126 protein-coding genes, 1 tRNA gene, 4 pseudogenes, 2 riboswitches and 1 other annotated feature (1 of these 134 only partly in view) are annotated in these 113704 nt (G+C 43.7%); of the genes and pseudogenes, 85 read left to right on the plus strand and 46 right to left on the minus strand.

All coding sequences use genetic code 11. The features are described from left to right. Nucleotides 1-75 precede the first annotated feature (75 nt). The 4 genes from CDO84_RS05060 to nprB all read left to right on the plus strand — a co-directional run bounded on the left by CDO84_RS05060 (nt 76) and on the right by nprB (nt 3072). Nucleotides 76-423 (plus strand): PadR family transcriptional regulator, encoded by a 348-nt coding sequence (locus CDO84_RS05060; protein WP_003245674.1) that lies wholly within the window; start codon nt 76-78, stop codon nt 421-423. Further along, nucleotides 420-1007 (plus strand): HAAS signaling domain-containing protein, encoded by a 588-nt coding sequence (locus tag CDO84_RS05065; protein WP_040083474.1) that lies wholly within the window; start codon nt 420-422, stop codon nt 1005-1007. The genes CDO84_RS05060 and CDO84_RS05065 overlap by 4 nt, the downstream gene beginning before the upstream one ends. A gap of 18 nt (nt 1008-1025) precedes the next feature. Then, nucleotides 1026-1319, plus strand: a complete 294-nt coding sequence (locus CDO84_RS05070; RefSeq protein WP_003233021.1) for a DUF3784 domain-containing protein — start codon at nt 1026-1028, stop codon at nt 1317-1319. A gap of 136 nt (nt 1320-1455) precedes the next feature. Then, nucleotides 1456-3072, plus strand: coding sequence for a neutral protease NprB (nprB, locus tag CDO84_RS05075; RefSeq protein ID WP_040083473.1), 1617 nt, complete (start codon nt 1456-1458; stop codon nt 3070-3072). Nucleotides 3073-3118: 46 nt separating this feature from the next. Here the strand turns inward: nprB and CDO84_RS05080 are convergent, their stop codons facing one another. Further along, nucleotides 3119-3970, minus strand: a complete 852-nt coding sequence (locus CDO84_RS05080) for a DegV family protein (RefSeq protein WP_040083472.1) — start codon at nt 3968-3970, stop codon at nt 3119-3121. Between the two features lie 138 nt (nt 3971-4108). Between CDO84_RS05080 and CDO84_RS05085 the strand changes: the two genes are divergently transcribed. Both CDO84_RS05085 and CDO84_RS05090 read left to right on the plus strand, forming a co-directional pair. Next, nucleotides 4109-4951 carry a YitT family protein gene (locus tag CDO84_RS05085; protein ID WP_003245017.1) on the plus strand — a complete coding sequence of 281 codons (843 nt, stop codon included), beginning with the start codon at nt 4109-4111 and terminating at the stop codon, nt 4949-4951. A gap of 18 nt (nt 4952-4969) precedes the next feature. After that, nucleotides 4970-5425: a BsuPI-related putative proteinase inhibitor gene (locus tag CDO84_RS05090; RefSeq protein WP_014663502.1), complete on the plus strand. Its 456-nt coding sequence runs from the start codon at nt 4970-4972 to the stop codon at nt 5423-5425. Between the two features lie 30 nt (nt 5426-5455). Here CDO84_RS05090 and CDO84_RS05095 read toward each other — a convergent pair whose 3' ends face one another. The 3 genes from CDO84_RS05095 to yitU form a co-directional block, all read right to left on the minus strand. Next, a complete protein-coding gene (locus CDO84_RS05095) occupies nt 5456-5653 on the minus strand; it encodes a DUF3813 domain-containing protein (RefSeq protein WP_003233010.1) in 198 nt (65 codons plus the stop codon). Next, complete coding sequence (locus CDO84_RS21545) at nt 5654-5806, minus strand: hypothetical protein (protein ID WP_003239346.1); 153 nt, start codon at nt 5804-5806, stop codon at nt 5654-5656. A 103-nt stretch (nt 5807-5909) separates the two neighbouring features. Then, on the minus strand, nt 5910-6722 hold the full coding sequence (gene yitU, locus CDO84_RS05100) for a 5-amino-6-(5-phospho-D-ribitylamino)uracil phosphatase YitU (protein ID WP_040083471.1): 813 nt from the start codon (nt 6720-6722) through the stop codon (nt 5910-5912). Between the two features lie 119 nt (nt 6723-6841). On the opposite strand from yitU, the gene CDO84_RS05105 reads away from it, so the two are divergent. The 13 genes from CDO84_RS05105 (at nt 6842) to CDO84_RS05165 (ending at nt 20104) form a co-directional block, all read left to right on the plus strand. Continuing rightward, nucleotides 6842-7609 (plus strand): prolyl oligopeptidase family serine peptidase, encoded by a 768-nt coding sequence (locus tag CDO84_RS05105; protein WP_014663504.1) that lies wholly within the window; start codon nt 6842-6844, stop codon nt 7607-7609. 63 nt (nt 7610-7672) lie between these two features. Beyond that, on the plus strand, nt 7673-7981 hold the full coding sequence (locus CDO84_RS05110) for a metal-sulfur cluster assembly factor (RefSeq protein ID WP_014663505.1): 309 nt from the start codon (nt 7673-7675) through the stop codon (nt 7979-7981). 64 nt (nt 7982-8045) lie between these two features. Next, nucleotides 8046-8216: a YqaE/Pmp3 family membrane protein gene (locus tag CDO84_RS05115; protein WP_052438171.1), complete on the plus strand. Its 171-nt coding sequence runs from the start codon at nt 8046-8048 to the stop codon at nt 8214-8216. A 62-nt stretch (nt 8217-8278) separates the two neighbouring features. Then, complete coding sequence (locus CDO84_RS05120; RefSeq protein ID WP_040083470.1) at nt 8279-9709, plus strand: FAD-binding oxidoreductase; 1431 nt, start codon at nt 8279-8281, stop codon at nt 9707-9709. Next, nucleotides 9709-10248, plus strand: coding sequence for an MFS transporter (locus CDO84_RS05125; RefSeq protein WP_014663507.1), 540 nt, complete (start codon nt 9709-9711; stop codon nt 10246-10248). Before CDO84_RS05120 ends, CDO84_RS05125 begins: the two co-directional genes overlap by 1 nt. A gap of 204 nt (nt 10249-10452) precedes the next feature. Continuing rightward, on the plus strand, nt 10453-11490 hold the full coding sequence (argC, locus tag CDO84_RS05130) for an N-acetyl-gamma-glutamyl-phosphate reductase (protein ID WP_040083469.1): 1038 nt from the start codon (nt 10453-10455) through the stop codon (nt 11488-11490). 19 nt (nt 11491-11509) lie between these two features. Beyond that, a complete protein-coding gene (gene argJ, locus CDO84_RS05135) occupies nt 11510-12730 on the plus strand; it encodes a bifunctional ornithine acetyltransferase/N-acetylglutamate synthase (protein ID WP_032725389.1) in 1221 nt (406 codons plus the stop codon). A gap of 14 nt (nt 12731-12744) precedes the next feature. Continuing rightward, a complete protein-coding gene (argB, locus tag CDO84_RS05140) occupies nt 12745-13521 on the plus strand; it encodes an acetylglutamate kinase (protein WP_040083468.1) in 777 nt (258 codons plus the stop codon). Further along, nucleotides 13518-14675, plus strand: coding sequence for an acetylornithine transaminase (locus CDO84_RS05145; RefSeq protein WP_040083467.1), 1158 nt, complete (start codon nt 13518-13520; stop codon nt 14673-14675). Before argB ends, CDO84_RS05145 begins: the two co-directional genes overlap by 4 nt. A 70-nt stretch (nt 14676-14745) precedes the next feature. Beyond that, the gene (locus CDO84_RS05150) at nt 14746-15807 is read left to right on the plus strand and encodes a carbamoyl phosphate synthase small subunit (protein ID WP_040083466.1); all 1062 of its coding nucleotides are present in this window, start codon (nt 14746-14748) and stop codon (nt 15805-15807) included. Further along, on the plus strand, nt 15800-18892 hold the full coding sequence (locus CDO84_RS05155; RefSeq protein WP_040083465.1) for a carbamoyl-phosphate synthase (glutamine-hydrolyzing) large subunit: 3093 nt from the start codon (nt 15800-15802) through the stop codon (nt 18890-18892). Before CDO84_RS05150 ends, CDO84_RS05155 begins: the two co-directional genes overlap by 8 nt. Beyond that, nucleotides 18880-19839, plus strand: coding sequence for an ornithine carbamoyltransferase (gene argF / locus CDO84_RS05160; protein WP_040083464.1), 960 nt, complete (start codon nt 18880-18882; stop codon nt 19837-19839). Before CDO84_RS05155 ends, argF begins: the two co-directional genes overlap by 13 nt. A gap of 85 nt (nt 19840-19924) precedes the next feature. Then, on the plus strand, nt 19925-20104 hold the full coding sequence (locus tag CDO84_RS05165; protein ID WP_003245356.1) for a YjzC family protein: 180 nt from the start codon (nt 19925-19927) through the stop codon (nt 20102-20104). A gap of 45 nt (nt 20105-20149) precedes the next feature. Here the strand turns inward: CDO84_RS05165 and CDO84_RS05170 are convergent, their stop codons facing one another. Then, nucleotides 20150-20335, minus strand: coding sequence for a YjzD family protein (locus CDO84_RS05170; RefSeq protein ID WP_003245236.1), 186 nt, complete (start codon nt 20333-20335; stop codon nt 20150-20152). Between the two features lie 250 nt (nt 20336-20585). Between CDO84_RS05170 and CDO84_RS05175 the strand changes: the two genes are divergently transcribed. The 4 genes from CDO84_RS05175 to comZ all read left to right on the plus strand — a co-directional run bounded on the left by CDO84_RS05175 (nt 20586) and on the right by comZ (nt 23208). After that, entirely contained in the window at nt 20586-21320 is a 735-nt protein-coding gene (locus tag CDO84_RS05175; protein WP_040083462.1) for a hypothetical protein, read from the plus strand. An 81-nt stretch (nt 21321-21401) separates the two neighbouring features. Continuing rightward, nucleotides 21402-21959, plus strand: a complete 558-nt coding sequence (locus CDO84_RS05180; protein ID WP_040083461.1) for a hypothetical protein — start codon at nt 21402-21404, stop codon at nt 21957-21959. Between the two features lie 89 nt (nt 21960-22048). Beyond that, complete coding sequence (gene med / locus CDO84_RS05185; protein WP_040083460.1) at nt 22049-23002, plus strand: transcriptional regulator Med; 954 nt, start codon at nt 22049-22051, stop codon at nt 23000-23002. A gap of 14 nt (nt 23003-23016) precedes the next feature. Next, a complete protein-coding gene (gene comZ / locus CDO84_RS05190) occupies nt 23017-23208 on the plus strand; it encodes a ComG operon transcriptional repressor ComZ (protein ID WP_003224559.1) in 192 nt (63 codons plus the stop codon). Nucleotides 23209-23237: 29 nt separating this feature from the next. Here the strand turns inward: comZ and CDO84_RS05195 are convergent, their stop codons facing one another. Beyond that, the gene (locus CDO84_RS05195; protein WP_080478200.1) at nt 23238-23465 is read right to left on the minus strand and encodes a spore coat protein YjzB; all 228 of its coding nucleotides are present in this window, start codon (nt 23463-23465) and stop codon (nt 23238-23240) included. 164 nt (nt 23466-23629) lie between these two features. Between CDO84_RS05195 and fabH the strand changes: the two genes are divergently transcribed. From fabH to CDO84_RS05240, 9 genes are all read left to right on the plus strand, one after another. Beyond that, the gene (gene fabH / locus CDO84_RS05200) at nt 23630-24568 is read left to right on the plus strand and encodes a beta-ketoacyl-ACP synthase III (protein ID WP_014663519.1); all 939 of its coding nucleotides are present in this window, start codon (nt 23630-23632) and stop codon (nt 24566-24568) included. A 22-nt stretch (nt 24569-24590) separates the two neighbouring features. After that, entirely contained in the window at nt 24591-25832 is a 1242-nt protein-coding gene (gene fabF / locus CDO84_RS05205) for a beta-ketoacyl-ACP synthase II (RefSeq protein ID WP_040083457.1), read from the plus strand. Nucleotides 25833-25906: 74 nt separating this feature from the next. Beyond that, complete coding sequence (locus CDO84_RS05210) at nt 25907-26692, plus strand: DUF2268 domain-containing putative Zn-dependent protease (RefSeq protein ID WP_040083456.1); 786 nt, start codon at nt 25907-25909, stop codon at nt 26690-26692. Between the two features lie 191 nt (nt 26693-26883). Next, nucleotides 26884-27870, plus strand: coding sequence for an oligopeptide ABC transporter ATP-binding protein AppD (gene appD / locus CDO84_RS05215; protein WP_040083455.1), 987 nt, complete (start codon nt 26884-26886; stop codon nt 27868-27870). After that, nucleotides 27867-28856 (plus strand): oligopeptide ABC transporter ATP-binding protein AppF, encoded by a 990-nt coding sequence (gene appF, locus CDO84_RS05220; protein WP_040083454.1) that lies wholly within the window; start codon nt 27867-27869, stop codon nt 28854-28856. Before appD ends, appF begins: the two co-directional genes overlap by 4 nt. Nucleotides 28857-28943: 87 nt before the next feature. Continuing rightward, entirely contained in the window at nt 28944-30572 is a 1629-nt protein-coding gene (locus CDO84_RS05225) for a peptide-binding protein (RefSeq protein WP_040083453.1), read from the plus strand. A 74-nt stretch (nt 30573-30646) separates the two neighbouring features. Then, nucleotides 30647-31597: an ABC transporter permease gene (locus CDO84_RS05230; RefSeq protein WP_015252362.1), complete on the plus strand. Its 951-nt coding sequence runs from the start codon at nt 30647-30649 to the stop codon at nt 31595-31597. Between the two features lie 17 nt (nt 31598-31614). Next, nucleotides 31615-32529, plus strand: a complete 915-nt coding sequence (gene opp4C / locus CDO84_RS05235) for an oligopeptide ABC transporter permease (RefSeq protein ID WP_040083452.1) — start codon at nt 31615-31617, stop codon at nt 32527-32529. Between the two features lie 204 nt (nt 32530-32733). Continuing rightward, entirely contained in the window at nt 32734-33486 is a 753-nt protein-coding gene (locus CDO84_RS05240) for a YjbA family protein (RefSeq protein WP_014663526.1), read from the plus strand. 37 nt (nt 33487-33523) lie between these two features. Here the strand turns inward: CDO84_RS05240 and trpS are convergent, their stop codons facing one another. Next, entirely contained in the window at nt 33524-34516 is a 993-nt protein-coding gene (trpS, locus tag CDO84_RS05245) for a tryptophan--tRNA ligase (protein ID WP_040083808.1), read from the minus strand. Nucleotides 34517-34574: 58 nt separating this feature from the next. Beyond that, nucleotides 34575-34789: a binding site (T-box leader), on the minus strand. A gap of 471 nt (nt 34790-35260) precedes the next feature. Between trpS and oppA the strand changes: the two genes are divergently transcribed. The 8 genes from oppA to spx all read left to right on the plus strand — a co-directional run bounded on the left by oppA (nt 35261) and on the right by spx (nt 43502). Continuing rightward, on the plus strand, nt 35261-36898 hold the full coding sequence (gene oppA / locus CDO84_RS05250; RefSeq protein WP_040083451.1) for an oligopeptide ABC transporter substrate-binding protein OppA: 1638 nt from the start codon (nt 35261-35263) through the stop codon (nt 36896-36898). A 106-nt stretch (nt 36899-37004) separates the two neighbouring features. Beyond that, nucleotides 37005-37940: an oligopeptide ABC transporter permease OppB gene (gene oppB / locus CDO84_RS05255; protein WP_014479444.1), complete on the plus strand. Its 936-nt coding sequence runs from the start codon at nt 37005-37007 to the stop codon at nt 37938-37940. A 3-nt stretch (nt 37941-37943) separates the two neighbouring features. After that, nucleotides 37944-38861: an oligopeptide ABC transporter permease OppC gene (oppC, locus tag CDO84_RS05260; RefSeq protein ID WP_003232954.1), complete on the plus strand. Its 918-nt coding sequence runs from the start codon at nt 37944-37946 to the stop codon at nt 38859-38861. Nucleotides 38862-38865: 4 nt separating this feature from the next. Continuing rightward, entirely contained in the window at nt 38866-39942 is a 1077-nt protein-coding gene (gene oppD / locus CDO84_RS05265) for an oligopeptide ABC transporter ATP-binding protein OppD (protein ID WP_080488797.1), read from the plus strand. A gap of 1 nt (nt 39943) precedes the next feature. Beyond that, nucleotides 39944-40861: an oligopeptide ABC transporter ATP-binding protein OppF gene (oppF, locus tag CDO84_RS05270; RefSeq protein WP_003239287.1), complete on the plus strand. Its 918-nt coding sequence runs from the start codon at nt 39944-39946 to the stop codon at nt 40859-40861. 105 nt (nt 40862-40966) lie between these two features. Then, on the plus strand, nt 40967-42181 hold the full coding sequence (locus CDO84_RS05275; protein ID WP_082033024.1) for an MFS transporter: 1215 nt from the start codon (nt 40967-40969) through the stop codon (nt 42179-42181). Nucleotides 42182-42347: 166 nt separating this feature from the next. Further along, on the plus strand, nt 42348-42926 hold the full coding sequence (locus CDO84_RS05280) for a GNAT family N-acetyltransferase (RefSeq protein WP_003244921.1): 579 nt from the start codon (nt 42348-42350) through the stop codon (nt 42924-42926). 180 nt (nt 42927-43106) lie between these two features. Next, nucleotides 43107-43502, plus strand: coding sequence for a transcriptional regulator Spx (spx, locus tag CDO84_RS05285; RefSeq protein ID WP_003245483.1), 396 nt, complete (start codon nt 43107-43109; stop codon nt 43500-43502). Nucleotides 43503-43544: 42 nt separating this feature from the next. On the opposite strand, the gene CDO84_RS05290 is transcribed toward spx, so the two are convergent. After that, entirely contained in the window at nt 43545-44201 is a 657-nt protein-coding gene (locus CDO84_RS05290; protein ID WP_040083448.1) for a TerC family protein, read from the minus strand. Between the two features lie 169 nt (nt 44202-44370). On the opposite strand from CDO84_RS05290, the gene CDO84_RS21335 reads away from it, so the two are divergent. Beyond that, nucleotides 44371-44511, plus strand: coding sequence for a hypothetical protein (locus tag CDO84_RS21335; RefSeq protein ID WP_134975725.1), 141 nt, complete (start codon nt 44371-44373; stop codon nt 44509-44511). Then, a complete protein-coding gene (gene mecA, locus CDO84_RS05295; RefSeq protein WP_040083447.1) occupies nt 44478-45134 on the plus strand; it encodes an adaptor protein MecA in 657 nt (218 codons plus the stop codon). Before CDO84_RS21335 ends, mecA begins: the two co-directional genes overlap by 34 nt. Here the strand turns inward: mecA and CDO84_RS21910 are convergent. Then, a pseudogene (locus tag CDO84_RS21910) lies at nt 45129-45248 on the minus strand (hypothetical protein). The gene mecA and the pseudogene CDO84_RS21910 sit on opposite strands and share 6 nt — an antisense overlap. A gap of 73 nt (nt 45249-45321) precedes the next feature. Here CDO84_RS21910 and CDO84_RS05300 point away from each other — a divergent pair. Continuing rightward, nucleotides 45322-46443, plus strand: coding sequence for a competence protein CoiA (locus CDO84_RS05300; protein WP_231560783.1), 1122 nt, complete (start codon nt 45322-45324; stop codon nt 46441-46443). A 229-nt stretch (nt 46444-46672) separates the two neighbouring features. Next, on the plus strand, nt 46673-48502 hold the full coding sequence (gene pepF / locus CDO84_RS05305) for an oligoendopeptidase F (RefSeq protein WP_187248786.1): 1830 nt from the start codon (nt 46673-46675) through the stop codon (nt 48500-48502). A 38-nt stretch (nt 48503-48540) separates the two neighbouring features. Here pepF and CDO84_RS05310 read toward each other — a convergent pair whose 3' ends face one another. The 5 genes from CDO84_RS05310 to CDO84_RS05335 all read right to left on the minus strand — a co-directional run bounded on the left by CDO84_RS05310 (nt 48541) and on the right by CDO84_RS05335 (nt 51889). Beyond that, the gene (locus tag CDO84_RS05310) at nt 48541-48708 is read right to left on the minus strand and encodes a hypothetical protein (RefSeq protein WP_003244944.1); all 168 of its coding nucleotides are present in this window, start codon (nt 48706-48708) and stop codon (nt 48541-48543) included. Nucleotides 48709-49021: 313 nt separating this feature from the next. Then, a complete protein-coding gene (gene spxH, locus CDO84_RS05320) occupies nt 49022-49921 on the minus strand; it encodes a protease adaptor protein SpxH (RefSeq protein ID WP_040083444.1) in 900 nt (299 codons plus the stop codon). Beyond that, nucleotides 49918-50316 (minus strand): globin domain-containing protein, encoded by a 399-nt coding sequence (locus tag CDO84_RS05325; protein WP_003232928.1) that lies wholly within the window; start codon nt 50314-50316, stop codon nt 49918-49920. Before CDO84_RS05325 ends, spxH begins: the two co-directional genes overlap by 4 nt. A gap of 251 nt (nt 50317-50567) precedes the next feature. Then, nucleotides 50568-51302: a bifunctional muramidase/murein lytic transglycosylase gene (cwlQ, locus tag CDO84_RS05330; protein WP_040083443.1), complete on the minus strand. Its 735-nt coding sequence runs from the start codon at nt 51300-51302 to the stop codon at nt 50568-50570. Between the two features lie 14 nt (nt 51303-51316). Then, on the minus strand, nt 51317-51889 hold the full coding sequence (locus CDO84_RS05335) for a CYTH domain-containing protein (protein ID WP_014663539.1): 573 nt from the start codon (nt 51887-51889) through the stop codon (nt 51317-51319). Between the two features lie 123 nt (nt 51890-52012). Here CDO84_RS05335 and CDO84_RS05340 point away from each other — a divergent pair, with 123 nt between their 5' ends. From CDO84_RS05340 to CDO84_RS05355, 4 genes are read left to right on the plus strand one after another with little or no spacing between them, the layout of a single operon-like run. Next, a complete protein-coding gene (locus tag CDO84_RS05340; RefSeq protein ID WP_014663540.1) occupies nt 52013-52381 on the plus strand; it encodes a UPF0738 family protein in 369 nt (122 codons plus the stop codon). 28 nt (nt 52382-52409) lie between these two features. After that, nucleotides 52410-53045, plus strand: coding sequence for a GTP diphosphokinase (yjbM, locus tag CDO84_RS05345; RefSeq protein WP_003245294.1), 636 nt, complete (start codon nt 52410-52412; stop codon nt 53043-53045). 18 nt (nt 53046-53063) lie between these two features. Then, entirely contained in the window at nt 53064-53864 is an 801-nt protein-coding gene (locus CDO84_RS05350) for an NAD kinase (protein WP_003232918.1), read from the plus strand. Nucleotides 53865-53878: 14 nt separating this feature from the next. Further along, nucleotides 53879-54778 (plus strand): RluA family pseudouridine synthase, encoded by a 900-nt coding sequence (locus CDO84_RS05355; RefSeq protein WP_040083442.1) that lies wholly within the window; start codon nt 53879-53881, stop codon nt 54776-54778. A 12-nt stretch (nt 54779-54790) separates the two neighbouring features. Here CDO84_RS05355 and prpE read toward each other — a convergent pair whose 3' ends face one another. Beyond that, nucleotides 54791-55525, minus strand: a complete 735-nt coding sequence (gene prpE, locus CDO84_RS05360; protein WP_040083441.1) for a bis(5'-nucleosyl)-tetraphosphatase PrpE — start codon at nt 55523-55525, stop codon at nt 54791-54793. A 235-nt stretch (nt 55526-55760) separates the two neighbouring features. Here prpE and CDO84_RS05365 point away from each other — a divergent pair, with 235 nt between their 5' ends. From CDO84_RS05365 to cotO, 10 genes are all read left to right on the plus strand, one after another. Continuing rightward, on the plus strand, nt 55761-57605 hold the full coding sequence (locus CDO84_RS05365) for a monovalent cation:proton antiporter family protein (protein WP_040083440.1): 1845 nt from the start codon (nt 55761-55763) through the stop codon (nt 57603-57605). A 61-nt stretch (nt 57606-57666) separates the two neighbouring features. After that, nucleotides 57667-57775, plus strand: a riboswitch (TPP riboswitch). A 79-nt stretch (nt 57776-57854) separates the two neighbouring features. Next, nucleotides 57855-58565: a thiaminase II gene (tenA, locus tag CDO84_RS05370; RefSeq protein ID WP_040083439.1), complete on the plus strand. Its 711-nt coding sequence runs from the start codon at nt 57855-57857 to the stop codon at nt 58563-58565. Beyond that, on the plus strand, nt 58540-59157 hold the full coding sequence (tenI, locus tag CDO84_RS05375; protein ID WP_040083438.1) for a thiazole tautomerase TenI: 618 nt from the start codon (nt 58540-58542) through the stop codon (nt 59155-59157). Before tenA ends, tenI begins: the two co-directional genes overlap by 26 nt. Then, nucleotides 59141-60250, plus strand: coding sequence for a glycine oxidase ThiO (gene thiO / locus CDO84_RS05380; protein WP_040083437.1), 1110 nt, complete (start codon nt 59141-59143; stop codon nt 60248-60250). Before tenI ends, thiO begins: the two co-directional genes overlap by 17 nt. Beyond that, a complete protein-coding gene (gene thiS, locus CDO84_RS05385; protein ID WP_015252345.1) occupies nt 60250-60450 on the plus strand; it encodes a sulfur carrier protein ThiS in 201 nt (66 codons plus the stop codon). The genes thiO and thiS overlap by 1 nt, the downstream gene beginning before the upstream one ends. Continuing rightward, nucleotides 60447-61217, plus strand: a complete 771-nt coding sequence (thiG, locus tag CDO84_RS05390) for a thiazole synthase (protein ID WP_082033023.1) — start codon at nt 60447-60449, stop codon at nt 61215-61217. Before thiS ends, thiG begins: the two co-directional genes overlap by 4 nt. Further along, nucleotides 61214-62224 (plus strand): thiazole biosynthesis adenylyltransferase ThiF, encoded by a 1011-nt coding sequence (gene thiF, locus CDO84_RS05395; RefSeq protein WP_014663549.1) that lies wholly within the window; start codon nt 61214-61216, stop codon nt 62222-62224. Before thiG ends, thiF begins: the two co-directional genes overlap by 4 nt. An 18-nt stretch (nt 62225-62242) precedes the next feature. Continuing rightward, on the plus strand, nt 62243-63058 hold the full coding sequence (thiD, locus tag CDO84_RS05400; RefSeq protein ID WP_040083435.1) for a bifunctional hydroxymethylpyrimidine kinase/phosphomethylpyrimidine kinase: 816 nt from the start codon (nt 62243-62245) through the stop codon (nt 63056-63058). 134 nt (nt 63059-63192) lie between these two features. Continuing rightward, the gene (gene fabI, locus CDO84_RS05405) at nt 63193-63969 is read left to right on the plus strand and encodes an enoyl-ACP reductase FabI (RefSeq protein WP_003232896.1); all 777 of its coding nucleotides are present in this window, start codon (nt 63193-63195) and stop codon (nt 63967-63969) included. A gap of 100 nt (nt 63970-64069) precedes the next feature. Then, nucleotides 64070-64753 carry a spore coat protein CotO gene (gene cotO, locus CDO84_RS05410; protein ID WP_082033022.1) on the plus strand — a complete coding sequence of 228 codons (684 nt, stop codon included), beginning with the start codon at nt 64070-64072 and terminating at the stop codon, nt 64751-64753. Between the two features lie 97 nt (nt 64754-64850). Here the strand turns inward: cotO and cotZ are convergent, their stop codons facing one another. From cotZ to CDO84_RS05435, 5 genes are all read right to left on the minus strand, one after another. Then, complete coding sequence (gene cotZ / locus CDO84_RS05415; protein ID WP_040083433.1) at nt 64851-65303, minus strand: spore coat protein CotZ; 453 nt, start codon at nt 65301-65303, stop codon at nt 64851-64853. 127 nt (nt 65304-65430) lie between these two features. Beyond that, on the minus strand, nt 65431-65919 hold the full coding sequence (cotY, locus tag CDO84_RS05420; RefSeq protein WP_014479465.1) for a spore coat protein CotY: 489 nt from the start codon (nt 65917-65919) through the stop codon (nt 65431-65433). Nucleotides 65920-66070: 151 nt separating this feature from the next. Beyond that, entirely contained in the window at nt 66071-66580 is a 510-nt protein-coding gene (gene cotX / locus CDO84_RS05425) for a spore coat protein CotX (protein WP_014663554.1), read from the minus strand. A gap of 94 nt (nt 66581-66674) precedes the next feature. After that, nucleotides 66675-66998 carry a hypothetical protein gene (locus CDO84_RS05430; protein ID WP_014663555.1) on the minus strand — a complete coding sequence of 108 codons (324 nt, stop codon included), beginning with the start codon at nt 66996-66998 and terminating at the stop codon, nt 66675-66677. A 39-nt stretch (nt 66999-67037) separates the two neighbouring features. Beyond that, complete coding sequence (locus tag CDO84_RS05435) at nt 67038-67424, minus strand: spore coat protein (protein WP_014663556.1); 387 nt, start codon at nt 67422-67424, stop codon at nt 67038-67040. Between the two features lie 159 nt (nt 67425-67583). Between CDO84_RS05435 and yjcA the strand changes: the two genes are divergently transcribed. From yjcA to spoVIF, 4 genes are all read left to right on the plus strand, one after another. Next, nucleotides 67584-67940 carry a sporulation protein YjcA gene (gene yjcA / locus CDO84_RS05440; protein WP_014476457.1) on the plus strand — a complete coding sequence of 119 codons (357 nt, stop codon included), beginning with the start codon at nt 67584-67586 and terminating at the stop codon, nt 67938-67940. A gap of 280 nt (nt 67941-68220) precedes the next feature. Beyond that, a complete protein-coding gene (locus CDO84_RS05445; RefSeq protein ID WP_040083432.1) occupies nt 68221-68427 on the plus strand; it encodes a hypothetical protein in 207 nt (68 codons plus the stop codon). A gap of 81 nt (nt 68428-68508) precedes the next feature. Next, the gene (locus tag CDO84_RS05450) at nt 68509-68664 is read left to right on the plus strand and encodes a YjcZ family sporulation protein (RefSeq protein ID WP_040083431.1); all 156 of its coding nucleotides are present in this window, start codon (nt 68509-68511) and stop codon (nt 68662-68664) included. A gap of 145 nt (nt 68665-68809) precedes the next feature. Then, the gene (gene spoVIF / locus CDO84_RS05455; protein ID WP_014479471.1) at nt 68810-69064 is read left to right on the plus strand and encodes a sporulation-specific transcription regulator SpoVIF; all 255 of its coding nucleotides are present in this window, start codon (nt 68810-68812) and stop codon (nt 69062-69064) included. A 73-nt stretch (nt 69065-69137) separates the two neighbouring features. On the opposite strand, the gene CDO84_RS05460 is transcribed toward spoVIF, so the two are convergent. After that, nucleotides 69138-71417 carry an ATP-dependent helicase gene (locus tag CDO84_RS05460; RefSeq protein ID WP_040083430.1) on the minus strand — a complete coding sequence of 760 codons (2280 nt, stop codon included), beginning with the start codon at nt 71415-71417 and terminating at the stop codon, nt 69138-69140. Nucleotides 71418-71533: 116 nt separating this feature from the next. Between CDO84_RS05460 and CDO84_RS05465 the strand changes: the two genes are divergently transcribed. Next, entirely contained in the window at nt 71534-71788 is a 255-nt protein-coding gene (locus CDO84_RS05465) for a hypothetical protein (RefSeq protein ID WP_040083429.1), read from the plus strand. A gap of 71 nt (nt 71789-71859) precedes the next feature. Here CDO84_RS05465 and CDO84_RS05470 read toward each other — a convergent pair whose 3' ends face one another. Genes CDO84_RS05470 through CDO84_RS05480 form a run of 3 tightly spaced genes read right to left on the minus strand, consistent with a single transcriptional unit; the run spans nt 71860 to nt 73560 of the window. Continuing rightward, nucleotides 71860-72282, minus strand: coding sequence for a GNAT family N-acetyltransferase (locus CDO84_RS05470; protein WP_040083428.1), 423 nt, complete (start codon nt 72280-72282; stop codon nt 71860-71862). Nucleotides 72283-72285: 3 nt separating this feature from the next. Further along, nucleotides 72286-72801 (minus strand): YjcG family protein, encoded by a 516-nt coding sequence (locus CDO84_RS05475; protein WP_040083427.1) that lies wholly within the window; start codon nt 72799-72801, stop codon nt 72286-72288. A gap of 36 nt (nt 72802-72837) precedes the next feature. Continuing rightward, on the minus strand, nt 72838-73560 hold the full coding sequence (locus CDO84_RS05480; protein ID WP_040083426.1) for an esterase family protein: 723 nt from the start codon (nt 73558-73560) through the stop codon (nt 72838-72840). 167 nt (nt 73561-73727) lie between these two features. Next, a riboswitch (SAM riboswitch) is annotated at nt 73728-73848 on the plus strand. A gap of 67 nt (nt 73849-73915) precedes the next feature. Here CDO84_RS05480 and metI point away from each other — a divergent pair. Together metI and metC are read left to right on the plus strand one after the other, a co-directional pair. Continuing rightward, the gene (gene metI, locus CDO84_RS05485) at nt 73916-75037 is read left to right on the plus strand and encodes a cystathionine gamma-synthase/O-acetylhomoserine thiolyase (RefSeq protein ID WP_040083807.1); all 1122 of its coding nucleotides are present in this window, start codon (nt 73916-73918) and stop codon (nt 75035-75037) included. Next, complete coding sequence (metC, locus tag CDO84_RS05490) at nt 75030-76202, plus strand: cystathionine beta-lyase (RefSeq protein WP_014663568.1); 1173 nt, start codon at nt 75030-75032, stop codon at nt 76200-76202. The genes metI and metC overlap by 8 nt, the downstream gene beginning before the upstream one ends. A 226-nt stretch (nt 76203-76428) precedes the next feature. Here metC and CDO84_RS05495 read toward each other — a convergent pair whose 3' ends face one another. Both CDO84_RS05495 and CDO84_RS05500 read right to left on the minus strand, forming a co-directional pair. Continuing rightward, nucleotides 76429-76974 carry a GNAT family N-acetyltransferase gene (locus CDO84_RS05495; protein ID WP_014663569.1) on the minus strand — a complete coding sequence of 182 codons (546 nt, stop codon included), beginning with the start codon at nt 76972-76974 and terminating at the stop codon, nt 76429-76431. Nucleotides 76975-77042: 68 nt separating this feature from the next. After that, complete coding sequence (locus CDO84_RS05500) at nt 77043-78230, minus strand: DUF819 family protein (RefSeq protein WP_040083425.1); 1188 nt, start codon at nt 78228-78230, stop codon at nt 77043-77045. 173 nt (nt 78231-78403) lie between these two features. Between CDO84_RS05500 and CDO84_RS05505 the strand changes: the two genes are divergently transcribed. Further along, a tRNA-Val gene (locus CDO84_RS05505) sits at nt 78404-78476 on the plus strand. Nucleotides 78477-78651: 175 nt separating this feature from the next. On the opposite strand, the pseudogene CDO84_RS05510 reads toward CDO84_RS05505, so the two are convergent. The 3 genes and pseudogenes from CDO84_RS05510 to CDO84_RS05525 all read right to left on the minus strand — a co-directional run bounded on the left by CDO84_RS05510 (nt 78652) and on the right by CDO84_RS05525 (nt 81396). After that, nucleotides 78652-78915, minus strand: a pseudogene (locus CDO84_RS05510) (contact-dependent growth inhibition system immunity protein). Nucleotides 78916-79226: 311 nt separating this feature from the next. After that, nucleotides 79227-79517: a contact-dependent growth inhibition system immunity protein gene (locus tag CDO84_RS05520; protein WP_014663573.1), complete on the minus strand. Its 291-nt coding sequence runs from the start codon at nt 79515-79517 to the stop codon at nt 79227-79229. Between the two features lie 16 nt (nt 79518-79533). Next, nucleotides 79534-81396 carry a ribonuclease YeeF family protein gene (locus tag CDO84_RS05525; protein ID WP_040083424.1) on the minus strand — a complete coding sequence of 621 codons (1863 nt, stop codon included), beginning with the start codon at nt 81394-81396 and terminating at the stop codon, nt 79534-79536. A 155-nt stretch (nt 81397-81551) separates the two neighbouring features. On the opposite strand from CDO84_RS05525, the pseudogene CDO84_RS21645 reads away from it, so the two are divergent. Further along, nucleotides 81552-81890 (plus strand): annotated as a pseudogene (locus tag CDO84_RS21645) (N-acetylmuramoyl-L-alanine amidase); the annotation flags it as partial. Nucleotides 81891-81968: 78 nt separating this feature from the next. Here CDO84_RS21645 and CDO84_RS21650 read toward each other — a convergent pair. Together CDO84_RS21650 and CDO84_RS05540 are read right to left on the minus strand one after the other, a co-directional pair. Further along, nucleotides 81969-82169, minus strand: a complete 201-nt coding sequence (locus CDO84_RS21650; RefSeq protein WP_014663576.1) for a hypothetical protein — start codon at nt 82167-82169, stop codon at nt 81969-81971. 986 nt (nt 82170-83155) lie between these two features. Continuing rightward, nucleotides 83156-84319 carry a response regulator aspartate phosphatase gene (locus CDO84_RS05540; RefSeq protein WP_040083423.1) on the minus strand — a complete coding sequence of 388 codons (1164 nt, stop codon included), beginning with the start codon at nt 84317-84319 and terminating at the stop codon, nt 83156-83158. Nucleotides 84320-84566: 247 nt separating this feature from the next. On the opposite strand from CDO84_RS05540, the gene CDO84_RS05545 reads away from it, so the two are divergent. The 6 genes from CDO84_RS05545 to CDO84_RS05570 all read left to right on the plus strand — a co-directional run bounded on the left by CDO84_RS05545 (nt 84567) and on the right by CDO84_RS05570 (nt 91299). Then, entirely contained in the window at nt 84567-84884 is a 318-nt protein-coding gene (locus CDO84_RS05545; protein WP_082033020.1) for a putative quinol monooxygenase, read from the plus strand. A 133-nt stretch (nt 84885-85017) separates the two neighbouring features. After that, the gene (locus CDO84_RS05550; protein WP_040083421.1) at nt 85018-85335 is read left to right on the plus strand and encodes a hypothetical protein; all 318 of its coding nucleotides are present in this window, start codon (nt 85018-85020) and stop codon (nt 85333-85335) included. A 294-nt stretch (nt 85336-85629) separates the two neighbouring features. Further along, on the plus strand, nt 85630-87576 hold the full coding sequence (gene manR, locus CDO84_RS05555) for a mannose transport/utilization transcriptional regulator ManR (protein ID WP_040083420.1): 1947 nt from the start codon (nt 85630-85632) through the stop codon (nt 87574-87576). A gap of 149 nt (nt 87577-87725) precedes the next feature. Beyond that, nucleotides 87726-89684, plus strand: a complete 1959-nt coding sequence (manP, locus tag CDO84_RS05560; RefSeq protein ID WP_040083419.1) for a PTS mannose transporter subunit IIABC — start codon at nt 87726-87728, stop codon at nt 89682-89684. Nucleotides 89685-89699: 15 nt separating this feature from the next. Then, entirely contained in the window at nt 89700-90647 is a 948-nt protein-coding gene (gene manA / locus CDO84_RS05565) for a mannose-6-phosphate isomerase, class I (protein WP_040083418.1), read from the plus strand. Between the two features lie 169 nt (nt 90648-90816). Then, nucleotides 90817-91299 (plus strand): YjdF family protein, encoded by a 483-nt coding sequence (locus tag CDO84_RS05570; RefSeq protein ID WP_082033019.1) that lies wholly within the window; start codon nt 90817-90819, stop codon nt 91297-91299. Nucleotides 91300-91342: 43 nt separating this feature from the next. On the opposite strand, the gene CDO84_RS05575 is transcribed toward CDO84_RS05570, so the two are convergent. Both CDO84_RS05575 and CDO84_RS05580 read right to left on the minus strand, forming a co-directional pair. Further along, the gene (locus tag CDO84_RS05575; RefSeq protein WP_040083416.1) at nt 91343-91849 is read right to left on the minus strand and encodes a GNAT family N-acetyltransferase; all 507 of its coding nucleotides are present in this window, start codon (nt 91847-91849) and stop codon (nt 91343-91345) included. A 208-nt stretch (nt 91850-92057) separates the two neighbouring features. Continuing rightward, nucleotides 92058-92453 carry a hypothetical protein gene (locus CDO84_RS05580; protein WP_040083415.1) on the minus strand — a complete coding sequence of 132 codons (396 nt, stop codon included), beginning with the start codon at nt 92451-92453 and terminating at the stop codon, nt 92058-92060. Nucleotides 92454-92682: 229 nt separating this feature from the next. On the opposite strand from CDO84_RS05580, the gene ybaK reads away from it, so the two are divergent. Beyond that, a complete protein-coding gene (gene ybaK / locus CDO84_RS05585; protein ID WP_040083414.1) occupies nt 92683-93162 on the plus strand; it encodes a Cys-tRNA(Pro) deacylase in 480 nt (159 codons plus the stop codon). Nucleotides 93163-93203: 41 nt separating this feature from the next. Here the strand turns inward: ybaK and CDO84_RS05590 are convergent, their stop codons facing one another. From CDO84_RS05590 to cotT, 4 genes and pseudogenes are all read right to left on the minus strand, one after another. Then, the gene (locus CDO84_RS05590; RefSeq protein ID WP_003232825.1) at nt 93204-93398 is read right to left on the minus strand and encodes a DUF4177 domain-containing protein; all 195 of its coding nucleotides are present in this window, start codon (nt 93396-93398) and stop codon (nt 93204-93206) included. Nucleotides 93399-93454: 56 nt separating this feature from the next. After that, nucleotides 93455-93787, minus strand: a complete 333-nt coding sequence (locus CDO84_RS05595) for a YjdJ family protein (RefSeq protein ID WP_014663588.1) — start codon at nt 93785-93787, stop codon at nt 93455-93457. Nucleotides 93788-94508: 721 nt separating this feature from the next. After that, nucleotides 94509-95499 (minus strand): annotated as a pseudogene (gene cyoE, locus CDO84_RS05605) (heme o synthase). A 121-nt stretch (nt 95500-95620) separates the two neighbouring features. Further along, nucleotides 95621-95866, minus strand: a complete 246-nt coding sequence (gene cotT / locus CDO84_RS05610; RefSeq protein WP_040083411.1) for a spore coat protein CotT — start codon at nt 95864-95866, stop codon at nt 95621-95623. A 253-nt stretch (nt 95867-96119) separates the two neighbouring features. Between cotT and pdaC the strand changes: the two genes are divergently transcribed. After that, a complete protein-coding gene (pdaC, locus tag CDO84_RS05615) occupies nt 96120-97523 on the plus strand; it encodes a peptidoglycan-N-acetylmuramic acid deacetylase PdaC (RefSeq protein WP_040083410.1) in 1404 nt (467 codons plus the stop codon). Nucleotides 97524-97561: 38 nt separating this feature from the next. Here the strand turns inward: pdaC and CDO84_RS05620 are convergent, their stop codons facing one another. Together CDO84_RS05620 and CDO84_RS05625 are read right to left on the minus strand one after the other, a co-directional pair. Next, nucleotides 97562-98035 (minus strand): YjfA family protein, encoded by a 474-nt coding sequence (locus tag CDO84_RS05620; protein ID WP_014663593.1) that lies wholly within the window; start codon nt 98033-98035, stop codon nt 97562-97564. Nucleotides 98036-98163: 128 nt separating this feature from the next. After that, the gene (locus CDO84_RS05625) at nt 98164-98331 is read right to left on the minus strand and encodes a YjfB family protein (RefSeq protein WP_014663594.1); all 168 of its coding nucleotides are present in this window, start codon (nt 98329-98331) and stop codon (nt 98164-98166) included. A gap of 125 nt (nt 98332-98456) precedes the next feature. On the opposite strand from CDO84_RS05625, the gene CDO84_RS05630 reads away from it, so the two are divergent. Then, nucleotides 98457-99356 carry a DUF2268 domain-containing putative Zn-dependent protease gene (locus CDO84_RS05630; protein ID WP_040083409.1) on the plus strand — a complete coding sequence of 300 codons (900 nt, stop codon included), beginning with the start codon at nt 98457-98459 and terminating at the stop codon, nt 99354-99356. A gap of 8 nt (nt 99357-99364) precedes the next feature. Here CDO84_RS05630 and CDO84_RS05635 read toward each other — a convergent pair whose 3' ends face one another. Next, nucleotides 99365-99763, minus strand: a complete 399-nt coding sequence (locus tag CDO84_RS05635; protein ID WP_040083408.1) for a ribosomal maturation YjgA family protein — start codon at nt 99761-99763, stop codon at nt 99365-99367. 101 nt (nt 99764-99864) lie between these two features. Beyond that, entirely contained in the window at nt 99865-100440 is a 576-nt protein-coding gene (locus CDO84_RS05640) for a YjgB family protein (RefSeq protein ID WP_040083407.1), read from the minus strand. Nucleotides 100441-100585: 145 nt separating this feature from the next. On the opposite strand from CDO84_RS05640, the gene fdhF reads away from it, so the two are divergent. From fdhF to CDO84_RS05660, 4 genes are all read left to right on the plus strand, one after another. Further along, nucleotides 100586-103543: a formate dehydrogenase subunit alpha gene (gene fdhF, locus CDO84_RS05645; protein WP_040083406.1), complete on the plus strand. Its 2958-nt coding sequence runs from the start codon at nt 100586-100588 to the stop codon at nt 103541-103543. Then, a complete protein-coding gene (locus CDO84_RS05650) occupies nt 103536-104096 on the plus strand; it encodes a helical membrane plugin domain-containing protein (RefSeq protein WP_040083405.1) in 561 nt (186 codons plus the stop codon). The genes fdhF and CDO84_RS05650 overlap by 8 nt, the downstream gene beginning before the upstream one ends. A gap of 198 nt (nt 104097-104294) precedes the next feature. Continuing rightward, a complete protein-coding gene (locus tag CDO84_RS05655; RefSeq protein WP_040083404.1) occupies nt 104295-104939 on the plus strand; it encodes a DUF4352 domain-containing protein in 645 nt (214 codons plus the stop codon). Nucleotides 104940-105011: 72 nt separating this feature from the next. Then, the gene (locus CDO84_RS05660; protein ID WP_082033018.1) at nt 105012-105638 is read left to right on the plus strand and encodes an NUDIX hydrolase; all 627 of its coding nucleotides are present in this window, start codon (nt 105012-105014) and stop codon (nt 105636-105638) included. Nucleotides 105639-105668: 30 nt separating this feature from the next. Here CDO84_RS05660 and CDO84_RS05665 read toward each other — a convergent pair whose 3' ends face one another. After that, the gene (locus CDO84_RS05665) at nt 105669-105947 is read right to left on the minus strand and encodes a hypothetical protein (protein ID WP_040083402.1); all 279 of its coding nucleotides are present in this window, start codon (nt 105945-105947) and stop codon (nt 105669-105671) included. Between the two features lie 390 nt (nt 105948-106337). Here CDO84_RS05665 and yjiB point away from each other — a divergent pair, with 390 nt between their 5' ends. Both yjiB and CDO84_RS05675 read left to right on the plus strand, forming a co-directional pair. Continuing rightward, a complete protein-coding gene (yjiB, locus tag CDO84_RS05670; RefSeq protein WP_040083401.1) occupies nt 106338-107528 on the plus strand; it encodes a monooxygenase YjiB in 1191 nt (396 codons plus the stop codon). Nucleotides 107529-107550: 22 nt separating this feature from the next. Further along, nucleotides 107551-108729, plus strand: coding sequence for a glycosyltransferase (locus CDO84_RS05675; RefSeq protein WP_040083400.1), 1179 nt, complete (start codon nt 107551-107553; stop codon nt 108727-108729). A 43-nt stretch (nt 108730-108772) separates the two neighbouring features. Here the strand turns inward: CDO84_RS05675 and CDO84_RS05680 are convergent, their stop codons facing one another. Then, nucleotides 108773-108961 (minus strand): DUF8096 family protein, encoded by a 189-nt coding sequence (locus tag CDO84_RS05680; RefSeq protein WP_003232781.1) that lies wholly within the window; start codon nt 108959-108961, stop codon nt 108773-108775. 174 nt (nt 108962-109135) lie between these two features. On the opposite strand from CDO84_RS05680, the gene CDO84_RS05685 reads away from it, so the two are divergent. Then, on the plus strand, nt 109136-109948 hold the full coding sequence (locus CDO84_RS05685; RefSeq protein WP_040083399.1) for a uroporphyrinogen-III synthase: 813 nt from the start codon (nt 109136-109138) through the stop codon (nt 109946-109948). 45 nt (nt 109949-109993) lie between these two features. Here the strand turns inward: CDO84_RS05685 and CDO84_RS05690 are convergent, their stop codons facing one another. The 3 genes from CDO84_RS05690 to CDO84_RS05700 all read right to left on the minus strand — a co-directional run bounded on the left by CDO84_RS05690 (nt 109994) and on the right by CDO84_RS05700 (nt 112593). Beyond that, the gene (locus CDO84_RS05690; RefSeq protein ID WP_040083398.1) at nt 109994-110746 is read right to left on the minus strand and encodes an ABC transporter permease; all 753 of its coding nucleotides are present in this window, start codon (nt 110744-110746) and stop codon (nt 109994-109996) included. Continuing rightward, nucleotides 110746-111498, minus strand: coding sequence for an ABC transporter ATP-binding protein (locus CDO84_RS05695; protein ID WP_040083397.1), 753 nt, complete (start codon nt 111496-111498; stop codon nt 110746-110748). Before CDO84_RS05695 ends, CDO84_RS05690 begins: the two co-directional genes overlap by 1 nt. 120 nt (nt 111499-111618) lie before the next feature. Continuing rightward, a complete protein-coding gene (locus CDO84_RS05700) occupies nt 111619-112593 on the minus strand; it encodes a DMT family transporter (RefSeq protein WP_040083396.1) in 975 nt (324 codons plus the stop codon). Between the two features lie 130 nt (nt 112594-112723). On the opposite strand from CDO84_RS05700, the gene CDO84_RS05705 reads away from it, so the two are divergent. Together CDO84_RS05705 and CDO84_RS05710 are read left to right on the plus strand one after the other, a co-directional pair. Then, nucleotides 112724-113221, plus strand: a complete 498-nt coding sequence (locus CDO84_RS05705) for a cupin domain-containing protein (RefSeq protein WP_040083395.1) — start codon at nt 112724-112726, stop codon at nt 113219-113221. A 387-nt stretch (nt 113222-113608) separates the two neighbouring features. Continuing rightward, nucleotides 113609-113704, plus strand: partial view of a DUF1641 domain-containing protein gene (locus CDO84_RS05710; RefSeq protein WP_014663610.1) — the beginning only. 327 nt of this gene lie beyond the right edge of the window; only the first 96 of its 423 coding nucleotides appear in the window; it begins with the start codon at nt 113609-113611; the stop codon falls past the right edge of the window.

A 113704-nucleotide genomic window follows, 5' to 3' on the forward strand; every position in this document is an offset into this window, starting at 1 on the left:
TCAAAAGAAAAAACAGGACATTTTACACTGCTATATATGATTGATATATAGTGGTTTTTTCGATATATTGAAACCATGAAAACGAATCAAGTGAATGACCGCTGGATAGTTCAATTTCGAAAAGGGATTTTTGAGCTGGCCATCCTTTCCCTTCTGCGATCTAAACCGATGTACGGTTATGAGCTGACGTCATCCTTAAAAACCACCTCGGCGCTCGCTATTTCAGAGGGAGCGATTTATCCGATTCTGAAACGAATGACCGAGAAGGGATGGATCGAATTTTTTTGGGAAGATTCACTGGACGGCCCGAAAAGAAAGTATTACAAAATGACACAAAAAGGAGAAGAAATGTTAAAAGAACGGCTGGAAAAATACCTGGAAACCCATCAAGCCTTACTGTCTTTATCGGGGGATTTGCTATGAATGCCCAGCATATCATTGACCGGTACATGGAGGAACTAAATGCAGAGCTGGCGAATATGCCTGATGTAGAGAGAGAAAACGCTATCGACGAATTAAAGGGGCATATCACCGCTTTCGTTCAAGACAGAATCAAAGCCGGCCTTAGTGAAGAGGAACTCCAGGAAGCTATTGAATCTGAATTTTCTCATCCGAAGGAGCTTGCCGAAGTGATGATGGGTGATGGGAAAGAGCTGAATAGGAGGAGGTCTTTATTGGGCAAAAGCTGGCTTTCGGTTCTTCTCATTGTCGCGATTATCGCCCTGCCGCTGCTGCCGCCCGATTTCAGACATCTGCCGCTGGCTGTTTATTTAGCGGTGCTCGCCGGATATGTATGGAAGCGGAAAAAATTGATGATGTTTGCCGGCGTCAGAAAAAACAAAATGCGCTCTCAAAAGGAGATTGTCACGATTTCGCGAGTCGGTGCGGCTTATCTGCTGTTTTTAGCAGTGCTGCTTCTTTTGAGCCCGTTCCTCAAGGCGTTTGTCGTCCTGCTGCTGATTGCAGTAAGCTGCGCCGCTTTTTTTCTTTTTCTAAACATCAAGTAATGTGTAGGAGGCTGTAAGATGGAAATCAGCATCAATTATCTATTAATCGTCATCGCGCTCTTATTCTTTGTGGTTGCCTATTTTGTCGGGATCAAAAAACAAACCTGGATGCTGGCCGGATTTAACGAGGCGCGCATACGGGATAAAGATCGGCTGGCCAGAATAGCAGGCTACTTTTTCCTGAATTCCGGTTTGTTTATTTTGCTGAATAGTTTTATCTCATTTCAAGGCCAGGAGCAGCTCATACCACCGCTTATACTGGCATATGGCGCAGGGGTTATTATTTATGTCAATAAAAAATTAGTAGAGTAGAAAAAGAAGGGCAGAGCGAAATATCTCTGCCCTTCTTTTTTTGGGAAAATAAGAACGAAGCACCACATACAAGTTTTTGTATTTTTGATAGGATGAAGAAAAATGATAGATTCCAAAATAGGAAGGATGTGGTGTTTTGCGCAATCTGACTAAGACATCTCTATTACTGGCCGGCTTATGCACGGCGGTCCAAATGGTTTTTGTAACACATGTCTCAGCTGATCAAAGCATCAAATACGACCATACGTATCAAACCCCTTCATACATCATCGAAAAGCCATCACAGAAGCCGGTACAAAACACAACTCAGAAAGAATCGTTATTTTCCTATCTTGATAAACATCAATCGCATTTTAAGCTCAAAGGGAATGCGAACAGCCATTTTCGTATTTCGAAAACCATAAAGGATCCAAAAACAAAACAAACGTTTTTTAAATTAACGGAGGTTTACAAAGGAATTCCGATTTACGGCTTTGAACAAGCGGTCGCGATGAAGGAAAACAAACAAGTGAAAAGTTTCTTTGGAAAGGTGCATCCGCAAATCAAGGACGTCTCTGTCACACCGTCTATTTCTGAGGAAAAAGCAATACGTACAGCACAGCGTGAGCTCGAGGCTGCCATTGGGAAAATCAAATATCTTGATGGGGAGCCAAAGGGCGAATTATATATCTATCCACACGACGGGAAATTCGATCTTGCCTACCTTGTGAGACTCTCGACATCTGAACCTGAGCCTGGCTATTGGCATTATGTCATCGATGCCAAAAACGGAAAGGTCATCAAGTCCTTTAATGCCATTCATGAAGCGGCAGGTACAGGAATCGGCGTGTCAGGCGATGAAAAAAGCTTTGACGTCACAGAACAGAATGGGCGCTTTTATTTGGCCGACGAAACAAGGGGAAAAGGGATCAATACGTTTGACGCGGAGAACCTGAACGAAACCTTGTTTACGCTTTTGTCTCAACTGATCGGATATACGGGCAAAGAAATAGTCAGTGGCACTTCCGTATTTAATGAACCTGCGGCTGTAGACGCGCATGCAAATGCGCAAGCCGTTTACGATTATTACAGCAAGACATTTGGCCGTGATTCTTTTGATCAAAACGGAGCAAGGATTACGTCTACCGTGCATGTCGGCAAACAATGGAACAATGCAGCGTGGAACGGCGTCCAGATGGTGTACGGTGATGGAGACGGTTCAAAATTTAAGCCGCTGTCCGGATCGCTCGACATTGTCGCGCATGAAATCACACACGCAGTCACACAGTATTCCGCCGGCCTATTATATCAAGGAGAACCCGGTGCATTAAATGAGTCCATTTCCGATATTATGGGCGCAATGGCTGACCGTGATGATTGGGAAATCGGCGAGGATGTCTATACTCCGGATATTGCAGGAGATTCATTGCGGTCGTTAGAGGACCCATCTAAGCAGGGAAATCCAGATCATTACTCGAACCGCTACACAGGAACAGAGGATTATGGCGGAGTCCATATCAATTCGTCCATCCACAATAAAGCAGCTTACCTTCTGGCAGAAGGAGGCGTGCACCACAATGTGCAGGTTGAAGGGATAGGGCGTGAAGCATGTGAACAAATTTACTATCGGGCTTTAACATATTATGTAACGGCATCTACAGATTTTAGCATGATGAAGCAAGCGGCGATTGAAGCCGCCAATGATTTATACGGTGAAGGATCGAAGCAATCAGCTTCAGTCGAAAAAGCGTATGAGGCTGTCGGCATTTTATAAGCAAACAAAAACAGTCAGGGCACAGAGTCTGACTGTTTTTGTTTGCTCATTTTCTTAAAAAGAATATTGCCAATGTACCTGGACCGGCGTGCGAGCCGATTGCAGAACCGATAGAATGCATAATGATTTCTTTCGGCTTGAAGGCTTCCTCAATCAAGTGTTTCATGTCCGTGGCTTTTTCTTTGTTCGCGGCGTAGCTGATCCCGACGGTTTGATTGCTCCAATCATCCCCGCGCTCTTTCATAAGCTCGATGATCCGTTTGAAAAGTTTCTTCTGTCCGCGGATTTTTTCCAGCGGCACAAGCTTGCCGTCCTCCATTTGAAGCAGCGGTTTTATATTCAGCAGGCCGCCGACAAAAGCGGATGTTTTGGATATCCGGCCGCCCCTTGCGAGATATGTTAAATCATCAACGGTAAAAATATGTTCAAGCTGGTTGCAAAAGTTCTTTACAGACGTTTCAATTTCTTGTATTGTATTCCCGTTGATACAGAGATCGGCAGCATGCCGGACAGCCAGGCCGTATCCTAATGAAGCGCATTTGGAATCAATGACCCGTAAATCAAAATCAGGGAATTCCTCTTTCACTTCATTGGCGATCATTACAGCTGTCTGATACGTGCCGGAGAGACCTGAGGAAAAGGCAATGTAAAGAGCGGGATCACCTGTTTCGGCATATTGCAAAAATACATTTTTAATCGTTTGCGGTGAGGCTTGGGACGTCTTGGGCGTTTCTCCATTTTGCATCGCTTCAAATATTTGATCAGCATGAATTGTGACTGCATCTTCGAATTCTTTATCGCCGAGTGAAACCCTGAGCGGAATAAAGCCAATGCTTTTTTCTTCAAAATAAGAACGAGGCAAATCAGCTGCGCTGTCAGCGATGAGATGAACTGTCATATTGCTTCCCTTCTTTCCGTTATCGCTCGTTATCATGAGAGTTTAAGCCAACTATATCATATTAATTTGCCAAAATCGTGTTCAAATATTTGTTTTAAGGGAAAACATAATAAAGAAGAAAGAGCGGAGGAACATGCCATGGTACTAGATCAAACAAAAAAATTACTCATCGTCATCATCGGCGCTTTACTCAATGCAGCCGGGCTGAACTTATTTTTGATTCCGGCAGATGTATATGCCAGCGGATTTACAGGTGTCGCCCAGCTTTTATCAAGCGTCGTTGATCAATATGCCCCCTTTTATATATCGACGGGAACGCTCTTGTTCCTCTTAAACATTCCGGTCGGTATTTTAGGATGGCTGAAGGTCGGCAAATCGTTTACGGTGTACAGCATTTTAAGTGTCGCACTCACTACTCTGTTTATGGGGATCCTGCCGGAAACAAGCTTATCACATGATATTTTGCTGAACGCGGTGTTCGGCGGCGTCATTTCAGCGGTTGGTATCGGCTTAACATTAAAATACGGGGCTTCGACAGGCGGGCTTGATATCGTCGCCATGGTCCTTGCAAAGTGGAAGGATAAACCCGTCGGCACGTATTTCTTCATTCTAAACGGGATTATCATCTTGACGGCAGGATTATTGCAAGGTTGGGAGAAAGCATTATATACCCTGGTTACACTATATGTGACAACGAGGGTGATCGACGCCATCCACACCCGCCACATGAAACTCACGGCGATGATCGTGACGAAAAAAGCGGACGAAATCAAGGAAGCCATTTACGGAAAAATGGTGCGCGGCATCACAACTGTTCCGGCAAAAGGAGCTTTTACGAACGAACAGAAGGAAATGATGATTATCGTCATTACGAGGTACGAACTGTACGATTTAGAGAAAATCGTCAAAGAAGTTGATCCGAAAGCATTTACGAACATTGTTCAAACGACAGGGATTTTTGGTTTCTTTAGAAAAGACTGACGAAAGCAGGTGGAAGTCGTGAAACGGCTGCTTGTGATGCTCCTCCCCGTGCTGCTTTTGATAGGCTGCGGGAAAGATGAGCAGACAGAACCCGATAAGGAGGTATCAGGCGGAATGGAGAATCAAGAGGTTGTTTTATCTGTTGACGCAATTCAGGAGCCTGAACAAATCAAGTTTAACATGTCGCTGAAGAACCAAAGCGAACGTGCTGTCGAGTTTCAATTCAGCACAGGGCAAAAATTTGAACTTGTCGTGTATGATTCTGGGCACAAAGAAAGATACCGTTATTCGAAAGACAAAATGTTTACGCAGGCTTTTCAAAACCTGACACTTGAACCCGGAGAAACATATGATTTCTCTGATGTGTGGAAGGAAGTCCCTGAGCCCGGAACCTATGAGGTAAAGGTGACATTTAAGGGCAGAGCGGAAAATCTAAAGCAAGTTCAGGCTGTTCAGCAGTTTGAAGTCAAATAAGAGGCTATGGCGAATCGCCATAGCCTTTTTTTATTGCAGTTTGTCCAGCTGATTTTGGAATTGATGCAGCTGGCGACGTTCCGCATCTGTCGAATTGGCATACGCAGAAGATACAGCATTTTTGGCTCTCAGAATCGCTTGCTCCTGATCGCCCTCCTCAAAGCCGTTTGTCACCATGACCGCCTGTTGAACAAATGATTTTGCCTGCTGAAACAGTTCGTTTCTCATTTAATATTCAACCTGTCTTTCGGCCGAGTCTCGTGCCGCGGCATGCTGGTGAGCTTCTTCTAAAGTAGACCGATATGGAAATCTTGCGGCGTGTAGCCCGATGGAGTCTTTACCCTGCTGAATAAACCTTCTGGATTTGCTTCGTTTACCCATTTTGAGACTGCCCCCTTCCATACTTTGACGAGATGAGTCGTCTTCAATAGTATGGTGGGGTAAAGTAAGGTTTATGAGTGGGAAAAATTAATACGGACCGTCTTTAAAGTGAGAAATATTCTTTCAAAAATCTTGCCACGCCGTCCTCTTCATTTGCAGCCGTTGTTCGGTTGGCAATCTGCTTGACCGCGTCAATTCCATTTCCCATTGCGACGCCGCAGCCGGCAAATTCAAGCATTTCCAAATCGTTATCCTCATCTCCGAAAGCGATGATCCGCTCTCTCGGCACGCCGTAATAATCGCTGATTTTCTGCAGGCCGACCGCTTTATTCATGCCGCTTTTGATAATTTCAATGACATGCCACGGAGCGGCCCATCTTCTATGGTCGATCACCTCGGCATGAACATCCGATAAATAAGAGCGTATTGCCGGCACATCTTCTTCTTTTGCATGGATGAGTACGGACGTCACATCTTCACCGAGATTTTCCCGCAAGTCTCCGACCGTTACATTTGTTGTGTTCATGTTAAAGACATCAATCAGGTGCTCATCATGGTAATGAAAGTATACGTCATCAATGACTTCAGCAAGCACATTATGTACGTTGTAGCTCTCGCTGATATCCACGAGCTGTTTGACAACATCAAGCGGGAGTGACGTATGATACCGTCCCCAGCTGTCGTCCAGCGGATGATGGACAAATGCTCCATTAAAATTGACAATCGGCGTTGTCAATTCCATCTGCTGGTAGTACATAGAACTTGAACGGTACGGACGCCCTGTTGAGATGCAGACATAATGCCCGCTATCTTTTAGGCGCTGTATCGTTCGAAGAGTGTTTTCTGATATGGTTTTATCATCCTTTAATAACGTTCCATCTAAATCTAATGCGATTAAATAGGGTTTTGTCTCCATGAAAAGCTCCTTTAACCTTAGATTTTGCTTGTTTTCCCTTAATTACAGTGTAGCTTTTTACCATCTTTATTGTCTACATGTTACACTTATGATTATGGTTATCCTAAGGAGGGCACATTGTGATACAAATTGAGAATCAAACCGTTTCCGGTATTCCTTTTTTACATATTGTAAAGGAAGAGAACAGGCACCGCGCTGTTCCTCTCGTATTCTTTATCCATGGTTTTACAAGTGCGAAGGAACACAACCTTCATATTGCTTACCTGCTTGCGGAGAAGGGCTTCAGAGCCGTTCTGCCGGAGGCTCTGCACCATGGTGAACGGGGAGAAGAAATGGCTGTTGAAGAGCTGGCGGGCCATTTTTGGGACATCGTCCTCAACGAGATTGAAGAGATCGGCGTGCTTAAAAACCATTTTGAAAAAGAGGGCCTGGTAGACGGCGGCCGCATCGGACTCGCAGGCACGTCAATGGGCGGCATCACAACGCTTGGCGCTTTGACTGCATATGATTGGATAAAAGCCGGCGTCAGCCTGATGGGAAGCCCGAATTACGTGGAGCTGTTTCAGCGGCAGATTGATCATATTCAATCTCAGGGAATTGATATCGACGTGCCGGAAGAGAAGGTACAGGAGCTGATGAAACGTCTCGAATTGCGGGATCTCAGCCTTCAGCCGGAGAAACTGCGCCAGCGGCCGCTTTTATTTTGGCACGGTGAAAAAGATAAAGTCGTGCCTTACGCGCCGACCCGGACATTTTATGAAACGATTAAATCCCATTACAGCGAGCAGCCGGAACGCCTGCAATTTATCGGAGATGAAAACGCCGACCATAAAGTCCCGCGGACAGCAGTGTTAAAAACGATTGAATGGTTTGAAACGTATTTATAAAGCACTACGTTATTAACAAGGGCTTAATTTACGTTATACTGTAGAAAAAAGGAGTGAGGGAACGTGGAAGAAGCATTAAAAGAGAACATCATGGGCGCCCTGGAACAGGTTGTCGATCCTGAGCTTGGCGTTGATATCGTGAATCTTGGCTTGGTATATGACGTTGATATGGATGAGGACGGCTTAACGCACGTGACGATGACGCTGACATCGATGGGCTGCCCTTTAGCGCCGATTATCGTGGATGAAGTGAAAAAAGCATTAGCGGACCTTCCTGAAGTGAAAGAGACAGAGGTTCACATTGTATGGAATCCGCCTTGGACAAGAGATAAAATGTCCAGATACGCAAAAATTGCGCTTGGCATTCAATAAAACAAAAAAGGACAGCCTGATATGTGAGGCTGTCCTTTTTTACAGCTGAAAGGAGTGAAAGGAAATGATGTACCTGCTTGCTGTTTTGTGCCCGCCGCTTGCTGTTTTGTTTTCGGGAAAACCGTTTCAGGCCTTGCTGAATCTCATATTGACCTGTATCTTTTGGCTGCCGGGCGCGATTCACGCCTGCTTTATCGTCGCCGACCGCCGTGCCGAAAAACGGGTAAGAAGATAATATGGAAAAATGAGGGCGCAGACATGGTATAATGGTTGTAAAAAAACAGCAGGGAGAGCACTATGAAAAAGAAATTGCTTGCATTCGCGCTTTGTATTGGCGCGTATGCGGCCCTGTTTGCGTACTCTGTGCACTCAGAGCAAAAAACAGACACAAGCGAGATGACGGATGTCAGCCGCCTGATGCCTGTGAAAATAAAGCAGACAGTGAAAGGGCAGGAAGAGGAAACGCTCCTTGACACAGTCAAAGAGGCAAACCGAAAAAACATAAAAATTTCAATCGCCGGTGCTCAGCACTCCATGGGCGGCCATACATATTATGAGGACGGCATCGTTCTCGACATGACAGGCTACAACAAAATCCTGTCACTCGATAAAGAGAAGAAAACCATCAGAGTGCAAAGCGGTGCAACGTGGAATGACATCCAGAAATACGTGAATCCATACGGACTCGCGGTAAAAGTCATGCAGTCACAAAACATCTTTACAATTGGCGGCTCTCTCAGCGCTAATGCCCATGGACGTGATATCCGCTACGGCTCGCTGATTGATACAGTCAAATCATTTCGGCTTTTAAAAGCTGATGGGACAATTATCACCGTCACTCCAAAAGACGAGTTGTTCACGGCAGTCATCGGAGGGTACGGTCTTTTTGGTGTGATTCTTGATGTAACGCTTGAACTGACGGATGATGAGCTGTATGTCATGCAGACTGAAAAAATGAATTACAGCGCATACGCAGACTATTTTACAAAGCACGTAAAAGGAAATCCAGAAGTCCGAATGCATCTGGCGCGAATATCAACAGCGAAAAAAGGATTTCTGAAAGACATGTATGTCACGAATTACGTATTGGCTGATCAACAGGATCAGCTGACTTCATACAGCGATCTCAAAGAAGATGAATATACGGGAGCCACAAAGTTTGCACTCGGTTTGTCAAGGCGGTATGAATGGGGCAGGAATTGGCTGTGGGGCACGCAGCAATCCTATTTCCTAAGCCAAAACGGCACAGAGATCTCACGCAATAATGTCATGCGGTCCGAATCAAAATTTCTTGAGTATGAAAACAATGACAACACAGATGTTCTGCAAGAATACTTTGTGCCTGTGAAGGAGTATACGGCTTATATAGACGATCTGAGACAAACGCTGTCGGGCGAAGATCTCAACCTGCTGAACATTACGATCCGCTACGTGCAGAAAAATGAAAAGGCCGATCTTTCCTATGCGAAGGATGATATGTTTTCGCTCGTGTTATTAATAAATGAGGGCTTTTCAAAAGAAGACCAGGCAGATACTGCCCGAATCATCAGGCGCATGACAGACGTTGCTATCAAGCATGGCGGCAGCTATTATCTGCCTTATATGACCTACCAGACAAAGGCGCAAATGAGACAGGCATATCCGAAAAGCGAAGCGTTTTTTCAGAAAAAACGAACCTATGACCCGGATGAACGCTTTATGAATTACTTTTATCAGAGGTATAAATAATGGGGAAAAACAAATTAAAATGGCTGACATTATCACAAAGCAGCGTGTTTTTCGCAAGCAGCTTAATCTTTCCGTTTTATATTCTGTTTGTGAAAAATATCGGCTCAAGCTACACACAGTTCGGTTTTTCCTACGGATTGTTCGGGCTGAGCGGCGCGCTCATTTATCCGCTCCTCGGACGGCTGTCTGAAAGGTTTGACAGCCGTTATTTTCTGCTTGCGAACTCTTGGGGGATGGCTGTTCTGCTTTTATATGTCCCGCATATCGGAAGCGTCGTTCACGTGTATATCGTCCAAGTGCTGTTAGGGCTCTTTGGAGCGATGCAAAAGCATGGAGAAAAAGTGCTGATCGCTGATTTTACAGACAGCGGAGAACGTGGAAAGAAGATTGGGAATTACCATTTTTGGACAGCTGTCTTTTCAGCAGCAGCCATTATGCTCGGGGGCTTTCTCGCTGACTTTTTCACAGTGCAAATGATTTTTTATGCAAGCTCTATTCTATATTTTTTGAGTGGATTGATGATGATGAAAACAGGCTGACCGCGTCAGCCTGTTTTTTTATGCGGCTGAAAAGAGGCGTCATATCAACATTTTTTGGTGTGGATGTGTTGATTTTTTTGAGCAGAATTTCCATTGAACAGAAAATTTATAAATGAATAAAAATATTAAATATACGATTGAATTAATTTTTATTCATGTTATAATGTTAAATAATTTCACAAAGACCAAGAGGGTGAACTTGTTTTGAAAATAGGAATTGTAGGTGCTACAGGGTATGGAGGCACTGAACTTGTCAGGATTCTCTCGCATCATCCTCATGCAGAGGAATGCATACTTTATTCATCCAGTGGAGAAGGAAATGTCTATAGCGAGGTTTATCCTCATCTTATCGGCTTAGCGGATCAGAGGCTGAAGCCAATTGATATGAATACGATCAAACACGAAATAGATATCATGTTTCTTGCTGCGCCGCCCGGAGTATCAAGTGAATTGACTCCGAAGCTGGCAGATGCGGGAATTCCGGTTATTGACCTGTCAGGTGATCTGAGGATACAAGAGCCTGCTGAATATGAAAAATGGTATAAACGGACAGCGGCACCGAAGGCGGTGATTCAAGAGGCGGTATACGGTCTCGCAGAACTGAATCAAAAGCAAATTCAACAGGCGAAACTCATTGCCAATCCGGGTTGTTTTCCAACAGCTGTTTTGCTTGGACTCGCGCCTTTAGCTCAAAAGAAACTGCTCGATGAATCTTTCGTTATCGTTGACGCGAAGACCGGGGTTTCCGGAGCGGGAAGAAAAGCATCCATGGGAACTCATTTTTCTGAGCTGAACGACAATTTTAAAATTTATAAAGTCAATGAACATCAGCACACGCCGGAAATTGAGCAGGCGCTGAATGAATGGCAGCCAGGTCTCGGACCCATTACATTTTCGGCTCACTTGGTTCCGATGACAAGGGGCATCATGGCGACGATGTATACCAGATTAACCTGTGACCTATCCGCAGATGACCTGCATGATTTATATTCGGAATTTTACCAAGATTCATATTTTGTGAGAGTGAGGCCAAAAGGTCAGTACCCGCAAACGAAAGAAGTGTACGGCAGCAATTTCTGTGATATCGCCGTGACCCTCGATGAGAGAACGAACAGAGTCACGATCGTCTCGGTCATCGATAATTTAATGAAGGGTGCCGCCGGTCAGGCAGTGCAAAACTTTAATTTGATGAATGGCTGGAATGAAGAAACTGGACTCACCATCACGCCAATTTATCCATAGAACGGGAGAGAATCGAACCATGATTCAGTTAAGTGAAGATCAAATTGTAAAAGTAACAGGTGATGTATCCTCGCCAAAAGGGTTTCAGGCAAAGGGTGTGCATTGCGGACTGCGCTACTCGAAAAAAGACCTCGGCGTCATTATCAGCGAGACACCGGCCGTGAGTGCAGCAGTTTATACCCAAAGCCACTTTCAGGCTGCTCCGATCAAAGTGACACAAGACAGCTTAAAGCACGGACCGACACTGAAAGCCGTCATCGTCAACAGCGCCATTGCCAACGCCTGCACGGGAGAACAGGGCTTAAAGGACGCATACACAATGCGGGAGAGCTTTGCTTCACAGCTTGGCATTGAGCCGGAGCTTGTCGCTGTTTCATCAACGGGTGTCATCGGCGAGCATTTAGACATGGAAAAAATCCACGCGGGGATCGAACTGCTGAAAGAAACACCTGCGGGATCAGGCGATTTTGAGGAAGCGATTTTAACAACTGATACAGTGATCAAGCAGACGTGCTATGAACTGGCAATCGGCGGCAAAACAGTCACGATCGGTGGAGCGGCCAAAGGCTCAGGGATGATACACCCGAACATGGCCACGATGCTGGGATTTGTGACAACTGACGCGGCAATCGAAGAAAAAGCGCTGCAAAAGGCGCTTCGGGAAATCACTGACGTTTCATTTAACCAAATCACAGTTGACGGAGAAACATCCACGAACGATATGGTATTAGTTATGGCGAATGGCTGCGCCGAAAACGAGTGCCTGACAGAAGACCATCCAGACTGGCCAGTCTTTAAAAAAGCGCTCTTGCTCACTTGTGAGGATCTGGCTAAAGAGATTGCCAGAGACGGAGAAGGCGCGACAAAACTAATTGAAGCCCAAGTACAGGGTGCGAAAAACAATCTTGATGCAAACGTCATTGCTAAAAAGATTGTCGGCTCAAATCTCGTGAAAACGGCAGTATACGGAACAGATGCCAACTGGGGGCGGATCATCGGAGCCATCGGACACTCCGCAGCTCAAGTGACGGCAGAAGAAGTAGAGGTTTATCTTGGGGGCCAATGCCTGTTTAAGAATAACGAGCCTCAGCCATTCTCTGAATCTCTCGCCAAGGAATACCTTGAAGGAGATGAAATCACCATTGTCATCAAGATGGATGAAGGAGACGGGAACGGAAGAGCGTGGGGCTGTGACCTGACCTATGACTATATCAAAATTAACGCGAGCTATCGCACGTAATAAAGGGGAGCATTATGAAGAAAACAATTGTCTTTAAATGCGGGGGAAGTGTCATCCGTGAGCTGTCGGAGGAATTTTTTCAAAATCTGAAAGAACTTACGGCGTCAGGCTGGAAACTGGCGATCGTACATGGCGGCGGCCCGGAAATCACAAATATGCTGAAGCGGTTAAATATCAAAACAGAGTTTTCGGGCGGACAGCGGAAAACAACGAAGCCGGTGCTGGAAGTGGCGGAAATGGTTTTATCCGGTTCTGTCAATAAATTTTTCGTTGCAGAGCTTGCCAAACACGGAATGCGAGCCGCAGGCATTTCTGGTAAGGACGGCGGTCTTTTGGAGGCTGATTATCTCGATTCGGAAGCATACGGAGAAGTCGGAGAAATCAAAAAAGTCGATGCGTCCATGGTGAACGCGCTGATGGAAAAGGACATCATCCCCGTTATTGCGCCGCTGTCTATGACAAGCGACTGCAAAACGCTGAATGTAAATGCCGATCTGGCTGCCTCAGCAGTTGCCGGAGCACTTGAAGCCGATAAGCTGATGTTCGTCACAGATGTTGATGGAATCATGAAGGAAAAGCAGCGTCTGGACGTCCTGACCTCTGAAGAGATTCAGACGCTAATCGAGCAGGAAGTGATCACAGGAGGGATGATCCCGAAGGTCAATTCAGCCTTGTCAGCTTTATCAGACCAGGTATCTGAAGTCATGATCGTAAACGGAAAAGGATCATTCTTCGCAGAACAAACTTTTCAAGGGACAAAAATCGTCAAAGCAAAGGAGGCTGTTTCATGAGCAGCTTGTTTCAAACCTACGGCCGCTGGGATATTGACATTAAAAAAGCAAAGGGAACGCATGTTGAGGATCAGAACGGCAAAACGTACCTCGATTTCATTCAGGGGATTGCGGTATCAAATCTAGGCCACTGCCATGAGGCGGTGACAGAGGCAGTCAAAAAACAGCTCGATAGCGTATGGCACGTATCCAACCTATTTCAGAACAATCTCCAAGAGCAAGCGGCACAGAAGCTGGCGGAACACAGTGCGGGTGATCTCGTCTTTTTCTGTAACAGCGGTGCGGAGGCGAATGAAGGTGCGATAAAGCTCGCCCGAAAAGCAACTGGAAAAACAAAAATCATCACTTTTCTTCAGTCTTTTCATGGCCGCACGTATGCAGGGATGGCGGCGACCGGACAGGATAAAATCAAAACAGGCTTCGGCCCGATGCTTGAAGGCTTTCACTACCTGCCATACAACGATCCTTCTGTTTTTGAAGCTCTTGGGGCGGAAGACGATATTGCCGCGGTGATGCTTGAAACAGTGCAGGGAGAAGGCGGAGTCAATCCGGCGAGCGCTGAATTTTTAACAGCCGTTCAGTCATTTTGCAAGGAAAAAGAGGCTCTTCTGATTGTTGATGAGATTCAAACCGGCATCGGACGGACGGGAAAAGGCTTCGCATATGAGCACTTTGGACTCTCACCGGATATCATCACAGCCGCCAAAGGATTGGGAAATGGCTTTCCAGTCGGCGCTGTCATCGGAAAGAAACAGCTTGGAGAAGCGTTTACCCCTGGTTCTCACGGAACGACTTTCGGAGGAAATATGCTGGCGATGGCTGCTGTGAATGCCACATTGCAAATTGTATTCGAGCCTGACTTTCTGCAAGAGGCTGCTGACAAAGGAGCGTTTTTAAAAGAACAGCTTGAGGCGGAGCTAAAAAGCCCTTTTGTTAAACAAATCCGCGGTAAAGGATTAATGCTTGGAATTGAGTGTGATGGCCCGGTTGCTGGCATTATTGCAGAATTGCAGACATTAGGCTTGCTTGTATTGCCGGCCGGCCCGAACGTGATTCGTCTGCTGCCGCCGCTCACCGTGACTAAGGATGAAATAGCAGAAGCTGTCAGCAAGCTGAAACAGGCAATCGCTCAGCATACCGCTGTAAACCAGTGATTTTTTTTCGATATAAAGGTATAAAAATTCATTTTTATAATTAATTATTCATCAAGAGGTGGGCTGTTAGATGGAAGGTTATTTAGTGTTAGAAGATGGGACATCGTTTAGCGGCGAGCTGGACGGTCATGAAAACTGCACGGGAGAAGCTGTTTTTTTCACAGGAATGACAGGCTACCAGGAAGTGCTGACAGATCCATCATATAAAGGGCAGATTATCGTATTTACCTATCCGCTGATTGGCAACTACGGCATTAATGAAAAGGATTTTGAAAGCAAGAAACCGCAAGTAAAAGCCGTGGTTGTCTATGAGGCGTGTGATCATTTTTCTCATCATGAAGCGGTATACAGCCTCAAGGAGTATCTACAGAAATGGAATATTCCGCTGTTGACCCATGTTGATACAAGGGCTGTCGTGAAAAAAATCCGGGTAAATGGAACGATGGGTGCGACAGTCACAGCCTCTAAAGAAGGAGCTGAGATTGCCCTCCAACCAGAGAATGTGGCAGAGCAGGCTTCCGCACAGGAAATCAGCACATTTGGCGACGGGAATAAACATATCGTTCTCATTGATTTTGGCTATAAAAAGTCAATCGCATCATCACTTGTCAAACGGGGCTGCAAGGTCACCGTGGTGCCATACAAGCAAATGGAAGCTGTATACGATATAAAGCCGGACGGCATTGTGCTGTCGAACGGTCCTGGAGATCCGAAAGCCATTCATCCATATCTAGGAAAAATCAAAAGCATCATCAGCCGCTTTCCGACTCTTGGCATTTGTCTCGGACATCAGCTGATCGCACTCGCATTCGGAGGGAATACATTCAAGCTGCCATTCGGCCACAGGGGAGCAAATCATCCGGTCATCGACCGTGAAACGAAACGGGTCTTTATGACAAGCCAAAACCACAGCTATGTGGTTGATGAACAGTCGATTAATGAAGAAGAGCTCACGATCAGATTTCATCATGTCAATGATACGTCAGTTGAAGGGCTTGCCCATAAAAAACTGCCAGTCATGAGTGTGCAATTCCACCCGGAAGCCCATCCCGGACCGGCGGAAAGCGAATGGGTTTTTGATGATTATCTAAAGAATGTGATACCAGCAAGGAGAGAAATCGCGCATGCCTAAAGACACCAATATTTCAAGCATATTAGTAATCGGCTCAGGCCCGATCATCATCGGGCAGGCGGCAGAATTTGATTATTCAGGCACTCAAGGATGCATCGCGCTGAAGGAGGAGGGCTACCGGGTGATTCTCGTCAACAGCAATCCGGCGACAATTATGACCGATGAGGCCTTTGCTGATGAGATTTATTTTGAGCCTCTGACAGCAGAAAGCCTGACAGCCATCATTAAGAAAGAACAGCCTGATGGGCTTCTTGCCAATTTAGGCGGTCAGACCGCGTTGAATTTAGCAGTGGAGCTTGAAGAAACGGGTGTTTTAAAGGAGCACGGCGTCAAGCTTCTCGGCACATCCGTTGAAACGATACAAAAAGGAGAAGACCGGGAAAAATTCCGTTCGTTAATGAACGAATTGAAACAGCCCGTGCCGGAGAGTGAAATTGTTGATAACGAGGCCGATGCCCTCCATTTTGCGGAATCTATCGGTTTTCCCGTTATTATCAGACCTGCTTACACATTAGGCGGAAAGGGCGGAGGAATCGCCCCTGATAAAGAAGCCTTTACAGCTATGATTAAACAGGCGCTATTAGCAAGCCCGATCAATCAATGCCTTGTCGAAAAAAGCATTGCGGGCTTTAAAGAAATTGAATATGAAGTCATGCGTGACGGCAATAACACATGCATTACCGTCTGCAACATGGAAAATATCGATCCGGTCGGCGTGCATACAGGTGACTCTATCGTTGTGGCGCCTTCACAAACATTGACAGATGAAGACTATCAAATGCTGCGGACGGCTAGTCTGACCATCATTTCAGCACTTGATGTCGTAGGCGGCTGCAATATTCAATTCGCGCTTGATCCTTTCAGCAAGCAATATTACGTGATCGAAGTGAATCCGCGTGTCAGCCGGTCATCGGCTCTCGCATCTAAAGCGACCGGTTATCCGATTGCAAAGATGGCTGCTAAACTGGCAGTCGGATACACACTTGACGAGCTGAAAAATCCGCTCACAGGTTCAACTTACGCAAGCTTTGAACCGGCACTGGACTATGTGATCGTCAAATTTCCGCGCTGGCCGTTTGATAAATTCAAAAACGCAGACCGCAAGCTTGGCACAAAAATGAAAGCCACCGGTGAAGTAATGGCGATTGAACGGAATTTAGAAGCGGCAATACAGAAGGCAGCCGCGTCCCTTGAATTAAAAAATATCGGCACACACCTTCCAGAGCTCAGCGGCTTGTCAATTGATGCGCTATGGGAGTTGGCAGTCATTCCGGATGACCGCAGATTTTTCGTTGTCATGGAGCTGTTGAGCCGCAGCGTGACGATTGATGACATTCATGCGAAAACAAAAATTGATCCGTTTTTCCTGCATACCTTTAACAACATCATCAAATTGGAAAACCGCCTGATGGAAGAGGGCGGCGATCTCTTTTTTGACTTATTGAAAAAAGCGAAGGAAAAGGGGTTCTCAGACGCAACGATTGCCTCATTGATCGGCAAAACAGAGGAAGAGGTGCGCGCGCTTCGCAAGGAGATGGGCATTACACCTTCCTTCAAAATTGTCGATACATGCGCGGCTGAGTTTGATGCGAAAACAAACTATTTTTACTCCACATATTTCGGAGAGACCGATGGAGATATCAGCCGCAAAGAGAAAAAACGCGCGCTGATTATCGGATCGGGCCCGATTCGGATCGGCCAAGGCGTTGAATTTGATTACAGTGCGGTTCACGGCGTGCTGACACTGCAAGAACTTGGGTTCGAAACCATCATGATTAACAATAACCCGGAAACGGTCAGCACAGATTATGAAATTGCGGATCGCCTGTATTTTGAACCGATGACAACGGAGCATATTGTAAACGTGGCGGAGCAGGAAAATATTGATTTTGCAATCGTGCAATTCGGCGGCCAAACTGCAATCAATGCTGCTGAAGCACTTGAAAAAGCCGGCATTACCCTTCTCGGCACTTCGTTTGAAACGCTCGATGTGTTAGAGGATCGTGATCAGTTTTATCAGCTTCTTGATGAACTAGGATTGAAGCACGCAAAAGGAGAAATTGCCTATACAAAAGAAGAAGCCGCTTCAAAAGCCAGTGAGATTGGCTATCCGGTGTTAATTCGTCCATCTTACGTTATCGGCGGAATGGGCATGATCATTGTTGACTCGCAAGACCAGCTTTCTCAGCTGCTGAATGATGAGGACAGCATGCCATATCCGATTTTAATTGACCAGTATGTGTCTGGAAAAGAAGTCGAAATTGATTTGATTTCCGACGGCGAGGATGTCTTTATCCCGACATATACCGAGCATATTGAACGGGCGGGTGTCCATTCGGGAGACAGCTTTGCCATCCTTCCGGGACCATCAATCACAAGCGGGCTGCAGCAGGGCATGAAAGAGGCCGCACAAAAAATTGCCCGAAAACTTTCATTTAAAGGCATCATGAACATCCAATTTGTGATCGACAATGGAAACATACTCGTGCTTGAAGTGAATCCGAGAGCGAGCCGCACGGTTCCGGTCGTCAGCAAAGTAATGGGCGTGCCGATGATTCCGCTTGCCACACGTCTGCTGGCGGGTGCGTCCTTAAAAGATCTAAACCCGGCCGTTCAAAATCATCATGGAGTTGCCGTGAAGTTCCCTGTTTTTTCTTCTCATGCGATCCAGGATGTGGATGTGAAGCTTGGACCGGAAATGAAATCAACGGGAGAAGGCATGTGTGTCGCATATGATGCCGACAGCGCCTTGAAAAAAATCTATACACGTGTCTGGAATCAAAAAGGAAGCATATACTTGCAAAACGGTCCGGAAGATGTGAAGGAATTAGCGGAAAACGCCGGTTTCACCGTTCATGAAGGGACATTTGCCTCTTGGATGGAACAGAAAGGAAAATCGCTTCACATCAATCTGAGCGGTTCTGAAGAAGCGCGCAAAGAACGTCTGGAAGCCATGACGCACGGCATCACCGTCTTTACAGAAGAAGAAACCGTGCGGGCGTTTTTACAAAGCGGTTCAGGCCATCCGCAGCCTGTATCTCTCAAAGATCTCTATAAAAAGGAAGTGGCATCATGCACACAGTGACGCAAACCAGTTTATACGGAAAAGATTTATTAACGTTAAAAGATCTTAGTGAACAGGATATAAACGCCTTGCTTGCAGAAGCCGGTGAGCTGAAGCAAAACAAAATCCAGCCTATTTTCCATGGCAAAACCTTGGCGATGATTTTTGAAAAATCATCAACGCGGACCCGTGTTTCATTTGAAGCGGGCATGGCGCAGCTGGGCGGGAACGCCCTCTTCCTAAGCCAGAAAGATCTTCAGCTGGGGCGCGGTGAGACTGTCGCTGATACGGCAAAAGTGCTGTCAGGCTATGTGGATGCCATCATGATCCGGACCTTTGAACATGAAAAGGTGGAGGAGCTTGCCAAAGAAGCTGATATTCCGGTGATCAATGGACTGACGGATAAATACCACCCATGCCAGGCGCTCGCGGATCTCTTGACGATTAAGGAGATAAAAGGAAAGCTTAAAGGCGTAAAAGTCGCATACATCGGTGACGGAAATAACGTGGCGCACTCCTTGATGATCGGCTGCGCGAAAATGGGCTGTGATATCTCAATTGCTTCCCCAAAGGGATATGAAGTGTTAGATGAAGCAGCTGAAGCGGCAAAAACATATGCGCTTCAATCCGGCTCTTCCATCACGCTGACAGAAGATCCGATTGAAGCGGTAAAAGACGCGGACGTGATTTATTCTGATGTGTTTACAAGCATGGGACAGGAAGCGGAAGAGCAAGAACGTCTTGCTGTCTTTGCGCCTTATCAGGTGAATGCGGCGCTGGTCAGCCATGCCAAGCCTGACTATACATTTTTACATTGTCTCCCTGCACATCGCGAGGAAGAAGTGACTGCGGAGATTATTGACGGGCCGAATTCTGCAGTGTTCCAGCAGGCGGAAAATCGTCTTCATGTGCAAAAAGCACTGTTGAAGGCCATTTTATACAATGGGGAATCATCAAAAAACTGCTGAGTCAAACTCAGCAGTTTTTTTGATGGCAACATATTCACAGCCGCTTAGGCGCATACTACAGCAAAAAGGAAAAGGAGGAAAAACTGTGGGACAGCAACATCAATTCCGGCCCGGACAGAAAGCGCCTAATAACGGTGTCTACGTAGAGATCGGCGAGACAGGGAGCATGGTGAAAAACCCCCAAAAGGTCCATCTGTCAGCAGGGGAAATGTTCCCCGAAACATCAAATCACAACCGGCTGTGGACATACAAAAGAAAGCCGTGACCACTAAAAAACCCAAAACATTCAATGTTTTGGGTTTTTGACTTCTTAATGCTGGCTTGCATTTTTGTTCATAGGCATGATTTCTGCTAAAACCATGATTAAGACATACAGTACAACAGCAATGACAGATGATGTTTTGAAATTATACGTAACGCTGTTCATGCTTGCAACCAAGTAGCATGCCATATGTGATAAAAGGAACGTCCAAATAAAGGCAATAATATATCGCACGTTTCCACCTCGTCCTTCTCATTCTATTCTAAAAGCTATCATACCATACAAAAAGCGAAGGGGGAATCCAATTTTAGCAGAAAGTGAGGTGACAAAAGAGTCTGATTCGTCACACTTTAATGGTAAAATATAAAAAACGTCAATCAGTTTAATAGCCAAAAATGTAAAAGGCTAGGACTTTACCTTATTCGTTTCTTTTCTATTTACATAAGATAGCGTGAGATGAAGTGTGAAAGGAGGCGGGCAAGCGATGGGAATAACGGAAAGATACTTTCAACTGGGAACGGAGCATAATGTCATTCATCTGCCCTATCGCCCGAACGGCTTCGGCATCTTTATCTTGGGGGACAGAACCCACTTTGTCGGGGAAGATTCAAGCTTTTGGCTGCAGCATTACGGCAGAAATCAGCTTCTGAATATGTTGAGGAATGAAGGATATACTCTTTTTAACAGCAATCTGTTCGGAAGGCATTGGGGGGCGGAAAAAGCAGTCACCTATGCTAAACAGCTGATCCATTCCGTAATGAAGCAGGAAATCCTCAATCCGAAGATTCATATTTTAGCAGAAGGCATGGGTGCTCTCGTGGCCGATGAACTGCTTCGTTTTTCCCCGGATCATATCCGCTCAGCCGCAATGTTGAATCCTTGTCTCGATCTTCAGGCACATTATGAATCAGAAAAAGAAAATAAATTTTTCTATAAGCAATTTTTGAAAGAAGTATCGAAAAGCTACGGAATTTCTGAAAAAGAAGCGGAAGCGCTTCGTTACAAAACCATTCAAAGCTATCCGAGCGGCGTTCCGGTTCATATATGGCAGCGTATGACCGGAGCTCCATATCCCTACAGCGTACATGCGGAAGCTTTCAAGGAAAAACAGCAAAAGCAAGGCTCACCGGTCGACATGACATTTCATTTATTTGAGCATCCGAGCAGAATTTATGCATCAATCTGCAAATTCTTTCATAGTCATGAAAAAGAATTATAGAGAATATAATGACAACAGCCTTCTCTTTTGCGGAGGCTGTTTTGTTTTGGGAAATGAAAAACCGGAAGGGCGGCAGATGTAATGGAATCAACGCTGATTGTAGGTGCGGACGAATTTTTCGGCCTTTCATTATGTGAACGAATGATGGATGAAGGCATACATGTTGACGTTATTTTGGCGGAAACAGAAGATAAAATGAGACAAATGTACTTAGAAGAAAGACTCATGTGGCTTGGGAGAAATGAACTCTTTCGCCAGCTTGAACGCATTGGAGATCAAAAGTATGATACAATTTGTATCCAGTTTGGAGTTTCTTTGCCCTTGGACCAATATGATTCTTCTTATATTTTAGTATATGAACAAGACCGGAAAGAATGGGAGAAGCGTGAAAAAACAGGCTCGGAAAAAGCCGTGTTCCTGCCGAAAATGTATGGGCCATGGAAAGAAGAAACAGAGGGAGACGGCTATTACACAGACGATGTGGCTGACGAGTTGCTGAAATTCCTGTTAAAACAAGGCCGTCATAGCAAAGATCAGTTTTTTGAATTACAAGTATCAGAAAAAACCTCAAAAGAAGAAGCAAAAACAAAAATTATCGAGTGGAAAAGACAATTTTCATCAATTTTCGACAAATATTAAGAAAAACCTTCCATGTTTCGAGTTTTCTAGATACAATAAACGTATAAAACAATACATGTTATAGCTTGTCAAAAGGAGTTGAACATGACTTGATCACAAGGCTTGTCATGATCTTTTCTGTCCTCCTTTTATTGAGTGGATGTGGACAAACTCCGTTCAAAGGAAAAATTGAGAAGGTCGGCATGCTCTTTCCTGATACGATTAATGACCTCGTATGGGGCACAAAAGGGTATAAAGGATTACTGAATATACAATCCAAATACAATGTGGACGTCTACTATAAAGAAGGCGTTAAAACAGAAGAAGATATCATAAATGCGATTGAGGATTTTCATAAGAGGGGCGTCAATCTGCTCTACGGCCATGGGAGTGAATATGCAGAGGTGTTTAACTTGGTCGGCGAAGATTATCCAGATATGGAATTCGTCATTTCCAATGCGAAAGCGAAAGCTGACAATGTGACGAGTGTCCATTTTAGCGGGGAAGCAATGGGCTTTTTTGGAGGAATGACTGCTGCCCATATGTCGAAAACGAATCAGGTCGGTGTCATTGCTTCCTTTACTTGGCAGCCTGAGGTTGACGGTTTTATCAAAGGAGCCAAGTATGAAAATCCAGATATAGAAGTAAACACGAAATATACGGACCATTGGGATGATGATACGACAGCAGTAAAGCTTTATCAGAAAATGAAGAACGAAGGCGCGGATGTTGTGTATCCCGCTGGAGACGGGTATAATGTTCCTGTTATTCAGCAAATCAAAAAAGACGGGCTTTATGCCATCGGCTACGTTACAGATCAATCGGATCTGGGCGAGAATACCGTATTAACCAGCACGGTGCAAAATGTGGACAAGGCTTATGAAATCATTGCTGAGCAATTCAACAAAGGCACCCTTGAAGGCGGCGATCATTACTACGACCTTGATACGGGAGTAGTCGAGATGGGAACATTCAGCCCGCTCGTCGATGAAGACTTTCAGCAAAGAATCGCCAAGCTGATCAAAACGTACAACAAAACAGGCGAGCTGCCAAAAAACGAGTAATGGAGTGACGTCACATGCAGCACGAAAAATCACTTGAATTCTTGCAAATTGCCATGAAATACCTCCCTGAAGCGAAAGAACAGCTTGAGAAATCAGGCATTGAGCTTTCAATGGAGGCCATACAGCCGTTTATGAATCTATTTACAACGGTAATGGCGGAAGCTTACGAGCTTGGCAAGTCTGATGCTAAATCTGAAACCGAATAAAAAGAAGCCACTTTTGCGAAAGTGGCTTTTCACATGATTTTCTTTTTAATCGCGGTGATCATGGGCGCAAGCTCCTTTAGAGCGGGCTTGATTTGATCAAGAGAGTTCATAATTGAACCGATTTGGTCCATAATATGCATGTAATGAATCGTCTCTTCGTCGTTGGTCTGAGAAACCTCCTCTTGCTGTTCCTCCTTCTCTTCTGTTGGTTTTGCGGAATCGCCGAACATCATTTTTGAAAATACATCCAACTGCATACGCCTCCTTTCTATATACAATACTCTATGAGTAAGTTGAACTGATAGTTTAGACGAATATATTGCCATGCGAAAAAAAATAGGATAGAATTAGTACCTGATACTAATAATTGATCACAACCTGATTGATCTTCTAAATTTAAGATATAAAGGAGTCTTCCCTTATGAAAGCTGGAATACTTGGTGTTGGACGTTACATTCCTGAGAAGGTTTTAACAAATCATGATCTTGAAAAAATGGTTGAAACTTCTGACGAGTGGATTCGTACAAGAACTGGAATAGAAGAAAGAAGAATTGCCGCAGATGATGTGTATTCATCACATATGGCTGTTGCAGCAGCGAAACATGCGCTGGAACAAGCTGAAGTGGCTGCTGAGGATTTGGATATGATCCTGGTTGCAACTGTTACACCTGATCAGTCATTTCCTACGGTCTCTTGTATGATTCAAGAACAGCTCGGCGCTAAAAAAGCGTGTGCTATGGATATTAGCGCTGCTTGTGCGGGCTTTATGTACGGCGTTGTAACCGGAAAACAATTTATTGAATCCGGAACTTACAAACATGTTCTAGTTGTCGGTGTAGAGAAGCTCTCAAGCATTACAGACTGGGAAGACCGCAATACTGCCGTTCTGTTTGGAGATGGGGCAGGCGCCGCGGTAGTCGGACCAGTCAGTGATGACAGAGGAATCCTTTCATTCGAGCTAGGAGCCGACGGTACAGGGGGTCAGCACTTGTATCTGAATGAAAAACGACATACAATCATGAATGGACGAGAAGTTTTCAAATTTGCAGTCCGCCAAATGGGAGAATCATGCGTAAATGTCATTGAAAAAGCTGGACTTTCAAAAGAGGATGTCGACTTTTTGATTCCGCATCAGGCGAACATCCGCATCATGGAAGCTGCACGCGAGCGTTTAGAGCTTCCTGTCGAAAAGATGTCTAAAACCGTTCATAAATATGGAAATACTTCTGCCGCATCCATTCCGATCTCTCTTGTAGAAGAATTGGAAGCCGGTAAAATCAAAGACGGCGATGTGGTCGTTATGGTAGGGTTCGGCGGAGGACTAACATGGGGCGCCATTGCAATCCGCTGGGGCCGATAAAAAAAGGTGAGGTGCACACAAGATGACTAAAAAAAGAGTAGTTGTTACAGGACTTGGAGCATTATCTCCGCTTGGCAACGACGTCGATACAAGTTGGAATAACGCAATCAACGGTGTGTCCGGAATCGGTCCGATCACTCGTGTTGATGCTGAAGAATATCCGGCAAAAGTAGCCGCTGAATTAAAAGACTTCAATGTTGAAGATTATATGGATAAAAAAGAAGCCAGAAAAATGGACCGCTTTACACAATATGCGGTTGTAGCTGCGAAAATGGCAGTTGAAGACGCAGATCTTAACATTACGGATGAGATTGCGCCGAGAGTCGGTGTTTGGGTAGGCTCCGGTATCGGAGGACTTGAAACACTAGAATCTCAATTTGAAATCTTCCTAACAAAAGGCCCGAGACGGGTAAGCCCGTTTTTCGTGCCAATGATGATTCCTGACATGGCAACAGGCCAGATTTCTATTGCGCTAGGAGCGAAAGGAGTCAATTCTTGTACGGTTACAGCATGTGCTACAGGAACGAACTCTATCGGTGACGCGTTTAAAGTCATTCAGCGCGGCGATGCAGATGTGATGGTCACAGGCGGAACAGAAGCGCCGCTGACAAGAATGTCATTCGCGGGCTTCAGTGCCAACAAAGCACTGTCTACTAATCCAGATCCGAAAACAGCGAGCCGCCCGTTCGATAAAAACCGTGATGGCTTTGTCATGGGTGAAGGTGCAGGGATTATCGTTCTTGAAGAGCTTGAGCATGCCCTGGCCCGCGGTGCTAAAATCTACGGAGAAATTGTCGGCTACGGCTCAACAGGAGACGCTTATCATATCACAGCGCCGGCCCAAGACGGTGAAGGCGGAGCGAGAGCGATGCAGGAAGCTATTAAAGATGCGGGCATTGCGCCACAAGACATTGATTATATCAATGCTCACGGAACAAGCACGTATTACAACGACAAATATGAAACAATGGCGATTAAAACCGTTTTCGGCGAGCATGCGCATAAACTTGCGGTAAGCTCTACAAAATCAATGACAGGCCACCTTTTAGGTGCAGCTGGCGGTATTGAAGCCATTTTCTCTATCCTTGCCATTAAAGAAGGCGTGATCCCGCCGACAATCAATATTCAAACACCTGACGAAGAATGCGATTTGGATTATGTGCCTGATGAAGCTCGCAGACAGGAGCTCAATTATGTTCTCAGCAACTCATTAGGATTCGGCGGGCACAATGCAACATTAATCTTTAAGAAATATCAATCATAATCAAGCCAAACCGGCTGCCCCTAAAGGGTAGCCGGTTTTTTTTGTGTGCATAGATTAAAAGAGGAGGCGATCACATGAGTGTAGAACAAACACATAGCTGGCTCAGAAAGGCTGCTTCAATAGATGATTTGGCACCTTACATTATCCCGCTTTTTTCAGGTGCGGGGAAAAAGAACTGGAAGGGCATTTTGGGGCATCTTCAGCATCATGGGATGTTTAAAAACATGACAGAGGGTATTCAGACTGCTTCCAAGCTGAAGGAAAAAGGTTTTTACGAGCATATCCAAAAGGAAGAACAGTATCTCAAAAACAAATGGCAAGGTCCTGATGTACCAATTGTTCCGCTGCCGGTTGATGAACGAAATAGGAGAATTCGTTTAGAATTTGGATCAAAATCAGGACTCGCGTTTCAAGACAAAATGTTCCTCTTTCTTTCGTCAGATTTAGATTTTGGATCAGTATCTGCCCTGATGACGCATGAGTATCATCATGTTTGCCGGTTAGGCCATCTCACAAAAGAGGAAAAGGATGTCACATTACTTGATACAATCATCATGGAAGGGCTGGCGGAATATGCTGTTTATGAGAGGTTCGGCCGAAGTCAAACGGCTGAATGGACGACTTGGTATACCCCAGAGCAGCTTCAGGCTTTATATGAAAAAAAGATTGCGCCCCATCAGGATATCAAACGGGATGATCGATTATTTCCCCAGCTGTTATTCGGTAAAGGATATCAGCCGAAAATGCTTGGATACGCAGTTGGATTCAATATTGTAAAAAAGTATTTAACTGCCAACAAGGCAAGCACCGCAGACGGACTTTCCATTCCTGCTGAAACCTTTTTGGATGCAATGCTTTAAAAGGATAAAATAATGGAATTTCGTTAATAATATTACATTTATCCTAAAAAATTCTTGATTTTGCAAAATGATTGTAATAATATACAACTATAAAATTTTTCGATAATTCAATATTATTTATTATTTCTGAATAAAGGGATTGCTTTCTCTTGAAAACGATTGACCACAAGAGGGGGGAAAGGGGAGCTAGCATGAGCACACTATTAGAAGTGAATAATTTAAAGACTTATTTTTTCCGGAAAAAGGAGCCGATCCCTGCGGTTGACGGAGTCGATTTTCACATCAGCAAAGGCGAGACCGTCGCGCTTGTAGGTGAATCGGGCTCCGGAAAAAGCATTACTTCCTTATCAATTATGGGCCTCGTCCAAAGCTCAGGCGGAAAAATCATGGACGGCTCTATTAAACTCGAAGACAAAGACCTCACCTCATTCACTGAAAACGATTATTGCAAAATCCGCGGAAACGAAGTATCCATGATCTTTCAAGAACCAATGACCTCCCTTAATCCGGTGTTAACAATCGGAGAACAAATTACCGAAGTGCTGATTTACCATAAAAACATGAAGAAAAAAGAAGCCTGTCAGCGAGCTGTTGAACTCTTGCAGATGGTCGGTTTCTCCCGGGCGGAGCAAATAATGAAGGAGTACCCGCATCGGCTGTCAGGCGGTATGAGACAGAGGGTGATGATTGCCATCGCACTAAGCTGTAATCCTAAATTGCTCATTGCCGATGAACCGACGACAGCGCTGGATGTGACAATACAAGCCCAGGTGCTGGAGCTCATGAAAGATCTCTGCCAGAAGTTCAACACATCGATTCTTCTGATCACACACGACTTAGGTGTCGTGTCCGAAGCGGCTGATAGAGTGATTGTCATGTACTGCGGACAAGTCGTAGAAAACGCCACTGTTGACGACTTATTTTTAGAACCGCTTCATCCTTATACAGAAGGCCTGCTTACGTCAATTCCTGTTATAGATGGAGAGATTGATAAATTAAATGCGATTAAAGGCAGCGTGCCTACACCTGATAATCTGCCGCCGGGGTGCCGTTTTGCCCCAAGGTGTCCGAAAGCTATGGATAAGTGCTGGACAAATCAGCCTGCGCTTTTGACACACAAAAGCGGAAGAACGGTGAGATGCTTTTTATATGAGGAAGAGGGTGCAGAACAATCATGACAGCAGCTAATCAAGAAACAATCTTAGAGCTTCGTGACGTAAAAAAATACTTTCCGGTCCGCTCAGGCCTTTTTCAAAGAAAAGTCGGTGATGTAAAAGCGGTGGATGGTGTGTCATTTTCGTTAAAAAAAGGAGAGACACTCGGAATCGTTGGAGAGTCGGGCTGCGGAAAATCGACTGCCGGTAGAACGATGATCAGACTATACAAACCAACAGAAGGCCAAATTCTTTTTAAAGGTCAGGATATTTCCACTCTGTCAGAGGAGAAGCTGCGGAAGAGTGTCCGCAAAAATATTCAAATGGTGTTCCAAGATCCATTTGCCTCGTTAAACCCGAGAAAGACACTGAGGTCTATCATAAAGGAGCCGTTTAATACGCACAACATGTATACGATGCGTGAACGAAACGAGAAAGTCGAAGAGCTGCTTGCGAGAGTTGGCCTTCACCCGTCGTTTGCCGGACGTTATCCCCATGAGTTTTCCGGCGGACAGCGTCAGCGGATCGGCATTGCCAGAGCACTCACTTTAAATCCAGAGCTTATCATTGCTGATGAGCCGGTTTCCGCACTTGATGTATCCATTCAGGCCCAAGTGATTAACTTGATGGAGGAATTACAGGAGGAATTTGATCTTACGTATCTATTTATCTCCCATGATCTAAGTGTCGTCCGCCATATCAGCGACAGAGTCGGAGTGATGTATCTTGGCAAAATGATGGAGCTGACCGGCAAGCATGAGCTCTATGACAACCCGCTTCACCCATATACTCAAGCGCTTTTATCCTCCGTTCCGGTTACAAGAAAAAAAGGATCTGTCAAACGTGAACGCATTGTCCTGAAGGGAGAGCTGCCAAGTCCGGCCAACCCGCCAAAAGGCTGCGTATTCCACACAAGATGCCCTGTTGCAAAACCGATATGCAAGGAACAAATACCAGAATTTAAAGAAGCTGCTCCCAGCCACTTTGTGGCTTGTCACCTTTATAGCTAATGTTGCCCGCACAGCTTTGAGAGGGGGTATGCATACTACATAAACAACAGCTGAGAAGAACGAACATTTTAAAAGGGGGAATATCTAATGAAAAGACGGAAAACCGCACTGATGATGCTAAGTGTATTGATGGTCCTGGCCATCTTTTTATCAGCCTGCTCGGGCTCAAAATCGAGCAGCAGCAGTGAGAAAAAATCAGCAGGCAAACCTCAGCGAGGCGGGGATTTGGTTGTAGGGTCAACTGGGGAGCCAACATTGTTTAATCCACTCTATTCTACAGACGTTTCCAGTTCAGATATTGAAGGGATGATCTATAGTACATTATTAGAAACGGATGAAAAACTAAATGTGAAGCCTGCTTTAGCTGAAAAAGTAACAGAATCCAAAGATGGCCTGACTTATGATGTCAAAATTAGAAAAGGTGTAAAATTCCATGATGGAAAAGAACTTACAGCCGATGACGTTGTTTTCACTTATAGCATACCTTTAAATAAGGACTATAATGGTGAACGCGGTTCTGGTTTTGAATCACTAAAATCTGTTACAAAAAAAGGTGATTATGAAGTTGAATTTAAATTAAAGAAAAAAGATGCATATTTTTATAATGTTGTTTTAGACAGCTACGGCATTCTGCCCAAACACATTTTAGGGAAAGTGCCAGTTGCAGATTTAGGCGAAAATGAATTTAACAGGAAGAATCCAATTGGTTCGGGTCCATTCAAGTTTGTTGAATGGAAGAAGGGCGATTATGTAAAACTTGAAGCAAATGATGACTACTATGGCGGAAGACCGTATTTAGATACAGTGACAGTTAAGACGATTCCTGATTCTAATGCCGCTGTTGCTCAATTAAAAGCTGGGGATATTGACTTCTTTGTTGTACCAGGCACAGACTTTGAGACAGTTAAAACATTTGATAATGTTCAAGTTAAATCAGATCTTGGTTTGAACTACAGTTATATTGGATGGAATGAAAAAAATGAATTATTTAAAGACAAAAAAGTCCGCCAAGCTCTTACGTATGCGCTTGATCGAAAAGCAATGGTAGATCAGGTGTTAAATGGTGATGGAAAAGTTGCAAACGTTCCTGAAAGTCCGCTTTCTTGGAACTATCCAAAAGGTGATGTACCTACATTTGATTACAATCCTAAAAAGGCTAAAAAGCTCTTGGAAGAAGCAGGATGGAAAGATACAGATGGAGACGGTTACCTTGATAAAGATGGAAAGAAATTTTCATTTACCATTAAAACGAACCAGGGCAATAAGATTCGGGAGGATTTAGCAGTTGTTGTTCAGCAGCAACTTAAAGAAGTAGGAATTGAAGCAAAACCGCAAATTGTAGAATTTAGTGCTCTTATTGAACAAACAAGCGCACCGAATTGGGATTACGATGCACTACTGCTCGGTTGGAGTTTGGCTACATTCCCAGATCAATTTTCAATTTTCCACTCCAGTCAATCTAAGAACGGATTAAACAACATATGGTATAAGAATCCTAAAGTCGATAAACTTTTAGAAGAAGCTAAATCAATTACAGACAGAAAAGAATATCAGAAAAAATACGAAGAAATCTATAAATTGATTGCTGAGGACCAGCCTTATTCATTCCTGTTTTATTACAATTATCATAGGGCAATCCCGACAAACATGCATGGCTATGTATTCCATCCGAAAAATGACTTATATCATATTGAAAAATGGTGGCTTGAACAATAATAGTTAAATCCCTAGAGAGGTGAGGATTATGCATCCTTTCCTCTTTATCCTATTTTAGAAAAGGGGACAAGAATATGGTTACATATATTGTTCGTCGAACATTAATGTCTCTGCCAATTCTTTTGGGCATTACAATTTTATCATTTGCGATAATGAAAGCGGCGCCAGGTGATCCGATGTCACTTATGATGGATCCGACAATCAGCCAAGCTGACAGAGCCAAATTTATTGAAAAGTATGGACTCAACGATCCGGAACCTGTTCAGTACTTAAAATGGCTTGGGAACATGCTCCAAGGCGACTTTGGGACATCTATTGTTAAAAAGGGGACACCAGTTTCCGATCTAATCCTTTCACGTTTGCCAAATACTCTGGTGCTCATGGTTTTTTCAACTCTTGTTGCTCTTCTGATTTCAATTCCTTTCGGTGTTCTTTCTGCAAAACGCCCTTATTCTAAGCTTGACTATGGTATAACTGTCACGTCATTTTTAGGGCTGGCGATACCAAATTTCTGGTTCGGATTAATTCTTATTATGGTTCTTTCCGTAAATCTCGGTTGGTTTCCTACGGGAGGTGTCGGAACTTTAAACGCTGACTTTAACATTTTTGACAGGCTCCATCATTTAATTTTGCCTGCATTTGTTTTAGCAACTGCGGATATGGCCGGTATTACTCGTTATACAAGATCAAGTATGCTTGATGTATTAAAGCAAGATTATATAAGAACAGCTCGAGCCAAAGGATTTAAAGAAAATAAAGTGATTTTCAAACATGGCTTGAGAAATGGCCTGCTTCCTGTTATTACAATTTTCGGATTAATGATTCCGTCATTTATTGGCGGTGCTGTCGTAGTTGAGCAGATTTTTACTTGGCCAGGATTAGGAAAGTTATTTATTGATTCGGCATTCTCTCGAGATTATCCGGTTATTATGGCCATGACTGTGATTTCTGCTGTTTTGGTTGTACTGGGAAACTTGATTGCAGATATTTTGTATGCATTAGTTGATCCGAGAATTGAATATTAAAAGGGGGGGGGACACACATGACAAATCCAAACACTGCGGCTCCCTCTAATGAGGTAAAGCTAAAAGAAAATATTAGAAAAAAACCAGAAACAATGACTAGGATCTTTTTTGAGAAATTTTTCAAAAATAGGCTTGCTGTTGTTGGGGGGATTATTTTATCAGTTATCATCTTAATGGCGGTCTTTGCTCCTTTTATTGCACCTTACTCGCCTGAGAGTCAATCTCTTTTAAACAAACTGAAGCCGCCAAGCGCTCAAAATCTAATGGGGACGGATAAGTTTGGGCGCGATATATTTACAAGGGTGTTATATGGAGCACGTGTGTCTTTATTAGTTGGTTTTGCTTCAGTAATTGGTGCGATTACAATTGGTACGGTTGTTGGAGCTTTAGCAGGATACTTTAAAGGAATAGTAGATGCTGTATTGATGAGGGCTGTCGACGTAGTTTTATCTATTCCGGATATTTTTCTGCTTATTACCTTAGTTACAATTTTTCAACCGGGAATGGATAAGTTAATTTTAATTTTTTCTCTGACGGGCTGGACTACAACAGCGAGACTAGTCAGAGGTGAGTTTCTATCCCTACGGTCAAGGGAATTTGTATTGGCTGCTAAAACAATAGGCACAAAAAATTACAAAATTATTTTTTCGCATATATTGCCGAATTGTATTGGGCCAATTATTGTTTCCGCTACTTTAAAAGTAGGTAGTGTCATTCTAGCTGAATCAACGTTAAGTTACTTGGGTTTCGGTATCCAGCCGCCAATTGCTAGCTGGGGAAACATGCTTCAGGATGCTCAAAACTTTACATTAATGATTCAAGCATGGTGGTACCCGTTATTTCCCGGGCTATTTATTTTAATGACCGTTTTATGCTTCAACTTTGTCGGTGATGGCCTGCGGGATGCGCTTGACCCGAAAAATATTAAATAAAAATGAATATAATATCTGTTATAAAATATCACCAAATCAGAAAAAAAGCAGGTCTCCCTTTGTCAGAAAATATACAAAGAGATCTGCTTTTTGTGATTCTTGCATAAAACCAGTGATTCCAGATTTCCTCAATCTCTTTGGAATAATTTCTCTGTCCCTTGCCTATACTGTGGACAACAGTTCTTATAAAGTGAGGGGTTAGAGATGTTATTTCTTCATGATGTGTGGGTCAATTGGTTTGAAGGGGAAGAAAATGGCTACAATGTATGCCACTTTCACGAATGGCGCAAGGAAGATACGGTTGAGCTTTTGGATCAGGTGCCTCTGTTAAGGGTGCCGTCAGTACTGTTTCATTACATAGAAAACGATTTGTCAGAGCTTCCGAAAGGTTTGCTTGAAGACGTACATCAGAAATCGTACATTCGGAAAAATCATGAGCGGACAAAGCTTGAATATTGTTTTGTTGTAACAGACGGAATCGGCATTTTGGCTGTCGACACGATCGGCTATACAATCCCTGTCAGGAAAAGCCGTCTGATCCCAAGACAAGAGCAGCTCGTTTATGAAATGGTAAAAGATGTAGAGCCTGAAGCGTATGAATTTGAACCAAAGAAACTGGAATCCTCTAAAGAATATCACATCTTATCATTAGCACCAGAACATGTCAGGGGTCTGACAAGAAAAGAACGGCAAATCAAGCAGCTGATGTTTATGGCGCTTGACCAATTAAAAGGGCTGAAAAACCGCGCTGAAATCGGCTATTGGTATACAGAGTGGAATCCGCATATGTATGAACAAATCAAACGGATGAGCTTTGAAGAGATTTGGGACATGCTGTATAACGAAACAATTGAAGGCTGGTCGGATAAGCACCTGGCTTTTTGCGAAAACCTAATAAAAGGACAGCCTTTTTTCGAAAAGCTGTGGGAAATGGAAAATGAATCAAAGGTAAACTGAAATAAAAAACCGCTCTTTGCAAAGAGCGGTTTTTTGATCAGCGTCTTTTTCTTCCAAGACCCATGGCATTCTCCATTTTTTTCAGCATTTTGTTTGCTGTCCGGTTCGCCCGTTCCGCGCCTTCATCAAGAATCCGGTCTAATTCTTCAGATTCTATCAGCTCATAATAGCGGTCCTGGATCGGTTTTAATGCGTTCACCACGACTTCTGCCAAATCACCTTTAAACTCGCCGTAGCCTTTTCCGTCGTATTTTGCTTCAAGCTCTTCAATTGTCGTATTGCCGAGGATTGAATAAATCGTAAGAAGGTTGGAAACACCCGGTTTGTTTTCTTTGTCAAATTTTACAATGCCCTCGGAATCTGTCACAGCGCTTTTGATTTTCTTTTCAAGAAGCTTCGGTTCATCCAGCAGTGTAATATAAGATTTCTGGTTCGGATCAGATTTGCTCATCTTCTTCAGCGGATCATTCAGAGACATGATGCGTGCACCGACTTTTGGAATTTTCACTTCCGGAATCGTGAAGATGTCGTTGTATTTTTTGTTGAAGCGTTCTGCGAGATTCCGAGTCAGCTCAAGGTGCTGCTTTTGATCCTCACCAACAGGCACAAGATCCGTTCCGTACAGCAGAATATCAGCGGCCATCAGCGGCGGGTATGTTAACAGGCCGGAGACGACAGCCTCATTGCCTTTGGATTTGTCCTTAAATTGAGTCATTCGTTCAAGCTCGCCGATATATGCGACACACTGCATCATCCATCCGGCCTGTGCGTGCGCGGGAACCTCTGACTGAATAAACAATGTTGCTTTTTCCGGATCAAGTCCGACAGCTAAGTAAAGCGCCGCCAGACTGCGGATATTCTTTCTTAGCTGGAGCCGATCTTGAGGAACGGTTATTGCATGCTGGTCCACGATGCAAAAATAGCTGTTATAATCATGCTGCAGTTCGACAAACTGCTTCATTGCACCGATATAGTTGCCAAGCGTAACAGAGCCGCTTGGCTGAATGCCTGAAAAAATCGTTTGTTTCATGAAAACATCAACCTCATTTCTTAAAACATAATAAAAAAGGCTCATTCTTCCCCTATAAAAAAGGGACGAATGAACCGTGGTACCACCCTGATTATTCCATTAAAATGGAATCACTCTGACGTTTGTAACGGAGTCTGCTCCGGCTGAGCCTACTTTTTTCGGGTTCGGTCAGCTGCTCCAAAGTCCATTCCACATTGCCCGTTATCTGCTCCCAGCACCGCAGACTCTCTTCAAACAGGTGAAATGTGTACTACTCTTCTTCATAGCACGCTTTTCTTTTGATTGCTTCATTATAAATCAATTATAACCAATTGTCATCATGAAAAAACATTCTTTTTCCCAGTAACATTGTAATGATATAAATAACATGGGTGCTGTAAAACCCTTAAATGATAACTGCTATCAGTGTAAAAACAGGCAGATATTATATGTAAAAAGCAATATGGATAGAAAACTCATGAAAAAGTTTTTAATCAATTTATGCTTTAAATGGTAGAAGGATATTATGTTCGTGGAAGAAAAACTAACGAAGTTTAAATATTTTAAATTGATAAAATAATATTGCAATAAATTATTTGTTTCATTATAATGAACTTGTTCACTCTATTGTTACAGCTTTTTTACAAAAATAATCAGAAAAGACGGAACAGAATAAAAGTTATGGAAACTTAGGTTCATTTGTCTGATATTTCTGAGGATTTAGCCGTAAGGAGCTGAAAAATTCTTATTAGGGGGTTTGCGAATATGAAAAAACGTTGGTCGATTGTCACGTTGATGCTCATTTTCACTCTCGTGCTGAGCGCTTGCGGCTTTGGCGGCAGCGGATCAAACGGTGAAGGGAAAAAGGACAGTAAAGGAAAGACAACACTTAACATTAATATTAAAACTGAGCCGTTCTCCTTACATCCGGGATTGGCAAATGATTCAGTTTCAGGCGGTGTCATCCGTCAGACTTTTGAAGGATTGACACGCATCAATGCAGATGGGGAGCCTGAAGAAGGCATGGCATCTAAAATCGAAACAAGCAAGGACGGTAAAACATATACATTCACTATTCGTGATGGTGTGAAATGGTCTAATGGAGACCCTGTGACAGCACAAGATTTTGAATATGCTTGGAAATGGGCGCTTGACCCTAATAATGAATCACAATACGCTTACCAGCTCTACTACATAAAAGGTGCTGAAGCGGCGAATACAGGCAAAGGCAGCCTAGATGATGTGGCAGTAAAAGCCGTGAATGATAAAACGCTGAAGGTTGAATTAAATAACCCGACTCCATATTTCACTGAATTAACTGCGTTCTATACGTATATGCCGATCAACAAGAAAATTGCAGAGAAAAATAAAAAGTGGAATACAAATGCTGGGGATGATTATGTATCAAACGGGCCGTTCAAAATGACAGCATGGAAACACAGCGGTTCTATTACTCTCGAAAAAAATGACCAGTATTGGGATAAAGACAAAGTCAAACTGAAGAAAATTGATATGGTTATGATCAACAATAACAATACGGAATTGAAAAAATTCCAAGCTGGCGAACTTGATTGGGCCGGTTTGCCGCTCGGACAGCTTCCGACAGAATCTCTCCCTTCCTTGAAAAAAGACGGTTCTTTACATGTTGAGCCGATGGCAGGTGTGTATTGGTACAAATTCAACACAGAAGCTAAGCCGTTAGACAACGTCAATATCCGTAAAGCATTATCTTATGCGATTGACCGTCAATCGATTGTTAAAAACATTACGCAAGGAGAGCAAATCCCAGCAATGGCTGCGGTGCCGCCGACAATGAAGGGATTTGAGGATAACAAAGAAGGCTACTACAAAGACAACGATATCAAAACGGCAAAAGAATACCTTGAAAAAGGCCTAAAAGAAATGGGCTTAAGCAAGGCATCTGACCTTCCGAAAATCAAATTGTCTTATAACACTGATGATGCACATGCGAAAATCGCTCAAGCTGTACAAGAAATGTGGAAGAAAAATTTAGGCGTAAATGTTGAGCTTGATAACTCTGAATGGAATGTCTATATCGATAAGCTCCACAGCCAAGATTATCAAATCGGCCGTATGGGCTGGCTTGGCGACTTTAACGATCCTATTAACTTCCTAGAATTGTTCCGTGACAAAGACGGAGGAAATAACGATACGGGCTGGGAAAACCCAGAATTCAAAAAATTGCTGAATCAGTCACAAACTGAAACAGATCAAAACAAACGTGCAGAGCTGCTGAAAAAAGCGGAAGAAATTTTCATTGATGAAATGCCGGTCGCTCCAATTTATTTTTATACGATTCCTTGGGTACAAGACGAAAATCTGAAAGGAACCATTATTACTGGAACTGGAGAAATTTATTTCAGAAACGCGTACTTTCAATAAGTCTTATTTGTGAAAACAATAACCTCAAGGTATATGGGGACCTATTTCCCATATACCTTTCTTACTGAAGAATATAAAAAAGTAAAAACCATGGAGGTGTTCCCCCTTGCTAAAATATATCGGAAGACGCTTAGTCTATATGATTATCACACTATTTGTGATTGTAACTGTGACATTCTTCTTAATGCAAGCAGCACCGGGCGGGCCATTTTCAGGTGAGAAAAAGCTTCCGCCTGAAATTGAAGCAAACTTAAATACGCACTATGGCTTGGACAAGCCGCTGTTTGTACAATACGTCAGTTATTTGAAATCAGTTGCAATGTGGGATTTCGGACCATCATTTAAATATAAAGGTCAGAGTGTTAACGACCTGATCAATTCAGGTTTCCCCGTTTCATTCACTCTTGGAGCAGAAGCTATTCTCCTCGCTTTAGCGTTAGGTGTATTGTTTGGAGTCATTGCAGCTCTTTACCATAATAAGTGGCAGGATTATACCGTCGCGATTTTAACGATATTTGGTATTTCAGTTCCAAGCTTTATCATGGCGGCTGTTCTGCAATATGTGTTCTCCATGAAGCTTGGGCTGTTTCCGGTCGCGGGGTGGGAGTCCTGGGCATACACCTTTTTGCCTTCAATCGCACTTGCTTCCATGCCGATGGCGTTCATTGCCAGACTTTCCCGTTCAAGCATGATCGAAGTGTTAAACAGTGATTATATCCGCACTGCGAAAGCGAAAGGGCTGTCCCGCCCAGCAGTTACTGTGCGGCACGCCATTCGAAACGCGCTTTTGCCGGTTGTTACATACATGGGCCCGATGGCTGCCCAGGTCTTAACGGGAAGTTTTATCATTGAAACGATTTTTGGGATCCCGGGTCTTGGTTCACACTTCGTAAACAGTATTACAAACCGTGATTATACAGTCATTATGGGTGTAACGGTGTTCTTCAGTGTCATCCTGCTATTGTGTGTATTAATCGTAGACGTGCTTTACGGCATTATTGATCCAAGAATCAAGCTTTCCAAAGCAAAGAAAGGAGCCTAGGCCATGCAGAACATTCCGAAAAACATGTTTGAACCAGCCGCAGCGAATGCCGGCGATGCAGAAAAAATAAGTAAAAAGAGCCTTTCCCTCTGGAAAGATGCGATGCTTCGCTTCCGCAGCAATAAGCTTGCAATGGTCGGGCTTATCATTATCGTGCTCATTATCCTTATGGCCATTTTTGCGCCGATGTTCTCAAGGTATGATTATTCAACTACTAATCTCTTAAATGCGGATAAGCCGCCTTCAAAAGATCACTGGTTCGGCACAGATGATCTTGGACGGGACATTTTCGTCCGTACCTGGGTAGGAGCGCGAATCTCAATCTTTATCGGTGTCGCAGCCGCTGTTCTTGATTTGCTGATCGGCGTCATTTGGGGGAGCATTTCAGGCTTCCGCGGAGGAAGAACAGATGAAATTATGATGCGTATCGCTGATATCCTTTGGGCAGTTCCTTCATTATTAATGGTTATCTTACTTATGGTTGTTCTTCCGAAAGGGCTATTTACGATTATTATTGCCATGACGATTACGGGCTGGATTAACATGGCCAGAATCGTGCGCGGACAAGTGCTGCAGCTGAAGAATCAAGAGTATGTGCTTGCTTCACAGACACTGGGTGCAAAAACATCCCGTCTGCTGTTTAAACATATCGTGCCAAACGCAATGGGTTCCATTTTGGTCACGATGACATTGACAGTTCCTACTGCGATTTTCACAGAAGCCTTTTTAAGCTATTTGGGACTCGGTGTCCCGGCTCCGCTGGCAAGCTGGGGAACGATGGCTTCTGACGGATTGCCTGCATTGACCTATTATCCGTGGCGTTTATTCTTCCCTGCCGGATTTATCTGCATTACAATGTTTGGCTTTAACGTTGTCGGCGACGGATTAAGAGACGCATTGGATCCTAAGTTACGTAAATAAGGGAGTGATACGGGTGACACGCCTATTAGAAGTAAAAGATTTAGCAATTTCATTTAAAACATATGGCGGAGAGGTCCAAGCGATCCGCGGAGTGAATTTCCATCTGGAAAAAGGAGAGACGCTGGCTATCGTCGGAGAATCAGGTTCCGGAAAAAGTGTAACCTCTCAGGCGATTATGAAGCTGATTCCAATGCCTCCGGGTTATTTCAAACGCGGTGAAATCCTGTTTGAAGGGAAGGATCTGGTGCCGCTGTCCGAAAAAGAAATGCAAAATGTCCGGGGAAAAGAGATCGGCATGATATTCCAAGATCCGATGACCTCCTTAAATCCAACGATGAAGGTCGGTAAACAAATTACGGAAGTGCTTTTTAAACACGAAAAGATCTCAAAGGAAGCGGCTAAAAAACGCGCGGTTGAACTGCTGGAATTAGTCGGTATCCCAATGCCGGAAAAGCGGGTGAACCAATTTCCGCACGAATTTTCAGGCGGTATGAGGCAGCGGGTTGTCATCGCCATGGCGCTTGCGGCGAATCCGAAGCTTTTGATCGCCGACGAGCCGACCACTGCACTTGATGTAACGATTCAAGCGCAAATTCTGGAATTGATGAAGGATTTGCAAAAGAAAATTGACACGTCCATCATCTTTATCACACACGATCTTGGTGTTGTGGCAAACGTTGCTGACCGGGTCGCTGTCATGTACGCGGGACAGATTGTAGAAACAGGTACGGTAGACGAAATTTTCTACGATCCGAGACATCCGTATACTTGGGGGCTACTTGCATCCATGCCGACACTGGAAAGTTCAGGAGAGGAAGAGCTGACTGCCATTCCGGGCACGCCGCCTGATTTGACAAACCCGCCAAAAGGAGATGCTTTTGCCCTGCGGAGCCCTTATGCGATGAAAATCGATTTTGAACAGGAGCCGCCAATGTTTAAGGTATCTGATACTCATTATGTCAAATCGTGGCTGCTTCATCCCGACGCGCCAAAGGTAGAGCCGCCTGAAGCGGTAAAAGCGAAAATGCGTAAACTGGCAAACACGTACGAAAAACCTGTCTTAGTGAGAGAAGGTGAATAAATTGACTGAAAAACTATTAGAAATCAAACATTTAAAACAGCACTTTGTCACGCCGAGAGGAACGGTTAAGGCTGTAGATGATTTATCATTTGATATCTATAAAGGTGAAACATTAGGGCTGGTTGGTGAATCTGGCTGCGGTAAATCGACAACAGGCCGAAGCATTATCCGGCTGTACGAAGCAACCGATGGTGAGGTGCTGTTCAACGGCGAAAATGTGCACGGGAAAAAATCGCGGAAAAAACTGCTGGAATTCAACCGCAAAATGCAGATGATATTCCAAGACCCATATGCATCCCTGAATCCGAGAATGACAGTTGCTGATATTATTGCTGAAGGGCTTGATATTCATAAGCTGGCGAAAACGAAAAAAGAGCGGATGCAGCGGGTCCATGAACTATTGGAAACAGTGGGATTGAACAAGGAACACGCGAACCGCTATCCCCATGAATTTTCCGGCGGCCAGCGCCAAAGAATCGGGATTGCCAGAGCGCTTGCTGTTGATCCGGAATTCATTATCGCGGATGAGCCGATTTCCGCTTTGGATGTATCCATTCAAGCGCAGGTCGTGAATTTAATGAAAGAACTGCAAAAAGAAAAAGGGCTCACATACCTGTTTATTGCCCACGATTTATCGATGGTCAAATACATCAGCGACCGCATTGGAGTTATGTATTTCGGGAAACTGGTTGAGCTTGCGCCGGCAGATGAGCTTTATGAGAATCCGCTTCATCCATATACAAAATCATTGCTTTCTGCGATTCCGCTTCCAGATCCGGACTATGAGAGAAATCGCGTCCGCCAGAAATATGATCCGTCCGTCCATCAATTAAAAGATGGGGAAACGATGGAATTCCGTGAAGTCAAACCGGGACATTTTGTGATGTGCACGGAAGCCGAATTTAAAGCTTTTTCATGATTCATCAATCCTTCAAGAGAATCTCTTGAAGGATTTTTTTGCGTCTCCATAGAAAGTGAGAATGATAACATTTACAATTAGAGGAAAAAGCGGAGGCGAAATACGATTCAATTTTTGCATAACAAAAATGTTTTTGCGCTATTGCTGTCTCAATCTCTACAATCCTTAGCAGGAGTCCTTGTCACAATCGTTTTAATGGTCCGTGTTTATCAAATGACTGACTCCGTTTTTTTTGCTGGACTCGTATTATCGTTCATGTCGTTTGCAAGTATAGCTGCAAGCTTTTGCGTCTCTCCGGTGCTTCGCAATCTCGGTTTTAAAAAGGTGCTTGCGGGCGCAAATCTGCTGAGAGCGGTCTTTACAATCCTGATGGCATACAGTGTCACTCATCACGGACAGGCATTCTTTTGGATTACGCTGCTGTTTGTGTTCTGTTTTTCCTTCGCGGGCGCTTTTTTTCAGCCGGCAAGATTCGCGCTGTTGCCGATTATTGTTCCAAAAGAGCACTATGTAAAAGCGAATGGCGTGATCTCCCTCTCGAATCAATTGTTCTTAACAGCAGGCTGGGGCCTTGGAGGCCTTCTGACGTACGCCGTCCCTTTTGAAGTCGTTGTCGGTGCAGCCATTTGCCTGTTTGTTCTTTCGGGAGTTTCCCTCAAGGGGCTTCATATAAATGAAAAAACGACTGATGAAACAGATGAAAAAGCATCTGGCAGAAGTATATGGAAGGATTTAATGATTATTCCTATTGTAAGAGACATTACTTTTATGGACATGATAGAAGCTTTGGCGGGTTCTGTTTGGTCGTCTGCTATTCTTCTCGCCTTTACTGCGGTTGTTTTGCATGAAACAGAAGCGTGGTGGGGGATGTTTAACGCTTCTTATTTTATAGGTGCCATTGTCGGCAGTGTGATTGCGATTCGTTTTTCTGCTTTTTTTGAGCGGAACATGGGCTGCGCTATTATTTTCTGCTCGCTTGTGATGGCGGCGCTGACCCTTCTGTTCTCAATTTCTACAATCCCGTTTTTATGCGCGCTGGCTTGTGCCGCAATGGGGCCTTTTTATCAGGTGCGTGATATTTGCCAGGAAACCATGCTGCAGGAGGTTATTCCCGAACAGAAACGTATCGGGATCATGGCTGCGAAAAATGCAATTTTAACTCCTTGGTCAGGCGTCACCTACTCCATTATGGGGTTAGTGGCTGATGCGGCTGGTGCGAAAACAGCTTTTATTGCGGCTGCTGCATTATATATCATAACGTTTCTGATTGCACTGGCACAGCCCCGCCTTGTTCATTACAGGCGAGAAAACCGGGTTTAATGAGATGCACTTCAGAATAAACGGAGCAGTTGGCTCCGTTCATTCTGAAAAAAAATGAAACCATGGCGGAAGTTCGTACGTCTTTATAGATGTAAGGCTGTTTAAACAAGAAGAAATGGGGTATATCTAAAAGTATGAAGACAATGAACTCATAAGGAGCAAATCAATGAACTGGTATGAAAAGCTTAGCGAGTACTTTCCAATTGAAGAAATGAAATCAAAAGCGCATATGGAAGCTCTTCTGAAAGAGCGAAGCGATATTTACCATAAAGATGAAGGCAAACATCATATTTTAATGTTTGCGGAATTCGATTCTTTTATTTTCGTTGATTATCTGTATGTGTCTAAGGATGCAAGAGGGCAGGGGCTTGGCGGCAAATTGATCGCAAAGCTGAAAAAGAAAAATAAGCCCATATTGCTCGAGGTGGAACCTGTTGATGAAGATGATACTGATACAGAAAAACGCCTGAGGTTTTATCAAAGAGAGCATTTCAAGCATGCTCAATCAATTGGGTACCGTCGCCGGTCATTGGCTACGAATGAAGTAAACAAGATGGAGATTCTGTATTGGTCACCGAAAACAGAATCAGAAGAAGAAATTCTTGAAGCCATGAAACAGACATATGAAAACATTCATACTTATAAAGATGAGAAATGGTACGGAGAATCGTACGAAAAAACGGATGAGGTCTTGGAAATCATCGATGAAGAAAAACAAAAAAATATTTTCGATCAGTTAAGCTAATTGAGAATAAGAACATATCATGAACATTAAAAATTTGCTGGATTGACACATTTTTTTCTTAGGATACTGTTCACACTTACTTTTTTATAGTATAATACCTGTAAAGATTCCTTTTTTAGAGTAATTTCAATTTAAGAATAAAATAGATGTTCATCCTACTAATTAGAGGAGTGAAGATGAATGGTTACACTATACACATCACCAAGCTGTACTTCATGCAGAAAGGCGAGAGCGTGGCTCGAGGAGCACGAGATTCCATTTGTAGAAAGAAACATTTTCTCTGAACCTTTATCAATTGATGAAATAAAACAAATTCTTCGAATGACTGAGGACGGAACAGATGAAATCATCTCAACCCGTTCAAAAGTATTCCAAAAACTCAATGTGAACGTTGAATCTATGCCGCTGCAAGATTTGTACCGCTTGATCAACGAGCATCCAGGTTTGCTTCGCCGTCCGATCATCATCGACGAAAAACGTTTGCAAGTCGGATATAACGAAGACGAAATCAGACGTTTCCTGCCAAGAAAAGTTCGCTCTTTCCAATTAAGAGAAGCACAGCGTTTGGCAAACTAATAGATCGTATCATCAAAAGAAGGCTGAGTCATCAGCCTTCTTTTATTTTTCAACCTGCTGGTAATAAATGCTCGCAAGAATGACAAACGCAACCGTCAAAATGGGGAGGAGTGTTTCGACTGTGCCGTGCTGCGCCATAAAAAGAGACAGTTTTTTGTCTCTGACAATCATTTCTCCGCCAGTATAAGCAAGCAGCCCGCTTCCCGCGTAAATCAGAAGCGGTATTTTTCCTAGTGCAAAATGGATGAGTTTGCTGCCCCAAATAATAACCGGAACCGATACACACAAACCTATGACGACGAGAGAAAACTCACCGTGTGATGCTCCTGCAACTGCGATGACATTGTCCAGCGACATAAAGAGATCTGCAAGCACAATCGTTCGTATCGCTCTCCACAAAGAGGTGCTGCTTTTAATGTGCTGCGTATCCTTTTTTTCGATCAGCAGCTGATATCCTAAATACAGCAGGAAAATTCCGCCGGCGCACTGCAAGAACGGAATGTTCAAAAGATATACTGCTGCACTTGTTAATCCGATTCTCATGGCAACGGCTATAAATGTTCCGAGAATAATAGCTTGCTGTCTTTGCTTGTCCGGCAAATGTCTGCTGGCCATGGCAATGACGACCGCATTATCTCCGCCGAGGATCAGGTCGATCCCAACAATAACAAGCAGAGAAATCAGATAGTCATGCTCCATGAATCGGCACCTCGCTTTCAGTCCTTCGCTTGTACTACTACTATATGAGACAGGCCGTATTTTATGATATCAGCAGCCTGAACTGCCGTTTTTTAGGCAAAGGTGCATTTTTATTTCTTTTGTGACTGTTTTATCATAAAATAGAAATACAAAGGAATTCACACTGGCCTTGCTTAAGGTTAAGATGTGGACGGAATGGGTAAAGTGTAGTAAAGTACAATTAATCGGGAGCTTAGATGTCCCTTCAACATCTTATATAGAAGGGAAGGTTGGCAAATGGAAATTGAAAGAATTAACGAGCATACAGTAAAATTTTATATGTCTTACGGAGATATTGAAGATCGCGGTTTTGACAGAGAAGAAATTTGGTATAACCGTGAGCGCAGTGAAGAACTGTTCTGGGAAGTCATGGATGAAGTTCATGAAGAAGAGGAATTCGCTGTGGAAGGCCCTCTTTGGATTCAAGTTCAGGCACTTGACAAAGGATTAGAAATCATCGTCACAAAAGCCCAGCTTTCCAAAGACGGACAAAAGCTCGAACTGCCGATTCCTGAGGATAAAAAGCAAGAACCAGCATCTGAGGACCTTGACGCCTTGCTGGATGATTTCCAGAAAGAAGAGCAGGCCGTCAATCAGGAAGAGAAGGAGCAAAAGCTTCAATTTGTCTTGCGATTTGGCGATTTTGAGGATGTTATTTCTCTATCTAATTTGAACATTAACGGAAGCAAAACGACTTTATATTCGTTTGAGAACCGATATTATTTATATGTGGATTTTTGCAATATGACTGATGAAGAGGTTGAAAATCAGCTAAGCATCCTGCTGGAGTACGCAAATGAATCCTCAATCAGCATACACCGTCTTGAAGAGTACGGCAAGCTGATTATTTCAGAGCATGCTCTAGAAACGATAAAAAAACACTTTGCATCATAGCAAACCGATTTCTTTCCGGAAATCGGTTTTTTTATGCACTAAAATGCAATTTTAAGATGTGAAAAATCGAAAACATACGTACAAGCGAAAATACAGCGAACAGGAGTTGATCAATTTATCCAGAAAGTATACCTCATCTGGAAAGGAGAGATGACTATTGTTTAGTGCTGTGACTGAAGACGGTCAAATGTTTCACCTTTTAGGCGCTCAGCAAAGCCAAAAATTAAAGCGGAAACGATTCTTCTGTCCGGTATGCGGAGAAGAGCTTGCTGTGAAGCTCGGACTTCAAAAAGCGCCGCATTTCGCCCATAAACAGAACAAGTCCTGCTCCATAGACATAGAACCGGAAAGCGCCTACCATTTAGAAGGAAAAAGGCAGCTGTACGTATGGCTGAAAACGCAAAAGGCTTCTCCCATATTGGAACCGTATATAAAGGAAATCAACCAGAGACCGGACGTCTTGGCAAGGATCAAGGAGCGTATGCTTGCTGTTGAATATCAATGTGCCACGATCAGTCCGGATGTCTTTCAAAAGCGGACAGAGGGCTTCAAACAAGCAGGGATCATCCCGCAGTGGATTATGGGACACAGCCGCTTACAACGGACTGCTTCGTCCTTTTATCAGCTTTCAGCTTTTCATTGGCAATTTATCAATGCAAACCCATACAGAGAACTGATATGTTATTGTCCGGAAAGGCGTTCTTTTCTCCGGCTCAGCCACATCATTCCATTCTACACAACCCATTCTTATTCCTCAGTCCAAACGATCCCTATCCATCGGGCAGGTATAGACGATCTTTTTTTTACTGAACCGAAATCCTCAATTCAATATTCAGGCTGGACGAAAGCGATACACCGTTTTCGCCATAAACCCCATCGGTTTAACTCAAAGGAAACAAACCGCCTTAAGCAGCTGTTTTATGAGAAGCGGCAGACACCCTTTTCTTTTCTGCCGACTGAAGTGTTTGTTCCTGTTGTAAAAGGGGCAGTTTTTAAGAGTCCGGTTTTTGTGTGGCAGGGGTTTCTTTACCTGTTTATCACGGATTTTGGAGAGAAACATGCGCCAATTCGTTTTTCAGCCGTTTTACAGCAATGCAAACTGCACATTCATAAAAAGAACATTGCACTCAGATTCGAATGCAGCGAAGAGTGTCTTTCAGAAGCTGTTAAACAGTACATTGATTTTTTGTGCAAGAAGGGATTTTTAAGGGAGACTCAGAAAGAAGTATATGTGCTGAACCAGCCTGCAGATGGCATTCGCTCAATGCAGGATCTCATAGAAAGAGACCGCAGCTGTTTTATAGAATGAGTTTGTCTGATTTGGCTCACCCTAAGACAAAGGTGGTGGGCTGGCTGTGAACGGCACAAAAGGAAAGGTTTTTCGTGTTTTTACTGCTTTTTTGGCATTCGTTCTCTTCATTACTGCATATGATTTGACAAAAGGCAGTGAAAAACCGGAAGATATTCACAACACAAGTTTATTGGGAAACAGTTGCTTTTTCAATTGGCTTGAATCAAAGAAGACGAGGGGGATCACCATGGCTGAGGAAAAAAAAGCAAATCAACTGCCTGACAGAAGTGAGGTAAAGGCAGAAGACACATGGAGACTTGAGGATATTTTTCCTAGTGATGAGGCCTGGAATAAAGAATTTCAAGCTGTAAAAGAATTAATTCCGAATTTATCTAAGTATAAAGGAAAGCTGGCCGATTCAGCTGATCATTTATACGAGGCTCTTACGTACCAAGATAAAGTGATGGAGCGGCTGGGAAGGCTGTACACATATGCGCATATGCGCTCTGACCAGGATACCGGGAACTCCTTTTACCAAGGGCTGAATGACAAGGCGGGAAACCTGTATACACAGGCCGCCAGCGCGACAGCTTATTTGGTTCCTGAAATTTTATCCATAGAAGAAGACAAACTGCAGCAGTTCATTCTTGAAAAAGAAGAATTAAAGCTGTACTCTCATGCGATTGAGGAGATTACAAAGGAACGTCCGCATGTGCTGAGCGAGAAGGAAGAGGCGCTGCTTGCTGAGGCTTCCGAGGTATTAGGGTCATCTTCAAATACATTCAGCGTGTTAAATAACGCAGATATTACGTTCCCGTCCATTAAAGACGAAGATGGGAATGAAAAACAGATCACTCACGGCAACTTTATTAACTTCTTGGAAAGTGAAAACCGCGAAGTCCGCAAAAATGCGTTTGACGCAGTGTATAAAACGTACGGACAATATAAAAACACAATGGCCACGACACTAAGCGGCACTGTGAAAAAGGACAACTTCTACGCGAGAGTGAAAAAGTACAATTCAGCGCGTGAGGCTGCGCTTTCTAACAACAGCATTCCTGAGGAAGTATACGATAACCTCGTGAAGACGATTAATAAGCATTTGCCTCTTCTTCACCGATATATCGCGCTGAGAAAGAAAGTGCTAGAGCTTGATGAAGTGCATATCTATGATCTGTATACACCGCTTGTGAAGGATGCGGGCATGAAGGTGACATACGAGGAAGCCAAAGATTACATGCTGAAAGGCCTCGCACCTTTAGGGGAGGAATATGCCTCTATCCTAAAAGAAGGGCTGGAAAACCGCTGGGTGGACGTTTATGAAAATAAAGGAAAACGCAATGGCGCTTATTCATCAGGAGCTTACGGCACGAATCCGTATATTTTGATGAACTGGCATGATAACGTCAATAATCTCTTTACGCTCGTGCACGAGTTTGGACATTCCGTACACAGCTACTATACGAGAAAGCACCAGCCATATCCATACGGCAATTACAGCATCTTTGTCGCAGAAGTTGCTTCTACGACAAATGAAGCGCTTCTTGGCGAATATCTGCTGAATAATTTAGAGGATGAAAAGCAGCGTTTATATATCCTCAACCATATGCTTGAAGGCTTTAGGGGAACGGTCTTCAGACAAACGATGTTTGCCGAGTTTGAACATCTGATCCATACAAAGGCGCAAGAAGGCGAGCCGCTTACACCTGAGCTCCTGACAAATGTTTATTACGATCTGAATAAAAAGTATTTCGGAGACGGCATGGTGATTGATAAGGAAATCGGCCTTGAATGGTCGCGGATTCCGCACTTCTATTACAATTACTATGTGTATCAGTATGCGACGGGGTACAGCGCTGCCCAAGCATTAAGCAGCCAGATTTTGAAGGAAGGGAAGCCTGCGGTTGACCGTTATATTGACTTCCTGAAAGCGGGAAGCTCACAATACCCGATTGATGTCCTGAAAAAAGCGGGCGTTGATATGACGTCTCCAGAGCCAATCGAAGCTGCTTGCAAAATGTTTGAAGAAAAACTCGATGAAATGGAAGAGCTGCTGATGAAAGTCAAGCAGTCTTAAAAAAAGTAAGCCTGTGCGGAAATGACGCACAGGCTTTTTTAAAACCCTTTAAAGGTTTTCCGGTGATTCAAGCGGTAGAGGGTAAACAAAATAGACAGAAACAGCAGAGGAGAGGTAATATAAAGCGGCAGCATATGCATCATGCCTAAGATATTCAGACAGAAAAAAACGGCAATGCACACAATCGAGATCAAAGTAGACATCATGGCGGTCCTCCTCGTCCTTTTTCCTTATAAGGATATGAGTGAATGGACTCCGTTATGTTTTGTGACAAAAATATGAACATTAAGCATAGAGGTTGTCAAAAGTCGACATCTTTTGTTATCATAAGGATGTGAAATTGATCACAAACAAACATTACCCCTTTGTTTGACCGTGAAAAATTTCTCCCATCCCCTTTGTTGTCGTTAAGACATATGAAACCGCGCTTATCCCGGCGCGGTTTCTTTAGTATTAAATTTAGAACATACGTTTGGTTTTGGCGCAAAAAAACAGCCTCAAGCATATGCACGCCTGCGGCTATTTTTCACATGATTGATATTTATCAGAATAAGTGCTGAGAGACTTCCAAAACATTCCGTGTTTGGCCTCCACTTTGGCAACCTTTTTAGCAAACGCCAATTTTTTCATTTCTTTTTCTACCTCTTCAAGGCTCAGGTCATATACAAGAGCAATTTCCTTCGAGGCAACGAAGCGGAAATATTCAATAAAACATTCTAAAGGCGGTGTTTCCGACGGCTTCGGCTCGTCGCCAAGCATCTCAAATAAAATTTCTTCATATACATCATATGAGTAGCTGCCAGGAACTTTAAGCCCTTCATCCTCATGCTGCGTATTGAAAAACGTCAGTGTCGGATTAACAGAAACATCCATCTCAGCAGCAATTTTCATGTCACATTGAAGCGCCTTGACCGCGCTTTGAGAATGCAGATCTTTTTTAAATTCTTCAAGATCGAGACTTGTATTTTCAGCAATCTCTAAAAGCACATTTTCATCGGTGATGTTTTTCTTTGAAACAAATAGGCTCTCCTGCATATTTCTGAGAAATTGCATACCGGCTTTTCTTCCTTGCAATTCGGCTGCTTTAAAAGCGAGAGCAGCCATATAAGGTGATGAAAGCGGCTGATCTTGCTCGAACCAGAGATTGCCGTCACACGACATGCCTGAGCGGCTCGCGATCTTTTCCCATGCTTCTGCGAGAAGATGCTTTTTTCGCTTTTTATTTAAAGCGGTAAGGCTTGCGGAAGCGATAATGCGTAAGGTGAAAAAACGTCCGTATCTAATTTTCAGCTTTTTGATGACGGGCTCTAAGGACCAGCATTCAGGACATAAAGGGTCTACAAACATATAAATCTCAAGCGGTTTTTTTGGATGACCGTGGCAATGGGCGAAGTATAGCTCATGCTGATAGTTTGTCAAGATGATCGATCCTCCGCTTCTGTTTGATTCACCATATGCCTTGCTGTCAACTCCAGGCGGCCAAACAAAAACTCGCGAATTTCGCCCTCCAGCCCTACATGGTCCATTGCGTCCTTCATACAGCTGAGCCACGCATCAGCTCTCTCGTTTGTAATTGGAAAGGGAAGATGCCTTGCTCTGAGCATAGGATGGCCGTGTTCTTCAGTATAAAGAGGAGGCCCGCCTAAATACTGAGTTAAGAATTGCTTCTGTTTCCTGGCGGTTTCTGTCAAATCGCTCGGAAAAATCGGCTTCAGCAAAGGATGAGACGCGACACGCTCATAAAAAGTATCAACAAGTTGCGATAGAAGTTCCTCTCCAATCGCTTCATAAGGTGCGTTAAACGATTGTCCCATGTTGACTACTCCTTTAAATATGGCTAATAGGAATCATAAATCCTATTGCAAAAAGTAATTTTCTGTATTTCATTGTTTCATCTAGGTTTATTTTAGCAACAAGGCATCATTTCTACAAACAAACTGCCTTTTTTGCGTATGATAACTCATTTCGGCTGACAGCCGGGGTTTGTATTTCATATCATATCACATAAAAATCAGGAATGCGTAAGATTTCACTTCGCAAAAAAACCAGAGGGGGAGCCCTCTGGTTACGCGTAATAAGCTGAAGTTATTTTTTTTACATAGTTTTGCGTTTCTTGGAAAGGAGGAATACCTCCGTACCGGTCAACATTCCCCGGTCCGGCGTTGTAAGCCGCTAATGCCATAGACACATTGCCGTCGTATTTATCCAACATTTGTTTTAAATATTTCGTTCCGCCCTCCACATTTTGCTGCGGATCAAGCGGGTTGGAAACGCCTAGTGAGCTTGCTGTTGATGGCATCAGCTGCATGAGGCCCATCGCACCTGCTCCGCTGACCGCTTTTGCATTAAAGCCTGATTCCTGCTTGATGATGGCACGAATCAGTTTTTCATCGACGCCATATTTATCAGCGGCTTTTTTAATCGCACTGTCAACGGAGAAGTCTCCCGAACTGATCTGATTTGCTTCATGTTTGTTTGAAGCTGAAACTGCAGCAGCTGCTTCGGTGCTTTCTGCCGCTTTTGTGATTGAGCCTGAATTGCTGCTCGTATATGAGTTAAGCCCATACGCTGAAAGCAGTGACGGCGCTGTTGTATTCGCGCTGTTCAGCATGCTGAGCGGGCTTGGCGATGAGGAAGGTGCTGATTGCTGAGATGCCAGACCGTTTGTATATTGGCTGAGCAAAGAGCTAAAACTTGAAAGCGGGCTTTCCGTATTCTGATTGTCCGAGATGCTGCGTGCATTAGATATGGACTGTAGTGCCTGAAGCTGAAGTAAAGCTGCCCAATTCGTTACATTCACGATGTCATTCCACCTTATATAGACTTTCGTTTTTCTTCATAAAAACGCAGAATTTTATTTTTGGTTTCGCGTTGAGGAATGCTGAATTGCTGAAGCAGCTTCTCGAAGGCTTGTCTGCCCTCATGCCAATCCGCCGCCTCAAATTCAATTTCATAGTCCTCTTTATTTAAATATCGGCTGTGGTCTAAAACTATTAAGCCTTTTTCTGTTTCTTTTTCCGCTCGGTTTGTTGCTAAAGATCCAAAGTATCGAATGGCATCCGTATCGATCTGAAGCTTGTGCAGCTGGTCCTTCACAGGGCCCTCGGGAACTGAAAATGCAGCTAGATCTGATACCTCTGAAAGCTGCTGGTGCGTTTCCAGAAGCCCCACATCAGCCGGCTCTTTTAATGTAAGGACATACTTTCCGTTTTTTCTGCGGATACGAAGCGCTGCATGTTTTTGTTTCAGCGCAAAGCTGTCTGTATCAAAATAATGATTCTTTTGATCTGTAAAATCTTTTTCTGTCAGCTGGAGTGCCGCTGTTATGTTTTTGAATTCTTGTTTGGTCAGCATGTTTTTAAATTCGATTTCAATTTCTTGGGTCATGATACTATTCCTTTCCGCCGTGAAAATCTTATTTTTACTATTATCTCTTTAGATGTTTGGTTTATCAATATCGAGCTTGATATGATAAAATGAATCTGAACTTTGTTTAAAAAGGAGAGCATTATGCAAAACAGAATCGAAATTTTGAACGCAACATTATCGGATGATCAGCTTCGCCTAGCCTGTCAGACAGAAGGAAACGAAGCGGAACGCAAGCCGTCAGGTCAAATGCTTGTTGATTCTGACCACTTTGCTTTTGTATACATAATTGAATTAGCTGATTCTTTTGAATATGTCATTATAAAGGAACATATATGGCCGGAATTGAAGCAGGCCCATGCACAAAAAATACCGGTCTTATTAGAGGCAGGAGACCAAACGATTGAACTGGCAGGCCTGCATGAGGAGCTGGAATATCTTTTAGAAAATATAAAAGATAACGCAAACTATGGAGAAGAGATGGAAGAAAAAGTGAAACGCGTGTTTTTATAGAAACTGGTTCGGAATTGGGGGATGTATGATGGATGACAAACAATGGGAGCGTTTTTTAGTGCCGTACCGCCAGGCTGTCGAAGAGTTGAAAGTGAAGCTCAAGGGGATCCGCACACTATATGAATACGAGGACGACCATTCACCGATCGAATTTGTGACCGGACGCGTCAAGCCTGTGGCAAGCATACTTGAAAAAGCGAGACGGAAAAGCATACCGCTGCATGAAATTGAAACCATGCAGGATATCGCTGGCCTTAGAATCATGTGCCAATTTGTCGATGACATCCAAATCGTAAAAGAGATGCTTTTTGCCAGAAAAGATTTCACCGTTGTGGATCAGAGGGATTATATTGCGGAACATAAAGAGAGCGGATACCGGTCTTATCATCTTGTTGTACTATATCCTTTGCAGACGGTGTCCGGGGAAAAGCATGTTCTCGTGGAAATACAGATCCGTACACTGGCGATGAATTTTTGGGCGACCATTGAGCATTCATTGAATTATAAATACAGCGGAAACATTCCTGAAAAAGTGAAACTAAGACTTCAGCGCGCTTCTGAAGCGGCTTCCCGGCTTGATGAAGAGATGTCGGAGATCAGGGGTGAAGTACAGGAAGCTCAAGCTGCCTTTTCAAGAAAGAAAAAAGGAAGCGAGCAACAATAGGTAAAGGGGAAGAAGAGCATGAAATTTGCCGTATCATCAAAAGGAGATCAAGTTTCTGATACGCTGAAAAGCAAAATACAGGCGTATTTATTGGATTTTGATATGGAACTGGATGAAAATGAACCGGAAATCGTTATTTCAGTCGGAGGCGACGGAACGCTTTTGTATGCTTTTCACAGATACAGCGACCGCTTGGACAAAACAGCATTTGTCGGTGTTCACACAGGTCATCTGGGGTTTTATGCCGACTGGGTTCCTCATGAAATTGAAAAACTAGTTCTCGCCATTGCGAAAACGCCGTATCATACTGTCGAATATCCGCTTCTCGAAGTCATTGTGACCTATCACGAAAACGAGCGGGAAGAAAGATACTTAGCCTTGAATGAATGTACGATTAAAAGCATAGAAGGAAGCCTTGTTGCTGATGTGGAAATTAAGGGGCAGCTCTTTGAAACCTTCCGGGGCGACGGCCTCTGCCTGTCAACGCCATCAGGCAGCACAGCCTACAATAAGGCGCTGGGCGGAGCGATAATCCATCCGTCTATCAGGGCGATCCAGCTTGCGGAAATGGCATCTATTAATAACCGCGTGTTCCGTACGGTCGGATCACCTCTGCTTCTCCCATCCCATCATGATTGCATGATTAAGCCGAGAAACGAAGTTGACTTTCAAGTGACGATTGACCATTTAACCCTTCTTCATAAGGATGTGAAGTCGATCCGCTGCCAGGTTGCATCCGAAAAAGTGCGGTTTGCGAGATTCCGTCCGTTTCCATTTTGGAAAAGAGTCCAGGATTCGTTTATCGGAAAAGGTGAATAGAAAGAGGACGTATCGTGGAGCATTTTTATATCAGAAAGAACATTACTTCCGCCGAGGACGGGATGACTGTAAAAGAATATGCCGGGGAACTCGGAATTTCAAAACGTCTGCTGACCGATATTAAGTTTGGCGGGGGAGACCTGCTGATCAACGGCGAGCATGTGACGGTTAAAGCCATTTTGAAAGAGGGAGATCTTCTTATCGTGAAGTTTCCTGAGGAACAGGTGAGCGAGACGCTGCTGGCAGAGCCTGTTCCGCTCGATATTCTTTATGAGGATGAACATGTGCTTGTGATAAACAAGCAGCCGTATGTGTCATCAATCCCTTCGAGAGAGCACCCCTCTGGCAGCATTGCCAATGGAATTATTGATCATTACCAAAAAAACGGAGTGAGGGCGACAGTTCATCTTGTCACCCGGCTAGACCGGGATACATCGGGAGTCATGCTTGTTGCCAAGCATCGATTTGCCCACTCCATTTTATCGTCAGCGCAAAAAAATGGACTCGTGAAACGCCGGTATGCAGCAGTGGTTCATGGGCGGATGGCGCAGATGGAGGGAACAGTCGATGCCCCGATCGGCAGACATCCTGACAGTATAATTGAACGGACGGTAACGCCAGACGGCCAGAAGGCTGTTACGCATTTTTATGTCACATGTGCACATGACGATATGAGCTCGGTGACGTTGCAGCTTGAGACTGGACGAACCCATCAAATTCGTGTTCATATGAGCTATCTTGGGCACCCGTTGTGCGGCGACACACTGTACGGCGGAACGAGACGGGACATTGGCCGGCAGGCTCTGCACAGCGAGCATCTTTCGTTTATCCATCCGCTGACACAGGAGAACATGACGTTTCATGCTTCATTGCCTCAGGATATGAGAAAACTGATAAAAGGAGAGAATCATTGATTCTCTCCTTTTTTATATGGGACGAAATCTTGATTCGTCGTAAGGCAGGGAGCTTGGAACAGAGACGGTTTCTATTTCTGGAAAGCGAAAGCCTGTCAGTTTATTTCCGAACACGCAGCCTGTATCAATGTTGATGGTGCGATTAACCTTCCGAGGCTCTTTCACTGGTGTATGGCCGTATACCACCCAAGCCTTCCCGTTATAGGCTGCCGCCCAATCACGCCTGACGGGTCTGCCGTCCGGATATGTTTCACCTGTCACATCACCGTAAAGCACAAAGTCCTTCACTCTGCGGGTATATTTGCCAATATCGTCAGCTCTTATGCCAGCATGGGCGACAACAAATTCTCCATTATGTAAGATGTCGTAAAGCGGCGCTGTTTCGTACAGCTTCATAAACTGTTCGCTGACTGATTTTCTCTCATCCTTGGAAAGTTCCTCAAGCTCTGCCGCTGTTGTTTCGAGACCATGCATCACTTTTACCGGATTGCCTTTTAAGTAGCGGTACAGCTTATTGCAATGGTTTCCCGGGACATAACGTACAGCGCCTTTTTCGTAAGCGCTGGCTACAAATCGGATGACCTCTATCGATTTGGGCCCTCTGTCAGTTAAATCTCCGGCAAAAACAAGCACCCTGCCTTCTTCGTGGACAGGTATTCCATTTTTGATTGTATAACCAAGCTTTTGGATTAATGCAGTCATTTCGTCATAGCAGCCATGAATATCGCTGATGATATCGTAAGCCATGCGGTATCCTCCTTACCGATTGTTTTATTTATTATGAAGCAAAGTGTTGTGAGTCATCACAAGCTTTTATGTGCAAATTATAGAAGAAGAATCATTTTCTAAACAGGATTAAGACCTTATCACTTTATTTTTCATCATCACCCTTGTTAAAATCGCGTTATGTTTTTTAAAAATGAGGTTTTTGTTCTCTGAGTGAGAACTAGCATAACCCTGACTTAAAAAGGAGGTTCTGATTATGGCGCATACATCTGTCGCATCTTTAGTTGTTGTACTTATCGTTGCATTTTTGACACCCATCCTTTTGCATCGGTTTAAACTCAGCATCCCGGTTGTTGTTGCTGAAATCATTATGGGGCTGATTATTGGGAAAAGCGGCCTTAATTTAGTTGTGGAGGGTGACACCTGGCTCCAAACACTCTCTATGCTCGGATTTATCTTTTTAATGTTTTTAAGCGGGCTTGAAATTGATTTTTCATCTTTTGAGAAAGGGAAGAAAAAGCAGCTCCTGCCGAACGGCAAGGAAGCGCCTAATACGTTTGCTGCGGCATCTATTATTTTCGTCGGTATTTTTATTTTATCATTGCTGCTGTCCTATGGCTTCGTCTTGGCGGGTTTTATTCAAAATGCATTTTTGATGACCCTTATTATTTCAACGATTTCGTTAGGCGTTGTCGTTCCAACATTAAAAGAAGAACGGATCATGAATTCGAATATCGGGCAGATTATTTTGCTCGTTGCTGTTATTGCTGATTTGGCTACGATGATTCTTCTTGCTGTTTTTTCTTCTTTATACGGAGAGGACAGCGGAAACATGTGGCTCCTGATGATCCTGTTTGCGGCCGGAGTGGTGCTTTACTTTTTCGGCAGGGTCTTCAAACATCGCTCTTTTGTTCAATCCATGTCAAAAGGGACGATCCAGATCGGGACGCGTGCCATTTTTACGTTAATTATTGTACTCGTTGCCCTGTCTGAATCACTTGGGGCGGAAAATATTCTCGGCGCTTTCTTAGCGGGGGTTCTTGTTTCCCTGCTTTCGCCAAACAAAGAACTTGTTCAGCAGCTGGACTCATTCGGTTATGGGTTCTTAATACCGATTTTCTTCGTGATGGTCGGTGTGAAGCTTGATATTTGGACTCTTTTCCAGGATAAAACAATTTTAATCATGATCCCGCTTCTGCTTCTGGCGCTGTTAGTGAGCAAAATCATTCCTGTCATGTACCTAAAGAAGTGGTATGATAACCGAACCATTTTCGCGTCCGGTTTCCTGCTGACATCAACGCTTTCGCTCGTGATTGCCGCTGCAACAATCGGCCAGCAGCTTCACGTGATCAGCGCAAATATGTCGGGAGCGCTCATTTTAGTAGCCGTCATCGCAAGTATTTTTACGCCAATCTGTTTTAAAAAGTTATACAAACGGGAAGAGCAGCCGGAGGAGAAAAAGACGATTACGTTCATCGGCGCCAACCAAATGACTTTGCCTGTCACACTTGAATTGCCAGAGGAAGAGTATGACGTGCGTGTTGTGCACGTTTATCAAGAGAATGCAGAGGAAAAGCTGTCGGAATCAGTGTTTGCTGTTGAAACAATTTCTGACTATGAACACGAGACGCTTGAATCACGCGGCATTTTTGAAACGGATATCCTCGTTGTGGCGACCGGGAATGAAGATATGAATGCAGACATTGCATTACTTGCAAAAGAAAAAGGCACAGAAAGAGTCATTGCAAGCGTAGGATCACCGGAGCATGAAGCAGTTCTGAAGGAGCAGGGAATCAGCATCTTTTCTATTCTGCTGTCGACAAAAACGCTGCTTCGCGCTCTGATTGAAGCGCCTGGCGTCATGAAGCTGCTCACGAACCAGGAGTCTTCCCTGTATCAAATTAATATGGAGAACAGTAAATACGACGGTGTGATTTTACGGGAATTCCCTTTAACCGGCGACGTCATCTTTGTCAGGATTTTCAGAGGTGTGGACAGCATCGTTCCTCATGGGGATACAAGGCTGAAACTTGGAGACCGCTTAATTGTCACCGGATCTCGGGGATACGTAACGGATCTTAAGAAAACATTGGAAGGATAAATCTTGACCAAATAAGGATTCGTGTTAATATAGAGGTGCAGAACAATTCAATATGTATTCGTTTAACCACTAGGGGTGTCCTTCATAAGGGCTGAGATAAAAGTGTGACTTTTAGACCCTCATAACTTGAACAGGTTCAGACCTGCGTAGGGAAGTGGAGCGGTATTTGTGTTATTTTACTATGCCAATTCCAAACCACTTTTCCTTGCGGGAAAGTGGTTTTTTTATTTATCAGAGGGGGAATGATTTGTGAAGTTTTCAGAAGAATGCCGCAGCGCAGCCGCAGAATGGTGGGAAGGGAGCTTTGTACATCCGTTCGTTCAAGGAATCGGTGACGGAACGCTTCCGATTGACCGTTTTAAATACTATGTGCTTCAGGATTCCTATTACTTAACGCATTTTGCAAAGGTGCAGTCATTTGGCGCTGCTTATGCGAAGGACCTTTATACAACGGGGCGGATGGCAAGCCATGCCCAAGGTACATATGAGGCGGAAATGGCTCTTCATCGCGAGTTTGCCGAGCTGTTGGAAATCAGCGAGGAAGAGCGTAAGGCGTTTAAGCCGTCTCCTACGGCGTACTCTTATACATCCCATATGTATCGTTCGGTTTTGAACGGGAATTTCGCAGAAATCTTAGCGGCCCTGCTGCCATGCTACTGGCTTTATTACGAGGTTGGTGAGAAATTGCTGCATTGCGATCCAGGGCATCCGATTTATCAAAAGTGGATTGGGACGTACGGCGGTGACTGGTTTAGACAACAGGTTGAGGAGCAAATCAACCGCTTTGATGAGCTGGCGGAAAACAGCACGGAGGAAGTGCGTGCCAAGATGAAAGAGAATTTTGTCATCTCCAGCTTCTATGAATATCAATTTTGGGGAATGGCCTATCGAAAAGAAGGCTGGTCTGACAGCGCCATAAAAGAGGTGGAGGAATGTGGAGCTTCACGCCATAACGGATGACAGCAAGCCGGTAGAAAAGCTAGCGAGAATCATCATTACGATTCAGAATGAAGTTGATTTTATTCACATTCGGGAACGCTCAAAATCGGCGGCGGATATTTTGAAACTGCTCGAGCTTATTTTTGAAGGCGGTATAGATAAACGAAAACTGGTGATGAACGGGCGCGTGGATATTGCACTTTTTTCTACCATTCATCGCGTACAGCTGCCAAGCACCAGCTTTTCACCGAAGCAGGTCAGAGCCAGGTTTCCACACCTTCATATCGGGAGGTCTGTGCATTCACTGGAGGAAGCGGTTCAAGCAGAAAAGGAAGATGCAGACTACGTGCTGTTCGGCCATGTGTTTGAAACGGACTGCAAAAAGGGTCTTGAAGGCAGAGGAGTGTCTTTGCTGTCAGATATCAAACAGCGGATTTCCATTCCGGTTATAGCCATCGGGGGGATGACACCGGAAAGGTTAAGAGACGTAAAACAAACAGGGGCGGACGGCATCGCTGTCATGTCAGGAATTTTTTCTTCCGCTGAGCCCTTGGAAGCAGCCAGACGATATTCCCGCAAGCTAAAGGAGATGCGCTATGAAAAGGCATTATGATGCAGTGGTGATTGGAGGCGGAATTATCGGTTCCGCGATTGCTTATCATTTGGCAAAGGAAAACAAAAGCACCGCATTATTTGAAAGCGGAACAGTGGGCGGCAGAACGACAAGTGCCGCTGCCGGAATGCTGGGCGCCCATGCCGAATGCGAGGAACGTGACGCATTTTTTGATTTCGCTATGCACAGCCAGCGTCTGTACAAAGGCCTGGAAGAAGAGCTTTATGCATTATCCGGTGTGGACATCAGGCAGCATAACGGCGGTATGTTTAAGCTTGCATTTTCTGAAGAAGATGTGCTGCGGCTGAGACAGATGGACGATTTGGACTCTGTCAGCTGGTATACAAAAGAAGAGGTTTTAGAAAAAGAGCCGTATGCGTCTGGTGACATCTTGGGTGCATCTTTTATTCAGAATGATGTGCATGTTGAGCCTTATTACGTTTGCAGGGCATATGCGAAAGCAGCGAAAGCGCTTGGGGCGGAGATTTTTGAGCATACGCCCGTCCTGCATGTCGAACGTGACGGTGAAGCTCTGTCCATCAAGACCCCGAGCGGAGATGTATGGGCTAACCATGTTGTCGTTGCCAGCGGGGTGTGGAGCGGGGTGTTTTTTAAACAGCTCGGGCTGAACAACACATTTTTTCCTGTAAAAGGGGAGTGCCTGTCCGTTTGGAATGATGATATCCCGCTGACAAAAACGCTTTATCATGACCATTGCTATATCGTACCGAGAAAAAGCGGCAGACTGGTTGTCGGCGCGACAATGAAGCCTGGGGACTGGAGTGAAACACCTGATCTTGGCGGATTGGAGTCGGTTATGAAAAAAGCGAAAACCATGCTGCCGGCTATACAAAATATGAAGGTGGATCGTTTTTGGGCGGGACTCCGGCCGGGAACAAAGGATGGAAAACCGTACATCGGCAGACATCCTGAGGACAGCCGTATTTTATTTGCGGCGGGCCATTTCAGAAATGGGATTCTGCTTGCTCCCGCAACGGGCGCTTTGATCAGTGATCTCATCATGAATAAAGAGGCCAACCAAGACTGGCTGCACGCATTCCGAATTGATCGCAAGGAGGCGGTTCAGATATGATGCTACAGCTGAACGGTAAAGACGTGAAGTGGGAAAAAGACGCAGGTACAATTCAAGACCTACTGGCGTCTTATCAGCTCGAAAATAAAATCGTTATCGTGGAAAGAAATAAAGAAATAATCGGGAAAGAACGTTATCACGAGGTTGAGCTTTGTGATCGCGATGTCATTGAAATTGTCCATTTTGTAGGAGGCGGATGAGCATGTTAACAATTGGCGGAAAATCATTTCAATCAAGATTGCTGCTGGGCACGGGGAAATACCCATCGTTTGAAACTCAAAAGGAAGCAGTAGCTGTTTCCGAGTCTGATATTTTAACATTTGCTGTGCGGAGAATGAACATCTTTGAAGCATCTCAGCCGAATTTTTTGGAACAGCTTGATTTATCCCAATATACGCTTCTGCCGAATACAGCGGGCGCCAGCACTGCTGAAGAAGCGGTTCGGATTGCAAGGCTGGCGAAAGCGTCAGGCCTTTGTGACATGATTAAAGTTGAAGTCATCGGATGCAGCCGTTCCTTGCTGCCTGACCCTGTTGAGACATTGAAAGCGTCTGAACAGCTTCTTGAAGAAGGCTTTATTGTGCTCCCGTACACGTCGGATGACGTTGTGCTGGCGAGAAAGCTGGAAGAGCTTGGCGTTCATGCCATCATGCCGGGTGCATCTCCGATTGGATCGGGACAAGGAATCTTAAATCCTTTGAATCTGTCATTTATTATTGAACAGGCGAAAGTGCCTGTCATCGTGGATGCGGGGATCGGATCGCCTAAAGATGCGGCATATGCAATGGAGCTTGGAGCGGATGGCGTGCTTCTCAATACGGCTGTATCAGGCGCAAACGATCCTGTGAAAATGGCTCGCGCCATGAAGCTCGCGGTGGAAGCAGGACGCCTTTCTTATGAGGCGGGCCGAATCCCGCTTAAGCAATACGGAACGGCAAGCAGTCCGGGAGAAGGTCTTCCTGTATGACGGACAGGTATTCCAGGCAGGAGCTATTTGCTCCGATCGGCCCATCCGGCCAGAAAAAATTGAAGGAAGCGCGCGCCGTGATTATCGGCGCCGGCGCACTCGGAACAGCAAGTGCAGAAATGCTGGTGAGGGCGGGAGTCGGCTCTGTGAAAATTGCCGACAGAGATTATGTGGAATGGAGCAACCTCCAGCGCCAGCAGCTTTATACAGAAGATGACGTCAAAAAAGAAATGCCGAAAGCAGCCGCTGCGGAGCATCGTCTCCGTTCGATTAACAGCGATGTCGATGTGACTGGCCTTGTCATGGATGTGACAGCGGAAAATGTCTTCGAGCTGATTAAGGGTGCTTCGATTATTGTGGATGCGGCTGATAATTTTGAAACCCGCCTGATCGTAAATGATGCTGCGGTCAAAGAAGGGATTCCTTTTCTTTACGGTGCCTGTGTAGGGAGCTACGGCCTCACCTTTACCGTGGTGCCGGGATCTACCCCTTGCCTGCATTGCTTGCTCGATACACTTCCGATTGGCGGAGCAACGTGTGACACAGCCGGCATCATCAGTCCGGCTGTTTTGCAGGTAGCAGTCTTTCAGGTAACAGATGCGCTGAAGCTGCTGGCGGGAGAAGAGTGCGAGCCGGTGCTGCGCTCATTTGACTTGTGGAAAAACGAGCGGTCAGAAGTGAGAGCGGCGAGTCTCAAACATGACGCCTGCCCAAGCTGCGGCACAAGGGATTTTCCGTTTTTGTCATATGAAAATCAAACAAAAGCGGCTGTATTGTGCGGCAGGAACACGGTGCAGATCAGATCATCCATTACAAAAGAAGCGGATCTTGAAGTGCTTGCCGGTCAGCTGAGACAGGCCGGGCTTGAAGTAGCCGCGAACCCGTATTTGATTTCCTGCCGATCGGATGATATGAAAATGGTGCTGTTCCGGGACGGCAGAGCTTTGATCCATGGAACGAATGATATTGCCCGGGCAAAATCCATTTATCATAAATGGATCGGGTAATAAAAGGAGTGTAGTGTAATGAGTATATATAAAGCATTGACAATCGCCGGATCCGATTCAGGCGGCGGCGCAGGGATACAGGCAGATATTAAAACCTTTCAAGAGCTTGATGTATTCGGAATGTCTGCGATTACGGCGGTAACCGCTCAAAATACGCTTGGCGTCCATGGGGTGCATCCGCTGACTGTAGAGGCGCTGAGACAGCAAATTGATGCTGTTGCGGAGGATTTAAGACCGGACGCAGTAAAAACGGGAATGCTCTGGAATGCCGACATGATTGAAGAAGTGGCGAGAAAAATTGACGAGTACGGATTCAATCGTGTAATTGTTGATCCGGTTATGATCGCAAAGGGCGGTGCATCCTTGCTGCATGATGAATCAGTTGCCACCTTAAAGGAATTGCTCATTCCAAGAAGCTACGCGATTACACCGAATGTTCCGGAAGCAGAAACGCTGACAGGAATGACAATCAGCTCGCTGGATGACCGGAAAAAAGCAGCGGAGCAGCTCGTCAAGATGGGTGCGGAGCATGTCATTATCAAAGGCGGGCATCAGCCTGAGGATCATCACATTACTGACCTTCTTTTTGATGGCAGCATGTTTATGCAAATCACCCATCCTTATATTGATACGAAGCATACGCATGGCACGGGCTGTACCTTTGCTGCGGCTCTAACGGCCCAAACGGCTAAAGGAGACAGCATCCATCAGGCATTTGAGGTTGCGGCCAACTTTGTCCGCGAAGCGGTGGAAAATACGCTCGGCATCGGATCGGGACACGGGCCGACAAACCATTTCGCTTTTAAACGAAACAGCTTAAAAACAAGCCGATGAGATCACCAGCTGATGGTGATCTCTTTCGCTTTGCTACGGTATGCGCTTTTCATCTGGACAAGGTTATGATATGATAGGAATTAAGATCAGGTACTAATACTATGTCTTTATTAAATATAGGAGGCTTTATACATATGAATTTTTCACTTGAAGGCCGCAACATTGTTGTGATGGGGGTAGCCAACAAACGCAGTATCGCGTGGGGCATTGCGCGCTCCTTGCATGAAGCGGGTGCACGTTTGATTTTCACATATGCAGGCGAACGCTTGGAGAAATCTGTTCATGAGCTTGCCGGAACGTTAGACCGCAACGATTCCATCATCCTTCCTTGCGATGTAACAAACGACGCAGAAATCGAAACTTGCTTCGCAAGCATTAAGGAGCAGGTCGGTGTGATCCACGGTATCGCGCATTGTATCGCGTTTGCCAACAAAGAAGAGCTTGTCGGCGAATACTTAAACACAAATCGTGACGGCTTCCTTTTGGCTCATAACATCAGCTCATATTCTCTGACTGCTGTTGTTAAAGCGGCACGTCCGATGATGACTGAAGGCGGAAGCATTGTCACTTTGACGTACCTGGGCGGAGAGCTTGTGATGCCAAACTACAACGTCATGGGTGTAGCGAAAGCTTCTCTTGATGCAAGTGTGAAATACTTAGCTGCTGACTTAGGAAAAGAAAATATCCGCGTTAACAGCATTTCTGCCGGTCCGATCAGAACATTATCTGCTAAAGGCATCAGCGATTTCAACTCCATTTTAAAAGATATCGAAGAGCGTGCGCCGCTTCGCCGCACGACAACACCTGAAGAAGTGGGCGATACAGCTGCGTTCTTATTCAGCGATATGTCCCGCGGGATTACAGGTGAAAATCTTCACGTTGATTCAGGTTTCCATATCACTGCCCGCTAAGCAGGATCTATATCAAGCAATCCCGAATAGGGATTGCTTTTTTATTTCTTCTGATTTTCAGCTTTCTGTCATATAGATAGAATATGACACAATCGGAGGGATGAAGATGTCTAATAAGAAAAGAAACGCGGATAAAAAACCGCTCATGTATATTGTTCAGCCGGATTATGCAGAAACCACAAGGTCATCCATGCAGGAGATTGTCATCAAAAGAAAGGCCGACAAACCCGCTCCGCCAAAAGCTGAGGAAAAGCCGGCTTACCTTGAGAAGCAGCAGGAGGAAGCCGTGGCACAGGATGTCCTGCAAGCAGACAAAAAGCCTGCAGCCGAACCAGTGAGTCAGCAAACACAAGAGGTGAGGGAGCCAGAGAACATAAAGAACCAGCCGGAGGAGAAAGCAGAGCCGCAGGCCGTAGAAGAACCCGTCGAACACGAGCCCCCGAAAGCAGAAAAAAAGGAAGAGCCTGCACTTGAGGCCAGGAAGCCTGAGAAAGAACCGGAAGCTGTCCATAGTGCTGATAAAGCGGAGGAAAAAACACCGCCGGCACGAAAAGTGAAAAAACCAATGAGCAAGATGACGATTCACGAAAAAATTGACTTTTTAACAAAGCTGCCTCATAACATGCCGAGAGCGCTTTGTTTGATTGAAGCCAATGGAAGAACGTATAGAGGCGTGATTGTCGGAAGAAGAAATGATTCCGTCCTGCTTCGAACAACCGGAAACGGAGCCCCGACCGAGCTGGCAATCGATGAAATCACCTCTTTGCACCCGCTCGGTTTTTAATGAAAATGAACAGAAAAAAGCTGCCCGGCTGATGTTCCCGGGCAGCTTTTTTACATAGAGAAAAGCCTGCAGGCCTGCAAGCTTTTCCAGCTTATGATTAATGATGATGATGATGTGTACGATTGATTAATCGAGGATTTAAGCAGTTGACTGCGCAGAAGCAGTCTAAGTCTACTTCAATACAGTAGTTCGTTTTTTCAAGTCTGAACACTTCACAAACCGTATCTTTATCGGTGAAGTCCAAAATGTGTTTGTGTTCGTCAAATGCGATTAATAATGACAGAGTTGCGCAGCTGTCATGAACTTTTTCTACTCTGAAAAATACTGTATTAAAGCAAGGGCCGTTATCGAGTTCGCCGACATTTCCGAAAGCGACCAAAGGATTTGATTTTGATGTAAATAGCACGAAAGGCACTGTATCGCCTAGCGAATGGGTTGGTGACAAAAGCTTTGAATGGCAGCTTGTCGGGCAATCCTCTTCAACAGCGTTTTGCAGTTCTTCAATATTTTCTATTGCTTCACGCACGCAGCATGATGTTTTCTGGCTCATATTATCCCTCCTGCCTTATAAATTTGAGACTGGCGAAATGATGGAGAGTCAGCTGCCTCACGCTGGAAGCAGCTGAATGATTTACACCCGTAATAGAGTTTGGAAGGGGATTCCTCTTTACAAGTGTTTATCCATTGTGATGATGCTTTTTATCCTTATGAGGCGAAGTTCTGTCAACTAGCTCTGGCGACAGGCACTGAATGGCACAGAAGCATCCAAGATCCACTTCTATGCAGAAATCCGTTTTTTCTAGCCCGAAGAAATCCGGGTCACAAGGGTGGCAAACACTTAAGGTATCGCCTTTAACATCGACCGGGCGTAGAATCGACAGGGTTGCACAGCAATCACATAATTTTTCAACGCGGAAGAAAATGGACTCAAAGCATTGCATATCATCCACAAATCCCCCCACGTTTCCGAATGTGGAGAACAATCCGCCTTTTTTATCAAACAAGAGAAACGGAATTGTGTCTTTACCTGCAATTGTCGGATTCAAAAGGTTTGTATAGCAGCCAGTCGGACACTGTTCCTCAACTGCCTCCTGCTCTGCTAAAATCTTTTCCACTGCATCGCATACACAGTTCTCATGCCGGCCATGGGTTTTTCCGCAGCTCATTGATTTCAGCTCCTTCTTTATAGGGTATTTGACTTTAGTCCTTAACAACATATGTACCCGTGCCCCACTTGGTGTGGGTGAACGTCTATATATTCATCATATGCTTGGAAAATAAGAAAAAGCAGAGCGTTTTTGGCTCTGCTTTTAGGTCCTAGAGGACAAGAGTGATGACTAGGACGGCGATCAGAACGTTTGTAGCTGTAGAGACAAGCGTTGCGATATCGGCATCTACTGTTGTGACGTTTACGCCGCGGGAGCATTCGATAAGAAGTTTCTGGCGGTTTACTTGCTTGTTGGCTGTAAGCTGTAATAAATCTTGTGCGACTAATTCAGCAATAACGCCGTCTGCAATGGAGGTGAGGGCTACTGTCAGGACAGCTGCATTAAGTGCTGTTACAATAGATGTTACGGCTTGAACGTCTGTAGATGAAACGTTGATGTCACAAGAGTCTCTAATAATAATCGTCTCATCTGAGACTTGTTTGTTGAGGTTTGCCTGAGCTAGATCTTGGTCGATAAAGGCGTTGTCATTGCCAAACCCATTGTTATTGCAGCAAATATCGCAATTGCATTTTCTTTCTTCTTTTTCTTTCTCTTTGTGCTCTAATGGATGGTCACAGTCAGGATCAAGTGCAACCCAAGAATATGGTCTGCTTTCCATTTCTATTCCTCCTTTACTTTTACTTTTATTAAATGAGCGAGCCTCTTACTTTGACTGAGGCATTTATCTTGATGATGTGCCCTATTTTTTATGATTAATTTGAATTGTTATTGTTTTGTCGTCTTTGTCTGAGCTGTTCAATGAGCTGTTCTCTGCGGCTAAGCGGTTTATCGCTCTTTTGCTCTTGTGCGGCTTCTTCTTCTTTTTTCTTCTTGTGTTTTTCAGCTAGCTCCGCTGATTTCGCTTGCAGGTCTTTTACCATATTCAAAAGCATTTCTTTTTCATCATCTGATACTTTTTTCATTTTGTCTTTTGTGATGCCGTGTTTTAGAAATATGTTTTGGACCAGCATTTTCATCATTGGATCAACTTCTGGGAGCTTTTCAAGCTCTTCTTTGATTTTATCGTTATCTGACATTTGTTCTCACCTCAACTTTTAGTTTGTGAAAAGAAAGGATTAAAGGATGTCGAATTCAAGTAGCATACTGTTTAACACCTGAAGCAAGATTTGTACAAAGGTTATTATTTCGTCTGCAGACAAAGTAATCTTGATGTTTCGGCTGTTGATAATTTTAATGATGGTTCTTTTTTTGATTTGAGAGTTATCAAGAATGAGTATTTCGCTTGCTACTGTGTCGGCCAAGTCCTCGTCGGCAATAACGAGCTGTGTCAGCAGGATAATCAATGTTGTAACCAAGGCTTGTATAGAAAGGGCAGATGTTATATGTGATGTATCTATTGTGATATTTTCGCAATCAATCACTTCGATCTGCTGCTCGAATTCGCTTGATAATTGCTCCAATATGTCAGGATGCAGGGATTCAATTTTTGTTTCAAATGACATAACCTTCACTCCTTTCTTATCCATACTCTATATAATGCAAATGGGGTGCAGAGCGGAATAATAAAAATAACCAATTTTCCGCCGGACAAGATACAATTCATGAAGAATAGGGTTTTGGCATATATGTGAAGGGATCATGATTGGCAAAGGAGTGAACGAGTGGTTATTAATGGGCTGACAATTGTACTTCTATCGCTTGCGGTCTTTCGGCTCGCCCGCCTGCTGGTGTTTGACACGATTATGGCGCCGCTTCGCAGTCTGTTTCATGAAGAGAAGGAGGAAAAGGATGCGGACGGGAACATTGAAACTTATATCGTGATTAAGGGAACTGGTGTCAGGGCGTTTATAGGTGAATTGCTGAGCTGCTATTGGTGCACAGGCGTATGGTGCGCCGGCTTTTTGATTTTATGCCAGGCGTTGATCCCGCAAGCAGCGCAGTGGCTGATTTTACTTTTGGCGATCGCGGGCCTTGCCGGCATCATAGAAACGCTTGTATCAAAATGGTTGCAGGAATGAGGCATTCCCACCAGCAACTTTCCGTCAGGATACGCATAAAGTAGCATATATGACATAAGGAAAGGAAGGGAGCAAAAATGAATCAATATAATAAACCTTCCCAAAAATCTCCATATACAGATTCATCGTATCAATCAAAAAAGATAAAAAAGAAGGGTTGCGGGTGCGGAAATAAAAAGAAAAAGCCTCAATAGCCTGGCAAAGAAACCGGAGAACTCCGGTTTTTTGTTTTTTAACAGGGCGGACTCAACCGGCATATATCATAAGCGGGGGGATCAAAGTGAATGAGTTTGAAAAATGGATAGAAGGAAGGTATGAACCGCACGAACAAAAGCAAAAAGAGCATGAAGACACGATGGGCAGCATCAGAAAAGACTTGGATGCATTTGATAAAGCAGGTAAGGAATTTGAAGATGAGATTGAAGCGTTGGCTGAAAAAACAGAGGCCTTACTTAAAAAACATCAAGCTCAATATGATCAATCGTAAATCCGCAAACGCCCTATGCGAATATCCAAGCCAATCCAAGCAGCTCACATAGTGTATAGAGAGTAAAGGAGGTGCTTATCTATGGGCTTTGGATACGGATTCGGTGGTGGCTGCTGCGGCGGCTACGGTGGCTATGCCGGCGGTTACGGAGGCGGCTACGGCTACGGTTCAACATTTGTTCTTTTAGTCGTATTGTTCATCCTTCTTATCATCGTAGGTGCATCTTATTTCTGCTAAAACTTTAGAGGGAAGTGCGGGAATGTCCCGCGCTTCCTTACACTATGCCAACAAAACATAATGTCAGAAAATCAACTTTAAATAGGCACACTACTCATTGGGTGTTCATACAATACTGTATTACTCCGCCAAAAGGAGGCGCATTATGGATAATCAATTTTTTAAGAACATCGAAAAGAAAACAGGTGTGAAGATGCAGGATGTAATGAATCTTGCCGGATCACTCCAAAACGCTAATTTTAAAGATGAAAATACAGTACGCAGTGTCATTAACCGCGTAGCGCAGCTGGCAAACAGACGCGTGCCAAAAGAATTAGAAGATAAAATCGTGGAATCTATTACAAGCGGAAAAGAAAAGCTTGATTTTGGCACGATTTCTAAAATGATGGATAATAAATAAGCAGATGGCCTGGCTGATTCACTGCAGCAGGCCTTTTTTTACGGTAAAAACCCGGCAGTAATCTGCCGGGCTGTTAATGATGCAAGGGCTGTCTTGCTTTTTGTAGAAGGGGATACAAAAATCTTGAGCGGTTGGCTGTTTTGCCGCGCCTGTTGGCGGGACAAGACAAATATAAATGCTGTTTCGCCCGTGTCATCGCTACATATAAAAGGCGTCTTTCCTCCTCAAGAGCGGCCTCGTCTCCTTTTCTTGCCGTTTCTAATGAGAAATCGTGCGGAATTGAGCCGTCTACAGTGCCTAACACGTAGACTGTTTTGAATTCAAGGCCTTTTGACCTGTGAATGGTCATCAGCTGAACGCCATGTTCATCCGTTCTGTTTTTCTCAGCGGCCCTCATATGATCCACGTGGGCAAGAAAGTCAGGAATCGTTTTGAATTTCTTGGCGACGACCTTGATATCACGCAGGTCATCGGAGCCTTTTTCTAGCTTGTTGCCCTCATTGCCCCGTTTTTTTAGATACTCGGAGAAGCCCATTTTTCCTTCTGCAAAGGTGATGGCTTCTACAGGCTTCATCGTGCGCAGGCTTGCGAAAAACGGTACGATTTTCTTGATTTTGTCAAGCTGAAACGGCTTCAGATCAGGCAGTTTGGCCAGCGCTTGAATCATTGAGCAGTCTTCGGTAATCGAGAGCGCCTTCAGCGTATTCAAAGCGGACTGCTTTAAAAACAAGGCGGGAAGCAAGTGCTTAATCGCCTCAGTGTCATCCTCATTTTGGCTTGCATACAAGTAGGCGAGAATCTGACGGACGATCCGTCTGCTATAAAACGATTGGACGCCGCGGTCAGCTGTATACGGAATTGACGATTGATGAAGCCTTTCATATATAGCACGGCCTCCGCTGTTTGTGCGGTAAAGAACCGCAAAGTCTTCTGGACTGGCGCCGTTTTGAATTTTTTCTTTGATATCGGAAACGACCATTGTGGCTTCTTCCTCTTCGTCGTAAGGATAAAAAAGCACAGGGACCTGAATGTCATCACGAGCGGCTTCAAGCGTTTTGGCATACCTATTTTTATTCTTTTTCACGACGATGTCAGCACTAGAGACGATCGGATGCGTAGATCTGTAGTTCGCAGTTAAATAAATCGTCTTCGCTCCGGGATAATCCTTTTGAAAATCAAGAATGAAAGACGGATTGCTGCCGCGAAACGCGTAGATGGACTGGTCATCGTCTCCGACACAGCACAGGTTTTGCTCCGGGCTGGCGAGCATTTGCATGATTTTGTATTGAACCGGATTAATGTCCTGAAACTCATCGATTAAGATATACGTAAACCGAGATTGATATTGTTCCAGAAGGTCAGGCCGCTCGATAAACAATTCATAGCAGGCTGAAGCCATGTCATCAAAATCAAATTGGCTATGTTCTTTTTTCTGGCGTTCATAATGTTCATATAAACGATAAACTTGTTTTTCCCACTCATCTTTTAGAGGGATGCGTTCATTTGGGACATAAGTGTTTTTCCAAAAACCGATCTGCTGCAGAGCTTGGTCAACCGGGAACTCTTTCTCATCGATGCTCTCCTCATAGAGTGCTTTTTTGATATATTGTTCCCGCTGCCACTCCATTTTCAACAGATGCTCACCGTTCCATTTAGCAGAATCATAGTAATACAAGATTTTATAAAACAGACTGTGGAATGTTCCTGTGACCAGTCTTCTGACTTTTGCCTGCTGTAATCCGTACTGGTTCGCCATACGCTCTTTCATTTCAGCGACAGCTTTTGTTGTAAAGGTGACAAGCAGCATGTTTTCCGGCGGTATGCCCAAATGTTCAATCATGTGGGCGGCACGGGCTGTCAGCACCCGTGTTTTTCCGCTCCCCGCACCTGCAAGCACAAGCAGCGGGCCTTCTGTTTCCGTGACAGCTTTCAGCTGATCCGTGTTTAAACCGACAGACGGAAAAAGGCTCGTATCGGGTTCTATTGTTTTTGGCACAAATGGTGTTCCTGGTTTAATGCTTCTTGGACGGTGCCATTCCGTGACAGCTGGGGACGAGTCAGCGGCGATCGCTTTTCCCTTTGGCAAACGAATAACACCAGATTCCTGATCATCTTCTTTTTTTTCCTCTTTGGCGGGCTTCGGAACACACGCCTCCTCACATGCCGGGAAATCGCCTGGCTGGCGATGGATAAACTCTGGCGGATCGGCGATGTTAAGCCGTAACAACACGGGCTTTCCGCAATGAGAACAAAATAAATGTCCTTTTATTCCTTCTTCAAAGAGGAATTGATAATGTTCTCTCGAATATGTATGTAAATGTATAATTCGATCATTCAGTCGGGCGCATTTCAAAAAGGGGTCCTCCCAATCAAAAGGTGTTCATTACAGACAATGACTATCATATCAAAAGAAATGTGTTTCAAAAAGTAAGTTTAAGGGAAAAGAGACAGCAGAGGGGTGGGTATCGTATGATATATGCAGGTCACATTCAAAACCAGCAATACGCTCAATATGCTAATAGAACGATTGGACATAAGCAGGATTATGCCGGAACCGAAAAAATCAGCTATGTCCCGTTTCAGCGGGTATACAAAGAACTTGAAAAACAGCAGGAGAATCAAACGGCTGCTGAAAGAAAAGTAAACGAGGCAAAACGTAAGCGCTCTCTTTATAAGAGATTGCGAGAAAAAGGAATGGGCACATATATTAATCGATATGTATAAAAAACCGTTCATACGAGAGAACGGTTTTTTATATGCGGAAAAATCCGGATCTTAATAGACCCGGATGCTGTTTAGTCTTTCATCATTTGTAAGTGAGGAATGCCGGCATCGAGGAATTCTTTTTCCGAAAGCACGCGATACCCGTGTTTCTTGTAAAACGGCACAGCCTGTGTTTGCGCGTTTAAAATGAAACCGGAAACGCCGCCGTCTGAAGCGGCTTTTTCGAGCGCTTTCATAATGATGCCGCCGACACCGGCGGAGCGGTGGCTTTTCAATACGCAAATGCGCTCTAACTTGCCGTAGCCGTCCTTCATACGCCATCTTCCGGCGCCGACAGGCTTTTCGCCGTCATACACGACGATATGCTCCGACTCATTTTCAAGTTCGTCAATTTCTTCTTCAGCAGGCACGTTTTGTTCTTTGACAAAGACTTCTTCTCTTACATAAAAAGCATCTTTCAATTGTTCTTCATTTTTTGCGATCACTGCTTCCAAACATTATTCTCCTCTGCCTAACAAGAAGGTTTCGTAAACTGTCCACGATCCGTTTTCCAGCTGGTAAAGCAAGTGGAAACGGTCAACAATTTCTTCATGCGACACTTCCTGCATTTTTAATTGTCCCAGCACATCTGAATGCTCATCGTCGGAAAGATTTTGGCCGACCGTCACATGCGGAACGAAATTATATTCCTGTTTGCCGGCCAACACACCGGTGTATAGCTTTTCATTGAGTGTTTTTAACTCTTCCGTCGGCTCTGCTTTAATATAAATGACATTATTGACAGGCGCAAATGAGCTGTATTTTGTCAATTTGAGAACGACTGGGTGGGACTCTTTTGCGATGTTTCTCAAATGCGATACGAGCTGATCCGCTTTCTCCTCCGCACATTCAAACGATGCTCTCAGCGTCAAATGTGGCGGGATCAGAGAGTAGCTTGGGTCATAGCGCTTTCTGTAAGAGTTTGCAAGGTCTTGGAGCTTTTTTGATGGAAATAAAACGATTCCGTATTTCATATTTTGTCCCTCCTGGAAATAAAGTATGATAGAGTGTTAAAGCATTTTTTTCAGCGCCGGGGTGATGAGTGGCTGCCAGTATGTCCATTTGTGGTCTCCGTCAAATGGCTCAAAATCATAATCGGAAAGCTTCTTCTCCAGCAGCTGTTTCAGCTCCTGGTTCGGTTCTGTAAAGTCCAGAATGTTCCCGTCTGTCGTGTGGACGTCAGTTTCTTTTGTTCCGATTTGGTGATAAATAGAGAGGTGTTTGATATCGTCAGACTGTTTCACGGCTTCTAGTACATGTTTGTCAACATAGGGAGACTGCATGATGATGTTGCCAAACATATTCGGATAATCAAGCGCTGTCATAAGTGACACGGTTGCTCCGAGCGAATCACCGATCAGCGTTCGGCCGTAACCGACCTGATAGGTTGGATACTCATCATCTGCAAAAGGAACGAGCTCATGGGCGATGAACCGTTTATACGCCGAAAATTTTGAACCCTCCGGATGGTAGGTGTTTCTGCGCTCTTTTACATCCTTATAAGGAACACCGATAATAATGCTCCGGTCTATTTCGCGTTTCGACAGCAATTCTTCGACCTGTCTGCCGATTCTCCCCAGCCTGAAATAATCGTGGCCGTCCTGCGCGATAATGACATGGTATTTATAAAGCGGGGAGTAGTTGGACGGCAAATAAACAAGTAAGGTCATTTCCTCGTTAAGCTCTTTTGAAAAGAATTTCTTTTCTTGCACTGTGCCGTTTTTCGGTGCCATAAAAACATTCCTCCAGGACATCACTATACTTTCTTTCATTTTCAATTATTGTACCATGAATTATTAGAAATTTCTCTCTTTAAACGGTTCGGAACACGAAGAAAAAAGTGTTGAAATATACTGTGAATTGCGCTAATATAAAACAATCAGAAAATTGAAATCGATATTTCTTATCGTGAGAGGTGGAGGGACTGGCCCTTAGAAACCTCAGCAACCGGCTTGTTTTGCATGTGCAAAGCGCCAAGGTGCTAAATCCAGCAAGCGTTTTTTATGCTTGGAAGATAAGAAGAAGCGTTAAACCCCTTCTTCTTATGAAGAAGGGGTTTTTATTTTGAAAAGGGAAGGTGTCAGCTATATGTCACAGCACGTTGAAACGAAATTAGCCCAAATTGGGAACCGAAGCGACGAAGTCACGGGGACAGTGAGTGCTCCTATTTATTTATCAACAGCATACCGCCACAGAGGGATCGGAGAATCAACCGGATTTGATTATGTCCGCACAAAAAATCCGACACGCCAGCTTGTTGAGGACGCGATCGCTAACTTAGAAAACGGAGCGAGAGGGCTTGCCTTTAGTTCGGGAATGGCTGCTATCCAAACGATTATGGCGCTGTTTAAAAGCGGAGATGAACTGATCGTTTCATCGGACTTATATGGCGGCACGTATCGTCTGTTTGAAAATGAATGGAAAAAATACGGATTGACCTTTCATTATGATGATTTTAGCGATGAGGACTGTTTACGCTCTAAGATAACGCCGAATACAAAAGCGGTGTTTGTGGAAACGCCGACAAATCCGCTCATGCAGGAGGCGGACATTGAACGTATTGCCCGGATTACAAAGGAGCACGGTCTTCTGCTGATCGTAGATAATACATTTTATACACCGGTCTTGCAGCGTCCGCTTGAGCTGGGAGCAGACATTGTCATTCACAGCGCAACAAAGTATTTAGGCGGGCATAACGATCTGCTTGCGGGACTTGTCGTGGTAAAGGATGAGCAGCTCGGAGAGGAAATGTTTCAGCATCAAAATGCGATCGGCGCCGTTCTGCCGCCATTTGATTCGTGGCTTTTGATGAGAGGAATGAAGACGCTGAGCCTAAGAATGCGTCAGCATCAGGCAAACGCGCAGGAGCTTGCGGCGTTTTTGGAAGAGCAGGAAGAAATTTCAGATGTACTGTATCCCGGTAAAGGCGGCATGCTGTCCTTCCGTCTGCAAAAAGAAGAGTGGGTCAACCCATTTTTAAAAGCGCTGAAGACCATTTGTTTTGCAGAAAGCCTCGGCGGGGTGGAAAGCTTCATTACATACCCTGCGACCCAGACGCACATGGATATTCCTGAAGAGATCCGTATCGCAAACGGGGTCTGCAATCGGTTGCTGCGCTTTTCTGTCGGAATTGAACATGCGGAAGATTTAAAAGAGGACCTAAAACAGGCATTATCTCAGGTCAAAGAGGGAGCTGTTTCATTTGAGTAATCACAATTGGACGCTGGAAACCCAGCTCGTGCACAATCCATTTAAAACAGACGGCGCAACCGGGGCGGTCAGTGTGCCGATTCAGCACGCCTCGACCTTTCATCAATCTTCATTTGAAGAATTCGGCGCATTTGATTACAGCCGCTCTGGCACGCCGACAAGAACAGCTCTTGAAGAAACAATTGCCGCACTGGAAGGCGGAACGAGAGGATTTGCTTTCAGTTCAGGCATGGCTGCCATCTCAACAGCCTTTTTACTGCTCTCACAGGGTGATCACGTTCTTGTGACAGAAGATGTATACGGCGGAACCTTCCGTATGGTGACAGAGGTGCTGACTCGGTTTGGCATTGAGCATACGTTTGTCGACATGACGGATCGTAATGAAGTGGCGCGGAATATCAAGCCGAACACAAAGGTCATTTATATGGAGACACCATCAAATCCGACACTTGGAATTACGGATATTAAAGCAGTTGTTCAGCTTGCAAAAGAAAACGGCTGCCTGACCTTTCTGGACAATACATTTATGACGCCGGCTCTGCAGCGTCCGCTTGATCTCGGCGTGGATATTGTACTTCACAGCGCGACAAAGTTCTTAAGCGGACACAGCGATGTGCTCTCAGGTTTGGCTGCTGTCAAGGATGAAGAGCTTGGAAAGCAGCTATATAAGCTGCAAAACGCGTTCGGTGCCGTCCTTGGCGTGCAGGATTGCTGGCTTGTCCTGCGCGGATTAAAAACATTACAGGTCCGTTTAGAGAAAGCGAGCCAAACAGCCCAGCGGCTTGCGGAGTTTTTCCAGAAGCATCCGGCGGTCAAGCGCGTGTATTATCCGGGACTGTCTGATCATCCCGGCGCTGAAACCCATAAAAGCCAGTCGAAGGGAGCGGGAGCAGTGCTATCTTTTGAGCTTGAAAGCAAAGAGGCCGTTAAGAAATTAGTCGAGAATGTGTCACTTCCGGTCTTCGCTGTCAGCCTTGGCGCAGTGGAATCGATTTTGTCCTATCCGGCAACGATGTCTCATGCGGCAATGCCTAAGGAAGAGCGTGAAAAACGCGGCATTACTGATGGCCTGCTCCGTCTTAGTGTGGGAGTCGAACATGCAGACGATTTAGAGCACGATTTCGAACAAGCGCTGAAAGAAATTGCACCAGTGGCAGTTCGTTAAAAAGAAGCCGGTGGCCCGGCTTCTCAGATTGTAGACAAAGTCCTAAAACGGTTTCTGTTTTAGGATTTTGTCATCTTTTCAGCGTGATTGAAAACCTTTGAAGTCTAGGAAGGACGAGCATTGGAGCGGAGCGAATGTTATAATTCGTGAGCACTAACGCGCAGGACTGACAACGAATGCGAGGGTTCGGCGACACGCTGAGAAGCCGGGGATGGCCCGGCTTCTTTTATTGTTCATCATCAGGATTCAAAACCGCGAGGACTTGATGATCCTCCCAAACGCCATTAATTTTTACGTTTTTTCGGGCGATGCCTTCTTTATGAAATCCCGCTTTTTCTAAAACACGCATGGACCCGAGATTACGGGGCATCACACCGGCTTCAATTCGATGAAGTCTCAATTCGCGGAACGCATAATCAACAACCAATCTGACAGCCTCTGTCATAATTCCCTTTCCGTTATGAGCCTTGTCTAAAAAATACCCGACGAACGCAGTTTGCAGCGATCCGCGGAGGATCTGAAAGAGTGAAACCGTTCCGATTAATCTTTCGTTTGACACTGTAAAAATGCCAAAATGATATTCTTCATCTTTCTCAAGTCTTTGCTGATACTCGGTTATTCGTTTTCTTTGCCCCTCAACCGTATAATAATCGTCTGCGCGTATCATAGAAAACTGTTCGAAGAAATCTCGATTTTCGCTTTGCAGCCGCAGATTTTCTTCGGCATCCGTTACTTCTAAAGGTCTAACATAAATGGTTTTTCCTTTTAGCATACAGTGACCTCTCCGTTCTCATGTCAGATTCCTCTTACATTATTCTCAGGGAAATGCAAATATCCTTTTTATAAGGAAGAAAACCAATTTCCCATAAAAGTGCCAACATAGTTGCCGATTAAGTAGCCGAGCGTACCGACAAGCATGATCGGAGCGACAAGCTCCCGCCATCCCTTGGCAATTGCCATCGCAGCCGCAGTCGTCGGTCCCCCGACAGCAGCGTTGACGGCGAGCAGAATTTCTTCAAGCCGAACGCGGAACAATTTTCCGACAGCTAAGGAAACCGCTAAATTGCTGATCGCAATGATAAACACAAATAATAGAATAAGAGGCGCATTGGTAACGATTAAGCGCAGATCTGCAGGAATGCCAATCACCACAAAAAACAAATAAATCAAAAAGGTTCCAAGCTCTTGAGATCCATTGAGCCTTTCAAAAAAACGCGGGAAAAGAAAAATGATAAGAACAGTTAAAGACGTAAGCATTAGATACTGATCGCCAAGCGTTCCGGTCAAAAGAGGATGAGAAAAAACGCTTTTACAATAGCCGGAAACCTTCACACTAACCGAAACAAGAGCAAAAGCAGCACCGGCATTATAAGCAATATCCTTTAAGGAGATACCCTTCCGTTTCCAATAGCTTTCAGCACTGTTTTCGCTGTTTCCTTTGGCTTTCACTTTCTCCTCAAACGGCATGGCATAGTGCCGCTGAAACCATTTGAGTGCAGGAATGCTGATTAATATAAAAAACAAAAGTGCCATCATAAAGTTATCAGCCACAACGGTAGCTGACACATATTCACCAGGCGTCTCAAATTTTGCCGCCATCGCCGCAAAGTTGACCCCGCCGCCGATATAAGAGGCGCTGATCATCCCGCCGATTTTATCGAGATAAGGAATATGCTGTTTGAGCAGAAAAAAAGCAAGAATGCTCCCAAGCACAGTGCCGGCGGAGCTAATCAAAAAAATAAACAGCAAACGCCTGCTTTCCTTAAAAATCTGCCGCACATTGATCTGAAACAGCAAAAGAGGGATCGCCAACGGCACTACATAAGACCATACGGTATCATATACAGGTGACTCAACAGGAAGCAGTCCTACATTTGTAAACACCATAGCACCTGCAAGCGCGATAATAGCGCCCGACACAGCGGACGCCCACTTAAAGCGCTGCTCCAGCCCGATGCTCACTGCCGCCCACACCGCAATAAACCCCCACAATACCCAAACATCATCGGAAGAAATCAAAGAATGCAAAACCCCATCACCCCTGTTATTAGAAAATTTAGACATATTATAATAGCCGGGGAACAGAACAGCAAGTCCGAAAAAAAGTTTTTCTAAAAAAGCAGTTGACGAATAAAAGGGAAGGTTATATAATAGAACTTGTCAGAAAGACAACAACATACCCAGCAACACATACATATCATGATTCCGTAGCTCAGCTGGGAGAGCGCTACCTTGACAGGGTAGAGGTCGCTGGTTCGAGCCCAGTCGGAATCATAGCTTAAACCCTTGCTGCGCAAGGGTTTTTATTTTGCTTATTTATTGATTTTGCCATCATTCATCGAGTTGGGGACGGATTGGGGGCGGAAGTTTTTTAAGCTGATTTTGAAGTGAATTAAAATCAGCTCTGTTTCTATGCTAGTTTAATGGATTATAAAGTTTCAATATTCTTTTAGATTTTTTGAATAACTTGTTCGAGCCATATGATTGGAGATACGCCGTAACTAAGAATGTCCACTCCGTCAGCAGCTTCATCGATAAAATCATTCTTTTCTTCATCCGAAAATCTTTCAATGCAGCTATATCAGTTTCTTGCTCTTCTTTTGGAATCTCTTCTAAGTATTCGTCCAGTGCTGACTCTGGAGCTTCTATATCTTGATGAAATATACCTCCTAGAAATTGAAATACAGGTTGCAGATATTTCGATTTCAATCATTACTTATCACCACCAAGAAATGTTAATTTCAAATCTGAGAAATGGTGCGTATCTTATTCTATATAACTTTCTGCTATATCAATATCATTTGTCATTTCTAAGTCAGGGTATTTTTCATCTAATTTTCTTAAACAATTAATAAGTTCTTTACTTTGTAAACTTTCAGCTAAATTTTCAAATACTTCACTGATTTTCTAGATAGCTAATAGTATTTTCCTCAGGTATCGATGGCTATTATGAACCAGCTACAAAAGCGAAATTGAAGTAATATAAAAAGGCCCTCTTAAAATGGGGGCCTTTCAGTGTTTCTTTTAAATAGCTTTTTTTAGTTTTTCTATTACACTTTTCAACCATTCTATAGGTGGTAATCCAATTGTCGGAAAATATATTTCTGCATTACACTTTATAATGTCTTCCTTTTTTTCTTTAGTTAGATCGCTATTTAGAAACTCTTCGCAAAACTTAACTGTAAATAGCAAACCTTCTTTACTAATTTCCTCAATAAATTCGTCTAATGCGTGTTCAGGGGATCTGATATCTTGATGAAATGTTGCACCTAAAAAATTTTCTAATTCGTCTAAGAAATCATAACTTTCATCCATGATACTTCCTCTCTTTCTATTTGGTTGGATATCCTGTAAGAATAAAGTTACCGTTGTTATCTTTTTTGAGTATAATTTTTGCGTTTGTAACGTTTTCTACTAGTTCTGAATTTCTTGTTACACTTCTGCCGATTATTTCTCCATCGCCCTTGTATTTTAACATTAATTTAGGCTTTTTAGGATCATCAATCCAATTTTCGATTTTCTTTATATTTTTTGGATCGTTTAAGACTGAATTAGCAATTCTCTCAGCGGTAGCCCTATCTTTAAAAGTAGATGAAGCTGTAATATGTGGGTTAGGATCAGTTCTCAGTCTTTCTATTAATTCTTCGTCGGTCTTCCCAACGTGTCTTTCAATAAGATGCCCGCCTTTTGCTTCATGAGCAGCTAATCCACCGCCAGGTGCGAGAGGGGTACTATCACCTTGTTTGACATTACCTGTACCCATGTTGTTAGAACTTTCAGATCTTCTGAGAACACTCTCTTTTTTATCTTCCGCAATACTTTTTAGCAGCGGAGTATTTTTCACATTAATGGTATTCTCAGCATCTTGAAGGATTCCTTCTAATGCAGGAGTATACCGGTTAACAGGAGATTTGACAAACTGTTTTACAGACTTTCCACCTTTCTTAATTGTATCACTAGCTGTTTTCCCAACTTTAGCAAGATCCTTCGAGCCTGTTGAGACAGAGGACTTTCCACCTTTCAATAACAGAAGACTTCCGCCCAAATAAGTAACATAGTGCAGCCGTGTGTATGCATCCCCGTGAATCATTTTTGTATCCCAATTATCCTTCAATGTGTCAACCATACTTTGAAAGGCAGCTTGATAGTCGTATTCCAAAACGGTATCCAGCACTTTTTGAGGATCCTTGTTTAAGTTATCAATCGTCCAACCGATATTCCATCCAAATTGAATGGCTCCTTCACCGGTATCCTTGGCAAGATCGTATATACCAACAATCGCACCCTTGGCGCCATCACCTATGATTTGCAACACTTCTTTTCCGTTATCCATGAAAGCTTTACGCTGTTCAAGAAATGAAACAAATTCAAGCTGTTCAGGGGTAAGATTCTCATAGCCGACCTTCTTGGCAATTTTTAAGTATTCATCCGGATCCGTCACTCCGTCAGCTAGCTTCTTCTTTAAATCTTTGATTTCTCGTTCTTTCGCTTCATCTTTCTTGATCTTCAAATAAGCTTCAGTCTGTTTCTCAATATCGCCTTTTTTCTTATGTATGTCACTTTCACGGTACGCCTTGGCGTTGTAGTGAATGGGTGTGGCGTTCTTCCCTTTGCCTGTGGATTCCTCAAGCTTTTGGAAGTCCTTCCTGATGAATTGCTCGTTTGGCTCTGACTGGGCATATTCAGTAACAAGTGCTTCGTCCACGCTACCTAGTTTGTCGACTGTTTTTTTGCGCTTGGCCTCCGCATTGGCGAGTTCGTCTTTGAAGTTTTCTGTCGAGAACAAATCAAGTGGGAGGATGTCATCGATATCATGTAAGATATCTTTCATCGCTTTCTTTTGTTCAGACATTATGGATTTTGATTTTGTGTAGGCGTTGGCCAGTTCGTGTTCTAAGAAGGATTCTTCTATATATGCATCAGATAAGCTGGCGTCCTCTAGAGTGCCTGAAATGCTTGTCAAGAAAGCAATTTTCATATCAAGTAAGTCAATCCAATTGTCAGCTACACCTGCGTGGTCTTGATAAAATGCTTTAATGTTGTCGGCGCCTTTGCCGGAAAACTCACTGTCATCTAAATCAGCTACGGCTTTAAAGGCCTTCTTGAGATTGACCATCTGACTTCTTAATTCTTTGTATTCCTTTGCGCGTTTATCTGCTTCGGAAAGCAACGTTTTAGCTTCAAATACTTTCATGTTCATATCCTTTCATCGGAATTCCTAACCAAGATATTACCATGGAAGAAAGAAGAAAAAGACATATACGTATTTCGAAAGTGGAAAATGATTAATTCGGTCTAGGTCTTTGTTCTTATTTATTGTGTTGTTAAGCAATTGGTGATAGGCCAAGCTCGAATGGTCCCGGGAACCGTAATTTGATTGGTGTTGGTATTGTTATAGCAAGTCAGGATGCGCTGAATACTACACTGCTGAAAAGCTAGCTATCAAGTTTGTAGCGTAGCTGCTTAAAGAGTGCGGCTGGGGAAAAACTTGATCGTGTCCGTACACATCAGAACTGGAGCGGAAAGTATTGCCTGCACCGCATTTTAGCTGAGGGCAGATGAAACCAAGTTAAGTCAGCCATTGAGTCAGAATTGAAGGTGCTGGGAGGAGAGACAAAATCTAAACTGTTATCATCTGCGTCTAAAGCTTCTGGGGGCATTTACACAGTCAAAAAAAGTGATACTCTTCCGTTTTTTAATAAAAAGGGAGTTTAATTAATGATTAAAAAAATTCGATATAATTAATGAAGTATCGACAGAAGATTGTTACCACAAATGCAAAGCAAGAAACGAAAGTGCCCATGCAAATATGCCGAACGTTACAAAGAATCTAAGAAAAGTTTCATATTTTGTAAGTTTCCGTTCTTTTTTTATTTTACCTAATTTCCAGTAAAGGGCGTAGCCGGAGAACAATAAAATTATTTGTCCCAGTTGCGACACGGACTCTAAAAATTCTATACCATTCATTGATTTCACCTCTTATTTAATTATCGCAGGCTGAAAAACCGTTTCCAACAGTTATATAAAAATTAAGCAATCCGTAATATGTCTAATGGTATAAGAACCTTATCCAGTTATTATTTTAACAAAGAAGAACACGTTATAAGTTGAATCCATTGTAGGTTTTGTAGGTTTTAATGGCTGGTATTGTTTTAAATTCAGCCCTCGTTGAGTCATTTGTGGGGTCTACTGCGATAAAAGCAAATTACCATGCAAAAAGAGCCCGTCTCATAAAAGGCGGGCTTTATAACAAAAGAAAAAAATGTTGTTATGCTTTTTTTACAATGATCACAATATTTATAAATCACTTACACCAGCCAGTAAACCTATAAGACTCAAAACAATTGTTATAGCAAGGAAAGCCCAGACTAACGCAGCAAATGGAGTGTTAATTCCTGTGCTTTCTTTCCACTTGGAAAATCGACTTGTTCTGAATTTTCCTAGCTGAATACATAAAATTACGTTTAATAATACTGATATGACAAGGGCTGTTACTAAATATAAGTTCAAACCCATCAACCTTTCTTTTATAGGCTTTAGTCTTAGTGTAATCTATAAGCGGATGTAGATTTCAAGTGTCATTATTCATGTTATTTTCAGAAGCTACATATGATTGTGGAGTTGTTGCAAAGAGTCTGATAGAAGGAGTCATGAAAAAGTTTGCGGTTTTTTGCAGACATACATATTTTTGGGAATGTTAGAATGTTACATAAAGGGTAGGGGCTGTCGGTTTATTAATGCAGTATATGATTTAAATAAAAACTCAGGAATAATATTGAGTTGAGAATATAAAATAAAAACCCCACTTTTAAAGTCCAAAATGGGGTTATTTCTTAATATCATATTAAGTTGCTGCTCTATCTGCGACCTTATAAGTGGACTGCTCAGAAAGAGCGTATGAAGCGCTAGATACTCCAACAACGCCAAGCAAGAGCGTTAAACAAATTGCAATTTTACATTTTTTCATTTAAATGCTTCCCCCTTTGAATTTGTTTGCGTGCTTCAATTGCCATTTGATAAAAATCGACCGCATCATGTCTGTCTTCTTTGTTGGTCAAAAAATCAGCAACAGCAACAGCGTATTCTTCCATATCACCGTAAAGGTTTTTCTCTTCGAAGAACTTGAACACTTCTCTAAGTGTTTGTAAGTCGAATGATAAATAAAGGCCTTTAACCAGTTTTAATTTCTCGGTTACTTCCTGGTTGTTGTGTCGGGCAGCAACCTCCTGACCTTCCTGGTATAATTCTAATGCAGCCTTTAAATCATTTTTCTTTGCTTTGACATATGCCAGATTAAAAATCGCTTTGGACTCATAAATGTGTTTTCGATCCTTATGAATTTCATAGGCGATTTGAAAATGTTTCTCAGCATTGTCAAGTTCTTCAAGGTTATTATAGCATAATCCCACGTTAAAATGAGCTGAACCAATTAAATGTTGCTCCCCTATTTTTATAGCATCATTTAAGGCTTTTTCAGCTGTTTCTAAAGCATCCTCATAACACATTTTATCTAGCCAGTTCCCAAAGATAACAAACTGACATTGGACCATTTCTTTGCCATATGTAAGGTTCCCCTGAGCATCTTTTTGCTCTTTAAATATAGAGTATGCTCGCTGAGCATAATTCATTGAGAAATGAGTCTCTTTCATATAGTAATAGACTTCTGACACTTTAAAATAGAACTCTGCCTTATCTGTATTTGCGTTTTCATCTAATAAATCAAGATATTTTTCGGCTTCGCGATAATATGTTAAAGCAATAACTAAATCTCTCGTTCTAAAATGGTACATGCCGGTAAAAAAATGATAATAGAACTCTATTGTATTCGTGAGGGATTCAGGGGCCATATTTTCCCTTGTCTTTTTGAGGTCAGCATATACACCATCTATATTTTCAACAGAGTCAGGTTCGAGATACGACAGCATTATTTCGTGCCGCAGCTTTAATAGCTGGAGATAGACTGCTACTTTTTCATTTTTCTCCATCATATCGAATGCTTTTTCAACTTTTTGTTTCATTTCTTTTGCTTTCTCAACTCGACCCTGTTTTATGACAACATACCAATGATTAATGTCTGTAGTTACATAATGATATGGGATTAAATCCGAAACAGACAATCAAATACCTCCTTTTTTTTACATATATTTAATATTATATCACTAAGGACACCCTCTAATAGAATTATTTTTTTGAAAAGTCCATCTATTTAGACTAAAAAAAGTCAGAATAAACATAAATAAGGACCGTATTGTCTGATACGAACTCTTTAGCTTGCTTTAGAATTTAGGGAGGCTGATCTAAAAGGCACTTGAAGTCGTTTAATGATTTATAAATGGCATCTGCATTTTTCAAGAAAATGTTATAATGAAAAGCCATAAAATGATAGGAGGGGGATTTTCGATGCATTACATAACGGCATGTTTAAAAATCATCAGTAATAAAGACCTTAATGAGATAATGAAGGAATTCAAAAAACTTGAGGAAGAAACGAACAAAGAAGAGGGATGTATCAAATTCCATGCTTATCCGCTTGAGCCATCAGAACGTAAAATAATGCTTTGGGAGATATGGGAAAACGAAGAAGCTATGAAAACCCATTTTACGAAAAAACACACAATAGACGTTCAAAAACAAGAATTAACGGAAGTAGAATGGTTAATGAAAAGCAATGTGAATGATTAAAAAGGCGTCTTCAAAAGAGACACTCAAAAACTAAGAATCGGAAAGTTGTTGGCGGATTGTTGTACAACTCCGCCAACAATATCATGCGGAGAATTAAATACATATTATTCATAATAAAAGCTTGGAGAAAAAAATGAAAAAGAAAACCCAAATTATCCTTTCTCTTGTAGCAGCACTTATAGTTATATTGATAGCACTACCAGTTCTATCTCCTGTTGTTTTTACAGCTGCTTCTGAAAAAGGAGCAATCAGACACGAAATTTATAAAAGAGGATATCCCTACCAAAGCTACTTTGCAGTTCTCCAAAAAGAAGGTGACAATGAATCTGGGAATCTTTATGATGTAAATTGGCTAGATTGGAAAGGTGAAACGGGACAAACGCCTCACTTATGCTATTCAAAAAAAGCATCAAACGGTAAATACAAAGTAGACTGTGGAACCGGGCCGTAAAAAAATGCCCGAGATGGAAGGTCTGCGGATACTGATCACTGGACAGAGAACGCTGTGCTTTGGTTGGTGTCCGTTTTTTATTTCGTATACTAAGCTGACACTATCACATCACAGAATCAGGTCGCTTCTAGCAGTTAACTCAAAATCATAAAATCCCTTTTTTCCGGAAGCTTCGGTAAAAAACAAAACTTTTGTCTCTATGATTTTATTTTATAATGTAAACGGTTTCTTATATAGTATACTTATACTATGAATTTGCTCAAGTGGATACTGACAGGAAGGATAGAAAAACAGATGGAATACATAAATTCAAGACAAAAAGAGATTTTGTATCTGTTGTTATCTGAACCTGATGACTATTTAGTTGTGCAAGATTTCGCAGATAGGGTACAGTGTTCTGAAAAAACAATCCGGAATGATTTGAAAGTGATCGAGGATTATCTCAATGAGCATTCTCATGCACAGCTTATTCGAAAACCAGGGTTGGGCGTTTATTTACATATAGAAGAACAGGAAAGAACCTGGCTAAGCCAACAATTACATACTGATCATTTTTCTTCTAGGCAGCGGAGCGATGAAGAAAGAATGCTGCAAATTGCTTATGACTTATTAATGAATCCGAAGCCTGTTTCCGCAAAAGAAATTGCCGCTCGGCATTTTGTCAATCGATCTGCCATTAAAAAGGATTTATACGCAGTAGAAGAGTGGCTGAAGCGTTTTGATCTCACGCTCGTTTCTAGGCAGAGGCTTGGATTAAAGGTTGAAGGGAACGAAAGAAATAAAAGAAAGGCATTGGCAAGAATATCTGATTTGATTCACAATACAGAGTTTACGAGCCAATTTATTAAAAGTAAGTTTTTACATTATGAAGTAGATTTTGTGACGAGAGAAATCAAATCATTGCAAAAAAAGCATTCTCTCTATTTCACAGATGAAACGTTTGAGAGTTTGCTGCTGCATACATTATTAATGGTCCGCCGCATCAAAATGAAGCAGCCAATCTCTTTGTCCCCGAAAGAAATGGCGGCAGTAAAAAAGAAGAAAGAATATCAATGGACATTTGCTTGTTTACAACGGCTTGAACCGGTTTTTGCAATCCGTTTTCCAGAAGAAGAAGCCGTGTATTTAACATTACATATATTGGGCGGTAAAGTTCGTTATCCATTACAGAAAGAAGAAAACTTTGAAAATGCTGTGCTTCCTAAGGTTGTAGAGCATTTAATCAATCGTGTTTCAGAGCTGAAAATGATGGATTTTCATAAAGACCTGGATTTGATCAATGGTTTGAACATTCATCTCAATACAGTGTTACAGCGGCTGAGCTACGATCTTTCAGTATCAAATCCTATGCTGAATGATATTAAAAAGATGTATCCTTATTTGTTTCATCTTATCATTGACGTTTTGGAAGATATCAATCAAACTTTTGATCTTCATATTCCTGAGGAAGAGGCAGCATATTTGACACTGCATTTTCAAGCAGCCATCGAACGGATGCAGTGCAGCAGCGAGGCACATAAAAAGGCGATCGTCGTCTGCCACATGGGAATCGGGATGTCACAATTGCTGCGGACGAAAATTGAACGGAAATATCACCAAATCGCTGTAATGGCATGTATTGCAAAGGCCGATTTAAAGGATTATATCAAAAAGCATGAGGATATCGATCTTGTCATATCCACCATTGCGCTGGAGAATATAACGGTCCCCCATATTGTAGTGTCTCCGCTTTTAGAACCAGGCGAAGAGAAGAAATTAAGTGCATTTATACGTCAACTGGGCGAACCACACCGCCAAAAACAAAAAACGTTTCAGATGCTGAACAATACGACTCCTTTTTTGGTTTTTTTGCAGCAGGAGGCGGAGCATCGTTACAAGTTAATTGAACAGCTGGCGACAGCTTTGTTTGAGAAAGGCTATGTTGAAAAGGACTATGCTGTTCATGCGGTGATGAGGGAAAAAATGTCGGCGACAAACATTGGGTCAGGCATTGCCATTCCTCATGCGAATGCTAAATTTATTAAACAATCAGCAATCGCGATTGCCACATTAAAGGAGCCGCTTGAATGGGGAAATGAAAAAGTTTCGCTTGTCTTTATGCTGGCTGTCAAACACGAGGATCAAACCATGACAAAGCAGCTGTTTAGCGAGCTCTCATATCTTAGCGAGCAGCCGGTCTTTGTCCAAAAGCTGACGAAAGAAACCAATGTCATGTCATTTTTATCTCATTTGGATTATTGAAAAGCAGGGATTATTCCTTGCTTTTTTTTGTTATAGGGAAAAATGCCTTTATTTCCGGAACCTATGGTAAAAAAAGCGATTTTTAAGTGCTGATTTCGGTATACAGTTGAGACAAGATCTTATTATTCACACTTTAAAGGAGGTTTCCTATGAAACTGTTAGCGATTACTTCTTGTCCGAACGGAATCGCCCATACGTATATGGCAGCGGAAAATCTGCAAAAAGCTGCTGACAGAATGGGCGTCAGCATCAAAGTTGAGACCCAGGGGGGAATTGGTGTCGAAAATAAGCTAACCGAAGAGGAAATTCGCGAAGCGGACGCAATCATTATTGCTGCAGACCGCTCGGTAAACAAAGACCGGTTTATAGGCAAAAAACTGCTGTCTGTCGGGGTACAGGACGGCATCCGCAAACCGGAAGAATTGATTCAAACCGCTCTTAACGGGGATATACCGGTCTATCGTTCCGCTGCAAAATCGGAATCTGGCAATCACCAGGAGAAGAAGCAAAATCCTATTTACCGTCATTTAATGAACGGCGTTTCATTTATGGTTCCTTTCATTGTCGTCGGCGGATTATTGATAGCGGTTGCATTAACGCTTGGAGGGGAGAAAACACCTAAAGGCTTAGTTATTCCGGATGACTCCTTCTGGAAAACGATTGAACAGATCGGCAGTGCTTCATTTTCATTTATGATTCCGATTTTAGCCGGCTATATCGCCTATAGCATCGCTGATAAACCGGGTCTTGTGCCAGGGATGATCGGCGGATATATTGCGGCGACTGGCAGTTTTTATGACAGCGCAAGCGGCGCCGGATTCCTTGGGGGAATCATTGCCGGATTTTTGGCGGGATATGCTGCACTATGGATAAAAAAAGTAAAGGTGCCAAAAGCCATCCAGCCGATTATGCCGATTATTATTATTCCGGTATTTGCATCTCTGATTGTAGGTTTAGCGTTTGTATTTTTGATCGGTGCGCCTGTAGCTCAAATTTTCGCCTCATTAACGGTTTGGCTGGCGGGAATGAAAGGCTCGAGCTCGATCCTTCTGGCATTGATTTTAGGTGCGATGATCTCATTTGATATGGGCGGTCCCGTAAATAAGGTCGCATTTTTGTTTGGATCGGCAATGATTGGAGAAGGAAATTATGAAATTATGGGACCAATTGCTGTCGCCATTTGTATCCCGCCGATTGGCCTTGGCATTGCGACGTTTTTAGGAAAAAGAAAATTCGAGACATCCCAAAGAGAAATGGGGAAAGCGGCATTTACGATGGGGCTCTTCGGTATTACTGAAGGAGCGATTCCATTTGCGGCGCAGGACCCTCTGCGCGTCATTCCAAGTATTATGGCAGGCTCAATGACAGGTTCTGTGATAGCCATGATTGGCAATGTGGGAGACAGAGTGGCACACGGCGGACCTATTGTTGCAGTGCTTGGCGCAGTTGATCATGTCTTGATGTTTTTTATTGCTGTGATTGCAGGTTCCCTTGTCACCGCTCTGTTCGTCAATGTCCTAAAAAAAGATATTACGGCATCTCCTGTGCTCAGTGAAACTGTACCGTCCTCTGCGCCAAGTGAAGCTGCGGCAGCAAACGAAATAAAGCAGCCAATTCAAGTCGAAAGCCCAAAAGCTGAGATGGCGGAGATAAAAAAATTGACAGACATTATCAGCCCGGAATTAATTGAACCAAATTTATCGGGTGAAACCAGGGATGACATCATTGAGGAAATGATTCAAAAATTGTCCCGCAGAGGTGCGCTGCTTTCAGAGAGCGGGTTTAAACAATCCATTTTGAATCGTGAACAACAGGGAACAACGGCGATTGGCATGAATATTGCTATTCCGCACGGAAAGTCTGAGGCGGTCAGGGAGCCAAGTGTTGCCTTTGGAATCAAACGATCAGGCGTTGACTGGAACAGCCTGGATGGATCAGAAGCTAAATTAATCTTTATGATTGCTGTACCAAAAGAAAGCGGAGGGAACCAGCATCTGAAAATATTGCAGATGCTATCTCGAAAGCTAATGGATGACAATTATAGGAAGCGACTGCTCTCTGTGCAAACAACAGAAGAGGCATACAAACTGCTGGAAGAAATCGAATAAAGCGGGGGGATTTTCATGACGATTGAACCGTTATTTTTCAAGCCTGTTTTCAAAGAAAGAATTTGGGGCGGAACCGCTTTAGCTGATTTTGGCTATACCATTCCGTCACAACGAACAGGGGAGTGCTGGGCTTTTGCCGCGCATCAAAACGGTCAAAGCGTTGTTCAAAACGGAATGTATAAGGGGCTCACGCTCAGCGAATTATGGGAACATCACAGACATTTATTTGGACAGCTTGAAGGGGACCGTTTTCCTCTGCTTACAAAAATATTAGATGCTGACCAAGACTTATCTGTTCAGGTGCATCCCAATGATGAATTTGCCAAAATACATGAAAACGGTGAGCTTGGAAAAACTGAATGCTGGTACATTATTGATTGCGAAAAAGATGCAGAGATTATTTACGGCCACAATGCAAAAACAAAGGAAGAACTAACTGTCATGATAGAGCGTGGAGAATGGGATGAACTCTTGCGCCGAGTAAAGGTAAAGCCGGGGGACTTTTTCTATGTGCCAAGCGGCACTGTTCATGCGATTGGAAAAGGGATTCTGGCTTTAGAGACGCAGCAGAATTCAGACACAACCTACAGATTATATGATTATGACCGAAAAGATGAAGAAGGCAAGCTACGCGAGCTTCACCTGGAAAAGAGCATCGAAGTGATAGAGATCCCGTCTATTCCAGAGCGGCAAACGGTTCATCATGAACAAATTGAGGACTTGCTTACAACGACATTCGTTGAATGCGCTTACTTTTCGGTGGGGAAATGGAACTTATCAGGATCAGCAAGCTTAAAGCAGCAAAAACCATTCCTTCTTATCAGTGTGATTGAAGGGGAGGGCCGTATGATCTCTGGTGAGTATGTCTATCCCTTCATAAAAGGAGATCATATGTTGCTGCCTCATGGTTTTGGAGAATTTAAACTCGAAGGGTATGCCGAATGTATCGTATCCCATCTGTAACATGGCAGGGCTTGAGAAATACATTTGCAAGTGAAGACGCCTATTCTCCAGCGATGATCTAAATCAAATAAGAGTTTAATAGTCGGAGAAGAAATGCTACACTATTTTCTGTATATGGTAAAGAATGAAAAAACACGATTCGGTTGGTAGTCCGGATGCATGATTGATCATGTCAGTAACCTTCCCCTCCTCGGGATGTCCATCATTCTTTCGTATCTTTTATGAGGAGGGAATCGTTATGAAATTAACGGTTTACTATGATGGTCAGTTTTGGGTAGGCGTTGTTGAAACTGTGAACAATGGAAAGCTAAGAGCCTTTCGTCATCTTTTTGGCAAAGAGCCGAAGGATTCTGAAGTGCTGGCGTTTGTTCATAACCAACTCTTGAATATGATGGCCCAAACAGAGCAGGAAGGAGTTCGTTTACAAGGCAGACGTCAGAAAAAGATCAATCCAAAAAGATTGCAGCGTCAGGTATCAAAAGAAATGAAAAATTCCGGAGTAACTTCAAAAGCTCAAGAGGCAATAAAACTAGAGCTTGATGCAAGAAAGCAAAAGAAAAAACAAATAACGAAAGAACAACGAGAACATGTAAAAGAGCAGAGGTATATGCTCAAAAAGCAAAAAGCGAAAAAGAAGCACAGAGGTAAATAATCCAGCAAAAGCAGGCACTGAGCCTGCTTTTGTAATTACGCCTCTACTTTGTAACATATATCCAATGCATATAATCCGCTGATTTATGATCCAATGTGAACCCTAGCTTCTCCAAAGTTTTTTGTGATCCTAGATTATCATGTTCACATCTTGCGGTAATCCGGTTCACTGCTTCTTGGCTTAATGCCCAGTTTATTAGTTCTTGGCAGGCTTCCACACAATAACCTTTGCGGCGATGACTTTTATTTGTCGCAAAACCGATTTCAATTACGCCATTCTCGTCTGGGTCACCTAAAAATCCAGTTCCTCCAACAATTTCATGACTGTCCTTCTTTACAATAATCCATGAATCAAATCCGTTTGTTCCATTGTTTTTCACTAAAATTTCACGGAAATAAGGTATCGCTTCAAAAAAATCAGAATTTGGCCATTCACCATTTGTTTCATATCCTAAGTCTTTGATCGCCTGATGATCTTGTTTAGACGCTGCGTCAAGAAGTGGAATATCAATCGTTTGTAATCGTAATCGATTCGTTTCAAGGAGAACCATATATCTAATCCTCTTTTCTTTTTACTGGGAATAATGATAACATATAACAATTTTTTCTGGTACCTTGGCAGTAGAAAAAGATGAGGAACTTGAGGGGGATTGATAGGTGAGAGCTAGCCCAAACCAAAATGGGTAGGAAAACGCTGAGGTCAAAGTGTTCCTACCCGTTTTTCTGTGCTGAATGCAGGGTTTCTGATAACATGTTGTGCTACCTTTTCGCAATCAAATAAAGCGATAGGGCTCTTTGGGTTTGAACAGGATTATGAATGATAATGACCCATTGGTTTCTTCGTCTTGGAAAGCTTGCTACCGCATACAATGGAGCAGTATCCCGCGGAGTGAACCCGCCATTTACCACATTGATATCCCTTCCTTCAAGATGACAAACTAGGTATTCGCCTGGATTGATGACCTGCTGGTTCGTCCATGCATAAGAATAAAAGCCGTCGCCGAGATCCTCGGAGGAAGATGGGGGGATAATGCCGTCTACAGTCAATGTGATTTCTCTTCTTCGCTGTCTTTCTGAAAAGTCTGGATTTCTTTGAGGTGTATGAGTATGTGAAAAGTAAGGAATTAACGCAGGACCATACAAGTAATGATACAAAGCAACCACTCCTTATTTTTACATTCATACAAATTGTATGTGGTTGTCATTCGTTCATTCCTGTTTTGTTTCATGTTGATTAATAATGAGCTATAGGAATCCAGGTTAATCAATTTGTCCTTTCGTTGATTCAATGCTAGTAACCTTGAAAATGCAGGTTAGGATGATAGAATTTACATATTAACTGCAAAAAAGAAGATTACATTTATTTTGATAGCGGGTGAAAACGATGGCGAAAAAAATGGCAAAAACAAATGCGGTTCGTCTAATTGAACAGCAGAACATTTCTTATGAGTTATTAGGGTATAAAACAGACGGCCAGCCTGTAGATGGCATCTCTGTTTCGGAGAAAATCGGTTATCCTTTGGAGTATGTATATAAAACATTGGTGGCAGCAGCAGGAACTAATCAATATTATGTCTTTGTTGTACCTGTAGCAGAAGAGTTAGATGTAAAAAAGGCAGCAAAGGTGACAGGGGAAAAGAAAATAGAGATGATTGCAATGAAGGAGCTATTAGGGGTAACTGGCTATCTTCGCGGCGGCTGTTCACCCATTGGCATGAAAAAATTGTTCCCGACCTATATTGACGCATCTGCAGAAACGCTTGATTTTATCATTGTCAGTGCAGGGAAAATCGGTATGCAGATAAAGTTGGCGCCGCAAGATTTAGCCAAATCATGTGATGCCGGATTTGCAGAAATTGTATAGATTGCAGATATAGGGTAAACGAAAAAGCTTAGTCGTATCGATTAAGCTTTTTCCGCATCCCTTTCAAATATGATTTCAAAATAAGCAGCTGCCCCATACCCATCTATACTGGGCGCGAAAATCTGAACGAATCTCCAGCCTCTTTTTGCATAATCATGGATGATTTGCTGGTAGTCTTCTTTAGGCCTTCTTCTCATCGTACTCAGCTCAACTCTTACGAATTCATATTCTTTCATCATTTGATCCCTCCTATTAGGATATACGGAAGATTGAGCAAGAAGTTCCGAAAACCTCAGGGATTATTAACATGAATCTCTTGCTTATTGCATTTGACTGAGTATATAAGTAAAAAAAGAGCGGCCAGAACATATAAGAAAGAGATGATCATTAACGTACTCATGACAGGGTAGTGTTTAGCGGAGTAGATGAAAAAATCAAGCTGTGAAATTTGTTTGTGGCTGCTGACGGTATCCATTCCATTAAGCAGTTTTGAGATTTTAGCAGTATAGTTCCAATCAAATCGATCTGAAACAAGCTCGCTTCCTTGATACCAATTAACAGCGGCTAAAAACAGAAATACCATAATAGAAAATCCAAGCTGAACAACTAAAAATATTCCCTTCACTTTTGTGTGACCTCCAAATCTAAATATGGGAAAATCAAACAATATATTACCACCCTATGGGTTATTCTTGCAATTTCTCTTTCACGCAACTCGAACGTAAGTCTATTTTTTTATTTGTGTTTGGATTATAATACCTGATGATGGAAAAAGCGTTCGGGTTTATGGATTGGAGAATCATATATTAGCGATTTTACTTATGTACTTTAGTAACACCCGAAAGTAGGCTGGGGGACGGCAGTCTTTTTGCTAATTGTTACTGAATTTTTAAATGTTCGTATTGATAGTAGGAGAAAGTACAGAAGCAGACGGTTCGGCCTTTTCTCCGCTTCGTCTATCGCAAAAGATCTGTTTAATCACTGAACGGTTTTCATCTGTTTTGCTGAACTTTGCAATGGGCTGCAAAAAAACATCAACATGCAACGATGGCGACATGTTTCATATTTGGCTGACTGACCTGATCATTTATTTTGCTTTTAAGTCATCCTATTCAAGAAAGCGATGGTATTTCATGAACAAAGAAACTCTAAAAAACATACTCATGATTTTTTCAATATGCGCAACCCTCCGAGAAACCGATGGCATGCGTATTGCTGATAGCTGGATTTTGAGTGAAATCGTACGGTTTTTGATTTGCATGGCAGTGTTTTTTGCTGTGACATTTCTATTAGAGGCTGTCTTTCCAAACAAAAAAGAGTCACATTAATGTGTGGCTCTTTTTGCATCATCTGATCAGAAACATCACAAATGAATCGATCATCATGATGAAGAACAGCAAACAAAAATAAATGAGCGAGTAGACAAACATATCCTTTGCCCACATCACGTCATTGTCTGTTTTGAATCCCTTGATGCTTTTTTTGATCCATATGCCTCCAAGAACCAAGGCGGCTAAGAAATAAAATGGGCTCATATAGCCAGTGCCGAGAGAAAAAGGAAATAATAGCGTGATCGGCACCAGAACGGCAATATATTGCATCATTTTTATTTTTGTTACATGATTGCCTTTGACTACTGGCAAAAGCGGAACGCCAGCCGCACGATATTCCTCTTTGCGTCTTATCCCAATCGCCCAGAAATGCGGGGGCTGCCACAAAAACATAATCGTGTACAACAGCACTGCTGCCATACTGAAATCTCCGGTTACGGCACAATATCCCATCAATGGCGGCGCAGCTCCAGGAAAGCTCCCGACAAATGTGCTCCACACAGACGTTCGTTTCACCCATACTGTATAGATGATCGCATAAAAAATAAAGGAGGTCAGTCCGAGAAGGGCCGTTAATGGATTGAGGGAATAAAGCATGGCTAGACCTGCGATTCCTAACACAGTGCCATATGTTAGGATCATGGCTGGCGGCATTTTCCCTGTGACCGAGGCCCTGCTGCGAGTGCGTGCCATTTTTGCATCCATATGCCGATCAAAATAGTTGTTATAGACAGTGCCGGAAGCCATCACAAACGCGGTTCCCAACATTGCTGTCACCATTGTCATCAAAAAAGCCATTCCGGTTAATTGTTTTTCTGCGCTTGCAAACGCGATCCAAAATCCGCCAAAGGCTGCTATCGAGTTTGATATGATAATGCCGGGTTTTGCAAGTTTGATAAAATCGTAAATGGTTACCCGGTTCGAAGCTTTTATGTATTTCGTTTCAGATATGGCTGCCGAATCTCTTGTATTCCCCAAAAAATAGACGCCTCCCCCAAAACTGCATGCTTTAGTTATCGTAACAAGAGGGCTATGGAATCACAATTGTTTCCTATATTTGTCATGATATTGTCATTTTTAATAAAAAAAATGGGGAGCTGGACTGCCCCCATTTTAGCAAGCGACGCTTAATATCCGTAACCGCCGCCGAATCCTCCGCCATAACCCCCGCCGTAACCGTACCAGGGGTAGTAAGGCCGCGGGCGCGGGTAATAGTAAGGCGGACGCGGATAAAACGGGTAGAACGGATAATACGGTCTTGGATAATAATAAGGCGGATAAAATGGCGGTCTCGGACGCGGATAAAAATAAGGCTGTCTCTCATCATAAGGTGTCATTTGTTCAAATAGCTGTTCATTCAAAGGATAATCCAAGAGGAAAACCTCCCTGCTTTTTTTATTCCTTTTACCATATTCTTGATGCTTAAGTTGGGTGTATGTACATTCATGAAACCCAGGTTTATTTTATGACGAAATTCCTTAAAAAGGATTGACATGAACTTCTAAATCTCATATTATTACAAATGTGAAATAAATGTTACTGAAATATTACAAGAATGTTTCTAAATAGATACAGTTCTAACTGATGAAGAATAAATCGAAATGGCTACGAAAGAAGGAGTTTTTGTTGTTAGTAAAAAGAATCAAATGGTTTCATGTATTAATAGCAGTTGTAATTGTGGTGGGCCTTATTGGCTTTTTCCATAATCATTCGTTGAAAAAAGAAACGGTCATGAATAAAGTAAGAACTGATTCTCAGTATGGGAATGTTGAGATCGCAACGCTTGTCAATGACGGGAAAACGTTTAATTACGCGGTAAACTATCCGGTTTTCAAAAATAAAAAAATGGATTCGGTATTAAAAAGATTCGCAGAAAAAGAGGTTCGCCAATTTCAAAAGGAAACAAAAAACGTTGACCAAGAGCATACGACTAAGCGCAACGAATTAAATGTTGATTATAAAATTGTCCATTATGCCAAACAGACAGTGGCGATTGTATTTAATGAATATAAATATATCGGGGGCGCACACGGTCAAACCGTGAAAAAAACGTTTAACTATGATTTTAGTAAACAAGCGTTTCTTTCCATTGATGATATTTTCAAAGAGGACGCTGACTACTTACACAAGCTTTCGTTAATCGCTTATCACGAGCTGAAAAAGAATAAGGACATTGCAGCGGACGATGCGCTGTTAAAGGAAGGGACGGCTCCGAAAAAAGATAACTTCAGCCGGTTTGCCATCAAGGAAGATTATATTGAACTTTACTTTGATACATATCAGGTTGCAGCAGGCTATCTTGGAGAGCAATCAATTGCCATTAAGAAAAGTCTTTTGAAAGACATTCTGAAAGAACAATATATTGATAAAGCAAAAAATAAAAATAAAATCAAAGAACAAAAGCCGAAGCATGAAGTGATTTCTTTACCCAAAGAGGAAACGGTTGATCCACATCAAAAAGTCATTGCACTTACTTTCGATGACGGGCCGAATCCTGCGACAACAAATCAGATTTTGGATTCCTTGAAGAAATATAAGGGGCATGCCACGTTTTTTGTTTTGGGGAGCAGGGTTCAATATTATCCGGAAACGCTAATCAGAATGCTGAAAGAAGGAAATGAGGTGGGGAACCATTCGTGGAGCCACCCGCTTCTCACAAGGCTTCCAGTGAAAGAAGCGCTAAAGCAGATCAATGACACGCAAGACATCATTGAAAAAATAAGCGGATACCGCCCGACGCTTGTAAGACCCCCATACGGCGGCATTAATGATGAACTGCGGAGTCAAATGAAAATGGATGTCGCATTATGGGACGTTGACCCGGAAGATTGGAAAGACCGTAACAAAAAAACAATCGTTGACCGTGTCATGAGCCAGGCGGGAGATGGAAGAACCATCTTGATTCACGATATTTACCGCACCTCTGCTGATGCGGCCGATGAAATTATGAAAAAGCTCACCGATCAAGGTTATCAATTGGTCACAGTTTCTCAGCTTGAAGAGGTTAAAAAACAAAGAGAAGCAAATTAGTAGGAAAAGGCTGCCCGTACGGACAGCCTTTTTTCTATTTAATAAGAGCCTGTGGTGGCCCAAACATTCAAGTTCGGCCCTGAATACTTGCCGAAAGCGTAAGAAGTCCTTGGATCTAAATCATATACCATCGGTGTATAACAAGATTTTTGGCCGGCGACCGCTTTTCCGTTGCCGCCTGCAGAATCACAGTTATATCTTTTTCCGTCCGTGTTCCGGGTAATCTCCGCATTTGCTTCAAAGCCTGACGTCAATGTATTATTCATCGTGATTTTTGCCCAAGCCGTTTTACATGTACTGCTGAACTTAAGCTCGACTACTCCAATGACTTGATTGCTGGCATTCACTAAGTTTGAGGATTTTTTTGTAGAGCCGCTGGACGCACAATCATTGTAATAAGGGCTTTTTCCATCGTAGGCATGGGTTTCCGCATTGGCGGGTACACCTTTGACGGCAAAAACAAATACTACTGCGAATAACACCAATGAAGCCTTCGTAAATAGTCTTTTCATATCCTTTATGACCTCCTTAATATGGCAAACAATAAATCATACGGAGGAACAATCAAAACATGCATGCTTTTTTGTGAACAATAAAGGCGGCCGGGAGGATGGAGTTCTTGGCCGCCTTTGGTGTGAGGTTATGCTTTTACATCAATGGTTTGTCCGAGAGTCGGGTGCTGAATAATCTTTAAGGTTTGATCGGCATTTTGCTGGGCGGTGTCCAGCATTTTTTTCGTTAAAGCGATATTTACATTCTGGGCAAGGGATGCTTGATGCATCGCAACCGATAAAGCAGGAATATCCATGGTTCCACCTCCTATGCCTTACCTATCGGCGGGTTTGTATGATTTTACAGTGAAAAATGGCTTAATTTCTCCTGTTGACCCTTACGCTGCGGCATACCGTATGTTTTTGAAAAGGAGGGATCAGGATGAATCTTGTCATGGAAAAGACCTTTGAGCAATACGAAAAGCTGTTTTTAATGGAAGAACAAAAAAGAAAGGATGAATTTCGGTATACGATGATGAGGCCGTTTGAAAAGATGTGGACCGCCATCCATGTTCCGCTGAAAGCGAAGGAGCCAAACGGCTATGATGTGATGATGGCTGCGAAAATGCTTGGCTATTTGGATGTCCGTGATGTTGAAATCGGGCAGAAAGCATTGCGAATACTGAAGGAATCACATGCTTTAGAGACAGCGGAATCTGCACTTCGACAATGCATCCTTTTTGCTGAGCGTGAACAGTTGCGGGTGAATGCAGGGGAGATCAAATTCGGCCTTTATATCGCCGATCCAAATAAGCTTCAGCTGCAAAAAGGCTACTGCGGGTTTGGCGGGATACCGGGCTTTATTCATGTATGGATTCATCCGAACAGTTATAACCTGCCAAGGATTCCTTCCATTATTGCTCATGAGTTTCATCATAATTTGCGGTTTTCGTATACTGATTTTGATCATGGCTCTGTAAGTGTCGGGGATTATCTTGTGATTGAAGGATTGGCTGAATCATTCGCCCGTGAGCTATTTGGCACAGAACGATTGGGGCCTTGGGTAACTCGTTTTGATCATGAGGATTTGCAGTATTCCATTGATGTGATCAATGAGGTGCTGGATATGAAAGGCTTTTCGGAAGTCAGCCGTTATATGTTTGGTGATCCAATTGCTAAAGACCAAGGTTTTAAGCCTGCAGGTTTATCGGCTTTTGCAGGTTATGCGGTTGGATATCATGCCGTTCAGTCATTTATGAATCAACATCATATCACGATAAGCGAGGCCACGCGTTTGGATGCGAAGACCATTCTTTCTCAATGCGGGCTGTTTTCTACATGAAAAAAGCGTCACATACAGCGGCGCTTTTTGATTCCCAAAACGAGCAGTTCTATGGCGGCACAGGCTGCAATTCCAATTGTATATGCTTCGATATCGCTCCATAAAAAACCGTACCCCAGTACAAGCCCGCCAAGAGAAGTATCCCTAATCTGGTCGATCCATTCGGCATGATAGAGCTGGCTGCATTCAATGACAAAACAGAAAGAAAGACTGATAATGCCCGTTTTCATTGTCTTCAGTTTCCGAAATAGAAATCCGCATCCCGTAAAGATCATGGCGGCCCACAGCGAGTCTCCCAGATAAGTATTGAGGGAATCAGGAAGAGCACTGGCGAATGCTCTGGATCCAAGCCCGAGCCCCATGATCAGTATGGTGAAAGCTGCATATATCCATCGATTTCGCTTCATTGCGAATTGATACCCCGTCTCTGCTTCATCTCCCTGTATTGTAAGAAATATATCTTTTATTTGTCCACTAAAAAAGCGGCTGAATTAGCCGCGTAGGGTGTTTATTTTGCTTTTAAGTTTACATGGTCGGCTGTCTGATCCGTGCCTATTACAAAATGAAGTTCATAGCGGCCTGTGTCATATACATAGTCGATTTCATCGGTAAACGGGACGGTCAACACTCGATTCGCTGGGCCTAATTGCTTCTGCAGCACTTCCGGCGTAACACCGCCTAAATTCAGATGCCGTTCCACACCGGTTCCAAAATAGCGGATTTCTGAAATAGTCATGTCTTTATGATAGGAAAATCCGTAGCCCGGCTGCCCCATATTCCAGTGATATAAATCAAATCGATTGTCTCCCCCGACTGGTCTTTCCGGTTCCCCAAACGCAGCATGGACATCTCCTTTTGTGCTTTTGTTAATGGTAAGGCCTTGCGCCTGCTGAGGCATTTCTCCTTTGTAGGCGGTGTTGTAAAGGTTTTTGACAAGCTCAGCGGCTGATTGGTTTGTATTTTCAGAGAGTGTATTTGTTTGAGCTGCGGCCTTTGCCGGTGCTGAAAAGGACGCAGCCCCAAAGCCGGTAAAACAGCTTGTTACTGCTGCTGCCGCGGTTATAGCAGACATTGTCTTTTTCATGTTAATCCCTCCTTATTCATCTACTATTCCGTTTCCCCGTGTTTTTGCAACAAAACATGTGAGTGCGCTTTGTATGTTTTATTGAGTTGTTGTAAGGGAACTGAAATAGGTAATTCGGTATATATAGCAAGAAAGGGGAATGGAGATGGCTGGCAAGAAAAAAATCACAATAAACGGCGTTGAAATGGAAGCGTCAGAGGAACAGACGGTACTGCAGCTTTTGAATAACAGCTCGATTGAAGTGCCGCAAGTTTGCTATCATCCAAGCTTAGGGCCGATTGAAACATGTGATACGTGCATCGTCAGCATCAATGGTGAGCTGAAGAGGTCGTGCTCCGCTGAATTAAAGGATGGGGATGTCATTGATACGCTCTCACCTGACGTAAAAAAAGCGCAGGTGCTCGGAATGGACAAGATTTTATATAATCATGAGCTTTATTGCACAGTTTGCGATTACAACAATGGGGGATGCGAAATACATAATACGGTGAAGGAAATGAAAATCAATCACCAAAGCATTCCGTTTGATCACAAGCCATACCATAAGGATGAATCCCATCCGTTTTATCGGTATGATCCAGATCAATGTATTTTGTGCGGACGCTGTGTTGAAGCGTGCCAGGACGTTCAGGTCACTGAAACGCTGACCATTGACTGGGAGCGGAAACGCCCGCGCGTCATTTGGGATAACGATGTGCCGATCAATGAGTCGTCATGTGTGTCATGCGGGCACTGTTCAACCGTCTGTCCTTGTAACGCGATGATGGAAAAAGGGATGGAAGGGGAAGCCGGATATTTAACAGGCATCAATAACGAATCGCTGCGTCCGATGATCGAGATCACGAAAGGCGTAGAGACAGGCTACGGTTCAATTCTCGCTATTTCTGATATGGAATCCGCTATGCGTGATGAACGAATCAAAAAAACGAAAACCGTCTGCACCTATTGCGGCGTCGGCTGCAGCTTTGATGTCTGGACTAAGGGCAGAGACATTCTGAAAGTCGAGCCGCAAGAGGAAGCGCCGGCCAACGGTATTTCTACTTGTGTGAAAGGAAAGTTTGGCTGGGATTTCGTCAACAGCGAAGAACGCCTGACAAAGCCGCTGATCCGGGAAGGCGAGCATTTTCGTGAAGCAGAGTGGGAGGAGGCGTTATCGCTGATCGCCAGCAAGTTCACGGAATTGAAAGAGGCGTTTGGACCGGATTCACTTGCTTTTATTACATCGTCTAAATGTACGAACGAGGAATCCTATCTCATGCAAAAGCTGGCCAGAGGAGTCATTGGCACAAACAATGTGGACAACTGCTCGCGCTATTGCCAATCTCCTGCGACTGCCGGCCTGTTTCGGACAGTCGGCTATGGTGGTGATTCAGGCTCAATAACAGATATCGCACAAGCCGACCTTGTTTTGATTATTGGTTCGAACACGTCTGAGTCGCATCCAGTCTTGTCCACTCGCATTAAACGGGCCCATAAGCTGAGAGGGCAGAAAGTGATCGTCGCGGATATCAGAAAACACGAAATGGCAGAGCGCTCCGATTTATTTGTCCAGCCGCGTGCCGGATCGGATATCGTCTGGCTGAATGCGATCGCCAAATATTTAATTGAAAACGGCAAAGCTGATGAGCGCTTTTTGCAGGAAAGAGTGAACGGACGGGATGAATATGTAAAAAGCCTGGCGCCGTACACACTTGAATATGCCGAGGAGAAAACCGGGATCAATCAAGAGACCCTTATCCAGATGGCCGAGATGATTGGGCAAGCTGACAGTGTGTGCGCATTGTGGGCGATGGGCGTGACACAGCATATTGGAGGAAGCGACACGAGCACGGCGATCTCTAATCTGCTGCTTGTGACAGGAAACTATGGAAAACCGGGAGCAGGTTCTTACCCACTGCGTGGCCATAACAATGTGCAGGGAGCAAGCGATTTCGGAAGCATGCCTGACAGACTGCCGGGCTATGAAAAGGTGACGGACGAACAAGTCCGCCAAAAATACGAACGGGTGTGGGGTGTGCCGCTGCCGAAGGACCCGGGTATGACTAACCACGAAATGATCGAAAAAATCCATTCCGGCCAGCTGAAAGCGATGTATGTAAAAGGTGAAGAAATGGGTCTGGTGGATTCTAATATCAATCATGTGCACGCCGCATATGAAAAGCTTGATTTCTTTGTGGTGCAGGACATTTTCCTTTCACGTACAGCCGAGTTTGCTGATGTGATTCTTCCTGCGAGCCCGAGCCTTGAAAAGGAAGGAACCTTTACAAACACAGAACGCCGGATTCAGCGGCTGTATCAGGTGTTTGAACCGCTGGGCGAATCAAAGCCTGACTGGCAGATTATTATGGAGGTAGCCAATAAGCTTGGCGCCGGCTGGCACTATGAGCACCCTGCAGACATTATGGAGGAAGCAGCCAAGCTGTCGCCAATTTATGCCGGTGTCACCTATGAACGCCTTGAAGGCTACAATTCCCTGCAATGGCCTGTAAGCGCTGATGGAAAGGATTCGCCTTTACTCTTTACGGATCGCTTCCCTTTCCCGGATGGAAAAGCCATTCTTTACCCCGTTCAGTGGACAGAGCCTGAGGAGTTCGGTGAGGAATATGACATCCACGTCAACAATGGACGGCTCTTAGAGCATTTCCACGAAGGGAACCTCACCTACAAATCGAAAGGGATTTCGGAGAAAACACCGGAAGTGTTCTTAGAAATTTCTCCTGAGCTTGCGGCAGAACGAGGGATTCAGGACGGAACCCTCGTCAGACTCACATCGCCTTTCGGAAATGTCAAAGTGAAGTGTTTGATGACTGATCGTGTCAAAGGGAAGGAAGTGTATCTGCCAATGAACGATTCAGGGGAAGCGGCGATCAACCTGTTAACAGGCAGCCATGCCGATAAGGATACCGATACGCCAGCTTACAAAGAAACCTCAGCCAAGATGGAAATTTTGAAGCGCGATGGAATCAACCCGCTGCCTAAGATCAATCACCGCAACGGCAATCCGCAGCCGCAAATCGGTGTGCAGGTTCAAAAGAAATGGGCGCGGAAGGATTATATTTTCCCTGGCGACGCAGTGAAAAGGGGGATTGGGCATAATGGCTAAAGCGATTAAACAAATTCAGAAAATCGAGGTAACCGAAGAGGATCAGCGAAAGCGTGATTTGCGGGAAATTGAAGATGCCTTAGTCGATCACAAAGAAGCGATTCTCGAAACATTGCATATGCTGGGCCATATGAACGAGCGCGGTGTCCTGCCGTTGCTCCGCGGCCTTTTTGGCCAAGGGGATAAAGTTCTTGATATCCTGGTGAAAAAAGCAGATACAGAGGAAACGGCCAACACGCTGAAAAATCTATTGCTTCTGTTTGGGACGCTCGGCATGCTGGACGTGAAGCAGCTGGAGCCTCTCATTTTAAAAGTGAATGCGGGTGTGGCAAGCGCTGTAGAACAGAAAAACAGCGAAGAAAAGACAGGATATTTTGATATTATCCGCTCGCTTAAAGACCCGGAAATCAACAAATCAATTACACTGCTCTTTTCCTTTTTAAAAGGAATGGGACAAGATACAAAGGAGATGGAACGCACGACGCAGCCCCCCGAGCATCAAAAACATCATCAGGAACCACGAGAGAAAAGAGGAATGAATAAGCGAGATTGACCTCCCGCCCGAGCCGGCTTCAGCCAGCTCGGGTTTTTTTGATGAAAAGGTCTAATGGACTAGTAAAAAATATTCAAATACTAGGAAGAAGTAAGTTTATGATGAATGAGATAGAAATAATCGTTACTTTCTTACCTGTTAGGAAAAGGGGATATATGATTATAATGGAAATCGATTACTTTAGATGGGGGAACAATCATGAAAAAAGTCTTATTACTATTATTTGTACTGGTGATTGGGTTTTCACTTTCCGCGTGCAGCCAATCGAGCGATGCATCAGAGAAGGAAAAACCGAAAGAGAAAAAATCGCAAGAAGAGCTTGAAAAGGAACTTGATAAGGAATTGAAAAAAGGCGGTGAGCCGAAGATCAAAAAAGATGATCAAATACATAAAATAGGAGAAACAATTAAAGTAAATGATATTAATTTCACGGTGAATAAAGTGGATCGTGAACAGAATGGCCAATATGGAGATTTGGGTGGAAAAGAATCTGATAAAATAAAAACACTAAAAGGTAATGAAGAGCGGTTAATTATAGAAGTGACCCTAGAATACGTTGGAAAAGGTTCAATGGAATACAGCCGATTAGGATTAGATCTGAAAGACAAGAAGAATAAATCAGTTCGCTCAGTCATTTCATTGGAGGATAAAGGAAAAATGTTTTTGGGGGGGAATCTGGCGTCAGGAAAAAAGGTGACAGGAGTAGTTAGTTATGTAATACCCAAAGGAGAACAGAAAAATTACACATTAGTGTACAACCCTTTTTTAACAGATACTAGAAGTGATAGAATTGAAGAAAGCGCGAAATACAATAAAGATTATTTGATAAAATTAGAAAAATAGATTAAAAAAAAGCACGTTTTCATCAGGGAAGAAGCGTGCTTTTTTATAGTGACAAATAATGTGAAGGGGAGAGTGATAAAAGTGCAAACCAAATGGCTGGAACGGGCACAGCGGATTCGGGCGATCGCACAGGCGGGGCTTGCTTTTTCCAAGGATGTGTATGACAGGGAGAGGTACGAGGAGTTAATGAAGCTCAGCGCGGAAATGATGGCGGATTACTCACAGACGGACATGGAAGTTATCACTGATTTATGGAATAGGGAGAGCGGCTATCCGACGCCGAAAGCGGATGTTCGCGGCGCAGTATTTCGAGAGAATCAGATTTTGCTTGTTCGGGAGAAGCATGATGAGCTGTGGTCGCTCCCGGGCGGATTTTGCGAGATTGGTTTATCACCGGCTGAAAACGTGGTCAAGGAAATCAAAGAAGAGTCGGGGTATGATACAGAGCCGTCTCGTTTGCTAGCCGTGCTGGACAGCCAAAAACACTCTCATCCTCCTCAGCCTTATCACTATTATAAAATCTTCATCGCATGCAGCATTACGGGCGGACAGGGGGAAGCAGGGATTGAGACGAATCATGCCGCTTTTTTTCCGGAAGACAGACTCCCGCCGCTTTCTCCAAAACGAAACACACCTTCACAGCTCGGCATGCTGTTTGACTTTTTGCGCCATCCGGACAAGAAAACGATATTCGACTAAAAAAGAAAGAGCCTCCGGGCTCTTTCTTTTTTATAATGTAATGTGTTTTTCGTTGGCGAGTTTCAGAAGGGTCAAAATAGAATCGGCTTCTTTATGGCCGAGTTTTTGCTTTAATTTGTTTTCCTCAACTAGTCGGCTGCCATAAATTTTGACAGAGGCTTTGTCGACGACAGCATGCCAGTTTTCCTGCTTTTTTCCCTCAACAAGCGGTTTTTCATGTCTCTCAGAAAAAGAGAACACAAACAGTGCGAATGCCAGTGAAAGTAGGATGCCGACAACTAGTTTTTTGTAATCAGTCTGTGCTGCCATGTTGTTCTCTCCTTCACCTTTTACCTTCTATTTAATCATAGAACCAGTTTATTTTACATAATGGGAAAGTCATTTTTTGGAGTTAGTGCATTTGGTTGAAAACAGAGATGTTTTTTGAGCGGAGCGGTGCAATTGAATGCATATTGGATGTGCGTGCTTATGCCTAAGGTCACGTTGTGAGCCAAAACAGCAGCGCAGAATAGAAAAAAATTGAAAGATTATGGTAAGATGAACGAAATTCGAGGGGGAATATATGATGCCTGCATCGAACATCGTGATCGCCTGCCTGCTGTTATTAATTTGATTATATGTGGTAGTCCCTCTCATTACGAAAGCGGGAGGTGAAGTGGCACATCAATTGCTAAATTCTTTCAATGGGAGTGACTATACATGAATGTGTTAAACCGCCGGCAAGCCTTGCAGCGAGCGCTGCTCAATGGGAAAAACAAACAGGATGTTTATCATCCGTTCCCATGGTACGAATCGATGAGAAAAGATGCGCCTGTTTCCTTTGATGAAGAAAACCAAGTGTGGAGCGTTTTTCTTTATGATGATGTCAAAAAAGTTATTGGGGATAAAGAGCTGTTTTCCAGTTACATGCCGCAGCAGACAAGCTCTATTGGAAATTCCATCATTAACATGGACCCACCGAGGCATACAAAAATCCGTTCAGTCGTGAATAAAGCCTTCACCCCGCGCGTGATGAAGCAATGGGAACCGAGAATTCAGGAAATCACAGATGAACTGATTCAAAGTTTTCAGGGGCGTAGTGAGTTTGACCTTGTTCACGATTTTTCATACCCGCTTCCGGTTATTGTGATATCTGAGCTGCTGGGAGTGCCTTCAGAGCATATGGATCAGTTTAAAGCATGGTCTGATCTTCTGGTCAGCACACCAAAGGATAAAAGTGAAGAAGCGGAAAAAGCCTATTTGGAAGAACGAGATAAATGTGAGAAAGAACTGGCCGCGTTTTTTGCCGGCATCATAGAAGAAAAGCGAAACAAACCGGCACAGGATATTATTTCTATTTTAGTGGAAGCGGAGGAAACAGGCGAGAAGCTTTCCGGTGAAGAGCTGATTCCGTTTTGCACGCTGCTGCTGGTGGCCGGAAATGAAACCACAACAAACCTGATTTCAAATGCGATGTACAGCATATTAGAAACGCCAGGTGTGTACGAGGAACTGCGCAGCCATCCTGAATTGATGTCTCAGGCAGTCGAGGAAGCCTTACGTTTCAGAGCACCCGCCCCGGTTTTGAGACGCATTGCCAAGCGGGATACGGAGATCGGGGGGCACCTGATGAAAGAAGGTGATATGGTTTTGGCGTTTGTGGCATCGGCAAATCGTGATGAAGCAAAGTTTGACAGGCCGCACATGTTTGATATCCGCCGCCATCCCAATCCGCATATCGCGTTTGGCCATGGCATCCATTTTTGTCTTGGTGCACCGCTTGCCCGTCTTGAAGCAAATATCGCGTTAACGTCTTTGATTTCTGCTTTTCCTCATATGGAGTGCCTCAGTATCACTCCGATTGAAAACAGCGTGATATACGGATTAAAGAGCTTCCGTGTGAAAATGTAATAGATAAGGAGACTGGAGATTCATGAAAAAGTACCATATCTCGATGATTAATATCCCGGCGTACGGTCATGTCAACCCTACGCTTGCTTTAGTAGAGAAGCTTTGTGAGAAAGGGCATCGTGTCACGTACGCGACGACTGAGGAGTTTGCGCCCGCTGTTCAGCAAGCGGGTGGAGAAGCATTGATCTATCATACATCCTTGAATATTGATCCTAAGCAAATCAGGGAGATGATGGAAAAGAATGATGCGCCTCTCAGTCTTTTGAAAGAATCACTCAGCATTCTGCCGCAGCTTGAAGAGTTATATAAGGATGATCAGCCTGATCTGATTATCTATGATTTTGTCGCGCTGGCTGGAAAATTGTTTGCTGACAAGTTTAATGTTCCGGTCATTAAGCTTTGTTCGTCATATGCCCAAAATGAATCCTTTCAGTTAGGAAATGAAGACATGCTGAAAAAAATAAAAGAAGCAGAGGCTGAATTCAAAGCTTACTTGGAAAAAGAGCAGTTGCCGGCTGTTTCTTTTGAACAATTAGCTGTGCCGGAGGCCTTGAATATTGTCTTTATGCCGAAATCTTTTCAAATACAGCATGAGACGTTCGATGACCGTTTCTGTTTTGTCGGCCCATCCCTTGGAAAACGGACGGAACAGGAAAGCTTGGAAATGAAAAAGGGCGATCAACCGCTTATGCTGATTTCATTGGGAACGGCGTTTAACGCCTGGCCGGAATTTTACAAGATGTGCATTGAGGCATTTCGGAATTCTTCATGGCAGGTGGTCATGTCGGTCGGAAAATCAATTGATCCAGAAAGCTTGGATGATATCCCTGCTCACTTTACCATTCGCCAAAGCGTGCCCCAGCTTGAGGTGTTAGAGAAAGCTGATTTGTTCATCTCCCATGGCGGGATGAACAGTACGATGGAAGCGATGAATGCCGGTGTACCGCTTGTCGTCATTCCGCAAATGTATGAGCAGGAGCTCACCGCTAAGCGTGTCGATGATTTAGGCCTCGGCGTTTATTTGCCGAAAGAGGAGGTGACGGTTTCCAGCCTGAAGGAAGCGGTTCAGGCAGTATCCGGTGATCAAGAGCTGCTCAGCCGCGTTAAGAATATGCAAAAGGATGTCAAAGAAGCTGGCGGAGCGGAGCGTGCGGCAGCTGAGATTGAAGCGTTTATGAAAAAATCCGCTGTACCGCAGTAAGCGACAAAAAACCGAAATCATCAATTCGATTTCGGTTTTTTGTTTAAATATTTTTTTTCATCCCGCATCTCCTGCATTCTCTAAGGAATTTTCCGCCTTTTACAGAGCTTTTGAACAATGTGTAATCACAATTGTCACAGCGCCCGCTGCGGGCATCCGGATATTCATTGAACTCGTAAACGATCGATGTATCGTAGCCTTTTGTTTCATATTCTTCTTTTTTTGTTTCCATGTCGATCCTCCGTTACAAAACGTGTTTGTTGTTTATCTTACAGCAAGCTTCAGTCGTATTCAAATGGATTTTGGAGGTTTGGGTTTATCTTGATTTCTCCCTTGGTTTGCGCCAAAATAGCTTTATTAAGCTTGTATACATAAAAAGCCTATACAAAGAGGAGAGGAATCGGGTATGGGAAAAGGGTTACATGGAAAGCGCGTGGCAATCGGGGGCTCCCGAAAAACGGAAGAAATCAGTACAATCATTGAAAAACAGGGCGGAACACCTGTCATCAGGCCTCTCCAAGGCACGGTTTACTTAGCGGAGAAGCAGGTGGAACCGGACTTGCGAACGTTTGTCGAGAAAAAAGCTGACTGGGTCATTTTCACGACAGGCATCGGCACGGAAACTCTGATCGATATGGCAGAGAAAATCGGTCTGAAAGACGAGTTTCTGCAGGCGATTCGCCAGGCAAAAGCGGCATGCCGGGGATACAAAACCCTGTCTGCGCTGAAAAAGCTTGGGATCACACCGGAAGTTTCAGATGAAGATGGGACAACAAGAGGCTTAATCCGTTCCTTGGAGCCTCACGACTTTTCAGGGAAAAAAGTCATGGTGCAGCTTCATGGAGAAAATGCGCCGGCCCTTATCGCATTTCTTGAAGAAAAGGGCGCGTCTGTCCTGCCGATTCTTCCTTATCAGCACATTCCGCCGGAGGAGGAAACGGTGGAGCGGTTATGCGGGGAGCTGATGAATAATGATATCGACGCTGTTTGTTTTACAACGGCCATTCAGGTTCGTTCCCTGTTTGATTTTGCCAGGGAGCGAGGCTATATCAATGAAGTGAAGACAGTATTCGAAGAGCGCACCATCGCAGCTGCTGTCGGAAAAGTGACTGCTGAGGCGCTGCGGGAAGAAGGCATCACGAGACTGCTTGCGCCAGAGATTGAGCGGATGGGCGCGATGATTATTGAGCTGGCCAAATATTATGAAGAAAAGGAATAACAAGTACAAAAAGCCGCTTTCCAAGGGAAAAGCGGCTTTTGTCTGTTATTCATTCTCCTTTAGCTGCTGATGGACGGTGAATAATGACGGGTATGTCAGCACGCTTAAGATTACGCAAGTCAGCGCGGCTGAGGCCATTGTTGTAAACACGATTAAGAGCTGAAAGCGCACTGCCTGAATCGGGTCCGCCCCGGCTAGAATCTGGCCTGTCATCATGCCGGGAAGCTGGACAAGTCCCAGTGTTTTCTGGCTTTCGAGCGTCGGGATCATACTCATTTTCATCGCTGAAGTAAGAATGCGCTGTATGGATTGCTTCGGTGTGCCGCCAAGCGACAATATTAATTGAATTTCTTCTTTGCGAACGCCAACTTCTGAGCTGAGCCGATTTAAAAACAAACTCGAAAGCACCATCGAGTTTCCGATGACCATCCCGCTGATCGGAATGACATATCGTGCTGTAAGCGGAATGATATGAAGAGACAGCAGAATTCCCTGCGTCACAATTTCTACAATCGCTAATGCGGCAAACACCCTCCAGAACGAACCAATTGTATTTTTCTTTCGTTTGATGACATTTTGCGCCGCCACCGCCAGCATTAACAGCACCATCAGCAGGATAAAAACAGGGTGGTCTCCGCGAAAAATCAGAGACAAAACATAACCGATGATAAGCAGTTGCACCGCGGCCCGGATGGTGGCAATGATCATATCTTTTTCTACGCCGGCTTTAAAGGATTTTGATAAAAACAAGGCGATCAAAACAAAGATCATCGTTAAAGAGAGAGAAAGGTAATCCATTACCGAGTGCCTCCCTTCAAAAACTCTTTGGCTGCTTCATGCTGCGGAGCGGAGAAAAATGTTTCGGTTTCAGCGATTTCAAGCAGCCGGCCATCCGCCATAAACCAAATGGTATCGGCTACTCGTTTTGCCTGCTCCATATTATGAGTGACCCACATGACTGTCCATTTTTTCTCTCGATGCTGACGTTTGATCAGTTCTTCAATCTCGAGAGCAGAAACTGGGTCCAAGGCCGACGTGATTTCGTCCAGCAATAAAATAGAGGAAGGATTTGAAATCGTTCTTGCCAGTGACAGCCTTTGCCGCTGTCCGCCCGATAAGTCTCTGGCGCTTCTGTCTAACAGCTCTGGCGAAAGCCCTGCAAGAGAAGCCAGCTTTTCTGGAGGGTACAGCTGGGATTGATGCAGCCTTTGGACCAGACTTAGATTGTCACGCACTGTCCCGTCGAGCACGGGGGCCGATTGAAACGCGAGGGCAGCCGTTCGTCTCAGCTCATTGACATTCCATTCTCTGATTTCCTTTCCATATATATTGACTTCGCCGCTGTCAGGCGTTCTCATTAAATTACACAAGGAAAGGAGGGTGCTTTTGCCTGAGCCGGAAGGGCCTAAAACGGCTACGATTGCACCCTGTTGAATGTCTCCGGTGACATCCCGCAGTACATCATAGGTTTGTCCATCTTGTTTATAGCTTTTTCTGATTGATCTGAAGGAGATCGCTGGTATGTTTTGTGTTTGATTAATTGCTTCCATTACAATAATCACCTTTCAATAATAAGTAGGCAGATATTATATTTAACTATACCGTGAAACAGATGCCTTTTGGTAGCAAAGATAAAGGAGAACAGGTTTTCACCCATTCTCCTGCAAATGCTACGCGGTCAAGTTTGACTGTGCTTTCTTTTTCGGTTTTCTCGGCTGTGAAGCGAAGGTATGTAACACCATCCCCGCTATAATAATGAACAAACCGGCAAATGATAATAGAGATGGGAAAACGCCTGACAGAAGAACAATTTCACCAAGCAGCGCGAAAATTACTTCACCGGATTGAGTGGCTTCAACGGCTGCGAGTTTTTGCGGATTGTCTCTTACCATATCAGTGGCCCAGAAAAATAAAACAGTCGCAATGATGCCTGAGCTGACGGCAACGATAAAGGATTGAACGGTTTGCCCCGCTGTCGGCAGGCCGTCTGACCACCAACCGTAAGCTGCTAATAGAAGCCAGAACGGAAGGCTTGCCAATGTCATTCCAAGCACGCGCTGAAATGTATCAAGCCGGCCACCGTATTCCTCGAGCATTCTCCTGTTTCCTAACGGATAGGCAAAAGCCGCAATGACAACCGGCAGCACACTGAAAAGCAGCATCTTTCCTGAAAGCGATTCCGCATGCTGAAGCTGAATCAGAGCCGCTCCAATCAGGATGATCACGGAAGTGCCAAGTGAAACCAGAGGAATCTTTTGCCGAACGAGCTGCGGACCGCCCGGCATATCTTGTTTGACATAAAACAAAGGAGACAAGAGCACACCGGCTACAATTGTAATTTGCCAGGTGCCGGCTATAAGCCATCCCGGACCGTAGGCAGCCGCAAATGTGATCGGCGCGTAAAAAAGCACGAAGCCGACAAAGCTCCATTTGAGCCAAAAGAACGGCTTTTTCCGCATCTCTTGTACGAGAGGCGTGAATGTCCCTCTCATGATGACAATCACACATAAAAACGGCACCATAAAAATAAAGCGCAGCGATGAGCTCCAGAGCCAGCTGCCTCCAGATAACTCCATCGCTCTGTTTAATATAAAGGTAACGGCGAAAAAGAGTGAAGCTAAAATTCCGATAACAATAGCTTTCATGGTATCCCTCATTCTGGCATTATTTTTTATACTATACTATTTGGTATCATGCAGATCAATGGAATCGTGAGAAAAACATCATGTTTTGCGAACCGCTATGTGTGGAACATAAAAAAGGGAGGTGAAATTGATGGAAGCAAAGACACAGACATATTTTTTTCCGGATGACGGCAGGATTCCGAATCATCCTGAGTATCCGCTCGTGGTATATCAAAACGCGATTAAGAATACCAGTCAGGCAGAGCGGATCGTCACCCGGCATGGCTGGTCAAACAGCTGGTTAGGAAGTGTTTTTCCATACCATCATTATCACAGCAATACGCATGAAGTCCTGATTGCAGTTAGGGGAGAGGCTGTCATTCAGTTCGGGGGAGAAAAAGGAGCTGTCATCCCTTTCAAAACAGGCGATGCAGTCGTGATTCCAGCCGGAGTCGGTCATAAAAAGCTAAGCTCAAGTCCCGATTTTACTGTCCTTGGCGCCTATCCCGGAGGCATTCAGTATGATATGAAGACGGGAAAGCCGGATGAGCGGGAGGAAGCGGTCAAACAGATAAAGAAGGCGGCGTTGCCGGCGAATGATCCGATCACAGGAAAAAGAGAGCCTCTATTGGAAATATGGGTAAAGTGAAGGGAGAAATTGCTGGATTGTCAATAACTAGTGTCACAGAAACGTTATGACATGAGCTCCATATAAATTAATTTCATAATCGAAGCAATTCACGTTCAAATTTTGTTCAAAAAGTGTTATCATATAGAAGGTAATCGAATTGGAGTTTTTTGTGTTTGCTATTTTCAGAGAGAGTAAAGGATTTTGACTTATTCAATTGTTTATTTTTTGATAAAAATAATACTGAATATGGCAAGATGAAAAACTGGGTAGTAAACATTTATTTTTGTAAATGATTGTGCACGAATTCACAATCCTTATTCTTATGCCTTAAAAGCGTGAGACAGGGAGAGGCACTACCCTTTCCAAACAAATCAGCAAACTGCTTATAGTAAAGGAGAATTGGATATGCCAGAAACAATCGATCAAACAAATGCGTCTGTCAGCCAAAGCCAGCAAGATCTTATTGATCAGCTATTAAAGCCAGAAGTTCAAGAATCATTG

Source organism: Bacillus sp. MD-5, assembly GCF_002201875.1.
GTDB classification, from domain to species: Bacteria; Bacillota; Bacilli; order Bacillales; family Bacillaceae; genus Bacillus; species Bacillus stercoris.

Bases quoted from the DNA above. Each gene is read 5' to 3' on its own strand.
- CDO84_RS05060 (WP_003245674.1), top strand. From the start codon at position 76: ATGAAAACGAATCAAGTGAATGACCGCTGGATAGTTCAATTTCGAAAA.
- CDO84_RS05065 (WP_040083474.1), top strand. From the start codon at position 420: ATGAATGCCCAGCATATCATTGACCGGTACATGGAGGAACTAAATGCA.
- CDO84_RS05070 (WP_003233021.1), top strand. From the start codon at position 1,026: ATGGAAATCAGCATCAATTATCTATTAATCGTCATCGCGCTCTTATTC.
- CDO84_RS05080 (WP_040083472.1), bottom strand. From the start codon at position 3,970: ATGACAGTTCATCTCATCGCTGACAGCGCAGCTGATTTGCCTCGTTCT.
- CDO84_RS05085 (WP_003245017.1), top strand. From the start codon at position 4,109: ATGGTACTAGATCAAACAAAAAAATTACTCATCGTCATCATCGGCGCT.
- CDO84_RS05095 (WP_003233010.1), bottom strand. From the start codon at position 5,653: ATGAGAAACGAACTGTTTCAGCAGGCAAAATCATTTGTTCAACAGGCG.
- CDO84_RS21545 (WP_003239346.1), bottom strand. From the start codon at position 5,806: ATGGGTAAACGAAGCAAATCCAGAAGGTTTATTCAGCAGGGTAAAGAC.
- yitU (WP_040083471.1), bottom strand. From the start codon at position 6,722: ATGGAGACAAAACCCTATTTAATCGCATTAGATTTAGATGGAACGTTA.
- CDO84_RS05115 (WP_052438171.1), top strand. From the start codon at position 8,046: ATGATGTACCTGCTTGCTGTTTTGTGCCCGCCGCTTGCTGTTTTGTTT.
- CDO84_RS05120 (WP_040083470.1), top strand. From the start codon at position 8,279: ATGAAAAAGAAATTGCTTGCATTCGCGCTTTGTATTGGCGCGTATGCG.
- CDO84_RS05125 (WP_014663507.1), top strand. From the start codon at position 9,709: ATGGGGAAAAACAAATTAAAATGGCTGACATTATCACAAAGCAGCGTG.
- argJ (WP_032725389.1), top strand. From the start codon at position 11,510: ATGATTCAGTTAAGTGAAGATCAAATTGTAAAAGTAACAGGTGATGTA.
- argB (WP_040083468.1), top strand. From the start codon at position 12,745: ATGAAGAAAACAATTGTCTTTAAATGCGGGGGAAGTGTCATCCGTGAG.
- CDO84_RS05145 (WP_040083467.1), top strand. From the start codon at position 13,518: ATGAGCAGCTTGTTTCAAACCTACGGCCGCTGGGATATTGACATTAAA.
- CDO84_RS05150 (WP_040083466.1), top strand. From the start codon at position 14,746: ATGGAAGGTTATTTAGTGTTAGAAGATGGGACATCGTTTAGCGGCGAG.
- CDO84_RS05155 (WP_040083465.1), top strand. From the start codon at position 15,800: ATGCCTAAAGACACCAATATTTCAAGCATATTAGTAATCGGCTCAGGC.
- argF (WP_040083464.1), top strand. From the start codon at position 18,880: ATGCACACAGTGACGCAAACCAGTTTATACGGAAAAGATTTATTAACG.
- CDO84_RS05175 (WP_040083462.1), top strand. From the start codon at position 20,586: ATGGGAATAACGGAAAGATACTTTCAACTGGGAACGGAGCATAATGTC.
- CDO84_RS05180 (WP_040083461.1), top strand. From the start codon at position 21,402: ATGGAATCAACGCTGATTGTAGGTGCGGACGAATTTTTCGGCCTTTCA.
- comZ (WP_003224559.1), top strand. From the start codon at position 23,017: ATGCAGCACGAAAAATCACTTGAATTCTTGCAAATTGCCATGAAATAC.
- CDO84_RS05195 (WP_080478200.1), bottom strand. From the start codon at position 23,465: ATGCAGTTGGATGTATTTTCAAAAATGATGTTCGGCGATTCCGCAAAA.
- fabH (WP_014663519.1), top strand. From the start codon at position 23,630: ATGAAAGCTGGAATACTTGGTGTTGGACGTTACATTCCTGAGAAGGTT.
- fabF (WP_040083457.1), top strand. From the start codon at position 24,591: ATGACTAAAAAAAGAGTAGTTGTTACAGGACTTGGAGCATTATCTCCG.
- CDO84_RS05210 (WP_040083456.1), top strand. From the start codon at position 25,907: ATGAGTGTAGAACAAACACATAGCTGGCTCAGAAAGGCTGCTTCAATA.
- appD (WP_040083455.1), top strand. From the start codon at position 26,884: ATGAGCACACTATTAGAAGTGAATAATTTAAAGACTTATTTTTTCCGG.
- appF (WP_040083454.1), top strand. From the start codon at position 27,867: ATGACAGCAGCTAATCAAGAAACAATCTTAGAGCTTCGTGACGTAAAA.
- CDO84_RS05225 (WP_040083453.1), top strand. From the start codon at position 28,944: ATGAAAAGACGGAAAACCGCACTGATGATGCTAAGTGTATTGATGGTC.
- CDO84_RS05230 (WP_015252362.1), top strand. From the start codon at position 30,647: ATGGTTACATATATTGTTCGTCGAACATTAATGTCTCTGCCAATTCTT.
- opp4C (WP_040083452.1), top strand. From the start codon at position 31,615: ATGACAAATCCAAACACTGCGGCTCCCTCTAATGAGGTAAAGCTAAAA.
- CDO84_RS05240 (WP_014663526.1), top strand. From the start codon at position 32,734: ATGTTATTTCTTCATGATGTGTGGGTCAATTGGTTTGAAGGGGAAGAA.
- trpS (WP_040083808.1), bottom strand. From the start codon at position 34,516: ATGAAACAAACGATTTTTTCAGGCATTCAGCCAAGCGGCTCTGTTACG.
- oppA (WP_040083451.1), top strand. From the start codon at position 35,261: ATGAAAAAACGTTGGTCGATTGTCACGTTGATGCTCATTTTCACTCTC.
- oppC (WP_003232954.1), top strand. From the start codon at position 37,944: ATGCAGAACATTCCGAAAAACATGTTTGAACCAGCCGCAGCGAATGCC.
- CDO84_RS05280 (WP_003244921.1), top strand. From the start codon at position 42,348: ATGAACTGGTATGAAAAGCTTAGCGAGTACTTTCCAATTGAAGAAATG.
- spx (WP_003245483.1), top strand. From the start codon at position 43,107: ATGGTTACACTATACACATCACCAAGCTGTACTTCATGCAGAAAGGCG.
- CDO84_RS05290 (WP_040083448.1), bottom strand. From the start codon at position 44,201: ATGGAGCATGACTATCTGATTTCTCTGCTTGTTATTGTTGGGATCGAC.
- mecA (WP_040083447.1), top strand. From the start codon at position 44,478: ATGGAAATTGAAAGAATTAACGAGCATACAGTAAAATTTTATATGTCT.
- CDO84_RS05300 (WP_231560783.1), top strand. From the start codon at position 45,322: ATGTTTCACCTTTTAGGCGCTCAGCAAAGCCAAAAATTAAAGCGGAAA.
- pepF (WP_187248786.1), top strand. From the start codon at position 46,673: ATGGCTGAGGAAAAAAAAGCAAATCAACTGCCTGACAGAAGTGAGGTA.
- CDO84_RS05310 (WP_003244944.1), bottom strand. From the start codon at position 48,708: ATGATGTCTACTTTGATCTCGATTGTGTGCATTGCCGTTTTTTTCTGT.
- CDO84_RS05325 (WP_003232928.1), bottom strand. From the start codon at position 50,316: ATGGGACAATCGTTTAACGCACCTTATGAAGCGATTGGAGAGGAACTT.
- CDO84_RS05335 (WP_014663539.1), bottom strand. From the start codon at position 51,889: ATGACCCAAGAAATTGAAATCGAATTTAAAAACATGCTGACCAAACAA.
- CDO84_RS05340 (WP_014663540.1), top strand. From the start codon at position 52,013: ATGCAAAACAGAATCGAAATTTTGAACGCAACATTATCGGATGATCAG.
- yjbM (WP_003245294.1), top strand. From the start codon at position 52,410: ATGGATGACAAACAATGGGAGCGTTTTTTAGTGCCGTACCGCCAGGCT.
- CDO84_RS05350 (WP_003232918.1), top strand. From the start codon at position 53,064: ATGAAATTTGCCGTATCATCAAAAGGAGATCAAGTTTCTGATACGCTG.
- prpE (WP_040083441.1), bottom strand. From the start codon at position 55,525: ATGGCTTACGATATCATCAGCGATATTCATGGCTGCTATGACGAAATG.
- CDO84_RS05365 (WP_040083440.1), top strand. From the start codon at position 55,761: ATGGCGCATACATCTGTCGCATCTTTAGTTGTTGTACTTATCGTTGCA.
- thiO (WP_040083437.1), top strand. From the start codon at position 59,141: ATGAAAAGGCATTATGATGCAGTGGTGATTGGAGGCGGAATTATCGGT.
- thiS (WP_015252345.1), top strand. From the start codon at position 60,250: ATGCTACAGCTGAACGGTAAAGACGTGAAGTGGGAAAAAGACGCAGGT.
- thiG (WP_082033023.1), top strand. From the start codon at position 60,447: ATGAGCATGTTAACAATTGGCGGAAAATCATTTCAATCAAGATTGCTG.
- thiF (WP_014663549.1), top strand. From the start codon at position 61,214: ATGACGGACAGGTATTCCAGGCAGGAGCTATTTGCTCCGATCGGCCCA.
- thiD (WP_040083435.1), top strand. From the start codon at position 62,243: ATGAGTATATATAAAGCATTGACAATCGCCGGATCCGATTCAGGCGGC.
- fabI (WP_003232896.1), top strand. From the start codon at position 63,193: ATGAATTTTTCACTTGAAGGCCGCAACATTGTTGTGATGGGGGTAGCC.
- cotO (WP_082033022.1), top strand. From the start codon at position 64,070: ATGAAGATGTCTAATAAGAAAAGAAACGCGGATAAAAAACCGCTCATG.
- cotZ (WP_040083433.1), bottom strand. From the start codon at position 65,303: ATGAGCCAGAAAACATCATGCTGCGTGCGTGAAGCAATAGAAAATATT.
- cotY (WP_014479465.1), bottom strand. From the start codon at position 65,919: ATGAGCTGCGGAAAAACCCATGGCCGGCATGAGAACTGTGTATGCGAT.
- cotX (WP_014663554.1), bottom strand. From the start codon at position 66,580: ATGGAAAGCAGACCATATTCTTGGGTTGCACTTGATCCTGACTGTGAC.
- CDO84_RS05430 (WP_014663555.1), bottom strand. From the start codon at position 66,998: ATGTCAGATAACGATAAAATCAAAGAAGAGCTTGAAAAGCTCCCAGAA.
- CDO84_RS05435 (WP_014663556.1), bottom strand. From the start codon at position 67,424: ATGTCATTTGAAACAAAAATTGAATCCCTGCATCCTGACATATTGGAG.
- CDO84_RS05450 (WP_040083431.1), top strand. From the start codon at position 68,509: ATGGGCTTTGGATACGGATTCGGTGGTGGCTGCTGCGGCGGCTACGGT.
- spoVIF (WP_014479471.1), top strand. From the start codon at position 68,810: ATGGATAATCAATTTTTTAAGAACATCGAAAAGAAAACAGGTGTGAAG.
- CDO84_RS05465 (WP_040083429.1), top strand. From the start codon at position 71,534: ATGATATATGCAGGTCACATTCAAAACCAGCAATACGCTCAATATGCT.
- CDO84_RS05475 (WP_040083427.1), bottom strand. From the start codon at position 72,801: ATGAAATACGGAATCGTTTTATTTCCATCAAAAAAGCTCCAAGACCTT.
- CDO84_RS05480 (WP_040083426.1), bottom strand. From the start codon at position 73,560: ATGGCACCGAAAAACGGCACAGTGCAAGAAAAGAAATTCTTTTCAAAA.
- metI (WP_040083807.1), top strand. From the start codon at position 73,916: ATGTCACAGCACGTTGAAACGAAATTAGCCCAAATTGGGAACCGAAGC.
- CDO84_RS05495 (WP_014663569.1), bottom strand. From the start codon at position 76,974: ATGCTAAAAGGAAAAACCATTTATGTTAGACCTTTAGAAGTAACGGAT.
- CDO84_RS05520 (WP_014663573.1), bottom strand. From the start codon at position 79,517: ATGGATGAAAGTTATGATTTCTTAGACGAATTAGAAAATTTTTTAGGT.
- CDO84_RS05525 (WP_040083424.1), bottom strand. From the start codon at position 81,396: ATGAAAGTATTTGAAGCTAAAACGTTGCTTTCCGAAGCAGATAAACGC.
- CDO84_RS21650 (WP_014663576.1), bottom strand. From the start codon at position 82,169: ATGAATGGTATAGAATTTTTAGAGTCCGTGTCGCAACTGGGACAAATA.
- CDO84_RS05545 (WP_082033020.1), top strand. From the start codon at position 84,567: ATGAAAAGCCATAAAATGATAGGAGGGGGATTTTCGATGCATTACATA.
- CDO84_RS05550 (WP_040083421.1), top strand. From the start codon at position 85,018: ATGAAAAAGAAAACCCAAATTATCCTTTCTCTTGTAGCAGCACTTATA.
- manR (WP_040083420.1), top strand. From the start codon at position 85,630: ATGGAATACATAAATTCAAGACAAAAAGAGATTTTGTATCTGTTGTTA.
- manP (WP_040083419.1), top strand. From the start codon at position 87,726: ATGAAACTGTTAGCGATTACTTCTTGTCCGAACGGAATCGCCCATACG.
- manA (WP_040083418.1), top strand. From the start codon at position 89,700: ATGACGATTGAACCGTTATTTTTCAAGCCTGTTTTCAAAGAAAGAATT.
- CDO84_RS05570 (WP_082033019.1), top strand. From the start codon at position 90,817: ATGTCAGTAACCTTCCCCTCCTCGGGATGTCCATCATTCTTTCGTATC.
- CDO84_RS05575 (WP_040083416.1), bottom strand. From the start codon at position 91,849: ATGGTTCTCCTTGAAACGAATCGATTACGATTACAAACGATTGATATT.
- ybaK (WP_040083414.1), top strand. From the start codon at position 92,683: ATGGCGAAAAAAATGGCAAAAACAAATGCGGTTCGTCTAATTGAACAG.
- CDO84_RS05590 (WP_003232825.1), bottom strand. From the start codon at position 93,398: ATGAAAGAATATGAATTCGTAAGAGTTGAGCTGAGTACGATGAGAAGA.
- CDO84_RS05620 (WP_014663593.1), bottom strand. From the start codon at position 98,035: ATGAAAAGACTATTTACGAAGGCTTCATTGGTGTTATTCGCAGTAGTA.
- CDO84_RS05625 (WP_014663594.1), bottom strand. From the start codon at position 98,331: ATGGATATTCCTGCTTTATCGGTTGCGATGCATCAAGCATCCCTTGCC.
- CDO84_RS05630 (WP_040083409.1), top strand. From the start codon at position 98,457: ATGAATCTTGTCATGGAAAAGACCTTTGAGCAATACGAAAAGCTGTTT.
- CDO84_RS05635 (WP_040083408.1), bottom strand. From the start codon at position 99,763: ATGAAGCGAAATCGATGGATATATGCAGCTTTCACCATACTGATCATG.
- CDO84_RS05640 (WP_040083407.1), bottom strand. From the start codon at position 100,440: ATGAAAAAGACAATGTCTGCTATAACCGCGGCAGCAGCAGTAACAAGC.
- fdhF (WP_040083406.1), top strand. From the start codon at position 100,586: ATGGCTGGCAAGAAAAAAATCACAATAAACGGCGTTGAAATGGAAGCG.
- CDO84_RS05650 (WP_040083405.1), top strand. From the start codon at position 103,536: ATGGCTAAAGCGATTAAACAAATTCAGAAAATCGAGGTAACCGAAGAG.
- CDO84_RS05655 (WP_040083404.1), top strand. From the start codon at position 104,295: ATGAAAAAAGTCTTATTACTATTATTTGTACTGGTGATTGGGTTTTCA.
- CDO84_RS05665 (WP_040083402.1), bottom strand. From the start codon at position 105,947: ATGGCAGCACAGACTGATTACAAAAAACTAGTTGTCGGCATCCTACTT.
- yjiB (WP_040083401.1), top strand. From the start codon at position 106,338: ATGAATGTGTTAAACCGCCGGCAAGCCTTGCAGCGAGCGCTGCTCAAT.
- CDO84_RS05675 (WP_040083400.1), top strand. From the start codon at position 107,551: ATGAAAAAGTACCATATCTCGATGATTAATATCCCGGCGTACGGTCAT.
- CDO84_RS05680 (WP_003232781.1), bottom strand. From the start codon at position 108,961: ATGGAAACAAAAAAAGAAGAATATGAAACAAAAGGCTACGATACATCG.
- CDO84_RS05685 (WP_040083399.1), top strand. From the start codon at position 109,136: ATGGGAAAAGGGTTACATGGAAAGCGCGTGGCAATCGGGGGCTCCCGA.
- CDO84_RS05690 (WP_040083398.1), bottom strand. From the start codon at position 110,746: ATGGATTACCTTTCTCTCTCTTTAACGATGATCTTTGTTTTGATCGCC.
- CDO84_RS05695 (WP_040083397.1), bottom strand. From the start codon at position 111,498: ATGGAAGCAATTAATCAAACACAAAACATACCAGCGATCTCCTTCAGA.
- CDO84_RS05700 (WP_040083396.1), bottom strand. From the start codon at position 112,593: ATGAAAGCTATTGTTATCGGAATTTTAGCTTCACTCTTTTTCGCCGTT.
- CDO84_RS05705 (WP_040083395.1), top strand. From the start codon at position 112,724: ATGGAAGCAAAGACACAGACATATTTTTTTCCGGATGACGGCAGGATT.